We start from the raw sequence: 82,410 nt of genomic DNA, 5'->3' as shown, positions 1-82,410 counted from the left end.
GACTTGCATGTATTAGGCACGCCGCCAGCGTTCGTCCTGAGCCAGGATCAAACTCTCCAAAAAAGAGTTATGAGTTAGCTCATAAGTTAAAACGTTGGCTCATGTTCTTCTATAATAGAAGCCATGATTAATTTATTGTTTGTTGACGCTTGTTTGTTTAGTTTTCAAAGAGCAAGTTAGTTAGCATGTCGCCCAGAAGCGACTTTACTAATATAACATCCAGCACTTTTCATGTCAACATCTTTTTTTCAAAAATGTTTTCGTGTGAAAAATACTTTTAAAGTTGTAACCGTCTGCCGCGAATATATTTTTTCTTTGTTTCGCAGCGACGGTTATTAATATACCAAGTAATTTTCAAATGGTCAATATGTTTTTTTCGCTTTTTCAGGATAACTTTTCGGCTACCTTATAATTCCTGTGGTAAATACCCTGTCCTTTTGTTTCAATGTTCACTACTTCAATGACCTTCTTATCAATTAGATATTCTAAAAGTATTCCTAAATCAACGTTGTACGGCGAGAGCTCTGGGTGTGACATCAACTCACTGAATGCCCAATATTCTTTGCCTTCCATCAATTCAACCAAATGCTGGCTTCCTACTTTTGTCCTCTGATGAATCAAGAATTCACTTGCCAGGAACAAAAGCTCTAATCTTTTTTCTATTGTCTCTTCACTGCAAATCAATTCTTCATATAGTTTATAGATCTCGGGCTCGATTTGTTTTACTTGATGCCAGACCGTCACTTCCGGATGGAAGCCATTTTCTATGACCGCAAGTCTGGCCAGATGATGTAATGAATGAACAACATGATTATAGGCATCTAAGTAATTGAGGTTATCGAATAACATTTTTCCATCGGAGTACCTTCTAATGAGTTTCGCAAACTCGATCCCCATTTTAATCTTACGGCCGAAAAATGGAAATTCCCTTAGTTCATGCTTCAGGTTGGCAATCCTTTCATTTCGATCAAAAACAATTTTCCCATTATAAAGCCAATCAATAATTTTTTTATTGCTTCCAGTAAGTAGCCAGTCATTAATTTGCTTTTCCGTAACAATATGCATAGCTGCTTTTTTATTCTTGTAGGAATAATGCTTAATAAAAACAGGCTCATTATTTTCTTTCACTATAATAAGTAAGATCGCATCGAATGTATCAGTAGCTGCGATGGCTTTGTGCCTTTTTTCCACCAAAACCACTCCTACGGTATTAGGGTGGCTTGCGCGTTCTTGATAAATTGAACGAAGGATATCCTCCATAATAAACTCCTCCATTTGTTTGTTAGCATATATGTTCGACAATTATATAAAATCTCCTTCATTTCATCTAGACAATTTTCGACATAGACATCGACAATTTTATGATTATCTTGCCGTAAATGATATGATATAGTTAGATTTTAGGGAGGGAAATTTCAATGGCTAAATATTCTAATAAAATAAATAAGATCCGCACTTTTGCGTTGAGCCTGATTTTCATAGGCTTTATCGTTATGTATGCAGGTATTTTCTTTCGCAACTCCCCATTGGTCATGACAATTTTCATGATCCTGGGATTGCTTTTCATAGTTGCAAGCACGGTTGTTTATTTTTGGATTGGAATGTTATCGACAAAAACAGTACAGGTTGTCTGTCCGAACTGCGGAAAACACACCAAAATGCTTGGCCGGGTGGATATTTGCATGTATTGCAATGAACCGTTAACCCTTGACCCGTCTTTGGAGGGCAAGGAGTTTGACGAACAGTATAATCGAAAGCAACAAAAATAGAACTCGGAATCAGCCGAGTTCTTTTTTATTCGGTTACAATTCCATTTCGAACCTTCAACTTATCATTCCGTGGAACTATGTTATGGTGTCTGCATGTCCCATAAGGCTTCAGATATCTCATTTACAGCTTCAGCTTTTCGAGAAAAGCACCTGGAACAGCTGTTAAAAGGCAGCACATAAAAAAAGAAAACTGATAGCGTATGCCATCAGCCGTCATTGATTAGTGGACTTCCTTTGCGGAACAATCCGGGCAAGTGCCGTAAATTTCCATTCTATGGTGACCGACTTTAAAACCCGTTACATGGGAAGCCAGGTGTTCAACTTCGTCAAGGCCGGGGTAATGGAAGTCAACGATTTTCCCGCACTTATCGCAAATGACATGATAATGATGGGAAGTCACAAAGTCAAAACGACTGGAGGCATCCCCATACGTCAGTTCCTTAACTAATCCAACTTCACGGAATACTCTCAAATTATTATAAACCGTCGCAACACTCATATTTGGGAACTTTCCTTCAAGCGCTTTATATATCTCGTCAGCTGTAGGGTGCGACATTGAGCTTATTAAATATTCGAGTATCGCATGACGTTGCGGAGTAATACGGACTCCTGTATCCTTCAAGGTATCAAGGGCTTCTTTCAACTGACTCTGTACCACCGCCATGCACCTCACTTTACTTTAGATTATAATTCTTATTTTATAATATTTATAATTAGTGTACTAATTTCATTCCACTTTTGTCAATATTGCCATACCATAAACATTTACAATCTTGACCCTTGATGCAATGTTTGCTCTGTTGCTCCAAGATGCATATTCACATACCTTGCGGCCACAAACAAGAAGTCCGACAATCGATTCAAATATGAAAGGACTAGCGGGTTTACTTCATCCCCTAACCCAACAGCCTCGCGTTCTGCTCTTCTTGCAACCGTCCTTGCTACATGAAGTGCTGCTCCGGCCTGGTGGCCGCCTGGAAGAATGAAATTAGTCAATTGTGGAAGCAAAGTATCCCATGTGTCGATTTTTTCTTCCAGCTCTTCTATATCTTTTTCATCAAGGACCCATTTTACTTCTTTACCGGAAGGAGTAGCCAATTCAGCTCCAACATGGAACATAACTGTCTGGATCTTATGGAATATTTGCAGCATTTCTTCCTTGCCGCTGAAATACTCACTATTAAGATAGCTGATTGCCAGGCCAATCATTGAATTGGTCTCATCACATGTTCCATATGCTTCTACACGTTTATCGTTCTTCCCTACCCTGGTTCCATAAATCAGCGATGTTGTTCCTTTGTCACCAGTCTTCGTATAGATTTTCATATCTTAGTACCCCCTGTCCATATCAATCACATTTATAAAATCCGTGCCATTTCTAATATAGGTATGAAGATTTTGTTTAAAAATTTCAAAGGATCTTGGCATATAATTTTTGGTCAGACTTGATATATGAGGTGTGACGGTTACATTGTCCATTTTCCAGAACGGATGACTTTCCTTTAAGGGTTCTATGTAGAAAACATCCAAATAAGCATGTGCTATCTTTTTTTCCTGCAGTGCTTTTAATAAAACCTCATCCTTCACTAAATCACCACGGCCGATATTAATAAATACGGCAGTGTCTTTCATCAGGTCAAAATCGCTTAAATCGAGGAAATGCTTTGTTTCTTTCGTACTCGGCAATACAGATACTATGAAATCGGCTGCTGGCAAGGCCTTCCTAAAGTTGTCCATCGTATACATTTCGTCTGCCCAGTCGGATTCACGGCCACTTCGATTCACACCAATTGTTCGCATATTAAAAGCTTTTGCCAAACGAGCCACTTCTCCGCCAATTGCACCTATACCTAGAATGAGCAAAGTCTTGCCGTATAATTCTCCCATTGGCAATTTACGTTCCCATGTTCGGCTTTGTTCATTAGACCATAATGACTTCATCTGTTTCACATGCTGCAGCATCATCCCAAGTGTAAATTCAGCCATCGGAATTTTATGGATTCCCCTTACATTCGTTACCAGAATCCCCCGCTTTTTGCATGCATCAAAGGGCATTCTATCCAGCCCGGCAGACATGACCATAATCCATTTAAGTTTATTAGCCTTTTCGACCAGTGCTTCCGTCAAATCTTCACCGTATGTAAGAAAAATATCCGCATCAAAAAAAAGTTCTTCATTTATACCTTTATAAAAATCGAAGCTCACCTGAGGGAATTCATTTTTTACATCTTCCTGCAACGCTTCAGCCGGAAGAATCGAGGAGTAAATTTTCATCATTACCCAACCCTTCGTTAATATGGTATTAATAATTGTATTAATTTTCACTTAATTAAACAACTTCCAAGCGTGTTAAAACAAAAAAAGGCGGGCTGTTTAAGCCCGCTAAATCGTTTTGAGGAGGTATGCCCTAATACAATGATATTCACTTATAGCTGAAATGAATGGACAGTAGCCTGTATTGAAAAAAATAGGCGGGAATTTTATGATTTTAAATGATAAATTTTCGCAATTGATCGATAATACGATTCAAGTGATGGTTCATCCTTGAAATTAGACAGCATCCCCTGGATCACCGGGATCCTAGGGACTTCCCTCTCTATTTCACTCTCCAGTACTTCTAGTGAAATCCGCAGATTTTCACAATTATCAAGATTGGAAATAGCTAGTTTCATTTCCCCGATTATCTTTGTTATTTCCTGACCATCCGTTAGGAAGTATGCTTTTGTCTTTTTGATCAGTTCATCCACTTTTTCTTCTGTGGCTATCGGATCCTCACCCTCCAGCCCCTCAACTAATGAATCCACTCTTCTCAGTAAATAGTCAACTAATTCATCAGTTTTAAAACCCTCCGGATTGAAAAGGAGCAACTTTATATAAGAGTTAAAAAAGCCTTCCAGCATAAGTGCAAGGTCCCAGAGATGCGGTTCCGCTTTTTTCCCGTATATTTCTCGCAGACTATGCTGATAGAACATTTGCGCTTCGTAATACTTGCGGATCATTAATTCCTTTACCTCTTCATTCAAAGGAATCGCCTGTTCCCTTGATTGCATGATGATAAATTCTTTATGTTCAAGCATGGTATCGAATAAGGCCCTCAGCTGAAAACCAAACTTCACCCTTGGGGGCAGACTCTCACTTTCAAATACTTCCAGCTTCTTTTGTATATAATCAAAATAATATTCAAGGATTGCGATCAACAAAGCTTCCTTGGATTTGAAATATAGATAAAAAGCTCCCTTGGAAATTCCGCTCTCGTTAACGATTTCCTGGACCGAAGTGGAAGCAAATCCTTTCGTCGCATAAAGCTTTATCGCAGCTTCGATAATTGCTTTTTCTTTTTCCTTCACTCATATAGCCTCCCAATAAAAAGCAGATTGACGGACTGGTCATATTTCAATATGTCACTATTTTAACCTAGAACTTTCCTTAGAGCAGCAATAAAGACAGCCGACGCTGGCTGTCTTCACGATTAAAGGTTTTCTTTAATAAATTCCAGTGCTTCTTCCACATGGCCTTTCACTTTCACTTTTCGCCATTCCTTAACAAGATTGCCTTCCTTATCTATTATGAAGGTTGATCTCTCGATACCCATGTATTCCTTGCCAAAATTTTTCTTAAGCTGCCACACTCCATAATCTTCAGCTGTTTTGTGATCTTCATCTGCCAGAAGGAGGAAAGGCAGACCATGCTTTGCTATAAATTTTTCATGCCGGTTGATTGGGTCCGGGCTGACACCAAGAATAACTGCATTCAATCCTTCAAAACTTTCATGATGATCCCTGAAATCACACGCTTCTGTTGTACAGCCTGGAGTCATATCCTTTGGGTAAAAATAAAGCACTACATTCTTTCCTGCAAAATCAGAAAGCTTAACGGTCTCGCCATTGCTTGCTGGCAGTTCAAATACTGGAGCTTTTTCACCTATTGACAGTGTCATTATGTATCCCTCCAAAATAAGGTTGTTTTACCCTTAGCCTATCTAATTTTGGATTGGAATACAAATCGGAGAGTTTATTAAGATCTTTTTTGGTCAAACATAGCCCTGGTGACAAACGCCGCAGGGATGGTATAACCAATAAGCGCCTCGAGAACAGCAATCACCCGGCCTATCCCGATTGGTGCAATGTCGCCGTACCCCACAGAAAACAGGGTAATTGCACTAAAGTACATACTTGTTGCCATTCTCTCATATGAAGATGTGCTTGGACGCATGCTCACATCTGACAGCACCCAGATCCCTTTAAGATCGAGTAAATAATATAAAAGTCCAAATCCTGCCATTACCGTAGCATATATCAGGGCAAGCGTGATGAAATTCTCAAAAGAGACCTGCTTGCCTTTAATCTTATGAGGGATAAATAATGTCCTTAGACTTAAAAATATAGCTAAAATGATTAACGTGACCGAAATGTAATATTGCATTTTCAAGCCCCATTTCCTGCTTCTCTCCCTTCACTATACGCTCTTAAAAATGGGAGTATGCAAGCAAGTCCATATAGCGGGAATTCTGACTGGTAAATTTATGGATTAAAAACTGACATAATGCCAAAAGTCGATTTTAATTCTGGCAGCTTTTCTCCTTCTAGCCTTGAACCTGTCCAATGTTCTCATGGCTTCTGACAGCTTTTCCCCTTCCACCCCCAAACCTGTCCAAAGTCCACCTTACTTCTGACAGCTTTTCTCCTTCCACCCCCAAACCTGTCCAAAGCCGACCCTGCTTCTGACAGCTTTTCCCCTTCCATCCCCAAACCTGTCCAAAGTCCGCCTTACTTCTGACAGCTTTTCTCCTTCCACCCCCAATCCTGTCCAAAGTCCACCTTACTTCTGACAGCTTTTCTCCTTCCACCCCCAAACCTGTCCAAAGTCGCCCTTACTTCTGACAGCTTTTCCCCTTCCATCCCCAAACCTGTCCAAAGTCCACCTTACTTCTGACAGCTTTTCCCCTTCCATCCCCAAACCTGTCCAAAGTCAACCCCACTTCTGACAGCTTTTCGTCTCCCAACTCCAAACCTGTCCAAAGTCAACCCCACTTCTGACAGCTTTTCGTCTCCCAACTCCAAACCTGTCCAAAGTCCACCTTACTTCTGACAGCTTTTCCCCTTCCATCCCCAAACCTGTCCAAAGTCCACCTTACTTCTGACAGCTTTTCCCCTTCCATCCCCATACCTGTCCAAAGTCACCCCCACTTCTGACAGCTTTTCGTCTCCCAACTCCAAACCTGTCCAAAGTCAACCCCACTTCTGACAGCTTTTCTCTTTCCACCCCCAATCCTGTCCAAAGTCAACCCCACTTCTGACAGCTTTTCTCCTTCCACCCCCAATCCTGTCCAAAGTTCTCCTTACTTACTTCTGACAAACATTCCTCTCCCAAGCAATAATCTGCCGCAACAACATTGAATACAAAAAGACCGCTGCTCGCGTTGGCAGCGGTCTGACTAAGTAATATTTAATTTCCGGCGCCGCGGTATCTTTTTACGCCTTCATTCCAAACAAATACAGACAAGGCGAAGAAGACGATCCCGATTACTGGAGTTAAAAATGAATAACCGTACCATTCGTCCCTCCCGAGAAAATAGGCAGCGGGATAGACTCCGACAAAAGCGAATGGCAAGATCCAGGTCAGCACGAATCTGATTGCTTTGTTATAGATATCGACTGGATAACGGCCGTAATTTCCGATATTGTACATCATTGGCATAATCGAGGTACGTGCATCTGCCCAGAAGCTGATGCAGGCAATCAACACAAAAATCCCTGCGTAGACAAGAACTCCGCCTATGACGAACAAAATAAACAAGAAAGGATCGGACCAGCTTACTTCAAGTTCCAGACGGCTCCCTGCATAAAACATGACAGCCAGGCCGGTCACTGCCCCGAACAATGACTCCAATTCCATGCGCTCCAGGATGATCTGGAACAGACTGTGGATAGGCCTTGTCAGGATCCGGTCAAGTTCTCCTTTAACGATATAACGTTCATTGAAATCCCATATATTGAAAAATGCTGAAAAGAGCGCGTATGGCACTAGGAAAAAACCATAAATAAAGATAATTTCATCCCGGCTCCAGCCATTCAGAAATTCTGTATGGTCAAATACCACAAGGATAAAGATCAGGTTAACAGCCTGGAATAATAGATCAGAAAAAATTTCAACAACCAAATCCGCCCTGTATTCAAGTCTTGTTTTCATATACTGGGCGACATATTGAAAGAACATGCTGATGTAGAACACTCGTCACCCTCCCTGTATGATCAATTGTTTTTTCGCGACGACCCACAGAATTTGGGTTGGAATCACTAAAATCAATACCCATGCGGCCTGCAGTATAAGCCCTTCGATTGCCTCCCCGCCTGTGAAGCCATTGGTAAAGATCATGCTTGGAATATAGCTGATCCCCTGAAATGGCAGGAATCTCATGATTTCCTGAGCCCAGCCCGGGAAGAAGCTGATTGGCAGCAATAGGCCTGAGAACAAATCAATCAGGACGCGTTTGGCCCGAATCAGGCCCGTATTATTATATAGGAAGAAAGTAGTGATTCCCGTAAGCAGGTTCAATTGGGTGTTAATAAAGAAACTTAGCACGATTGAAATAGCAAACATGCCCCAAGTAGAAACATCAGCGGAAAACTCCAATGGAAAAATCAAGGCCACGATTACCATTCCAGGAACGGAAAAGAAGAACAATCTGAAAATCCCTTCCCCCAGTCCCTGCATCGTTTTCATGCCAAGATAGCTGTATGGCCTGATCAGTTCGACGGCTACCTTTCCTTCTTTAATTTCCGTCGCCATTTCCCTGTCGATATTGTTAAAATAAAATGCCCTAGCCATCCAGGCAACTGCAACATAGGTGGTCATCTGCAGGGCGCTCAAGCCCTCTATTTCACCCTTCCCTCCATAGATCGCATTCCAGAGGAAATAGTAGGCACCGATGTTGATGCTATATATTAAGATACCTGTATAGTAATTCGTCCTGTACGCGAGCATCATTAAAAAACGGATGCGGATCATTTCGAGATATTTATCCATTCAGCGCCATTCCTTTGTCATAAATATTGCGGATTATTTCTTCTGTGGATGGCTCATTGATCTTCACGTCCCTGACCTTATAGGCAGCGACCGTACGGGCGATAACCTGCGACACAACTTCTTCATCATCAGAGGTCAACGCGGTAAAAATCTGTTTCCTTTCATTCAGCTCCCATTTGATATCAAGGTCTCCCGTCAAAGACTCAAGACGGCTGAGTTCCGCTTTTTCAAGAAACTCAAAGCTGATTTCCTTTCCTTCGCCCCATGTTTCCTTCAAGCTTTTCAGCGCACCATCATAAATGATATTTCCTTCATCAAGCATGATGACCCGCTCGCATAATGCCTCGATATCCGTCAGGTCATGTGTGGTAAGCAGGATTGTCGTGTTGTACTTTTCATTGATTTCTTTTAAAAATTCCCTGATCCTCAGCTTTACGAGTACATCAAGGCCGATTGTGGGTTCATCAAGGAAAAGCAGCGGCGGGTTATGGATAAGCGCAGCTGCAAGTTCACAGCGCATCCTCTGTCCTAGTGAAAGCTTCCTTACCGGCTTATCGAGCAAAGGCTCAAGATCAAGTGTTTTGATGACATGATCCATATGCTCGTTATACTGAGCATCTGAAACTTTATATACCTTTTTCAACAGGCGGAATGATTCCTGGACAGCGATATCCCACCAGAGCTGGGACCGCTGGCCAAATACGACCCCGATTGTCTGAACAAACCTTTCCCTCTCCTTATGTGGATTCATACCATTTACGATGACACTACCTGAAGTTGGGGTCAGGATTCCGGTCAGCATTTTGATAGTCGTCGATTTCCCGGCCCCATTTTCCCCAATGTAACCGACCATCTCTCCCTGTTTGACAGTGAAATTGATATCGTTCACTGCAGGAACTATTTTATAATTACGTGTAAAAAGATCACGGAAAGCACCCGATAATCCCGATCGGCTTGAATATGCCTTGAATTCTTTCCGCAAACCGTTCACTTCAATCGCGTTCATGAGTATTTCCTCCTTTAGTCACTCAAACAGTTTAGCCAATCCTCCGGGCTAAAACAAATGCTATGCCTGATTACCTTTGCTTTTTCAGGGGTAGTTTAACCCTAAAAGGGAGGAATGTTGATTGAACAAGGAATTGCTTATTCAGAGCCACCGCCCCTATCCGCTGCCTGACATGAACTGGCTGATGACCCAGGAATGGCATCACACTTTATTCGCTCACTGGCCAGTCCCTTCCGCTTCATTAAGGGAGCATGTCCCCCGTGAGCTGGAAATCGACACTTTCGATGGCAGTGCCTGGATTGGCATTGTTCCGTTTAAGGTAAAAAACACACATGGCAGAATGACTCCTCCCATTCCGTTCTTCAGTTCCTATGTGGAAGTGAATGTAAGGACATATGTATCATACGGTCCAAGATCTGGTGTATATTTCTTTACTCTCGATGCAAACCAACTGCTGGCAGTAATTGGGGCTAAGGCTGTTTTTGGACTGAATTATAAACAGGCTAATATTGATTTTCAAGAAAAAGACTACTTTGAGCTGCACTCTAAGCGTGTCCCTGCCGGAGATGTGAACGCAAAACTGAGCCTCAGGTATAAACCATCATCCGATATTTTTTTCGCGGAGCAAGGGACCCTGGAGCATTGGTTCACCGAGAGATACTGCCTGTGGACAAAACGGGGCAGCAAACTTGTCAGGGGAGATATCCACCATACAAAATGGGAGCTTCAGCGAGCAAACGCAGAGCTTTCACAAGAGATGCTCATTCCTTTTATCAATCAAGATCTACTGACAAAACCACCTCTTCTTCACTACAACAAATATAAAAAGGCCTTCTTCTGGCCCCCTAAGCTCGAAAAGCAGCTGTAAGCTTTTTGGGCTTCTTTTTTATCCAAATAAATGAACGAAAAGTTAAACAATCTGTAAAATAGAGAAATAATGATAAAATAGAAAAGCAGTTATATAGTAGGAGGTTTTACAATGCAAAGAACGAATTCTGAGCGAATACATAATGAAGCACTAGAACATATTGTCGGCGGAGTCAACAGTCCTTCCCGTTCCTACAAAGCGGTTGGAGGCGGAGCCCCTATCGTGATGGAACGTGCCCAGGGAGCGTACTTCTGGGATGTGGACGGCAATCAATACATCGATTATTTGGCGGCTTATGGTCCGATCATTACCGGACATGCCCACCCGCATATAACAGAAGCAATCAAGAGGGCTGCTGAAACAGGCGTGCTGTACGGAACACCAACACCACATGAGGTCAAATTCGCCAAAATGCTTAAAGAGGCAATGCCAGCACTTGATAAGGTGCGCTTTGTTAACTCAGGGACAGAGGCAGTGATGACCACAATTCGTGTCGCCCGCGCCTACACGGGCAGGGACAAAATTATTAAATTTGCAGGATGCTATCACGGCCACTCTGACCTTGTACTGGTGGCAGCTGGTTCTGGTCCATCCACTCTTGGAACTCCAGACTCAGCCGGTGTGCCAAAAAGCATCGCCCAGGAAGTCATAACGGTTCCATTCAATGATATTGAACCTTTTAAGGAAGCTCTTGAAAAATGGGGCAGCGAAATCGCAGCTGTTTTAGTGGAACCGATTGTCGGCAATTTTGGAATCGTCGAACCGAAGCCCGGATTCCTAGAGGAAGTTAAAGAGCTAACTCACCAGGCTGGAGCCCTGATTATATTTGATGAAGTAATCACGGCTTTCCGTTTTATGTACGGCGGAGCACAGGATTTATTGGGTGTTACCCCGGATTTGACAGCAATGGGTAAAATCATCGGCGGCGGATTGCCGATTGGCGCTTATGGCGGACGTGCTGAAATCATGGAAAAGGTTGCACCGCTTGGCCCCGCGTATCAGGCTGGGACGATGGCTGGAAATCCCGCTTCCATCCTTTCAGGTATCGCCTGCCTTGAGGTGTTGAAACAAGATGGTGTCTATGAGTATCTTGACCAGCTCGGCGCCATGCTGGAAGAAGGAATCACATCTTCAGCAAGCAAGCATGGCATTCCTATCACGATTAATCGCCTGAAAGGTGCAATGACCATCTATTTTACAACAGAAAAAATCGAGAATTATGAACAGGCGGAGAACACAGATGGCGAAATGTTCGCACGCTTCTTCAATCTCATGCTGCAGCAGGGAATCAACCTTGCACCATCCAAATATGAGGCATGGTTCGTGACCATTGCCCATACACAGGAAGATATCGAAGCTACCCTTCACGCTGTTGACCAGGCTTTTCACTCGATGGCGAATGAATAAAAATGCAGTTTCTTATACATAACCGGTGCCTGATTGGCATCGGTTATTTTTCATACACAAAATGAAAACGTTTACATTAAAGGGTTTTTTCTTTTCTTTTATCCAACTAAAGTCATTTCCTCATCCAAAGTAATGTATAATTAATTGATTTCTGAAAATTCTTATGATATAGTTGCTATTAATATTCTTAAAATTCGCCATTCAAGTGGCCGCTTTAAATCCTGCATTAATTTCCCGTCAAAGAGTAATACCCTCATGTACCAGGCTATCAAACAACAAATCATAGATTATTATTTCAGGAGGTGAACGGCTTAAAGGAATCCTTTATAAGCCGACTGTTTATGACTACACAATGGAACCCTTCCCAGTTTAAAGACTTTTCGAGATTCGAGCATGATGCGTGTGGGATTGTTGCCAGCATCGAAAAAAAGAAAATCCCTACACGCGAAAATATCTTCCACTGTATTGATGGCCTCGTCACCATGAATCACCGCGCAGGTTTTATCAATGGCGAAGGTGATGGAGTTGGTGTGCACATCGACATTCCTCGCGCGCTGTGGAAGAAAAAGCTTTCTGGATCTGGCGTGGATGAAAAGGCTGTTGACAAAGAAAACTTTGTGGTCGGACATGTTTTTATCACAAGGACTGAGCAGGCAGAAACCATTCAAAATGAGCTTGAGGCAAAGCTTGCAGGGCAAAACCTCAGGCTGATTTTCTCATCTGTTGAGGTAACCGACTCAGAAGCACTCGGACCGATTGCCATCCAGGAGAACCCTGTTTTTTGGCAGTTCGCATGCCTGGCAGATGAGGCCGGTCAGGAACTTTCGAATAAATTGTTTGCTATGATTGTAGATTTCGAGAAAAATGAACAGGTCCATGTAGCTTCCCTCAGCCAATACCATGCAGTTTATAAGGTAATGGGTGCAGGAGACATACTGCCAAAATACTATCATGACCTGGCAAGCCCTCTCGTTGCTTCCACGATGACACTTGGACATAATCGCTATTCAACTAATACTCTATCAAGCTTTTTCCGTGTGCAGCCCTTCAGCGTCCTTGGACATAATGGGGAAATTAACACCATCGCAAGACTGCGCGACGAAGCACGCATGGTCAATGTCCCACTAGTCAAAGATGGCAGTGACTCACAGGATTTAAGCCGTACACTTGAAACATTCATTTGCCGTGATGGATATTCGCTGTTTGAGGCTATGGACATGATGTTCCCGCCAATCATCAACGAAATAAAGTCTTATCCGGAACATTTACAAGATTTATATACTTATATCCGTGAAGCATGGGGCCATTTTGCACAAGGACCTGCCGGGATCATTTCCCGCTTTGCTGACGAAGCTGTATTCAGTGTGGATGCACTTGGTCTGCGCCCCCTCTGGATGGTGGAAACAGAGAGTTCTTACCTGTTTTCATCAGAGCCAGGAATCATTTCGTCAACTGAGTATACAGGGAATCCGAAGCCATTGGCACCAGGAGAGAAGGTCGGCCTGAAATGGAACGGCGATACAATTGAAGTATTCGAAATGGAGCAGTTCCAGGGGGAGGTTTACAAGCGTTTCTCTGAACGAATTGCTTTCCAGGAAGCCCGCCAGCGCCTTGATGTCCCTAAGCTTGCAAAAACTGTAACCATGACATACCCGGATAAAATCCACAACGGGCAATATAAAGCATTCGGCTGGGAGCGTGACCACGTTCAGCTGGTTGAACAAATGGCTGAAAAAGGTGCAGAACCAATCCGCTCTCTTGGACATGACGCTCCGCTTGCAGCGATGAATCCAGAGCGCAAAAATATCGCGGATTTTATTAAGGAAAGCGTTGCTGTCGTCACGAATCCTGCGATTGACCGTGATCGTGAAGCAGAGCATTTTTCAACAAGAACTGTGCTCGGAAAGCGCCCTTCCCTATTCAGTAAAACGGAAACAGGAAGTATTGTGGAATTGGTCACTCCTCTCCTTATAGAAGGAAAAGCTGGCTATGAGGCATCGTTGGAAACAGGCCAGCCAAGCATGGACCAGGTCATCCAGTTCTATCAGGATGACAGACTTGCAGCCTATTTAGAAACAGTTTTTCACAATGATGAAACTGTAAAGGATGCACTTACGAGATTAGCTTCCGAGGCAATTGCTTCCGTCAAGGATGGCAAAACCTTGCTCGTGCTTGATGACGCAATGGCTCACCAGGATAACGCATTGTGGCTCGATCCGCACCTTGTAGTCTCTGCAATCGACCAGGCGCTTGTAAAAGAAGGACTGCGCCGCGATTGTTCACTCCTTTTGAGATCTGCTTCTTTAAGATCATTGCATGATATCATCCTTGCATTAGGTCTTGGCGCAGATGCAATCAGTCCATACTATATGTTTATGACAGTGCTTGATGATTCCGTCAAGCCGCTCGTGAATCTATACAGCGCCTTGACAAAGGGTCTCGAAAAAGTCATCTCGACAATAGGTATCCATGAATTGCGCGGATACGGCCGTTTGTTCTCGGCAATCGGCCTGAACGATGAAGTAGCAGATTATCTGGTGATCGTTAACTTCTTCGGTTCCAATGAACTTGCATACAATTTTGAAGCTATGAAAGAAGATGCAATAAAAAGAGCTGAAGATTTCCAGAACGAAAAAGAAAGAATCGGAAAAACGTTCCACCTTTTCCCTCGTATATGGAAAGCGATTGGCGAGGTTGCATCCACTGGGGATTATGGTGTGTACCGCGAGAAAATTACCGAACAGGAAGACAGCAATCCTACAACAATCCGCCACCTTACTGGATTGAAGAAGACGGAAACAGGAGTTTCACCGGAAGAAGTTGAGATTGGCGTAGGTGAACACAGCTTGCCATTTGTCATTGCATCGATGTCTTTCGGCTCGCAAAACGAGATTGCATTCCGTGCATATGCCGAAGGTGCCGACCGGCTGAACATGGTCAGCATGAACGGTGAAGGCGGCGAAATCAAGGATATGCTTGGCAAGTACCCGCGTACGCGCGGCCAGCAGGTTGCCTCCGGACGCTTTGGAGTCAATGCTGAATTGCTGAACTCCTCCAACCTACTGGAAATCAAGATTGGCCAGGGAGCCAAGCCTGGTGAAGGCGGACATCTCCCTGGTTCAAAGGTTACAGCTAAAATTGCCGAAGCAAGGAATGCCACGATTGGTTCCGATTTGATATCACCTTCAAACAATCATGATATCTATTCAATTGAAGACCTTGCTCAGATGATCCATGAACTTAAGACTGCCAATGACCAGGCTCGCGTTGCCGTAAAGGTACCTGTCGTTCCGAATATTGGTACGATTGCAGTTGGTATTGCAAAAGCTGGAGCTGATATCATTACACTGAGCGGCTTTGACGGCGGTACGGGTGCTGCCCGTATCCACGCCCTTCAGTATGTGGGTCTCCCAGCTGAAATTGGCATCAAAGCGGCACACAACGCCTTGCTTGAAGCAGGATTGCGCGACAATGTCGAGCTTTGGGCTGATGGCGGTGTAAAAAGTGCTCAGGATGTCATTAAATACATGCTGCTTGGAGCAAACCGCGTCGGATTTGGCACGCTTTCAATGCTTGCCATCGGCTGTACAACCTGCCGAGGCTGCCACCTTGATACTTGCCATGTCGGTATTGCAACACAAATTGATTCAGAAGCACAGGCAAAGGAACATGGATTGCGCCGTTTCGTACCGCGCCAATTCGACCTTGCCGTCCAGGGCATCATGAACCTGTTCACCGCTTTCGGCAGCGAACTGAAAGCTCTTGCTGCCTCTGCCGGAATCAAGAATCTGCAGGAAGCAGTCGGACGTTCCGACTTGCTGGAACAGGTAAAGGGAAAAGATTTGCTTGATTTGACTTACCTTTTGAAGCCGCTTGAAATTGGACAGATCACCCATCAAAAAGATGCTGTTGCCGAAATTGCTTCAACACAGTTACAGGTAGCTGCAGGCGCCGAGTATCTTGATGCTGTCGACGAAGAGCTTCATCAGTCACGGGAATTCCAAGCTGTGACAGCCGAACAGCGTGTGCTGGCGAGCAGGGTATCCTGCCACAGGGTACGCGGTCGGCTTGATGGTTCTTACAGAAAACTTCAGCCTGTGACACTGCGTTATAAAGGCTCTATCCTCGGTAATGGACTTGGCGCCTACAACACCGATGGCATTAGCATCGAAATTGACGGCGGCGGCCAGGACGGGGTCGGCAAGACTTCATTTGGCGGAGCAATCATGATCGCCAAATCTCCAGGAAAAGACGGAGGCTTCTATAATGGGTCAGTCGGTAAGGGCTTTGGCTACGGAGCACAAAAGGGATTGCTCGTTGCACAGGGCAATGCGGACGCACGTGCAGGAATTCGTTTATCAGGAGCCGACATGATTATAGGCGGCCTTGTTAAGAAGCCTATTCCTGAAAAAGAATTCGGCAACATCGGCACAAACGCTAATATCAAGGGCTTTGCATTTGAATATATGACAAATGGCCGCGGTCTTGTCCTCGGCGATCCAGGACCATGGATTTGCGCAGGCATGACTGGCGGTGTCGTTTATCTGAGACATCAGCCAGAAATGGGCCTTACCAAAGAAGCCATTGCACGCAGAATTGCCAAAGGCGCAAAGGTCTCCATTGAGACACTATCCGCAAAAGGCATTCAGGATATAAAAGAAATGCTCTCCACCTACATCGAGATGCTGGCACGCCATGGCCAGAAAAAAGAGGCGAGGGAGCTTGAATTATTGATGGACTATCCAGAAGATCACTTTGTCCAGGTGGTTCCTGTAAAAGAGCAGGCAGACCCGGCAGTTTCAACTGAATAATTGTGTAAATGGCCCCGCTTCTAAAACGGGGCCATTTATCGTTTTGAAAGAATATATCAGGATTTCAAGGAATTCCTACAGTGATTCAGGAATATGGTTCGATGGTAAGGAATATCCAGCAGTTTTTCAGGAATATAATTGGATTTTAAGGAATATACAGCAGCTTTTCAGGAATATAATTGGATTTTAAGGAAGATACAGCAGCTTTTCAGGAATATAATTGGATTTTAAGGAAGATACAGCAGCTTTTCAGGAATATAATTGGATTTTAAGGAAGATACAGCAGCTTTTCAGGAATATAATTGGATTTTAAGGAAGATACAGCAGCTTTTCAGGAATATAATTGGATTTTAAGGAAGATACAGCAGCTTTTCAGGAAAATCTTGTACTCTTGAAAAATTATATTAATTCCCCTCCAGATGATGATCCCCGCAGATTCTAAGGAAACCATACTTTATTAGTCTCAAATTCACGAAAAAAACATATGTAACCACTTTCATTTAAAAATAGGCTTGTTTTTCGGGAAATTGTCCCTTGAACTTCTTCTCTATCCATTGTATAGTACATAATTGTTTAGTTTTGAACAAAATGGTTTAAAGTATAAATTAATGAATGAGATATTCTGTCTCTATATGAAAGGAATTCACTTTACATGAAACTTGGTGCCCGCATTCTGAAAACGGGAATTGCCATTACTCTTGCTTTATTTTTATCCCATATTTTTAATTTGCCGTCTCCGGTATTTGCCGGGATTGCTGCCATTTTTGCCCTGCAGCCTACAGTATACCGTTCTTATCAATCCATCATTGAACATATTCAGGGCAATCTAATTGGTGCCGCAACTGCTGTCCTGTTTGTTATGGCTTTTGGCAACAGTATCTTCATCATCGGGCTAGCTGCCGTCCTTGTTATTACTTTGAACCTTAAGCTGAATCTGGAAAAGACGATTTCACTTTCCCTTGTAACGTTGATCGCGATCATGGAGACACCTGGTGATGATTTCATCATGTTTGCTTTAATCCGTTTCTCTACAATTATGCTTGGGGTTGTGTCGGCATTCATTGTCAACCTTGTCTTCCTTCCTCCCAAATATGAAAATAAGCTTTATTACAAGAGTTCTATTTTATCAGAGGAAATTACGAAGTGGATAAGGCTCAGTACACGCCATGCCTCCGAGCACCAGCTTTTGAAGGCAGATATCGAAAAGCTTCGCGAGGGCATCATCAAGCTTGATCAGCTGTATATGATGTATAAAGAGGAACGAGATTATTTTAAAAATAATACACTCGCCAAATCACGTAAGCTTGTCATCTATAGGCAGATGATTAATACTGTAAAAAAGTCATTGGAAACATTGAAGAGGCTTCACCGATATGAGAATGAATTCACCCATCTTCCGGTGGATTTTCAGGAAGTCGTCCAGCATCAGCTTGATTGCCTGATCAACCACCATGAGCAGGTAATGCTTAAGTATGTCGGTAAAGTACGGCCTGAAGCGTCGTATATTGAGGGTGACGTCTGCCTCAATAAAAAGGAGCTTTTCGAATTGTTTCTGGCACAGAGAGATGAACTCGCTGAAACGAACAGCCAGATGCTGTATCATGTCATGCAGCTAGTATCGATCATTATGGAATATGGCGAGCAGGTTGAACACCTTGATAAACTCGTGACCAGCTTCCAGTCCTACCATAAAGACGACGGAAATATCACAATCGAACAGAATACAGAAATTTAAAAGCAGCTGGTTTATCAGCTGCTTTTCGTTTTTCAGATAGGCTGTTTTCGTAAAAATTGTTGTTAAAATCCTAAAGCCGATTTTAACGAGATAATAGCCATTTTGTAGGTCGGTACTAGGTTTGCAAGCTCTTTTTTCATCATAAGGGTTAATTTTTTGAAGAAATTTAGGTAATTCAATTTTATTTTGCAGTCTATAGCAACAAAGTTTGAAAAAAGAGCCTTCATATAAAATTAGCTCTTCATTCTTGGGTCCAGTGCGTCCCTCAGGCCATCGCCCATCAGGTTGAAACCAAGTACAGTCAGCATGATGGCAAGTCCCGGGAAAATCATTGTCCACGGTGCCTGGATCATATAGTCTTTTGCATCTGCAAGCATCTTTCCCCACTCTGGATTAGGTGCGTCTGCACCAAGCCCAAGGAAGCCCAGCGCAGCCGCTTCGATAATCGCCGTCGCTATGGCCAGTGTGCCCTGGACGATGATTGGCGCCATACTATTTGGCAGGATATGCTGAAACAGGATCCGGCTGTCCTTCATGCCTACCGCCTTCGCTGCCATGATATACTCCTCTTCTTTAACACTGAGTACCCTCGATCGGATCAGCCTCCCGAAGTTTGGAATATTGATGATTGCAATCGCTATGAGCGCATTTCTAAGTGAAGGTCCAAGAACAGCAACAATGGCAATTGCCAGCAGGATGCTTGGGAATGCCAGCATGATATCAAAAGCTCTTGAGATAATGGTATCGACCCATCGGCCATAGTAACCGGCAAGGATACCGAGCAGGCAGCCTACGATGATGGAGCCCATTACCGCAAAGGTTCCCACCCATAAAGAAATACGTGCTCCAAAAACTACCCTGGAAAAAATATCACGGCCAAAGTCATCAGTGCCGAACCAGTGATCAGCTGAAGGTGCCTGGAGACGAACCTCCATTTTCTGCTCATTAATTCCTTCCGGTGCAATTAGCGGAGCAAAGATTGCCAGCAAAATAAAGAATAAAACGATAGCTGTTCCAACCAGAGCCAATTTATTTTTCTTAAAGCTATACCATGCTTCTGCCCAGGGAGACGCCACTTGTTCCTCTACCTTTACTGTTGGCGGCTGAATTTGATTTTGCGTTGAAATTTCCATCTGCTCTCTCCCCTTTCCATCAACGGTATTTGATCCGAGGATCAATTGCTGCATACAATAAGTCAACTACTAGATTGATCAGCACAAAGATGAGCGCAATGATCAGGATACCGGATTGGATTACTGGATAATCGCGGTAATTGATCGCCTCGTAAATATACCGGCCAATACCCGGCCAGCTGAAGATGGTCTCTGTAAGGATCGCACCGCCTAGCAGAAGGCCTGTCTGCAAACCAATAACCGTTAATACAGGAATGATTGCATTTTTTAGAGAGTGTTTGTAAACGACCCAGAACATGCTTAATCCCTTCGCTCTTGCAGTTCTGATAAAATCAGATCTCATCACCTCGAGCATGGTTGAACGAGTGATCCTGGCAATTATGGCCATCGGAATTGTTGCGAGCGCCATAGCCGGCAGGACAAGATGCTTGAGGACTTCGACAAACTGGTCCGTCCTCCCCTGGATCAATGTATCAATAATATAAAAGTTCGTGATGGCATTGACAGGGTTCCTTACTTCTTCCCGCCCAGAGGTCGGCAGGATATCAAGATTGATAGCGAACATCCATTGTTCCATCAAACCCAGCCAGAAAATCGGCATGGATACACCGACAAGAGCAAAAATCATCGCTCCGTAATCAAACCAGGAATTCTGGAACCATGCGCTGATGATTCCCGCATTGACGCCTATAAAAATCGCAATCAGCATCGCAACAAATGAAAGTTCCATCGTTGCGGCTAGATAGGGCCAGACTTCATTGCTTATTTCCGACTTCGTTCTTAGTGATTGTCCTAAATCCCCGGTCAGCAACCCGCCAAGATAATTAAAATATTGCACATACCACGGCTGGTCGAGTCCCAGTTCCCTTGTTAAATCTGCCATTGCTTCTTTAGTGGCCAACTGCCCGAGAATGACTTGGGCGGGATCGCCAGGAATTGCTCGGATCATGAAAAATACAATAAGTGATAGTCCCAACAGAACAGGAATTAGTGAAAATATTCTTCTGACAGAATAGGCAAACACCTTCCCACCTCTTTTCTTGATGCTTGATAGAAAAGCACAAGCGCCTTGGTCAGCCCTGAAAAGCGCAAGGGGCTAGGCGCTGGAGCTAGAAACATTTACATTGGAATTTTTATAAATCTTACAGTTTCCATAATTATTTTTTCAAAAGAAAAGGGAGAATGCATATGTTCTCCCTTTCCCCGATGCATTATTTTTTGAATTCAACCGTTGAAAGAATGTCAGATCCTGTCGGATGTGCCTTGAATCCTGTTACGTCAGCTCTTCCTGCAAGTGCAGGCTCAGAGTGGACAAGCGGAATCCATGGAGCATCTTCTTTAATTAACAATTGAGCTTCCTTATACAGTTTTTCGCGTTCAGCCTGGTCATTTGTAGACTGAGCTTTAATGAACAAATCATGCACTTCCGGGTTGGCATAGCGAGCATAGTTATTGCTGTCGATATTATCCTGGTCTAAAAGTACATACAGGAAGTTGTCAGCATCACCATTGTCGCCTGTCCAGCCGAGAAGGAATGTGTCTGCTTCACCTACGCGTGTTTTCTCAAGGTATGTCGCCCACTCGTAAGAAACAATCTTTGCTTTTACGCCCACTTCAGCAAAATCTTTCTGAATGGCTTCTGCAACTTTCTTTCCGTCTGGCATATATGGTCTTGGAACTGGCATTGCCCATAGTTCAATTTCAAAGCCATCTTCAAAGCCGGCTTCCTTTAAAAGCGCCTTTGCCTTCTCTGGATCATATTCATATGCTTCTACAGCATCGTTATATCCTGCAACTGTTTTTGGCATTGGGTTCTTCGCAGGCTCTGCAGCACCAGCAAAGAAAGCGTCAATTAGAGCTTGCTTATTAACCGCGTGATTCAATGCCTGGCGTACCTTTTTGTCTTTAAGCGGTCCACGCTCGTTGTTCAATCCCAGGTAGGCAACGTTCAAAGAAGGTCTGTAGAAAGTCTGCAAATCCGGGTTTTTCTCGATTGATTCAACATCACTGAAGTTTACGCCGTCAATAATGTCGACTTCGCCTGTGTTAAGGGCATTCAGACGAGCTGAGTTTTCAGGGATGACACGGAAGATGACTTCATCAAGCTTTGGAAGTCCCTTCTCCCAGTAATTTTCGTTTTTCACCAGTGTTACTTTGTCATTGCGTTTCCATTCCTTGAACTTGAATGGACCAGTACCTACTGGATTTTCAATGAACTTATCACCATACTTTTCGATTGCAGCAGGGCTGGCAATCCCGAATGGAGACATCGCAAGGTTTTTGTAGAATGGAGCAAGAATACGGTTCAATGTGAATTCAACAGTATGCTCATCCACTGCCTTAACTTCCTTAATTACATCACCGAATTGTGAATTATAGTAATAGAATTGTTCCTTATTTCCGGCCTTCCATCGCTCGAAGTTGAATACGACAGCTTCAGCGTTGAAATCAGTGCCGTCATGGAATTTAACACCTTTACGAAGTTTAAGTGTATGCTTCAAACCATCTTCAGACTCAGTCCATTCCTCTGCAAGACCTGGTTGAATTTCTGTATCCTGCTCACCGAATTCGATAAGAGTTTCATAGATGTTTTTTGTTACCTTGAAAGCTTCACCTTCTGTTGTTACAGCTGGGTCAAGTGAAGTGGAATCGCCGCCTCGGCCAAATACCAGTGTTCCGCCAGACGATGATCCGCCCTCAGAACCAGATTCCCCGCCTGTTTTCTTGCCGCCGGATTCATTGCTGCAGCCGGCAAGCCCCATGCTGAGGATTAGGATAAAAGCAAAAAACATTAATCCAAAACGCCTTTTCATATTCTTCCCCCTTGTTTTTTCAGACCAGTTTCTATATTCCGGTCCATAATATTTATCACCTATGCTGTTTTTCCTGCGAGCATTCCTCTATTTCAGGAAAAGATTTCCCATACCTGATTATCAGGAATACAGATGGCAGGCAGCAAAATGACCTGGTTCAATTTCCCGTAACTCGGGACGATCAGTCTTGCAGATTTCCATGCACTCCTTGCACCTTGTATGGAAGGCGCATCCCTGCGGCGGATTTGCCGGACTTGGAAGGTCTCCTGTCAAAAGTTCCATTTCCCTTTTAACATCTGGGTCTGGTATCGGCACTGCGGAAAGCAAGGCCCTTGTATAAGGGTGAAGCGGTTTTTCATAAAGCTTATCGGCATCTGTAATTTCTACAAGTCTGCCTAAATACATGACTCCAACTCTATCACTGATATGTTTTACGACACCAAGATCATGGGCAATGAAAATATAAGTCAACTGAAATTCCTTTTGCAGGTCTTCCAGCAGATTCAAAACTTGTGATTGGATTGATACGTCCAATGCTGATACTGGTTCATCGGCAATAATAAGCTTTGGCCTCGTCATCAGTGCCCGGGCAATCCCGATTCGCTGGCGTTGGCCGCCGCTGAACTGGTGTGGGTATCTTTTTGCATGGTAGCTGCTGAGACCCACTACCTCCAGCATTTCCTTCACCATTTGCTTCCGTTCCTTCTTCGTCCCGATTCCGTGGACAATGAGAGGCTCCTCAAGGATCTTTTCAACGGTATGCCTAGGATTAAGCGATGCAAAAGGATCCTGAAAAACCATTTGCATGTCCTTTCGAGCTTTGCGCATATCGCTGTCTGAGAGGGTTACAAGGTCTTTCCCTTCGAACACAACTTGCCCTTCCGTCGGGTCAATCAGGCGCATGAGCATCCTGCCCGTTGTCGACTTCCCGCAGCCAGACTCTCCAACCAATCCGAGGGTTTCTCCTTTGTTCACCCAGAAGCTGATATTATCAACTGCTTTGACGGCCCCTGTCTGTTTGCCAAGGATACCGCCTGTAATGGGAAAATATTTTTTAAGACCATCAACTTTTAACAGTACTTCTGCCATTGGCTACCCCCTCCTTCTCATGCAGCAGGCAGCGAACGCGGTGGCCGGGCCTGTCAGTTTGATAGAGTTCAGGATCCTCACTCAAGCATCTGTCCATGACAAATTCACACCTGGCTGCAAAGCGGCACCCTGTTTTAATTGAACCAGGCTTCGGCACATTACCCGGGATCGAATAAAGGCGCTCCTGCTTCTCACGGATATCAGGTATCGATTTAAGGAGACCAAGTGTATAGGGATGCTTCGGGTTCTTGAAGATATCCTGGACCACACCTTCTTCAACGATTTTCCCGGCATACATGACAGCGACACGCTGGCAGACTTCCGCGACGACTCCCAGATCATGAGTAATCATGATGATTGCTGTATCAAGCTTTTCATTCAAATCCTTCATTAACGCCAGAATTTGCGCCTGGATGGTAACATCTAGTGCAGTTGTCGGCTCATCAGCAATCAGCACCCTTGGATGGCAGCTGAGTGCCATAGCAATCATGACCCTCTGTCTCATCCCCCCGGATAGCTGGTGCGGATATTCTTTTACGATCTGCTCTGCCCTGGGAAGGCCAACCAGCTTAAGCATTTCCACAGCTTGCTGGTTTGCCGCCTTTTTACCTAATTTTTTATGTATTTTCAATGCTTCCACCAGCTGTTCACCAATAGTGAATAAAGGATTCAAAGAAGTCATCGGCTCCTGGAAAATCATTGCTATTTCATTCCCGCGAATTTCCCTCATCCTCGACTCCGAAGCGCGTACCAGGTCTTCACCATTGAGCAGGATTTCCCCTCCTGCAATTTTTCCCGGCGGCTGTGGAATCAGCTTCATGACTGATAAAGAGGTAACACTTTTTCCACTGCCTGATTCTCCGACTATTCCGAGGATTTCTCCTTTGTTAACCGAAAAGCTAACATCATCTACTGCAGGAACCTCGCCTTCCTTGGTAAAAAATGAGGTCCTTAAATTTTTCACTTCTAAAACCGGAGCATGTACCACTTTCCTACTCCTTTCTATTACCGAGATATTATTGCTGAATAAAAACTACTTCTCTCTGTGAAAACATTTTATATTAAAAGCCTATGAATAGTCCACTGATTTTTCTTAATTATTTAAATATAATAATAATTTTGAATAGTATTAGGAAATTGGTACTATTTGTATTCTAAAAGTTGATAAATTATGACAAGAATATTAGATTGTTTTTGGGTAGAGATACGAAGCCTATGACACAAGGGATTTTCTAAAAGATTGAGGTTGAATTCATTTTAGATCTGTCTTTTGGAGCATAACTGGCAGGAATATAAGAAAACTTCTAGTTTCCTTCCTATGAAGACATTAGATGGAGAGGTATGTGCTTTGACATACTAGACGGACAAAAGTTTATCGGCATTTTTTTAGTATATAATTACGGCTTTCTTTCGGCTTATATTTTTTCAGCAGGGAAAAACTTTTATTCTTAATAAAAGGCTCTTTTCTCAAACTTTGTTGCTACTGACTACAAAATAGGATGGAATTACCTAAGTTTCTTCACAAAATTAACGCTTAATAAGAGAAAAGAGCTTGCCAACTTAGTACCGACCTGCAAAATGGCTTTTATCACGTTAACAACAATCTTCACGAAAAGAGCCTAATAAAAAAAACGAAGCCGATGAGCTTCGCTTTTTTTAAAATATTCAACTTTCCAGCTGCTGAACCTGGAATAATCTATGATAACCGCCCTGTTTTGCCATCAACTCTTCATGGCTGCCGACCTCACCGATTTCTCCATGTTCAATCAGGACGATCCTGTCAGCATGGGTGATCGTGGATAAACGATGGGCTACAACAAATGTTGTCCTGTCTTTTGCCAGCTTTTCGATCGCTTCCTGTATGAGGTGTTCACTCTCAAGGTCGAGGGCAGAAGTAGCTTCATCCAGAATTAAAATCGGCGGGTTCTTCAGGAATACACGCGCAATCGCAACTCGTTGTTTTTGCCCGCCCGAAAGCTTGACCCCTCTTTCCCCGACTTTTGTATCATAGCCTTCTGGGAGATTCATAATAAATTCATGGGCATTTGCTGCCCTTGCTGCCTGGATTACTTCTTCATCACTGGCACCTGGCTTGCCTAAAAGAATATTCGATTTCACCGATTCACTGAATAAAATATTATCCTGCGCAACCATCCCTATTTTATCGCGCAAGGAACGGACTTTGAAAGAGCGGATGTCCTTGCCATCAAGTAGAATCTCCCCAGCGGTTACATCAAAGAATCTCGGGATGAGACTGACAAATGAGGACTTTCCGCCTCCGCTCATCCCGACCAGCGCAATGGTTTCCCCTTTTTCAACTTCTATATTCAAATTCTTAAGGACGGTCTCCCCGTCTTCTTCATATGAGAAGCTTACATTCTTAAAAGAAATGTCTCCATGAACTTTTTTCAATTCGACGGCCTCAGGAGAATCCTTAATATCATATTTCTCATCCATGAACTCGAATACCCGGTCCATTGAGGCAATCGATTGTGTAAGCGTCGTTGATGAATTCACCAGTCTGCGCAATGGATTATACAGCCTGTCGATGTAGGCAATGAATGCGGCCATTTCCCCGATGCTAAGATTGCCCTCGAGTACCTGATAACCGGAAAAGCCAATGACAAGCAACGGCGCGATGTCGGTAATCGTATTGACCACGGCGAAGGCTTTGGCATTCCAGCTTGTATGCTCCAGTGCTTTTGTTAAAAAGTTTTTATTCTGCCGGTCGAATTGTGTCTGCTCATAATCTTCAATTGCAAAACTCTTGATAACGGAGATACCGGCTACTCTTTCATGCAAATAGCTTTGTACCTCTGCCAGCGCTTGCGAACGCTGCCTCGTAAGGTTCCGAAGGTTTCCGAAAAAGTACCTTACCGAGAAAGCGTAAAAAGGGAACAGGATAAGTGACACCAAGGTTAGCTGAACATCCATCGTGAACATGATAGCAGCTGCTATCACAATTGTAGCAACGTCCAGCCATAAATTCATCAGCCCTGTAATTACGAATGTTTTTGTCTGCTCTACATCATTGATCATCCTTGAGATGACCTCTCCGGCCCTCGTGTTGGAATAATACCTATAGCTGAGCCTCTGCATATGTGTGAACAGCCTGTCCCTTATGTCATAAAGGATTTTGCTGGCGGTCCACTGGGCAAAGTATTGACGATAGTATTCAATTGGCGGCCTGAGGACAACAAACACGACAATCATGATGCCCATGATCCAAAACAATTTGTCTATTTTTTCATCCTTCGCCAACGTTTCATTGCCGATGACATCATCCAGGACGAACTTGATTAAAAGCGGAATCATTAACGGAATCGCAAATTTAAGGATTCCGATGATGATTGTTCCGATGATTTGCAGCCGATATGGTTTTACGAATTTTAAGTATCTGCGAATGCTGCCCAATGTAAAGTTCCCCCTTATGGAGCTCCTTGCTTTCTATCTGCACGAAACAAAAACCTGTTGATTCAAATCAACAGGCTGAAACTTGTCTACCCTGTATGGTCAGCGGCGATAGGTTAAATACCGCTCATAATAAATGTCGATAAAATCAGGTGCAAACGGACCTTTCCTTTGCCTGATCCAGCGTTTAAGCTTTTCAACATTGTATTTTAAAATCTTGTCAATCACATCAGGGTACTGCATTTCCTTGCGGTGGCGTTCATATTCATCTTCATCGAGTAGATTAAACGTCATATCTGGAAAAACTTTTATGTCGAGATCGTAGTCAATATATTTCAGTGCTTCTCCGTCAAAAATAAATGGAGAACTAATATTGCAGTAATAATATACGCCATCTTCCCGGATCATGCCTATAACGTTGAACCACAGCTGAGAGTGGAAGTAACAGATCGCAGGCTCTCTCGTAATCCAAGTCCTGCCGTCTGATTCAGTCACGACAGTCCGATCGTTTCCGCCAATTACCAGATTCTGTGTGCCCTTTAAGACGGTAGTTTCTTCCCAGACTCGATGGATGTGCCCATTATGCTTATAACTATGGATTTGGATCGGTTCACCTTCTGTGGGTACGCCCATGTTCTTCTCCCCTACTTTCCTTTCCCGGAAACTTTGCAACCTATAAATGTATATTTATCTCAGTTCTTCAAAACGACAAAAGGCAACAAAGAACGATTCCTATTTTTTATTATTATAACGGTTAACATGAGAATTTAAAACAAAAGAGCCATCGATTTCCTCGATCGCCCTTTAAAATTGCTTAAATTTTTATAAAAATTCATTTTTTATCCTTACATTAACTGTTATTAGCGAATAGTTACAGCTAGCTGCTGGTAAGTATGGATTACTTCCTCCGTCTGTTTTTCAAACATCCGGTGAATTTCCTGCAGATCAAGCTTTTTACGATCAATTTCCAAGCGAAGCTCCTCTAACTCTGCACTTTGCTTCAGGGCATCCAGCTGTTTTTCGATTTCCTGACACCTTTCCAGTTCAGATTGCAAATACAGAAGCTTTTCCATTGTTTGCATTTGAGTAGATACCAATTCGTTAAATTTATCCATGCTTATCCACCGCCTGTAAAATTTATCTCCTATTTGTATTCTTGGGCGGCTTTTAAATTCCTTTGACTAGTTATGTAGAGGAATCGGAACCTTTGTCGAATGGAATGTTATTAATTCCATGTATAAATTGGATGAAGTGTTATTTAGTTGGGTGTACAAGTAATAAAGGTATCTAACTAGGACGGGCATTGGGCTAGACAGGGCCTCCAGCTTCTTTTTGAAACAGCAACGCAGGTTTCAATTACAATGGAAAAGGCACTCTGGAATAGAGTGCCTTTCATTTAGGTGATATTAACGCTGTTGACCAGAGTTTTGGCTTTTGCGAGCTTCAGCTTGCTGGTTTTGCTGGCGTACTTCTTGAGCGTTAGTTTCGCTTGCGAATTCAGTACCGAATTGGCCTTGTCCGCCACGAGCTGCTTGAGCGTTTTGCTGGCGTACTTCTGCAGCGTTAGTTTCGCTAGCAAATTCAGTACCAAATTGACCTTGGCGTCCAGCAGATTGAGCGTTTTGCTGACGAACTTCTTGAATGTTAGTTCCAGCTTGAGTTTGGTTAGGTTGTTTTGCCATTGTTTATCACCTCCACGAAATATAGATTAACCATCCGCGGGGTGTAATATCCGACTAATTTTTACCAATCAATATCTAAAATTTTGTTTTTACACTAATAACGATATACCGCCATCAACAATGATTGTCTGTCCGCGAATCATGCTCGATTCATCCTTTAAAAGGAACATGACGGCATTGATCATATCCTCAATATCGACCATTCTTCCGGCTGGAGTTTTTTCTCTAGCCTCTGCAAGCAGCTCTTCTCTGTTAGGAAAATGCGTCAATGCTTCCGTATCGACAGCTCCCCCCGATACGGCATTGACCACAATGTTTTTTCGTGCCAGTTCAACAGCCAGATAACGCGTCAGTGCTTCTAATGCCGCCTTGGAAACACCTACTGTTGTGTAGTTTTCCAAATAACGTATGGACCCAAGTGAACTGATGCTGACAATCTTACCCCCGCCATTTCTTTCCATCAGCCTGGCTGCCTCCTGGGCGCAGAATAACAATGCTTTGCTGTTGATGTTCATTGTCCAGTCCCAATGGGATTCTTCCAATTCCATCGCTGGCCTTAGCACTCCTGATGCGGCATTGTTCACGAACACATCCAGCCTTCCGAATTCTGCGTCAATTTGTTCGAACATCGTCTTTATTTTACTGACGTCTCCGACATTCGCTTTAATGACCATAGCCTTCCTTCCAAGTGCTTCGATTTCCTGCGCTGTTTCCAAGGCTGCCGATTTGCTGCGTGCATAATTAACGATAATGTCATATCCTTCTTTTGCCAGCCTGATTGCTGCAGCTTTGCCGATTCCACGGCTGCTTCCTGTTATTAGTGCTACTTTTTGTGTCATGTGCAAATTCCTTTCTTATCCTCTTCCTGCTAAAAGCGGAAAGCTAATTTTGTTTCATTTTAGCTTTTTCAGGTATATATGACAATAAGTCTTCAAAAAAGAAGATTGTTAAAAGCGGTTTTTGACTGGATAGTTTCTGGTAAAGATAACGCGTTGGTTTTCAAAAGCACTTCTCGGGAAAATCCCCAACTGCATATGCAGTAAAAAAATTTTATTTATATCAAGCTTTTATTAAGAGTCCAGCGAAAGAGCATTGATAAAAAACCGTATCGCTGAAAACAATAACAATAAGATACTTATTGAAAGGATGATTTCTTATGTACGTTGGCCGTGATATGACTGAACTTTCAATGATGTCAAAGACCGATTGGAAAGACAGTGAGCTTGCCTTTTTCCATCACTCTTTGCAGCAGATGGTACCATATTTAAATGCTGAGGGACAGACGATCCACAGGGAAATTGTTGAAGAAATAGAGCGCAGGGGCGGCCTGGGACGTGGCGAAGCCGATTACACCCATGGTACAAAAGTCAGCTACGATTAAATTAGAAGGCTGACAAACCAGAGCGGTTAGTCAGCCTTTTTAAACTCGATATACTGTTTCAGCATTTTTTGATAAGGTACTGGAAAGGCAAACTCCTGGATCTCGTCTTCGGTAACAAGTTTTAAATGCGGGGTTTGCGGGATATCATCTTGAAAACTTCCGCTGAATACATGAATATTCCATTTAAGATGTGAAAAAACATGTTCAATTTCGCCTAAAGAATCATTTATCTTTGGAAACGAGCCATAAAGTTCCTCGAAATGTTCCCCCAGCTGCTCTCGCTGCCTTTGGAATTCCAGGTTTAATTCAACAGTCGGGAACTCCCATAAGTTTGCCAGCAAACCAGTTTCTGGCCTTTTCCGTATCAGGATTTTGCCCTGGCTATCTTTAAAAATACCAGCCGCAAGCAGGACGTTTTTTTGCTTTTTCTTTTTTGTTTTTACCGGAAGTTCAGTTTGTACTCCTTCATGGAAAGCCTCGCAATGATCCCTGACCGGGCAGAGAAGGCATGAAGGTGACGTTGGTGTACAAATGAGGGCTCCCAGCTCCATTAAGGCCTGATTAAAATAGGATGGGTTTTCATGCGAGATAACTTCCCTGACAGCAGCTTCAAATATTTTACGTGAAGCAGGTCTGGCAATGTCATCCCAGATCAGCAATATCCTGGATAAAACCCTCATGACATTTCCGTCGACTGCGGGCTCAGGCTTTCCGTAAGCGATACTGAGAATGGCCCCAGCGGTGTATGGGCCAACCCCTTTTAAGGAGGAGATACCTTCTGGTGAATCAGGTACAACGCCTCCGTAATTCTGATGCACTTCCCTGACAGCGGATTGTAAGTTGCGGACACGGGAATAATAACCAAGACCTTCCCAGGCTTTTAAGACCTTTTCTTCATCGGCAGACGCAAGCGCCTCTATCGTTGGAAATTTCTCCAAAAACCGATTAAAATAAGGGATGACAGTATCTACTCTAGTTTGTTGAAGCATGATTTCTGATACCCACACTTTATAAGGATCTTGATCCTTTCTCCATGGCAGTTCTCGCTGCTCATTAACAAACCATCCTATTAAGTCATCCTGAAAGGATTTTATATCCATTTTATCTACACATTTCTTGATGTCAGTTGCCACTTTTGTTCCTCCAGGTGTTAAACTTTCCGGAAATTTGGGAATATAATATTAACGCTTCTGCTTGATCGCCATAAAGCCAATTCGTTCGAGTCCTCCCGGAACGCAGTCCTCAAGCATTCCGAATACTGAATGCTTCCGGGAAAGACGCATTTTTTTCAATGCATGGTAATGAGCTTCAGTCGGTACAAAGAATGATTCAATGAATATATTTCGCTCATCCGACCGGCTGCATGAAAACATATAAGCTTCAAAATCAGGAAGCATCTCTGAAATTCGATTAATTGCCTGAACGTATTGGCCAAGCAGATTTTGTTTTACTTCATATTGGATAATCATCTGGATCATTTAATCAGCTCCCTATGAACTTTCAATGGGACTGAATAGTACAGCCCTTTAAAAGTAAACGATTATTTGCATTGTGACAAGAACTTTTACCTGCCATGAACTTGGTAACAAAAAAAATTTGAAAGAGGAGGCGTTTCCATGGATACAGGTACCCATGTTGTAATGGGATTCGCTCTTGGCGGGTTGGCGACGCTTGATCCAGTAGTCAGCGAAAGCAGCATCACTGCCAGCAGCGTACTGATTGCTACACTCGTCGGATCACAAATCCCGGATATAGATACTGTTTTAAAACTTAGGAATAATGCAGTTTATATACGTAACCATCGAGGAATCACACATTCTATTCCAGCTGTCCTCCTGTGGCCGCTATTGATTTCCGGAGCAATTTACCTTTTTTATCCGGAAGCAAATTTGCTGCACTTATGGATTTGGACATTCATTGCTGTTTTCCTTCATGTTTTTGTCGACATTTTTAATGCCTATGGAACCCAGGCACTAAGGCCGTTTTCGTCGAAATGGGTCGCATTGGGAGTCATCAACACATTTGACCCAATTATATTTGCGCTTCATGTCGTTGGTTTGTTCCTCTGGGCATTTGGAGCACACCCAGGGTATACATTTTTAACCATTTATGGAATCCTCGTGCTCTACTATATTTACCGTTTTATCGTCAAGCATCGGATTAGATGTGCGGTTGAGAACATTGTTCCTGATGCTACGGAAATTATTATTGCTCCGACAATGCGATTCAACCATTGGCGTATTGCAGTCATGAACAAGCATCAGTTCTTCGTCGGACGTGGTCATAAACGCCATGTACGGATCCTGGATCAGTTCAACCGTGTCCCGGTCCCAGAAACTCCCGTGCTTGAAGCGGCCAAGAAGGATAAAAACCTTTCAGCTTTCCTATCCTTCTCACCAGTCTACCGTTGGGAATGTGACGAATATGATGATTTTTACGAAGTCAGGTTCATTGATTTACGCTATCGCAGCAATGGACACTACCCTTTTGTTGCCGTAGTGAACCTGAGCAAGGACCTGCAAATCCTCAGCTCTTATACAGGCTGGATTTACAGTGAGGAAAAATTACGAAAGAAATTAGAATTCCTTCCTGGAGAAGGATAAACCGGGTGTGTTTTTTACCCGGTTTTTTTGTTGGAATGTGGGCAGGGCGTTAAATTGGAAGGATCACTGGTAGGAGGATACTTTGTCTGAGCCATGGTATGGGTATGGGGTCACGATTTGGGAAAGTGAATATTTGTTCGGGATTGCTGCAGGTTAAGTGGCCGGTTTTCAGGTATTCCCTTCACTTCGGTAACATATTTGTTCTTTATGTGACCCATCTACGCGTTTTCCCTTCTCTTCGGGCACATATTTGTTCTTTATGTGACCCATCTACGCGTTTCCCCTATTCTTCGGGCACATATTTGTTATTTATGTGACCCACCTACGCGTTTCCCCTTCTCATCGGGCACTTATTTGTTATTTATGTGACCCATCTCTGCATTTTTCCTTCTCTTCGGGCACATATTTGTTATTTATGTGACCGATCTTCGCGTTTCCTCTTCTCTTCGGTCACATATGTGTTATTCATGTGACCGATCTCCTTTTTTCATCTTCTCTGTCGGTGAGAAATTTTTATTTATGTGACCGGTTATTGAGATTTCCCATCTAGTCGGTAAATTTCTGCAAATCTAAAGTGCATACCTAAACCATTTAAGCTAAACGTTCACCTAGACAAAAAACAAAAACCCCGTGAAAACGGGGGATTCAAATAAACGAGTTACTCTTCATCCAATAAATGCTTATACTTTGGATTTCTGGCAACGAATTCGTGCAGCTGGCCGCCATAATTCTCAACCCACTGGCGGACGACCTTTTCGGTCATTTCGCTGCCCATATATTTATGGCCGGCTTTTGCATAGGTTGCTTCGAAGTCGCTCCATAAAAGCTCTACCCACCTCAAGGCCTGTTCATAAGTGATGCCGCTGTTTTTTTCCTGCAGCAAGCTGGCTAGCTTTTCGTGAGTTTCCTGCATCTTGATCACCCTTTGCCAATATTTAATGTTGTTATGAATGCCTATCATTACTCGAATACTATGAATGCGTGCAGCCATTTTGGCATTACACGTAATTTCACCCGTCACGGAGGGCATTATGCGAAATAAAGTAACGAACTTCCCAAATCAGAATAACAACAAGCTCGAGGGCGAGCCTCGCGCAAAAGCGGAGTATGCTTCAACAAGAGCAGACGGTACCATCAATACCCATCCGCAGGAGCGCATGTATGCTTCATCTCACCGTGAAGATGATACTTCAGCAGTCATTAAGGATCACTAAAAGCTCCCGATGACATAGTGTAGTTGTTCCTTAAGTAAGCCAGGAGCAGAACCAGATGTAAACTAATTCTGGTTTTGCTCCAATTCCAACAACAGGGAAATCGGCAGTGCCTCTTCCTTTCCATCTCCATTGAGACGCGCTCCCCAGGCAAAAACGCCATTCATATAATCAATTTTAAAGTAGGACCCCGGGTCGCCTTCAATGCCATAAACTTCCCCAGGCTTAAAGTCATCTGGGTTCAGCATATAGGATTTAGCCATAGCAATTTTCCGCTCGTAAACAGCAAGTTCACTGCCCATTCCCATTTGTTCTGCTTTCCTGGCCTTATCCCTAAGACCTGCGATTTCCTGATTCAATTCATATTCATTCATCTCGCTGTATCGTTTTTCTCTGCCCATATCTATTCACTCCTGGATTGTTCTCGCTTTTAACATTCAAGCATTTAAGATATAACTAAATTATAGCATGTTATCTTAAGGAGGCTATCATGAAAGCAATCATTGTAACTGGTGCCGGCACAGGTCTGGGTAAGGAACTCTCCCTGCTGCTGTCGAAACAGGATTATCATATGATTTTAACAGGAAGAACAGAAGATAAGCTAAACGATGTCAAAAAGCAGATCGAACAATCCGGAGGAAGTGCCACGGTCATGCCCCTAGACCTGCGCAACATTGAGGATATCAAGGAAAAAGCTTTATTGCTCAGTAAAAAGCATGAGCTATACGGTCTTGTAAATAATGCCGGTCTGGGTTACTTCGGCCCATTCTCCGAAACCTCTGATACTGAAATTGAAGAAATGTTCCAGACGAATGTTTTCGGGACCATCCATATGACGAAGGCTATCCTTCCCTATTTTGAACAAATTGATGAAGGTCTGATACTCAATATTGTATCAACCGCAGGACTTCGCGGGAAAAAGAATGAGGCAGTCTACTGTTCAAGTAAATTTGCGGTCAGGGGCTTTACAGAAAGCCTTCAGAAGGAGTATGAAGGTACAGGTATTCGCTTTGTCGCAGCCTATATGGGCGGGATGAACACTCCTTTCTGGGATGAAAGTGAACATGTGTCAGACCCGACAAGATTCCGGTCAGCGTCAGAAGTGGCTAAAATCATTATCGACAATCTAGAAAAAGCCGAGATTGTAATAGAATCCAAAAAATCATGACAGTTGTCATGATTTCAGACTGTAGACAAACTCGATGGAAATCGAGCTTGTCTACAGTCTTTTTTGGTTGGTGCTGGAATGTGGGCTGTTGATTTCCGTTCCAGGCGCTTCGCTTTCCGCGGGGCTGGCGGTGAGCCTCCTCACCGCCGCTGGCGTCTGCGGGGTCTCACCTGTCCAGCTGAGCCCGCAGGAGTCTACGCGCCTTCCACTCCAATCAACAGGGCTTCCAAAATTAACGTGGAACTATACATAAGTCTATTTTAAAATAGATATATATAACGCTTGAGGTGATAAAGATGCTTTCGAAAAATAATCCAATCCAACGAGATCAATTAGAAATGGTTGCTTTAGACCAACTGGTTCCTCAGGAACATTTAGTCCGTAAGATGGAAGCTGCCCTAGATTTTTCTTTCATTTATGACTTGGTGAAAGATGTGTATTCGGAAGTAGGCCGCCCAAGCATTGACCCTGTTATTCTGATTAAACTCTCATTCATTCAATATACATTCGGCATCCGTTCCATGCGCCAGACCATTGTAGAAGTAGAAACGAACATGGCCTACCGCTGGTTTTTGGGTTATGGATTCCATGATAAAGTTCCCCACTTCTCCACCTTCGGGAAGAATTACGAACGCCGTTTTAAAGACACTGATTTGTTTGAACAGATCTTCTATCGAATTCTTAAGACCGCAGCTGATAAGAAACTTATTAGTGCAGAACACGTCTTCATTGATTCAACCCACGTAAAAGCCAGTGCGAATAAACATAAATTCGAGAAAAAAGTAGTGCGTAAGGAAACACGGGCGTATCAAGAGAAACTCCAGGAAGAGATCAATCTGGATCGGGAAGACCATGGGAAGAAACCTTTTCCCCCTGATAAGTTCGATAAGGAAGAAACGAAGGAAATCAAGGAAAGTACGACCGATCCTGAGAGTGGGTACTACGTCAAGGACGAACGGACAAAGCAGTTTGCCTACTCTTTCCATGCGGCATCAGATCGTAACGGATTTGTCCTGGGGACAATTGTGACACCTGGTAACACGCATGACAGCCTGATCCTTGAGCCACTGGTAGAACAAGTGATAGAGAAAGTTGGAAAGCCTAATGCCGTTGCGGCCGACGCAGCCTATAAAACTCCAGCGATTACGAAGTTTCTGATAGAAAACGAAATGACCCCGGCTTTGCCTTATACCCGACCACGAACGAAGGACGGCTTCTTCCGTAAATATGAGTATGTATATGACGAATTCTACGATTGTTATTTGTGCCCTGCCGGTGAGGTCCTAAGGTATTCCACCACCACGAAAGAGGGGTATCGTGAGTATAAATCCCCTAAACATATCTGCGCTACCTGTCCATTTTTAGCGCAATGCACAGAAAGCAAAGACCACCAAAAGGTGGTAACGCGCCATATCTGGCAAGAATATGTGGAAGAAGCCGATCACTTAAGGCACAAATCAGAAGTAAGAGATATCTATGCGAAGCGCAAAGAAACCATTGAGCGTGTATTCGCAGATGCAAAAGAAAAGCATGGCATGCGTTGGACAACCCTGAGGGGACTTAAAAAATTGTCGATGCAGGCGATGCTTACTTTCGCTGCCTTGAACTTGAAGAAGATGGCCAACTGGACATGGAGAAGTCCAGAAATGGCCTAAAAGTTAAGATAATAAGGTCTATTTTTTATGAAAAATAGGGTGAAATTCAAAAAGGGGTTCGGAATGAGAGCATTCCGAACCCCTTTTGTCGACAAACTGAAATCATGACAGTTGTCATGATTTTTTTATTCCTCATTTTCTTTTTCCAAAATGAATTTATCAATCATATCCATTGGGAACCCTTTTCGATATAGGGCCATCTTTAGCTTCTGCCTGCATTCCCGTTCTGGAAGCTTACTGTATTTATTGTACAGTTTTTCACCTTGCATCCTCAAAGCATCCATTTCGGCATCGTCTTCTTTTTCTATTTCTGTCTCGTCCAAAGCCGCACGAATTATGGAAAAAGAATATCCTTTGCGTTTCAGCATCTGCTCAATTTTTTGCTTCAATACTCTTGAAGAGTCCTTCTTGTTTTTCACAGCATATTTTTCACTGAGTTTCCTAGCCTTTTCCAACTGTTCATCAAATGAAACTTCATCGACCACTTTAGTGATCAAATCAGGGGCAATCCCTTTTTGCTTTAGTTCCAACTTTATGACGTCAGCGCCTTTATCCGTCGTATTCAATTGTGTCCGAACAAACGCACTGGCAAATTCCTCATCATTCAGGAATTTGAATTCATATAATTTATGGATGGCTTCCTTTATGACCGAATCTGAAATTTCTTTTTTCTTAAGATGTTCCCTGACTTCGGACTCTGACCGCATGCGATGTGAAAGATAATTGATTGCCGTATTATAGGCTTTCCTAATGTCGTCCTGGAAAAGCATTTCCGTCACCGCAAAGTCATCCAGTTCCATTCCTTTTTTCAGGTTGTATTTGATTAAAACATCTTCGTCGACACTGAAGGCATACTCTTCTCCCCTTCCGCTGTCGGTAAAAATACTGTATCTGTCTTTATTGTGTTTCTGAACTGAGATTTTTGAAATGACTGGCATATGTTTTTCACCTCTAAAGAAACTTTAACACATTCAAAGGAGGTTTATCATGTTAAAAGCAGTACTATATAGACAAGAGAAGAAGTAAGGAGGAAACTTATGAAAATTGCCATCACCGGAGGTACAGGCCTAGTCGGCAAGGCATTAAGCAGTGAATTGGTTCATAGTGGACATGAAGTGCTTATTTTAACGCGGAAAGTAAAAGAAAAAGGGCAAAATCCGAAATTTGTTCAGTGGCTGAATCCAGGGGACCGGCCAGAAGCAGACCTAGAGGGAATTGACGCAATAGTCAATCTTGCTGGTGCGACGATTAATGGAAGATGGACTGAAGAGTACAAACAGAAGATAATGGATAGCCGGATTAAATCAACCGCTGAAGTAAAAAGAATCATCAAGGCACTAAATAGAAAACCTGATGTTCTAATAAACGCTAGTGCAGTGGGCTATTACGGAACATCACTGACAGGGAAATTTGATGAACAATCTGGACCCGGTCATGACTTTCTGGCTGATACGGTAAAAAACTGGGAAGCTTCTGCAAACGAGGTAAAAGAGTTTGGTACCCGGGTAGTTTTATGCCGTTTCGGTTTGATTCTTGATAAAAATGGCGGAGCACTGCCGAGAATGCTCTTACCTTACCAATTATTTGCGGGCGGAAAAGTTGGGTCAGGTTCTCAATGGCTCTCCTGGATTCATCTTGAAGACGTCATCCGCAGTATTTATTTTGCAATCGAGAATCCACACCTGGAGGGACCCATTAATTTTGTTTCTCCTTCCCCGGTCACTATGGATCAGTTTGGAAAAACCTTATCCCAAGTAATGGAACGGCCACATTGGCTGCCCGTCCCGGCTTTTGCATTAAAACTCGCTCTAGGGGAAATGAGCATGCTCGTATTGGAAGGTCAGAATGCAATACCTGAAAAACTGCTTAAAGCAGGTTTTACGTTCAAGTATCCTGACCTAGGAAAAGCTCTAAAGGAAATTTTAGATAAGTAATTCTGTTTAATCCCTTTCAACAAGGAAATACTTGTAAGGTAAATCATTTTTGAAAGGGTGAATTTATTTTGGATAAGAAGAAAAGGGATACGACAAAGAACACGTTATCAAGCATGCAGGAAGTTACATATAGCCGTGAATTCAAAAAAGCAGACAGAGCCGGCGGCTATACAAATGGAAAGAGATAATAGGCATTAACCCCCTTCGTTTGGAGGAACATAAAAGTACGGAAATAAATCATTTCCGTACTTTTCAATTTGAAAGGGGTTTTTTCGAATGGGAAGAGCACATGGACATAAAACACGAAATCGTAATAAGGCATCCCTTCCGCAAGTTCCAAAAAATATGAAATCTGATGGACTTGATGTGGAATTTGATCGTGATTTAGCTGACCATGAAGACCTCGAAGCCATGGCACGTTCAAAGGCTGCTGACCAGCGTGCAAAAAGCAGAAGAAAATAACCTCCTAACAAGAGAAAAAGCAGAATCGACTGATTCTGCTTTTTCTCTTAGGGTAAGGGGAGATTTCCGGTTAGCAAAGGGGAATTATTTATTTGTGAAATATTTCACTAACTCGGGATACGTTTACTTTACACTTAACTTCATCATTAAACAAGCAGGTTCACTAAATGTTCAAAAAAAGGTTATCAACAAGTATGTGAATAATGTGGATAAACATTGAGGAAGCATATAATTATAAAGATTTCTAAGCCTACTTAATTTTCTTCATCTTTTTTGTGGATAATGTGGATAAACCTGTGGAATACTTAACAAATATACTTTTTAATTGTTGATAAACATGAGGATATTTATTATCACTATTTTACCCTTTTTACATGCAGACAAAACATCAGGCTTAATCTCTCTATTTAATCAATAAAAAACGCATAGATAACAAATAATACTAACAGGATTTTACTCAATTCACTGGAGGAATGACCAATGTCAAGAAGGAATAAGATCCTTGTACCGGAAGCCAGGAGAGCACTCGATGATTTAAAAGCACAGGTAGCTGGAACAATGAAATCAGAGGATGCAAAATTTGAAACAGCAAGAGAAGTCGGTGTTCCATTGAAGAAGGGCTATAACGGTAATCTCACAACACGGGAAGCAGGAAAAGTTGGCGGCAGGCTGGGAGGAAGTATGGTTCGGGAGCTCGTCAAAATGGCACAGGAAAATTTACGTAAACAGTAAGGAATTCAAACATTTGTAAATTGCATTTGACATTACCAGGAAAATGTAATATAATAAATAAGCTTCGCCAAAAAGAAGTAACTTGAATCACAACAAATATAATGTAAACAATTAATGGCGTTCTGCTTTTATTTTTAGGTAACAACTTATTCACACTGGATCGGCTTCGGAGCCGTAAGGATGCAAGAGAGGTAGGGCTTGCGTCGTTTAGGTTAAAAATGGTCAAGTGGAATTTTGTACCGCGGCAAAGTTTATAAATGGATGATTTCTTATACATCTTGTGGAGTAGCAAGTTACTTGAAAGCGAACCGGATCCGGTTCGCTTTTTTAATTTTTAAAGTTTTTTTATTTCTCATATACTGTTTTAATAATCTCCAAAGTAAGTTTTGAAGGAATGAAGGGTTACCTGGCGATTCAAGTGGGCAATAGATGTGGTCAGAGGGATGCCTTTAGGGCAGACTTCTACACAGTTCTGGGAATTGCCGCATGTAGTGATTCCTCCTTCTCCCATGATAGCTGCAATCCGTTCTGCCTTATGCATAGCTCCTGTAGGATGGGCATTAAATAAACGGACTTGTGATAGCGGAGCAGGTCCAATAAATGGTGATTGATTGTTGACATTTGGACAGGCTTCAAGGCAGCAGCCACACGTCATGCACTTTGAGAGTTCGTATGCCCATTCCCTGGTGTTTTCTGACATTCTTGGCCCTGGCCCTAAATCATGTGTACCGTCAATAGGTATCCACGCTTTTACTTTTTTTAAGGAATCAAACATACGTTGACGATCTACTGCCAAATCTCTCATAACAGGAAATGTGCTCAATGGCTCAATTCTGATTGGCTGCTCCAGCTGGTCAATTAATGAGGAACATGCCTGCCTTGGTTTCCCGTTGATAACCATTGAACAAGCTCCACAAACTTCTTCAAGACAAACGGATTCCCAGATTACTGGAGTCGTCTTCTCCCCTTTTCGGTTGACTGGATGCTTTTGTATTTCCATTAAGGCTGAAATGATGTTCATATTCGATCGGTATGGTACGTAAAACTCTTCAAGATAAGGAGTGGCGCTCGCATCCTTTTGCCGTTTAATCATCAAATGGATTTTGTCGTGGGATGACATGATTATTTTACTCCCTTCTTGGATTTTGTGTAGTCACGTTTTCTTGGCTTTATCAAAGACACGTCAACATCCTCATAAAACAGGTCTGGCTGTTTCGAATTTTCATTGAATCTCGCCATCGTTGTTTTCAGCCACTCTTCATCATTTCTCTCTGGAAACTCCGGCTTATAGTGGGCTCCACGGCTTTCATTCCTCTGGTATGCTCCCTTGGTAATAACATGTGCTAAATTAATCATGCCTTCCAACTGTCTAGTGAATGACGCCCCTGAATTGCTCCATTTTGCCGTATCTTCAATATTGATTCTTTGAAAACGCTCCTTGAACTCGTGAAGTTTTTCGTAAGTCATTTTCAGTTTTTTATTTTCACGGACAACCGTTACATTTGCTGTCATCAATTCCCCTAGCTCCTTATGGAGAAGATAGGAATTTTCGTTTCCATCCATTTTAAGGATGGCATTGTATTTTCTCTCATCTTCCTGAACAAATTTGTCGTAGAAGCTGGAAGAAAGCGAACCTGCAGATTTATCCAGTCCATATACATATTCCAGGGCAGAAGGACCAGCAACCATGCCTCCGTAGACAGCGGATAACAATGAATTGGCGCCTAAGCGGTTTGCACCGTGCTGTGAGTAATCACATTCCCCTGCGGCAAATAAACCCGGGATTTTTGTTTGTTGCTGGTAATCTACCCATAGTCCCCCCATAGAATAATGGACAGCTGGGAAAATTTTCATCGGCACCTTCCGCGGATCATCTCCCATGAACTTTTCATAAATTTCCATAATTCCTCCCAGCTTTATATCAAGCTGGCGTGAATCTATATGTGACAAATCCAGATAGACTTTGTTCTCTCCATCAATCCCCAGCTTTTGGTTCACGCACACATCGAAAATTTCCCTGGTCGCGATATCCCTGGGCACTAAATTTCCATAAGCAGGGTATTTTTCCTCAAGGAAATACCAAGGCTTTCCTTCTTTGTACGTCCAGACACGCCCTCCTTCCCCACGTGCAGATTCACTCATTAAGCGGTTTTTATCATCACCAGGTATGGCTGTTGGGTGGATTTGAATGAATTCTCCATTAGCATACAAAGCGCCTTGTTCATATAACCTTGCAGCAGCATATCCGGTATTAATCGTGGAATTCGTTGATTTTCCAAAAATTAACCCGGGACCTCCAGTTGCTATAATGACAGCATCTGCGCTGAATGCTTTCATTTCCATAGTCCTGAGATTTTGCGCAGTAATTCCTCTGCAGACCCCTGTATCATCTAAAATTGCCGATACAAATTCCCAGTTCTCATATTTCGTTACCAGTCCTTTGGTTTCAAACATCCTCACCTGTTCATCCAATGCATAGAGCAGCTGCTGCCCGGTTGTTGCACCAGCGAATGCAGTACGGTGATGTTGCGTACCGCCAAATCTCCTGAAATCGAGCAGACCTTCTGGAGTGCGATTGAACATGACTCCCATCCTGTCAAACATGTGAATGATCTTTGGTGCCGCTTCGCACATGGCCTTTACAGGTGGCTGATTGGCAAGAAAATCCCCTCCGTAGACAGAGTCGTCAAAATGTTCCCACGGAGAATCGTTCTCCCCTTTAGTATTAACTGCTCCATTGATACCGCCTTGCGCACAGACCGAGTGCGATCTTTTCACAGGAACGATTGAAAATAAATCGACCATAGTTCCTTTCTCGGCAATCTTGATTGCTGCCATAAGCCCTGCAAGCCCTCCGCCTACAATCACGATTCTTCCTTTACTCATATGAATGCCCTCCTATCCAACTATTAAGCAAATGCTAAAATTGCGCGTACACCAATGATGGATAGTACGACAAATAAACCGAAAGTAATATATGAAGAAGCTTTTTGGGATTTAGGCGATACAGTGATTCCCCAAGTAATCAGGAAGGTCCAGATACCATTTGCAAAATGGTATACCGCTGAAACAATTCCTATAATATAAAGAGTCAGTGAAAATGGGTCATTTACAATGTTGGCCATCAAATGATAGTTCGCCTCTGCGCCAAAAAACTCCACCTGGATTTTCGTTTCCCAAATGTGCCAGGTGACAAAGATAAAGGTAATCACTCCCGTAAGTCTTTGTAAAAAGAACCTCCAATTCCGCGTATATCCATATCTTCCAACATTATTCTTAGCCTGAAGCGCAATATAAAGGCCGTATATTGCATGGAAATACATCGGGATAAAAATAATAAACGCTTCAAGGAAGTATTTGAATGGCAGATTCACCATAATTCCTGCAGCAATGTTATAAGCATCCTGCCCCCAAGTTGCTGTATAGTTCACAAATAAGTGAACAGTCAGGAACACCCCTACTGGGATGATTCCTGACAATGAATGTAGTTTTCGATATAAATGCTGATTTTTTCCACGCTCTAACATCAATCTGCCTCCTTTTCATGCACTCTTTAAAGCAAAACGGCTTCTCTTTGATTTTTCCTTTCGATTAATTCCTTGCCTGCTATCCCAGGATGGGTCATCTCAAATGGATTAAGGATGGTATCTAACTCCTCTGCTGTTAATACACCTCGTTCAAGAACAATATCACGGACTGCTCTATTGGCGACTATGGCTTCTCTTGCAACGGACGCGGCTGTTTCATATCCAACATGAGGATTAATAGCTGTGATCACACCGACACTATTATTCACATAAGCTTCCAGCCTCTCGACATTGGCTGTGATGCCTCTCAAGCAATGTTCATGGAATACATTGAAGACATTTGTCATGATTTTAATAGATTGTAAAAGGTTGAACACTATAACAGGTTCCATGACATTCAGCTCAAACTGGCCGGCTTCTGATGCCATACTGATTGTCAAATCATTTCCGACAACCTGGAAAGCACTCTGATTAAGGACTTCAGCCATAACCGGGTTTACCTTCCCCGGCATGATGGAAGAGCCAGGCTGGCGTGCAGGAAGATTAATCTCACCAAATCCGCATCGCGGTCCGGATGTCATCATCCTTAAGTCATTGGCAACCTTTGACATGTTCAGCATACAAACTTTTAACGCGGCCGAAACTTCAATATAGCAATCTGTATTTTGTGTTCCGTCCACTAGATTTTCAGAACCAGATAACGGCAGTCCGGTAAACTCAATCAAATACCCGATAGCTTTCTCGATATAATCGGGATCAGCGTTGAGCCCTGTACCAACGGCAGTGGCTCCCATGTTCACTTCATATAAATGCTCTCTTGTAGTCTTGACCCTCTTAATATCTCTTTTTAGGACTCTTGCATACGCTGCAAATTCCTGCCCAAGCCGGATTGGCACAGCATCCTGCAAATGGGTCCTCCCCATTTTGATGATTCCATCAAACTCATTTGCTTTAGACATGAAGCCTTCATGCAGTTCTTCCATTGCTTCAATCAATTGATTAAGTGTCATTAGTGTGGATAAATGAATAGCAGTAGGAAAGGAGTCATTGGTCGATTGAGCCATGTTCACATGCGTATTCGGACTGATCCTTTTGTAATTCCCTTTCACTTCTCCAATCAGTTCAAGTGCACGATTTGCAATCACTTCATTTGTATTCATGTTGATTGAGGTACCAGCGCCCCCCTGAATTGGGTCTACAATGAACTGATCATGAAGTTTTCCATTTATGACTTCGTCTGCCGCGAGAGAAATAGCATCGGCAATCCTTCGATCCAATTGGCCAATATCGGCATTCGCCAGCGCGGCAGCCTTCTTCACAACAGCCATTGCCTTGATTAGAGATTCATCAATCCTTGACCCTGTAATTGGAAAGTTCTCTATTGCCCGCATAGTCTGCACACCGTAGTAAGCATCAGAAGGAACTAGCTTTTCTCCTAAAAAATCTTTTTCTACCCTAAATTGATCCATCATTTCAAACAACCCCGTTTCTATTGATAATGGGCAGCCGCCCATAATCCGAACGGCTGCCTGAAGTTCATCTTCAAAGAATAATCGTGCTTAACAAAATACCGATTCCGACTGCACCAATCGTTGCAACCAGACCAGGCACCATGAAACTGTGGTTCAAGATATACTTACCAATCCTGGTTGTTCCAGTCCGGTCGAAGTTAATTGCCGCAACTACAGTGGGATAGTTCGGAATGAAGAAGTATCCGTTCACCGCCGGGAACATTGCAATCAATAAGGCTGGATTAATGCCTAGTGTTATACCAAGCGGCATTAGAGTCCTGACTGTTGCAGCCTGGCTGTACAAAAGGATGGAGAGCGCGAATAGTGCAATAGCGAACAACCACGGAGCTGCTGTGACAAGATCTGATATAGATCCAGAAATCAGTGCCATATTTCCCTGGAAGAATGTATCCCCCATCCATGCAATACCAAAAATGGCTACAACTGCTGCAGCACCTGCCTTGAATACACTGCCTGAAACAATATCTTCTACTTTGGGTTTTGCGAACAGGATGATCATGGCTGCTATAGTCAGCATGACAATTTCAATTGCAGCCGGCATGCTCATCCTGGTGAATACACCCTCAATTTCCCATCCAGGACGTAATTCCTGGAACGAACCAAGAATGACAACTAACACCGCTGCCAATAAGAATAGGTATACTGAAAGCTTTGCACCAGCATTTGCAACGAATTCTTTTTTATCTTTCTTAATCGGTGCAAGACCTTCCTCCAAACGCTCGAGATAATCAGGATCCATATTTAAGTCCTTGCCCATCTTGCTTGCTACGAATGCAGCCGCCATACATGCAAGGAATGTTGAAGGAACACAGATCATTAAGATTTGCATTAAACTAATATTAAAATCTGCAAGCAATGCCAGCAATGCAACAGTCGCCGCCGATATCGGACTTGCTGTAATGGCTTGTTGTGAAGCTATAACGGCAATTGACATTGGCCTTTCTGGACGAATGCCTGATTCTCTTGATACCTCAGCAATAACCGGAAGTACAGAATAGGCAACATGGCCGGTACCAGCACAGAAAGTGAATATATATGTGACCATTGGTGCAATGAATGTGATCCATTTAGGATTTTTTCGCAGTGCCTTTTCAGCGAGATAGACCAGATATTCCATTCCGCCAGCTGCCTGAAGAGCACCAGCTGCTGTAATGACGGCCAGAATCATCAACATTACATCGATCGGGGCTGATGTGGGCTGAAGCCCAAAACCAAAAACCAGAATCCCAAGACCTACGCCTCCCATGACGCCAAGCCCAACACCGCCGAGCCGTGCTCCTATAAAGATACATGTCATTACAATTAAAAATTGAACCCAGAACATTTTTGTTACCTCCTTATACAAAATTTTTCTAACCTGCCTATAATCCAAACAGCTGTGATGTCAGCTTTATAACAGCAAATACCACCTGCCCTTACTAATTGTGAAGTTTTTCACAAATCAAATTATACTAGCCTCATCTTAATTAAATCCTGCATTAAGTTGCTTCCTTTCCTTTACATTCTTATTTTATATTCCGCCCTACTGAATACTACAAAAAGTAACAAAGGCAATGCGGTTCTTAATAATATTGTCAAAATTAAACAAGCCAACACATCATGGCTCGATTAAAATAGTATTGTCCACATGAAGAATATGAGTCTTAAAACAAGATTGAAATGAAAAGAGGTGGAAGCATGAAAGAAAAGCTGTTCTTATATATAGCGATAATGATTGCCGTTCCGATTGGAGGGGAATTGAAGTTCTATCCTTTTGAAGGTGATATGAGGGTTAGTTTAGGAACGCCGATTTTTTTCTTCATTTTGTTATGGTCAAAAAAACTGCATCCATTATTGGCTGGAATGGCTGCCGGATTGGCAGTAGTGCTTTTTAGGGTTGCCTTGTTCAGCTTTTCTGAGAATATCTACATCCTTAAGGAAGCATTTCTTTTACACTTCCCTGTCTTCTTTTATTATTTGACCTTTGCACTGCTCTTCTATTTATTTAAGATTCATACACTATATAGTAAACCTTTCTTGGTTGGATTGCTTGGGGTCATTGTTGAGATTACTGCAAGCATGATCGAAATCTTTTTTCGTTCATTACTCTCACATTCTCCGATCAATCTGAGCACTTTCTTGACCATTGGAATTATTGCCTTTATCCGTAGTTTCTTTGTATTAGGCTTTTTCAATATTCTTGTCATTAGAGAAGCCAGATTATCTGAAGGGCAGCAAAAGAAACGAAATGAACAAATGCTGATGTTAATATCGAATTTATATGTAGAAATGATTCAGCTAAAGAAAACGATGAAAAATGCCGAATATTTAACTTCTCAATGCTATTCATTATATAAGGAATTAAAGGAGGAGCAGCAGGAAAAACAAGCTAACTCAGCGCTTAAGATTGCCGGTGAGTTGCACGAAATCAAAAAAGACAACCAGCGTATTTATGCCGGACTGATAAAGTTAATGGTCAAGGAGAACCTGAGTGACTTTTTGGATATTGAAGAAATTTTGCAGGTAATCATAAAAGCAAATGGAAATTATGCTGATACATTAGGAAAATCTATTGAAATTACAAGTTTCGTTACTGGAGAGCACCCTCCCTATCATACATTCATGCTAATGTCTGTTATCAATAACCTTGTTGCAAACGCAGTCGAAGCAGTTCACCATTCGGGTATCATCCAATTAGATGTAAATCGCAATCAAGATATGGTGATTATCCAGGTAAAGGATAACGGACCAGGCATATCAATTCGAAATAGACAGCTTGTTTTCGAGCCAGGGTTCACAACTAAGTTCAATCATGAAGGAGCGGCCTCCAACGGTATCGGACTATCTTACGTCAAGAATGCAATTGAAAATATTGATGGAAGAATAAAAATCGAACATGAGAACTGCATTGGCTTTAATACCATTTTCAGCATCGAAGTTCCAATTCGAAGTCTTACACAAGGAGGTTAATCATAATGAGGTTTTTTATTGTGGATGATTCAACAGCAATTAGAGCCATGCTGGCCACAATCGTTGAAGAGCAGGATTTCGGCACAGTAGAAGGAGAGGCGGAAGATGGTTCTGAGGTTTATGCTGATATACTCGAAGCTAAGAATATTGATATATTACTGATTGATCTACTGATGCCAAATCGTGATGGTTTGGAAACAATTAAAGAAATAGGTCCTTCATTCACTGGAAAGATTATTATGATTTCTCAAGTGGAATCGAAAGAACTGATTGGTGAGGCTTATGGACTTGGTGTTGAATATTATATTACCAAACCGCTTAACAAGCTTGAAGTCTCAAGTGTAATCAAAAAAGTATGTGATAACCTGTCACTTAAAAAATCCCTTTTGGAAATCCAGCGATCGCTGAACATGCTTCCCGGATTAAAGACAAATATAAGTTCACCTAAAAGGACATATTCGATAGTCAGCTCAGGGAAGAATATACTGTTCGAACTGGGAATCATCAGTGAAAGCGGCAATAAAGACCTCCTAGACCTGTTAAATATACTTTACGAACATGAGCAGAAGGGAATCAAAGAGACCCCGCCTTTAAAGGATCTATTTGAAGAGATTATGAAAAAACGATTAGGGCCAAATGCTTCGAATGCCGAAGTCCGAAAAGAGATGAAAGCTGGTGAACAGCGAGTTCGCAGGGCACTTCAACAAGCTTTGGAACATCTAGCCTCATTAGGTTTGACTGATTATTCAAACCCGAAATTTGACCATTACAGCAGTTCATTTTTTGACTATGAGCAGGTTCGCATGAAGATGCTGGAGTTAGAGGGCAAAACAGAGACATGTTCAATTGCTCCCCGATCCAACATTAAGAAGTTTCTTCAGGCTTTATACCTGGAATCACGTAAATCAATTCATCAGTGATATGTTCATAAAGAAAAACAACCCTTGGACAAATATAGAGTCCACTGGGTCATTGTTTAACTATTGTACTAAGTTTTGCATTATTCTGCCCCTCTAAGAACGATGTTTTATATGTAGGGAGTATGATAGTTACTTCCGTTCCAACGCCTTTTTCACTCTTGAATGAAATGGATCCGCCCATCGTCTCAATGATTTTGATTGAAACGGATGTACCAAGTCCGGTACCCTTATCTTTTGTTGTATAAAAAAGCGTGCCTAGACGCGCTAGCTGGTCCTGATCCATTCCTTTACCCGTATCTGAAATGACTACATATGATTCTTGACCTGCTGAAGCCTGGCTGATGTGCACCTCGCCGCCTTCTTCTGTGGCTTCTATCGCATTTTTTATAAGGTTTACAAGAGCTTGTTTCAACTGGTTTCGGTCCGTTTTGACGTATACATCCCAATCAAGTTTGACATTCACCTGTACTCCTTCTTTTGCTGCGAAGGCTTCAAGAAGTAACGTGACCTCTGTAATAATTTCAGCGAGTTTGGCGTCTTCCAGCTTCTCGAATTGTGGTTTGGCAAAATTCAGATAATCATTAATGATGGACTCAGCCCTGCCGAGTTCGGTAAGCACCAGACTTAAATAGTAATAATTATCTCCCTTTTCTTGCTTGTGCATCATTTGCAGAAATCCTTTTACCACTGTGAGCGGATTTCTGATTTCATGTGCAATGGAAGCTGCCAATTCACCGAGAGTATTGAGTTTTTCTGCCCTCAGGATTTCTTTCTTCATTAAATCCTTTTCAATCATCGCCTCATTCAGGATTGCTGTCACCCAAACGGCGAATATTTGGATGATACCGAAGATCGCTACATTCATCAGAATTTTATTAGAGTCTTCTCCTTTGGCTTCATTGATTATAATATTGGTTATCAGGATTACAAGCATGGAAAGTGATGGCCAAAATCCTATAATAACAGCTGTTTTTACTCTCCTTTTTGCATCCAGATTCCAAAATCTTTTCAAGAACAGGAATGGAACAATTGCAGCCAGAAAACCGCTTGCATAACCGAGAAGGATATCACCGCCCATAAAAGTTCTTGTTGCGAGATAGGTAATTAAAACCATGCCCCCTGCAATCCGGCCCCCATACAGAAAAGCAAGCACCATCGGGACATAGCGAAGATCCCAGTATAAGCCCCCTTCTTTGTATGAAAACATAAGCGACAGAAATAAGGCGAAACTTTGCAGGACCCCGCATAAAAACGGGGAGTTCCCTACCCTCTTATCGTCAGAAAGAACACTATGAATAAAGATTGGCAACAGAATGATCAAGACATTTAACAGGAGTTTCTCGGCAAGCATTTTTTATCTTCTCCATTCGAAGAGAGTTAAATTAAGGAATAAGGCCAATAAATGGTATCTTCATTTAGGAATACGACAAAGTTTTCATGAATCCTCTATTCCCCGGGAAATTTGTCATATAAACAGCCCCCCAGATTACTCAAATCGAATAAAAGAGGAGCCCTAGGCTCCTCGCTAATAATTCATCAACATTTTCTTTTTTTCCAGCTGGCTTGTATAAAGTTCATAATAAAACCCCTTCTGAGCCAGCAGTTCATCATGTTTGCCTTTTTCAATAATTTGCCCGCTTTCTATGACGATAATCCGATCGGCACTTTTTATCGTATTCAAACGGTGGGCTATAATGAAACTAGTTCTTCCCTTCAGCAAATGCTGGAGTGCTTCCTGAATTTTAAGTTCTGTAATCGTATCAATACTGCTTGTTGCTTCATCGAGTATCAATATCGAAGGGTCAGCAAGGATGGCTCTGGCAATGGATAGAAGCTGTTTTTGCCCCTGGCTTATGCCGGCATCATCCTGGTTCAACTCTGTTTCATATCCTTCAGGCAATCTTTGTATGAAGGTATGGGCATTCGCTGCCTTTGCCGCTTTCTCTACTTCCTCATCGGTAGCATCCAATTTTCCATAGCGGATATTCTCCCTGATGCTCCCCTGGAACAGGAATGAATCCTGGAGGACAAAACCCATTTGCTTTCGCAGACTTTCACGGGTGATTTTTTTACTGTCGTGCCCATCAATTAAAATCATTCCTTGATCAGGTTCATAAAATCGCGATACCAGGTTTATGATTGTTGATTTGCCTGCTCCAGTCGGGCCAACTAGTGCAACGGTTTGGCCGGGTTCTGCAATGAAGTTCAAATCAGATACCGTATCTCCCCCCTTTTCATAAGAAAAAGATACGTCTTTGAACTCGACCTTCCCTAAGATGTTTGGCAGTGGTTCAGCTCCTTTTTCATCAACAGCCTCTTCTTCCGTATCAATGATATCGAAAACCCGATCGGCACCTGCTACAGCAGAAAGCAAGGTATTGAATTGATTGGATAAGTCATTGAGTGGCCTTGTGAACTGACGGGAGTATTCTGAAAAGATAACAATTGTACCTATCGTTACATATCCTTTTAAGGCGAAGAAGCCGCCAACGCCTGCCACTATTGTAAAACTGAGGTTATTGAGCATATTCATCAATTTCGGAATGAAACCGGTAAAAGTCTGTGCCCAGTAACCTGATTCCTTCAATTGCTGATTTTTCACACGGAACTCTTCAATGACTTTTGGTTCCTGCGAAAAGGATTTAATGATTTTTTGGCCAGAAATGGTTTCCTCAATATACCCATTCATCTCACCAAGCCGTCGCTGCTGTTCTTTATACAGTCTTCCAGTCCTGCTCGTAATCCATTTCATCCCCACGAACATCAGCGGGACGATAATCATGGTCACCAGGGTTAGTAAAGGACTCAGCCAGATCATAACGGCTAACGTCCCCACAAGGGTAAGAACACTAGAAAAAATCTGGATGACGGAGGAATTCAGCGTTGCGCTGACATTTTCAATATCATTTGTAACCCTGCTCATGAGTTCGCCATGCTGGCGTTTGTTAAAGAAATCAATCGAGAGCTTATGAAAATGATTGAATAGTTGTTTCCTCATTGTATAGACAGTCTTCTGGGCGATTCCAATCATCCAGTAGCTTTGGAACCACAATGATAATGAATGGAACAGGTAAACTGCAGCCAGGCCAAGTAACAGCCATAGGAATCCATCTGTAGAATCAGTCGCAAAATACTTATCGATTCCCCAGCCGATAAGGAATGGACCTAATAATCCAAGCGCTGAGCTTGCTACCACCATCAAAAGCACCAGGATCAGCAGGCTCTTTTGGTCTGCAAGGTAGGACCATATTCTTCTGATGGTAGCTCCAACTCCCCTTGCCATACTTTTGTTTTCGTCTGCCTTATATTCTTTTTGTTTTTTTAGCACCCTGCCTTCACCTCCCCGAACTGGGAGTTGTATATTGCCTGGTAAAGTGAAGAATTCTCCAGCAAATATTCATGGTTTCCGCAGCCTATCAAGGTTCCGTCTTCCAGCAGAAGAATTTTATCAGCTTCCTTCGCTGTGCTGATCTTTTGTGTAATGATAATCGTCGTACACTGATATTTGCTTATAGCATCCAGCAGTTTGGCTTCCGTTTTTAAATCGAGCGCACTTGTGCTGTCATCAAGCAGAAGGATTTTAGGGTTTTTAATCAAAGCCCGGGCGATGGATAATCGCTGCTTTTGCCCGCCTGAAAGGTTGACGCCTTTTTGCCCAAGAAGCGTATCGTACTGATTTGGCAGTTTCTGAATTGTTTCATGGATTTGTGCGTCAGATGCTGCCTTCACTAATTCCTCATCAGCAGCTTCTTGTTTACCCCACGCTAAATTCTCCTTTATGGATCCGGTGAATAGTAATGCCTCCTGTGGTACGTATCCGATTCCCTCCCTTAGGCTTTTAAGCTTCATCTCCTTTATGTTCCTGCCATCGATCCGGATTTCGCCGCTGGTGACATCATACAACCGCGGGATAAGCTGGAACATGGCTGTTTTTCCTGCTCCGGTAGCTCCCAGGACAGCCACTGTTTCTCCCTGGTTAATTGTGAATGATAAATTTTGGAGGATTGGGATGTTGGTGTTGGGGAACTGGAAAGAAACCTTATCAAACTCAACTTTACCCCTGGTAATTTCGTAACCATCCCGGCTGCCAGCAGTATCTTCAAGATCGATTTCCTCGTTCATCACATCGGTTACACGCTCAGCCGACGCCCTTGCACGGGAAAATACCATGATAATCCATGAAAACATTGAAAAAGCAGCTGTAATCCTCGCAGCGTAGTTCACAATCGCAACCACTTCGCCAACTGACACCCTACCTGACTGAACGTCTATTTTACCAAACCAGAGAACGGCAATAACACTCAGGTTCATGAATAGAAGAAGTACTGGAATGGTTACCTCAGTAACCCTTAAAGCAAATACAGTTCGATCCTTTAGTTTAGTGCTGGCTTTTGAAAATCTTGTGCCCTCGTAATTCCCCCTTGCAAAAGCTTTGATCAGTCTCATGCCCACCAGGTTTTCTCTCATTACACTATTCACTTTATCGAGACGCTTTTGGACACTTTTGAACAAACCTGCTGCCTTTGTCATGATCCAAATGAGGAAAATTAAAAGAGGCGGGATGATGATGACAAATGGCAGGGCCAATTTTACATGAACCGTCATCGCCATGATGATTCCCCCGATCACCAGCAGTGGTGCACGCATCGCAATCCGGAGGCTCATGAAAAAGGTATTCTGCAGCTGGGTCACATCATTGGTGATCCTCGTGATCAAGGAAGAGGATGGAAAATGACTGAAATTCGTGAAGGAAAAAGCCTGGACCTTCGAAAAAAGCTTTTCACGAAGGTCAAAGCCAAAACTTTGCCCTGCATGTGCAGCGATAAACGAATTGGCAATACCTGATGCAAAAGCTAGAAAAGAGATTCCAAGCATGACACCGCCCCATTTGACGACCGTGTCGAGGTCCCTGGCAACTATCCCCTCATCGATGATTTTTGCAATCAAAAGCGGCTGGACAAGTTCAACTGCCAATTCAACGAGCATCAAGCTAAGCGCAATCGCAATAGGGATGCGATATGGTTTTATAAATGAAAATATACTCATGAAGATGAATCCCCCCTGTATCCCATTACCGTTATTTCGTCTTCCGAATTTTATATGTTCTATCATACCCCTTTTGGCTAATTTTTTGAATTAAAAGATAAAAAAAAACAGTCCTTTTGGATTGTCCATTTTTTGTTTCGGTAACATCTTTTGCCATCTTTTGAATAAAAGAAAGAATAAATATATGGTGCGTTGATAGTCAGGACATTCACATTATAGATCACACCCCTCCATTCCAATAAACAGAAACGAAAGAGCCATATAATGGCCACATCCAATTTGAATCAGCCGATGTGTTTTCTTCCAGACCTCGTCATTACTAAGGGTCCACGGAATGCGAATTCCCCAGAGTAAAACAAAAAAAATCCCCTTTCACCTTTGAAATAGGAGAAAGAGGATCCTTTTTTTATCACATCTATTTTTACAGGAATAGTCCTACGATCGTTCCAGTTAAGACGGAACCCATTGTAGCCACTAACAATACCTTTAAACCCACCTTAGCCAACCTGCTTGCCTGTTCACCATTGATCGCTTGTACTGTTCCCAGAATAATTCCAATTGAAGAGAAGTTAGCAAAAGAAATCAAGAATGCCGACACGATACCTACTGTTTTCGGTGACATGTCCGGAATCATTTTCATAAAGTCAAGCATGGCAACAAATTCATTTGCAGCGACTTTAGTACCCATTACAGAACCCGCCCTGACAATTTCAGATGTAGGAATCCCCATGATGAAGGCAATCGGAGCAAAAATATATCCAAGGATTCCCTGGAAGGATAATCCTACTAAATTATCAAGGAAGAAGTTCAGCATCTCAAGTAAGCCAATATAAGTGATGAGCATCGCACCAACGATTAGGGCGGTTTTACCACCAATCAATGCACCGTTTCCGATGGCTTCAAATAATGATTTTTCAGGAATCATTTCTTTTATGTCGATATCCTCGTCCTCTTCTTTCGATACTGGAGCAACCATTGATGAAAGAATCAATCCGGAGAATATGTTAATCGGCAAAGCCACCAGCACAAACTCAGCAGGTATCATTTGCATGTAAGCACCCAAAATCGAGCAAGAAACAGCTACCAATGAAGACGTTACAACAATAAATAAACGGTTTGGCGAAAGTTTGTGCAATTGAGATTGCACGGAAAGAATCGCGGTAGTATCGCCGAATACCATTGAGTTAACCGCTACGAAGGATTCGATTTTAGGAAGGCCAGTAACCTTGGCAACTGCTCCTCCAATGTATTTAATCGCAAACGGCAAGATTCTTGTATAAGTTAAAATCGATAGCAAGGCCGACACGAAAACGATCATCATTAGAACGTTGATAAAGAAATAGTTTTTCCCTGCCAGATCACCGAAAACAAATGCAATTCCTTCGTTACCGAAAGAAAGTATTTTGTTAAATACATTAACAATTTGCTGCAATACTTTCTGACCAATTGAGGTATTCAGCATAAACCATGCTATGAACAACTGCACAGCCAGCATGATGGCGACTGCACGATAGTTAATGTTTTTCTTATCGTTGGACATAATCCAGGCAATGCCTAAAAGGGCCAGGATACCTACGATTGCAATTAAGATTGACATATACTTTGCCTCCAAATCTAAGTTGAGTGATAAATAAGATTTAATAATAGTTAATATTCCTGCCAACTATTCTTTACTAAAATAAAGAATGTTAATCTGTAAAGGCTTACAATCAAAACCCGGTCAGCCTCTAAAGTAAATATTCAAGAACAGAAGCAGGGCAGAGAAAAAATTAGACTAACATAGCAATTAGTTTTCCATTCCTCTCCTTGGCGTTAACGCTTTCATTTCCCTCTTAATGCCTTATAAATATAACACAATAAATGAACATTTGTTAATATAACTTTGAACAAAAATAAAGTTTATTTTTTTCCAAAACAAGAATTATTCACCTAATTCTAACAAAACATTGGAAACAATGATTGTTTTTTAATATTTAAAGAAATTATGTAAAACTTGTTTAAACATTTATAAAATTATGTTCACTTATCGAAATGTTAAGTCAAAGTATTTTGAAATTTTTTTCAATAATTTGATTAATATGATGTTTTCCCTTGAGTCTTTCCAAGCAGCCGAGTTTAAAATCAACATTTTCCATTAAAAAAGGATAGGATTGTCAGAATAAATCCCTTCTGCCGGCCTGATCTCAACTCCCATTTAGTGAATATATTGAATTAAAACCAAAAAACAGTCCTTTTTAGGACTGTCCAGACTGTAGACAAACTTGATGGAGATCGAGCTTGTCTACAGTCTTTTTGGTTTGTGCTGGAATGGGGCCGTTGATTTCCGTTCCAGGCGCTTCGCTTTCCGCGGGGCCGGCGCTGAGCCTCCTCGCCGCCGTTGGCGTCTGCGGGGTCTCACCTGTCCGTCTGATCCCGCAGGAGTCTACGCGCCTTCCACTTCAATCAACAGGATTCCTCAACTTAGTGTGGAACTAACCATAAGTCTCTTTTAAAATAGATACATATAACGCTTGAGGTGATGAAGATGCTTTCGAAAAATAATCCAATCCAACGAGATCAATTAGAGATGGTTGCTTTAGACCAACTGGTTCCTCAGGACCATTTAGTCCGTAAGATGGAAGCAGCCCTTGATTTTTCTTTCATCTATGATTTGGTGAAGGATGTGTATTCCGAAGTAGGTCGCCCAAGCATTGACCCTGTGATTCTAATTAAGCTCAGCTTCATTCAATATACCTTTGGCATCCGCTCCATGCGCCAGACCATTGCCGAAGTAGAAACGAACATGGCCTACCGCTGGTTTTTGGGTTATGGATTCCATGATAAAGTGCCCCATTTCTCCACCTTCGGGAAGAATTACGAACGCCGTTTTAAAGACACCGATTTGTTTGAACAGATCTTCTATCGAATTCTTAAGACCGCAGCGGATAAGAAACTTATTAGTGCTGAACATGTCTTTATTGATTCAACCCATGTAAAAGCAAGTGCGAATAAGAATAAATTCCAGAAGAAAGTGGTGCGAAAGGAAACACGGGTGTATCAAGAGAAACTCCAGGAAGAGATCAATCAGGATCGAGAAGACCACGGGAAGAAACCTTTTCCTCCCGATAAATTCGAGAAGGAAGAAACGAAGGAAATCAAGGAAAGCACGACCGATCCTGAGAGTGGATACTACGTCAAGGACGAGCGAACAAAGCAGTTTGCCTACTCTTTCCATGCGGCATCAGATCGGAATGGATTTGTTTTGGGAACCATCGTGACACCTGGGAATACGCATGACAGCCTGATCCTTGAGCCAATGGTAGAACAAGTGATAGAGAAAGTTGGAAAGCCTAATGCCGTTGCGGCAGATGCAGCCTATAAAACTCCAGCTATTACGAAGTTTCTGATGGAAAACGAAATGACCCCTGCTTTGCCTTATACCCGACCACGGACGAAGGATGGCTTTTTCCGCAAATATGAATATGTGTATGACGAATTTTTCGACTGTTACTTGTGTCCTGCCGGTGAGGTCCTAAAGTATTCGACCACAACGAAAGAGGGATATCGTGAATATAAATCCCCCAAACAGATCTGCGCAACCTGCCCGTTTTTAGGGCAATGCACAGAAAGCAAAGACCACCAAAAGGTGGTAACGCGCCATATCTGGCAGGAGTATGTGGAAGAGGCGGATCACTTAAGGCATACACCAGAAGTAAAACAAATCTATGCGAAGCGCAAGGAAACCATTGAGCGTGTATTCGCAGATGCAAAAGAAAAGCATGGCATGCGTTGGACAACCCTGAGGGGGCTTAAAAAATTGTCGATGCAGGCGATGCTTACTTTCGCTGCCTTGAACCTGAAGAAGATGGCCAACTGGACATGGAGAAGTCCAAAAATGGCCTAAAAGTATAGCAAATAGAGTCTATTTCCTTTGAAAAATCCGATGAGATCCAAAAAGGGGTTCGGAATGAGAGCATTCCGAATCCCTTTTGTCTACAAACTGAACAGTCCTTTTTAGGACTGTCCATTATTGTTCCTGGTTCCCTATCTAGTTCTTTGCATTCAGAGCTTTACAACCGTCTTTTGAATAAAACATACGAATAAATATATGGAGCGACCACAGTCAGGGCAATCACACTGATTAACACCGTTTCCTTCCAGTATACAGGAGCGAAAGTGGCCAATATCATGGCCAGCCCGCCAAAGAAGAAAATTTTTGAAGCAGCCCTATGTGTCTTCTTCCAAACTTCTTCATTGCTAAGGGTCCATGGAGTGCGGATTCCTATGAAAAAATTTGATCGCACCTGCGGCATATAGTTTCCTAGAATCATAAAAATAATCCCGACAACCAATGGGCCGATGCTGCCAATAGGGACATCATATCCTGCCGCATTTGCCAGCACAAGGATGTTGATTACAAAAAAGACTCCAAGTATCGCATTTAATATGATGTGGTAGCTTTTCGAAAAGAATTTATAATTAGCTTTTCTCGGATCCACTTTTGGCAAAAAAGACATAGATATATACAGGATTACCATGATTCCAAGGGTAGAAAACATCGCATTTAGTTTCGAAGCAAACCCATCCGCTTCTCCATTTACATTCCAGTGAATCGGAACTTGTTCGGGCAGCTTTGGAAATGCTATAACCCATGCAAGTACTAGCAGGCCAATCATTGTCAAAGGCAATACATGCTTTTTCATTTTATTTTTCCCCTTCCTGTTCTTTCTTATTTTCTGTAAAGCTGAACGCCCAGCTAATGAGCTCCTGGAAAACTGTCGTATGGAGAGAATAGATAATAAATTGCCCTTTCTTCTCATCCTGAATTAAATTAGCATTCTTCAGCAGTTTCAAGTGTTGGGAAATGCTTGGTTTTGTCATGTTAAAATGGTCTGCGATTTCTCCAGCTGTCATATCCCTTTCCTTTAACAGGTCGAGGATTCTTCTTCTGGTAGGGTCTGAAAGTGCTTTGAATGCTTCATTCAAACTAAAGACCTCCCTTTTTTGGAATTTAAGTATTTAGTTATTTAACTAAATACTAAATCACTTTCTTGATTTTTGCAATGCTTTTCCAAATTAAAATTTTAGGTCGCCAGCGATCTAGATTCAATGAAAGACATGAAGACTACCTTTTAGGCGGCTTGGTTATTGATGCCCTGGATATTTTTTAAGAAATTTCCATTGAGTAATTTTCGGCCGTAAAATTATAAATACACAAAAGATTACGATGTAAAAAGGCGTCCAGTATTTGTTTTTTATCCGGTAAATAATTTATTGGCGAAGTTCACAACTTTATTGGCGATCCTTAATTTTTATTGGCGATCCTTAATTTTTATTGGCGGTATTCTGACTTTATTGGCGAAAATAAAATTTTATTGGCGACCTGGAAATTCTGAACGTTTTTTACCAGTTCATCAATAAAAAAAAGACCCCAACCAAGGTTGAGAGTCTTCCAAAGCGAATATTAATAAAAAGAGTGTAATCGGGGCATAGAAATTTAGGGATAGTTAATTCTGCACCAGATGGTCTTTCAATTGATCCCTTAATGCCCGTTTCAGGAATTTTCCTACTGAGGTTTTCGGAATTTCTTCCATAAATACAACATCATCCGGCAGCCACCATTTGGCGAACTGCGGGGCAATAAAGTCGATCAGCTCTTGCTTGCCGATTTTATCTTTATATTGCTCTTTCAGGACGACACACGCAATCGGACGCTCCTGCCATTGCTCATGGGGCACAGCAACGACACTTGCCTCGAATACAGCATCGTGTGCCATGAAGGCGTTTTCGAGATCAACGGATGAAATCCATTCCCCGCCGCTCTTGATTAAATCCTTTGTCCTGTCAACAAGCTTAATGACTCCTTCTTCGTCTACCGTAGCAACATCTCCGGTGTAAAGCCAGCCATCACGGAATGCATCGGCAGACCGTTCATCCTTGTAATATTCATCCGCAATCCACGGTCCCCGCAGCAATAGCTCTCCCATTTCCTCGCCATCCCATTTTACTTCACCATTACCGCCAATCACTTTCATCTCAAGACCTGGAACCAGAAGCCCCTGCTTCGAACGGATGTCGAGGATTTCATCTTCCTCCAGTCCAACCTGGTAGCTCTTGAGACGGGAAACTGTCGCGAGTGGAGTGGTTTCGGTCATTCCATAAGCGTGGAGGAACGGAATTTTATACTTTGTTTCAAATGCTTTAATCATGCCGCGTGGTGCAGCAGAACCACCACAGACGATCGATCTTAATGAAGTAGTATCATAACTTCCTTTTTCAAGTTCATTCAGCAGGCCAAGCCAGATTGTTGGCACTCCTGCAGTAAAGGTGACCTTCTCCTGTTCAATCAGATCAGCCAGCAGCTTGGGAGTGAACAGCGGTCCCGGCAGAACCTGCGTTGAGCCGAACCAAGTCGCGGCGAATGGCAGACCCCAGGCATTGGCATGGAACATCGGGACAACAGGCAGGACGACATCCGTTTCCGATAAGGCGGCGGTGTCTGCCAATCCAAACGCGAAGCTATGGAGAACGATTCCTCTGTGTGAATAAACTACTCCCTTTGGATTGCCGGTTGTTGCCGATGTATAGCACATCCCTGCTGGTTCGTTCTCGTCCAGGTCCTTCACGAACTCAAAATCCGGGCTGGCGTTCCGCAGCAGTTCTTCATATGAATAGACGGGTTCCAGGGTTGTTTCAGGCAGTTCGTTCTTGTCTGTCATGATGATATATGCCTCTACTGTTTTGAACTGGTCTTTGCTCCGCTCAATCAGCGGCACCAGGTCCTCATCGACAAGCAAAACCTTGTCCTCTGCATGATTGATAATATAAGAGACATGTTCGGGAGATAGTCGGATGTTGATTGTATGGAGTACAGCCCCCATTCCAGGTGCGGCGAAATAAGCCTCCAGATGGCGATGGTGGTTCCAGGCAAAAGTTCCGACCCGGTCGCCTTTTTCAACACCAAGCCTTTCAAGCGCACTGGCCAATTTTCGGGTCCGCTCGCCAATCTCCTTGTAAGTAAAACGGTGAATACCTGATAGAGTCCGTGATATTACCTGCTTTTTCGGAAAAAACTTCTCTGCTCTTTCCAATAGCGATCCTACTGTCAATGGAACATTCATCATAACAGACATTTCCCCTTCCGCTCTGTGGAAAAATATTAAATAAAATTTATTTGCTGCTCTCTGCACCAAGCCATTCTTTTAAAATTTCTTCTGTATGTTCTCCTTTTCCAGGAGGGGACGTTCCCTCTTGGGACGGGAAATCAACATGCATTTTAATCTGGCCTTCAGGCAGGATGAAGCCTTTTTGTCTCCAATAAGGAAACTCTGACAGTTCTCCTGACTCCAGGACAGGAGTCAGGCAGCAGTCGACCTTCATACCGAATTCTGTCCACTCTGGCAGCGGTTTGCTTTTGAACAGCTTAACCAGATCTGTGTAAACGGGATTCGATTCTTCCGCTTCGGAATAATGCGCTGATATCCAATCCTCCCGTCCGACAGCCCGGCAAAAATTGCGCCAGAATTTCGGTTCAAGCGCCCCAAGGCTGACATAGCGGCGATCCTTGGTTTCGTAAATCCCATAGCCAATGACAGTTCCGTTAAGTTCAGAAACGCCATGCTGATAGCCAGTTTCCTTTTCTATCAGCACATGGTTCGCCATTAAGGAAGCCATACTGTCGGCTATTGAGATGCAATGGCAGCTTCCCGTGCCGGTTTTTCCCCTGGCAACCAGTGCTGCAAGAATTCGTTCACTTGCAGCCATTCCGCCTATATAATCAGAAAAAGTATGGGTTGGATGTACCGGTCTTCCTGTATTGTCCTTCATCTGGGCCAGAGCCCCGCTCAAGCCCATGTAATTAAGGTCATGGCTTCCAAGTCTGCTCATTTCTCCATCTGATCCATAACCAGTCACTGAGCAATACACGATTCCAGGATTGACCTTTTTCACGGCCTCATAACCAAGCCCGAGTTTTTCCATCACGCCAGGCCTGAAGCTTTCAACAACCACATCCGCACCCGCAATCAAATCAAGGGCTAGCATTTTTCCTTCCTGATGCTTCAAATCGATCACAATGCTCTTTTTACCGCGGTTATGGGCATTGAATACATAACCTTCGCCAGTGTTCCTGGCAGGGTCCCCATCGGGTGCTTCGATTTTGACGACCTCTGCCCCAAGTTCTTTTAGTCTTAGTGTAGCGAAAGGACCAGGGATATAATTGGTGAAATCGACAATCTTAATACCGTTTAACATGATAGATTAATCCTTTCCATTAGGTTAGGTCGGCTGTCCTTTTGAAAACAATTCCTCCATTTGCTTTCGCAGCATGAATTTCTGGATTTTTCCGCTTGCATTGCGCGGCAGCGCATCGACGAATAGGTACTTTCGAGGCCGTTTGTAATTTGCCAGGCTGTCACTGTTTTTGCACCATTCATCCAGGTCTTCTTCCTTCACCTGTGGATCTTTTTTCACGACAAAGGCTGTTACGGACTCACCCCAGCGGTCATCCGGCTGACCGACAATCGCCACATCAAGGACACCTTTATGGGCATGGAGTACATCCTCGACCTCACGCGGATAAATATTTTCCCCGCCGCTGATGATCATGTCATCCACCCTGTCCTTCACCCAAAGGTAACCCTCTTCATCAAGGTAGCCGATATCGCCTGAATGGTACCACCCCTTGTACATCGCTTTTTCCGTCGCTTCTTCACGGTTAAAGTAGCCGGACATCATGCATGGTCCCTGAACGATGATTTCACCGCTCTGTCCAGGCGGAAGGACTTCTTCCGGGTCTGACGGGCCATCCTCATTCGGCCGGACAATCCTGATTTCATGATTAAGGCAAGCCTGGCCGGCAGCACCAGCTTTAGTGAGCTGATCGTCCTCAGAAAGGAAGGTGATGGCCGGACCCATTTCCGTCATTCCATATGCCTGAACAAGCTTGATACCCAGCTTGTCATGGCAGGCGTGTACTAATGAAGGCGCCATCGGGGCAGCTCCATACAGCCCAAGCTTAAGGCTCTCGAGATTATAGTCTGCCAGATTCTCCTGCAAAAGCATATTCCACATGGTTGGAGCAGCAAAGAACTTGGTTATTTTTTCAGAATCAATCAGCTCAAGCACTTTCTTTGGCGCAAATTGATGGAGGATGACATTGCTTCCTCCGACATGAATCCTCGGGAGGAAAGCACAGTGCAACTCGGCACAATGGAACATCGGGGCAGTTACCAGTCCTTTATCAGTTGCACCCAGCCTGGTGGAACCGATGACAATCAGGCTTTGCTCGACCATGTTGCGATGTTTATGCATAACACCCTTTGGCCTGCCGGTCGTGCCGCTTGTGTACATAATTGCATATAGGTCATTTTCATTCACAGCGACTTTTACAGGTTTCGTACCTGCCGCTCTTACCTTTTCATGATAGCTCTGGGCATAACCAGGCGTATCCTCGTCAATGTACCAGAAGGAGATATGCGGGAACCTGTTTTCAATCGAAGCAATCACTGGTTCCACCGCCCTTTCAAAAAGGACAACCTTTGGTGCAGCATCACTGAGGATAAATGCTACTTCCTCCCCTAACAGTCTGAAATTGATAGGATTGAAGACAGCTCCAATCTTCGCACAGGCAAAAAATGCTGTTCCCAGTTCCTCAGTGTTGAAGGTGAATGTAGAAACACGATCCCCCTTCTTCACTCCTTCCGCAAGAAGGGCATTGGCGAGCCTGTTCACCTCGTCATTCCATTCACTGTACGTAAAGCGGACATTTTTGCGGACATCATAGAGAGCTTCCTTGTTCGGGGACTTCATTACGGTCAGGTCAAAAATCTTGCCGATCGTTGTACTCATTTACATTCCTCCTATTAAAATGCCTATTCTAGCTTTACTGTGTAACTGTATATGAGAGTACCAGGTTGTCATTCTTATAGTTTTTCAATGAAATGGTTACCTATAGTTACATTCGAATTCTTATATCTTCAATAAACTGCTGTTGATTGCTTCTTTCAACACCTTGGTTTTTTTGCACGCTAATATCGCTGTCAATCCAAGCGTTCAATGATGGTTGCATTCGCCATGCCATGTCCTTCACACATGGTCTGCAGGCCAAATCGGCCGCCGGTCCGCTCTAACTCATGCATCATCGAGATCATCAGGCGTGCGCCGCTTGCTCCTAGAGGATGTCCGAGCGCAATTGCCCCTCCATTCGGATTCAGCTTTGAAGAATCTGCCCCTGTTTCTTTCAGCCAGGCCATTGGTACCGAAGCGAATGCTTCATTTACCTCGAATACATCGATATCTTCAAGCTTCAATCCGGCTTTTTTGAGGACTTTTTCTGTCGCTGGAATCGGGCCTGTCAGCATCAGTGACGGGTCTGATCCAACGACAACTCTTGTATGGACCTTGAAGCGCGGTTTCAAGCCCAGCTGTTCTGCTTTTTCACGGCTCATCAACAACAGTGCTCCTGCTCCGTCACTGATCTGGCTGGCGTTTCCGGCATGAATGACGCCGTCTTCTTTAAACACCGTTTTTAAACCCGCAAGAACTTCTGGTGTTGTCCCTTCCCTTGGACCTGAATCCTCTGTCATCAAAGTTGTTTCGCCACTCTCAAGGGTAACCTCCAGCGGCATGATTTCTTTTTTAAAATAACCCTCAGCCTGTGCCTTCAGTGCTCGGCGGTGGCTCTCAGCAGAAAACTCATCAAGTTCTCGGCGGGTGAAACTGTATTTCTCCGCAATCCGCTCTGCGGAAAGTCCCTGGTGGATCATCTCGTATTGTTCACGCAATTTTGGGCTGAAGGGTTTGGCGTCCTGGTAATTTGAACCCATTGGTACTCGAGTCATGTTTTCTACGCCTCCAGCAATGACAACGTCCATATCACCTGCCAAAATCGCCTGGGCAGCAAAATGGACAGCCTGCTGGCTGGAGCCGCACTGGCGATCGATCGTTGTCCCCGGAACTTCAATCGGGAACCCAGCAGTCAAAGCCGCAACTCTAGCAATATCGCCCGCCTGTTCACCTGACTGTGTCACACAGCCAAGGATGACATCCTCTATAAGACTCGCATCAATTCCAGCCCGGTTCACCAACTCTTTCAGAACCTGAGCAGCCAACTCATCGGGCCTGATATTCTTTAACAATCCTTTCCTCCTGCCGACAGGTGTCCTTACACCTTCCACGATTACAACTTCTCTCATCATGATCATCCTTTCTGTTTATTGGACCCTCAACTGTCATCTCTATAATCCTAGATTTTTGGCAATGATTGTCTTCATGATTTCATTCGTTCCGGCATAGATGCTGGCAACCGGGATATCACGGAATCTTCTGGCAATCTCGTACTCTTCCATGTACCCATAACCGCCATGGAGCTGCATGCATTCCCCCGCAATTTTCCGTGCGCTGTCCGTCAGCTTCCACTTTGCCATCGATACCTTTGTGACTACTTCCTTGCCTTCTATATGCTCGGCTATAAGCTGGTCGAGAAAGGCACGGCCCATTTCAATTTCTGTGGCCATTTCAACAATCTTGAACTGGGTATTCTGAAATTTGCTTACTGGTTTGCCGAAAGCTTCACGGCTTTTTACATAATCGATGGTCTGCTTTAACATCACTTCTGCTGCTGTTTGAGCGGCAATCGCCACAAGCAGCCGCTCTTGCTGAAGCTTTTCCATTAAGTATAGGAAGCCCTTTCCCTCTTCTCCCAACAGATTTCCCTTTGGTACCCGGCAGTCTTCGAAAATGAGTTCTGCCGTATCCTGGCAGTGCAGACCTACCTTATTCAGCTTTCTTCCCCGCGAAAAACCCGGTGTATCCCGTTCAACAACGAGAAGACTGACCCCTTTATGCTTAGGATTGGCCTTCGGGTCGGTTTTACATGCAACAACAACCAAGTCGGACTGGATGCCATTTGTAATGAACGTTTTTTGCCCGTTCAGGAGGTAGTGGTCCCCATCAAGTATTGCAGTCGTCTGGATATTAGCTAAATCCGAACCTGTTCCAGGCTCTGTCATCGCGATGGCTGTGATGATCTCGCCGGTCGTACATTTTGGCAGCCAGCGTTTCTTCTGGTCCTCTGTCCCATAGGCAGTTATATAGGGAACAACGATATCATTATGCAATCCAACTCCGACAAGTCCCGATCCCACTCGTTCTAACTCTTCATTGATGACGACGGCAAATCCCCAGTCAACCTCGCTGCCTCCATACTTTTCATCAATATCCGGGCAAAGATAGCCCTGCTCGCCCATTTTTGTCCAGAAGGTGCGCGGGATCATCCTCTCCTCTTCCCATTGTTCGTAATATGGATAAGCTTCTTTCTCTAAAAACTTCCTCAGTGACCTGCGGAAAATCTCATGGTCATCCGTTAAATAAGGGTGTTTCATTGATCTTGTCCCCCTTCTATCATTCTGTTTCCTGCTTCACTCTGTTCAGTTTCTCCCGAAGCGGATATTCAAGAATGTACCCTGGCAATACCCTCTCATTAAAAATCCTTTTCGGGACTTTATTTGCCAATTTTTATCGCAAAATCTTATGCCCTTGTTTGTCTACAACTTTCCCCTGCTTTGGTACGAAGAGCCACCCATCATTACTTGGTATTGCCGTTCTTCCGGATTCTTCTTATTTAAACTTACAAACCCATCCATCAATCTATATGCAATAATTATGCCAATTTTCCGAAAACGATGAATGCAGATTAATACACGCAAGCTAAAAGATGGGGCTGCACACAAAGTGTCCGTAAATTGGACAATGGTTTGGACACTTCGATGCAACCGGAAATAAGCCATAGACATTTCGGGCGTTTTATCTGAAAAGAAAGATATTAATTCAGCCTCTTAAACCCCCAGCTCGTATTTCTTAATTTTTTCATAAAGACCTGAGCGGCTGATGCCCAGCAGATTTGCTGCTCTTGCTTTGTTTCCGTTTGTGTGGCTAAGGGCCTTTTTTATTGCGCCAAGCTCGGCGTCCCTGGCAAGGCTGGTTTTTCCGCTCATGTGGCTGGACAGTTGGGATTTTAGATAGTCTGGCAGGTCCTCTGCCTGAATTTTCCCATGCTCCGCAAACGTCATGGAGCGTTCAAGAACATTCCTCAATTCCCGGACATTGCCCGGCCATCCATAGCGCAGCAGCGCCTCCTTTGCTTGTTCCGATATACCTGTAATGCTCGTTCCCAGCATAAAATTCAGTTCTTTCATCAGGCTTGCTATAAGATGTTGAACATCATGCATGCGTTCCCTGAGCGGGGGAATATTTAACGAGATGACATTCAGGCGGTAGTAGAGGTCTTCCCGGAATTCTCCCTGCTTGACCATGTTCTCAAGGTTACGGTTTGTGGCTGCTATGATCCTTACATCGACCTTTATGCGAATATTTCCGCCGACACGATAAAATTCCCGCTCCTGCAGCACTCTCAGTAATTTTGCCTGAAGAGAGAGGGACATATCGCCGATTTCATCAAGGAAAAGCGTACCCCCATTCGCAAGGTCAAACTTCCCGATTTTACCTCGCTGCTTTGCTCCTGTAAAGGCCCCTTCTTCATAACCGAAAAACTCCGATTCGAGCAGGTCTTCCGGAATCGCCGCACAATTGACGACAACAAATTTCCCGTCTCTGCGTGTACTGCTGTTATGGATGGCGTGCGCGAACAATTCTTTCCCCGTTCCGCTTTCGCCTGTGATCAGTACGGTGGATCTGCCCTTTGCTGCTTTAGCGGCGCTTTTCTTCAATTTATCCATATAAGGATCTTCACTGAAAATATGGTCCCAGGTGAATCTGGCTGATTCTGATTCTAAGTGCTGCTGGTGAAACAGGCTTGCCTTGTTCTCTGCCTTTTGCATTCTTTTGAACAGCTCGCTGACCTCATTCAGCTGGCGGAACATCACCTTGCCAATTGCCCCGATCACCAACCCGTCCTTTTTAATCGGAATCCGGTGGACAAGATAACGAATTCCGTTCGTTTCGTTAAAATCACTGACTTCAGCCGTTTCCGTCTTGAACACATTGCCTAGCAAAAGCTGCGGAAGGACCTGATCTACGGCCTTATTCAATACTTCTGATTTTTTAAGGCCGAACAACTCCAGTAAAGGGGGGCTGACCATTGTAATGAAATTCTTTTCATTCGTCATCAGGATTCCGTCATATGCGTTCTCGAGCGTCGTTTCGATTGTCAGCTTCAGCTTTTTGACTGTCTCGAGTTCCTCTGCCATTTTTTCAATTCCGGAAAGGTCCTGGAATAACAGGATCTTCCCTTCTTCATGGGTTACTGTTTCATATGAAGAAACATGAAGGATGGATTTGAATTTTTTATAATGGTGGGGTTCCTTTTCATCCTTCCAAACTCCAGGAATGACTTCCTCTAGCTCCCTATCCAAAATGGAACCAACATTACGGCCACTGATTTTAGCAAAAGCATCATTTGCAAAGACCACACGGTTCCTGCCGTCAGTCATCAGCACCCCGATTTGGGAATGTTTCAGGATGGTTTCCAGCTGGTCTTTGAGAGTAGTCGCTGACTTTAACAAAGCGACTACCATATCGGTTTTGGTCAGTAAACCGATAACCTTATACTGTTTATCGAGCACTACCCCTGTACCAACTTCGCTCGTTTTAACAATCTGTTCGATCTCACTATAAGGGGTGTCTATCCTGATCGACCTGGCTTCCCTCTTTATGTATGGACGGATTGGCGCATCGAGGGGATTGCCATCCAGTAACATTTGATACAATCCACTGCGGGTAAAAACACCACGCAGTTTACTTTCTGCATCAGCAACCGGCAGGAGATTCCACTTCTTTTCCTTAAAGATCTCCAAGGCACTGTGCAAGGGTGTTTCCTCATTAATTAAACAATCAACAGGAGTGACAATATCCCTGAATTCTAACATTCACTTCCCCCCTCCAGTTAAAGATTTCTGAATATTATAACATTAATTATATAATACTGCAGTGGAAAGGTACACTTTTGGCCTGCTAAAAAAACCTGCCCCAGAAAAGGAGCAGGTTACGGTTTTATTGTGGAATGGTAAGTTTCTGGCCTATATACAGGTATTTAGCCGGATCCAGATTATTTGCTTTCACGATGGCATCGATGCTTGTGCCATATTTCGAACTGATTTTCCATAGTGTGTCCCCGCTAACTACTGTATGGATGACAGGCTGGGCAGCCGGCGGTTCCGGAATTGCAGGGGAAGATGGAATGGTAAGCTTTTGTCCGATATACAAGTATTTGGCTGGGTCGAGATCATTCGCTTTTACGATTGCATCAATTGTAGTGCCGTATTTCTGGGCAATTTTCCAGAGTGTGTCTCCTGTTTGAACCGAGTGAATTACTGGCTGTGTTGCCGGTTCAGGTGCACTTGGAGCAGGCACCTTTAGTTTTTGACCGATATATAAATATTTATTTGGATCAAGATGGTTCAGTGTGACGATTTCAGAAATGGTCGTGCTGAATTTAGCTGCGATTTTCCAAAGTGTGTCGCCGCTTGCAACAGTGTAATCCATTGTGTTAGGAGCTGTTGGTTGTGCTGGTTCGGTTACAAGCTCCACGTCACTTACATTGATGGTTCCAGACACACCTTCTTTGACCAAGACCTCGTAACGGCCATTTTCAATTGTTTCTGAAATCAGTGGGAAGGTATCACCTTTTATAGCTGTATAGCCTTGCCCCATTGGATATACTGAAAGTTTCGCGGTGTCGGATATCACCCTTACTCGTTTCTCAGGCTGGAGCGGCTTGAGCTCATAGCCGCCTTCAAACCTTACTGAATCTGTAAAAGAGATATAGCCGGTGTTCGCACCTTCAATTACCATCACTCTAATGAAATAACTTCCGTTAACGGCTTTTCCGCCATTAAAGTCTGTTCCATCCCATGTAAAAGTATATGTTCCAGGCTGGAATGTTTGTGCCGTAACGACATTATTCATATGCGCACCTGCAGCATTCGCAATATAAACGGATACTTTTGCCGGCTCTGCCAATGTAATTTGGCCATTTACCGTGTCGTTAACACCGTCACCGTCCGGGCTTATAACCTCAGAGGTGAAGGCAGCATCCGTAACCACATGTTTCATTCTCCACAGCGGAATATTGTAGTCGGCATCCTTGATGGTAACCGTCCCAACTTTTTGTGCTGACTGTCTCGTGGCAGGGTAATTATAAGCTGTCTCAATATAATTGAAGTTCACATCATACGTTCCATCTGCTACAACCCGGCCAGATTTATCCGTTCCATTCCAGCTCACGGAATGGCTGCCGGGCATTAGTTTCATTTTGATGCCTGCAAAAACTTCAGCGCCGTTCTGCCAGATGCTTAGCTGCACTTCTGCGGGACGATTCAAATTGAAAGGAATTTCCATAGATTCTGATCCTCCGTATTTTGGAGAAAAAACGGATGGATTAATTGTAACCTGGTCAATCAATGGCTTTGGATTAGTCTCCGCCACTACTGTCAGTTTACCAAGCGGATAACCTTGCATCTGGTTGTAGCCTTGATCAGAAAGATATGCCTTTAATTGGTATTCTCCCGGAGGCAATGGAGCCTTCTTCGTGTCATCCCATGGCACCCAATCTACTTTATGAACTGTTTTAAAATCAGTACTGGAAAGGTTGATTTGAGTCTGGACACCATTGCCTACCGCTAGGATATGGCCGCGTGTCGGCTCACTGGTTTTAAGCTCAAAAGTAACGTAACCTGGTACACTGTTCCCCTGAAACGCAACAGTTCCTGCAGACTGGCTGAAGGATGTGACCTCCACCATTGCAGACGCGAATTGCGGGAAGGAAACCGCCGCTGCCAGGAAAAAAAGTAAAAAAAGTTTAATAAATTTAGTCGTCACTCTAGTTGTCCCCTGCTCTCTCTAAAAATATTATATTGCAAAAACATCATATTCGTTTTATTGAATTTCAACAACGCGAAATTTTTACCATAAAAAAAGCCCTTTCCTCCTCGTGAGAAAGGGCTTGCCCATAATTATTTCGGTTGCATTCTTATGGCTCCGTCAAGACGAATTGTTTCTCCATTAAGCATCACATTGGTAATAATACTTTCAGCAAGCTGGGCATATTCCTCTGGATAACCAAGCCTTTGCGGGAATGGCACCATTTTTCCTAATGAATCCCTAGCTTCAGCGGGAAGAGAATCGAACATCGGTGTGTGGAATAGCCCGGGAGCTATTGTCATTACCCTGATGCCGAATGCAGCCAGCTCACGTGCGATTGGAAGAGTCATGCCGACAACACCTCCTTTTGAAGCACTGTATGCCGCCTGCCCAATCTGTCCATCAAAAGCCGCAACGGATGCGGTATTGATGATAACCCCCCTCTCCCCGAGTTCATTTGGGTCATTTTTAGACATCTGCTCTGATGCAAGCCTGATCACATTAAAGGTTCCAATCAAGTTGATGGAGATTACCTTTGAAAACATATCCAGGGAATGGACACCTTTTCTTGAAAGCAGCTTCCCAGCAACCCCAATTCCAGCACAATTTACCACAGTATTGATTGATCCGAGTGACTCTAATGCCATCTTAATAGCATGTGTTACTTCTTCTTCATTCGTTACATCTGTTCTCACAAAAACAACCTGCTCACCAAGTTGTTGTACGAGAGCTTCACCTCGTTCCACGGACAAATCAAGAATGGCCGCCTTTCCCCCTTGCTCCACAATCCTTCTTACAGTCGCTTCCCCTAACCCCGATGCTCCCCCTGTAACAATCGCTTTCGCTTCGCTCAATTTCATCTCGCCTGACCTCCACTTTTATAAATTTGTATTTTTATAGTAAGCAAGAATCATGCCAAAGCCTTTTTGATGAAAATAAAGGAAGTATTAGAGTTTACTGTCCAAAATCAGGACAGTTATTATAAAAAATGGACAGTTATTACTTAGAGCCGTGAATTTTTTTTAATGCTATCTGAAACTAAGGGTAATTCTACTGGTTATTCTTCCTGTTTTAGATTGCCTTTTCACCGGTTGGAAAAGTTTAATCCCCATTGTCTCATGTTTAATCCCTGTTGAATCAGGTTTAATCCCTGTTTGCACGACTATATTCTCCATTGAATGTAATATATTCCCCGTTGGGCAGTAAAATCGTCTTTGAATACCAGTTTGCTGTTTTTCTATAAAAAAAGCAGAGCCGAAGCCCTGCCCTTTAAGAATATTAAGCTGCATTTCGTTTCGCCCTGTTCTTCAGCATAAGTTCCTCCAGTGCTCCTGAACCAAAGATGACACCTGCGATAATGAAAATCAGCCCGAGCAAATGGGATGATGTAATACTTTCCCCGAGGAAGATGGCAGCAAATAAGATAGAAAGGAATGTATTAAGGTTCAGGAAGATTGACGCTTCTGCAGGGCCGGTTTGGCCAATGGCGTAATTGTATAACATATGCCCGACTGCTGTTGCGAAAATCGCCGACGCGAAGAATATGCTCCAGATTCCAGCGGATGCATTGCCCAAGTTTGCCAATCCGTCTGGTTCCTTCCATAATCCAATCAGGAACAATAAGATTGATCCGATGACAAGCATATATCCAGTCAAGAGACGAGGATCTAGTGTTTTCGCTGCTTTTGATATAATAATGAAGCTTATCGCTTGTGAAACAATGGAAAGAAAAACATAAAAATCACCTATCGACATACCTGAAATTCCTGTGTTTCCCGCCATCACAGTCAGTGTAACCCCGATTCCTCCAAAGATAAATCCCAGAGTCCGGACAAATGTCAGCTTCTTTCCCAGGAATAAAATAGCCATCAATGCGGTTAACAATGGTCCCATACCAAGAATCAAGCCACCATTTACTGCCGAAGTCACTTTTAAGCCTATCCCCAGGAACAGATGGTGTCCAGTTACATTCAGGATGCTGCCGCCGATTATATAACTCCACTCTTTCCTTGATGGCAGCCGAACCTTTTTTAAGAAAAATAGAATGATAAAAACCGAGATTCCTGCAGTGAATACACGAAGCGAGGTAATTGTAATCGGCGGGAAATTCCCTACTATTACTTTAAGTGCAGTGACATTCAATCCCCATAGGAACATGACACCGGTAAGAATCACGTATATTGTTGAATTTTTCATGATGTATCCTTCTTTCATTTAAACAATTAAAGCATAATTTTCATTCTACTCCTTTTTTTTAAAAGGGCAAGAGAAAGGAATACCAATTATTTACCACCCTGAATAATAAGTACCAAAAAGAAAGGAAATTTGTATCAGTAATTTAACTAGTCATTAATTAGTCTGATAGGTTAAAAGAACGGTTTCTATTAAAATTCTTCAAAAACCGACAAAAAGAAGTTTAATTTCCGGAATGCTATTGCTGAGAGATAGAATCTAGCTTTGAAAGGAGGTGAAAGGATGCACTTCCGACAATTAATTATTACTGGCTTTCTTGCTGGAGCAGCTATGTTACTGCCTGATATGGTGTTCGCTGAAAAAGGGTCAAATTCTGGAAAGGGACAACTGCCTGTTGCGGCTGAGCAGGCTGCTGTGCCAGAAAAGGCAGCGAAAGCCAGCACTTCTGGAACACCTTCTGCACAACCTGTAGTCAAAAAACAGCCGGTGCAAAAAGAAATCGTCCAGAAGCCTGTGCAGGCTAAGCCTAAAGAAAACCTGAAAGCAACTGGGAATGCTTCATCATTCAAGAGGAATGAGAAAGCAGCACAGCCCCAAAACACTAAGGCATCAAACAAGGGCAAAGCAAATCAAGCGAAACTTAAACAGCAGCCCAGCAAAATTCAAAACAAAAAAGGATCGTTAAAATCCATACATATTGAAGATCTTTACGTAAAAGAAACTAAGCGTAGATCACCTGGTTTGGAGGAAAAGCTTGAGCCTTCCGAGGAATCTGCAGAAAAACCGTCCATTATTAAAGTATCAGGGAAGACGGAAAGCAGAAAAACGCCTCCTGCGAAAAAGGATGAAAACGATTCATCCCATAACGAGAGGTATCCTGCAGGAGACAACCTGCCGAATCCTCCTTCACGCACGAAGGCTTCAGGGGGGCCTTCCGGCGACAGGACAAGCTATGGAAACACGAACACCCTTTTTAGTGATAAATGGTTCATTTGGGATGAAACATACCATTTAAACCTCTTGCAGCCGTTTACGTCAAGAGTCACGGTTTTTCAAAGCCAGTGGGTTAATGCCCCACCTTCCCCACCACCGTTAAAAGCTCCTGCTTTTTTACCGTATACCGACGCATTTGTCACGGATAACGTTAATTAAAAGGGAGCGAATAATGAAAATGAATAACTATATTAATGGAACTAAAGTTGTGAAGTCTTTTATGCTAGCTGGAGTATTGTCAATCGGAGTACTGACTGGAGGGCACTTCACTCAAGCTGCCGGACCGGAAAAGGTAAAGGTTGAACAATCTCACAAAGTGAAACCAGCAAAAGTTCAGGTTGTTAATAAAAAGGCTAATGTACCAGCAACTCCTGCTAAGCCTGCAGTTAAGGCTCAGCCAAAGGCTGCACCAAAGGGCGAAGTAAAGGAAAAAGCATCAAAGTCACAGGCTGGCATTCATGCAAGCGAAACTGCCAAAAAGCATGCGGCACCAAATGCAGCTGTACACACAACAAATCAGCAAGCGCCTGCCGAAGAGGTGCCAACTGAGCAAGTTCCAACAGAAGAAGCAGTTACTCAGGAACCTGTAGTTGAAGAAGTTGTAGAACTTGAGCCAATCGTTACTGAGGAAACAGATGAAACTGCAGAAACTGATGCAGCTAAAGAAGAAGAGGAATCAAAGCCAAAAGCTGACACCGAAATGAAAAAGGAAGATGATGAAGATCACTCTGAAGAAGATTCTGAAGAAGATTCTGAAGAAGATTCTAAAGACATCGACCTTGATACAGATGCAACTTTAAAAACAGAAGAAGATGAAGAAAATGACTCTGATTCTGAAGAAATCGATCTTAAAAAAGATGCAACTGTGAAGACCGAAGAAGATGACGAAGAAGATCAAGAAGATACAGAAGAAAATGAATCTCCTTCTATTGCAAATAAAATGAAGTCTAACGCTTTCAACGCTAGCGATGTTGCTAAAGAGAAAGCTAACGAAAATTCAGCTGTCGCTTTGTCTGTTGAAGTAACTGAAGAAGACGTTACTGAAGAAGCTGCAACAGAAGAAGTTGTGACTGAAGAAGTTGTAACTGATGAAGAAGCTACTGAAGAAGTTGTGACTGAAGAAGACGTTACTGAAGAAGACGTTACTGAAGAAGACGTTACTGAAGAAGACGTTACTGAAGAAGACGTTACTGAAGAAGAAGCTACTGAAGAAGACGTTACTGAAGAAGACGTTACTGAAGAAGACGTTACTGAAGAAGACGTTACTGAAGAAGACGTTACTGAAGAAGACGTTACTGAAGAAGACGTTACTGAAGAAGACGTTACTGAAGAAGACGTTACTGAAGAAGAAACAAAAGTATCTCCTTCTATTGCCAACAAAATGAACTCTAAGGCTTTCAACGCGAGCGATGTTGCTAAAGAGAAAGCTAACGAAAACTCAGCTGTTGCTTTGTCTGTTGAAGTAACTGAAGAAGACGTTACTGAAGAGGAAGCTACTGAAGAAGTTGTGATTGAAGAGGAAGCTACTGAAGAAGTTGTGATTGAAGAAGAAGCTACTGAAGAAGTTGTAACTGAAGAAGAAGCTACTGAAGAAGCTACTGAAGAAGCTGTGACTGAAGAAGAAGCTACTGAAGAAGTTGTTACTGAAGAAGAAGCTACTGAAGAAGAAACAAAAGTATCTCCTTCTATTGCCAACAAAATGAACTCTAAGGCTTTCAACGCAAGCGATGTTGCTAAAGAGAAAGCTAACGAAAATTCAGCTGTTGCTTTGTCTGTTGAAGTAACTGAAGAAGCTGCTACTGAAGAAGTTACTGAGGAAGTTACTGAGGAAGCTGTAACTGACGAAACTGCTACTGAAGAGGTAACTGAGGAAGCTGTAACTGACGAAACTGCTACTGAAGAAGTTACTGAGGAAGCTGTAACTGACGAAACTGCTACTGAAGAGGTAACTGAGGAAGTTGTAACTGACGAAACTGCTACTGAAGAGGTAACTGAGGAAGTTGTAACTGACGAAACTGCTACTGAAGAAGTTACTGAGGAAGTTGTAACTGACGAAACTGCTGTTGAAGAAGAAACAGTAAACCCTTCTGCTGACAATAAAGCTGCTTCAAAGGCTAGCTTATATGCAAGTGAAGTCGCTAAGAAGTTTGCTGCTATTATTTCCGCAGTACTTGCTGTTTTTGAAAAGTCGACTGAAGAAAAGACTGAAACTGTGACTGAGGAAGTCGTTGTTGAGGTTGAAACTAAATAATCATCTATAAGAGAAAGAGACTTCCAGTCAGCTGGAGGTCTCTTTTCTCTATTAGTGGACCAGATTTCCCTTTGTTTGTGAGTCATCTATCAGCCAGTTATTTTCCTCATTGGCGACAATCAATTCATTGATATCGTATGTATTGTAATACTTTTCTTGGATGAATGGATCTTTTTCCACTAACCTGATTGCTTCATCGATACCATCGCAGTTGAGGATGATCATGGCTTGCCCGTTATTTTTAAGAGGACCGGCAATCACCATCTGTCCCGCCTTATTCAACTGCCTAAGATGTTCAATATGCCTTGCCAGCAAGCCGGAATCAAGTTCACCATGGCGTTTATCTTTGAGAAACACAACAAATTTATACATTGCCTCCCCCACTCCTTTCCCGAATTTCTTCCCATTCATTATATCATTTCCAAAATATCCCGGCAGCTTATGGAGCACTTCGTTATTAAAACTGAACATAAATGTTTTAAAAAAGCGACATAAATACCATGACTTACGCAAAATGCAACTAGTTAAGTGATCTTAAGCTGGAGATAAAAACAAAAAAAGAGGGAAGTAATTGTACGCACACGCGCTTTACTCTCCCTCCTCGCTTATCGCTTCTTCAAGAATCCTGGCAAACCTTTCTTCCCGAAAGGGGTCCTTTACGAAACTCTCGTCTGCTATTGTTCTCAGAAGCTTCCTTTTTACCGTTTCATCTTTGACAGCCTCTTTTATTTCTTTTCGGCTGGATGCCAGGAAATCTAGATAGCTCTCATATTGATCATCAAACATCTGCTCCAGCTGGCGGCAAATCTTCTTAGCCAGTACCGGACTCGCTCCAGATGTCGAGACGGCAACCGTCAATTTGCCTCTTTTCAAAACAGATGGAACCTGGAAGTCCGATTCATCCGGATCATCCACAATATTAACCAATTGATTTGGTGCTGCATCCCTTTTAACTGCCAGATTCGTCTCTCGGTCATTAGTCGCGGCAACGATGAGCAATGCCCCTTCAAGATTTTCTTTCGCATAGTGCTCAGGCCGCCAGGAAATCTGACCTGTTTCGGAAAGCCGCAGCAATTCGCTTGTTAATTCTGGACTCACTACCGTCACTTTCGCTCCGGCATCCAGTAAGCCAAAGACTTTGCGTTGAGCGACTCTGCCCCCCCCAATCACCACAACATTCCGTTCCCGCATCCGTAAATTTATAGGGTATAACATGGTTCCACTCTCCGTTTTATTTGGCTCTGTCGATTTTATTGGCAGGTGTTCACGTTTTTATTTGTGAAGATCGTATTTTTAAAATTACCTTGGTCTTGCCTCATCAACTCTTTGCAATAGCACCCCGCCTAGACGGTCATCAAAGCCAACTGGCTCGCACAGGACAATCTCCTTTTCCGGGTGTTGAATTAAGACATTCTTTACAGTTTCCTCTATTTTAGCAGTAAAACCGCCTGTATACAGAAGAAATGGTAAAATGTAAATCCTTGATGACGATTGACTGACCAGTATCTTTTCTCCATAGAATGGCTGTGTTGTTATATATGCAGTATCCACATTGGATTGAACGTCCTTCCGAACCCGCTCTGCCAGCTTCTCAAATTCATCTGCTGCAAGGGGATCTCTGCTGCCATGCCCGACTAGCAGGATGGTCTCGGAGTCCATACCTTTGAAACTGTGTTTCTTCAAGCGGTCCATCACGATTTCCAATATCTTTTCGTTTATACCAATCGGCTGGCCATAGTATATCTTTATATCTGAGTACTTTTGTCTGACCCTTTCCAGTTCTTCTGGTATATCCACACTTGCATGGATTCCCGGAAGCAGCAATACTGGAACGACGGTTATGGATGATGCTCCCTTTAAAATGCATGCCTCTACCGCTTCGAAGATGGATGGCCGCGCATTTTCAAGGAACCCATAGGAAGCATATGGACTCTTCCCTGTTGAAATCACTTTCTCGATGAACGTTACAAACACATTGTTTCCATGCTCATTTCTGCTTCCATGGCTGATGAACACTGTCGCTTCCATATCTTTCTCTCCTTTGAAACGAATCCATTATACCAAAGCCAGTTCAGATTCTTTACTGGCCAAATAATTGACCACCTCGGTTTTATCTGGAGCGGGCAACACCTTGTCAGGAATCACACCATATTTTTTTGCAGCTTCAGATGTCCTAACTCCCATACAAACAATCTTTGTCGTTTCAAGGAGCTGCCGCGGTATGATATCCTGAAGGATTCCTTCATCTATCAATGTTTTTACTGCCCTGCTGCTTGGCAATACAATTGTATTAACTGAAGCTTCCTCAAGAACTCTTTTAAAAATTGGTGTGAATTGCTCGTCAATGATTTTACGTGACGTCATAAACTTATCAGCACGAGAATCTTGATGAAAAGTATCATTGTCACCTACTATTAAAAGTCTGTCAGACAATGGCATTTTCACTTCCAATTCTGCAAAGAATCCCCTTTCATTCAATGCTTTAACTGACTTTGTTGAACAGCCGTAAAAGTTTGCTTTTACCCTTCTGATATCGATTCCTTCAGCAAAAAGGACTTCGAAAAATTCACTGACACTTTCTGGAGATGTGAAAAGGATTTGTTCGTATTCATCAGGAATTCTTTTCACCATGGCTGGGTCTGCAGGCACGGTCACCTTTTTCCATTTTGGAAATTCAATCACGTCAGCGCCCTGCACCATTAACTCCCTGGCTAGTTCACTTTCATCAGTTCCGGTTCGGGCAAGCAATATTTGTTTGCCAAACAGCGGCTTCTTTTCAAACCAATTCAATTTTTCACGAAGCGAGACGATGGCACCTACAAGGGTGATCGCAGGGTTGGTGAAATTCACTTCCTTGGCCTTAGCAGAAATATTGGAGAGAGTTCCTTCCAAAGTCTGCTGCCGGGAAAATGTCCCCCATTGGATGAGGATCACCGGGGTATCTGCCGGTTTTCCGTGTTTTATCAAATTTTCGCTGATATAGGGCAGGTTTGAGATTCCCATGTAAAAGGCTATTGTGTCGACACCCGTGGCCAGGCCTTTCCAGTCCAGTTTTGGCTGCCCATTTTCAGATTTGTCATGAGCAGTCACCACCGCGAAGGATTCGCCAAATTCGCGGTGGGTGACAGGAATTCCTGCATATAGCGGGGCAGCAATTCCGGAGGTAATTCCAGGAACTATTTCAAAAGGAAGGCCATTCTCAGCCAGGGCTGCTGCTTCTTCGCCTACACGTCCAAACACGCCTGGATCGCCGCCCTTAAGGCGGACAACGATTTTTCCCTCAAGTACTTTTGAAACAAGAAGGTCGTTGATCATTTCCTGGCGAAGAACGTGGCGATCTGGCAGCTTGCCGCAGTAAATCAGCTCGCAATTGGCAGGTGCATAATCCAGCAGTTTCGGATTGGCAAGCCTGTCATATAAAATGACCTGTGCCTTCTTGATGGCTTCCAATCCTTTAACTGTAATCAACTGTACGTCTCCAGGCCCTGCACCGACTAAATAAGCTCTTCCTTTTTCCATTGTGTTCCCGCCCTTTCAGTGATTGAGAGTGAGTTCCCTCTCATGTTCTAAAGCTGTAAATATACCTCGTTTTCGATGACTTCCACTTCATATCTTTTGACTTCCCCTGTATCTGGTGACTGTACTTTCCCGTCATCGAGCGAAATCTTCAGGTCATAGACTGGACAATATATAAACTTTCCGCTTACAAGCGCATCTGCCAGTGTTCCTCCTTTACGGTGGGGACTTCGGTTTTCGACAGCCTTTACTTCCCCATTTGATATCCTGAACAATACGATGTTCTCACTATTTACTATGACTGCCTGCCCTGTCCCAACAGGCAGGGAATCATAGTCAGCAACTTTGACTCTCACTTTTGTTGTTTGCATCTTCAGCCAGCCTCCCTATTGAACCGTCACACTGCGGACTTGATAGTACTTTTCTTTTATTCCGTTATCCTCGATCGCTTCCTGCCATGGCTCGTTATATCGTTCCAATGTCTTGTCCAATCTTTCATTTAACTGCTTTCTCATGTCTTCATCTGCCAGCACTTCTTTGACATGTTCAACTCCCATCCTTTCAAGCCAAGGTGCAGTTCTTTCAAGATAGGCAGCTGTTTCACGGTAGTACTGGAGATAGGCTCCTGTTATTTCCATTGCCTCTTCTTTTGTTTGAACTGTATCAAGCAGGTCAGCAGCCCTCAGGTCAGTACCGCCATTACCGCCAATATAAATTTCCCAGCCGCCATCGACACCGATAAAACCAATGTCCTTGATTCCTGATTCTGCACAGTTCCTTGGGCAAGCAGACACTCCCATCTTGACCTTATGCGGTGTATCGAGGCGCTCAAACTTTTTCTCGAGCTCGATTCCAAGTCCCATTGAATCCTGCGTGCCAAAACGGCAGAATTTTTCGCCTACGCAGGTTTTTACAGTACGCAATGTTTTTCCGTACGCATAACCTGATGGCATCCCCAAATCTTCCCACATTGCCGGAAGATCCTCTTTGTGGACACCGAATAGTCCAATCCTCTGTCCGCCTGTCAGTTTTACCAAAGGCACGTCGTACTTCTCAGCAATCTCAGCAATTTTCTTCAAATCTGCAGCAGAAGTCACTCCGCCATACATTCTTGGCACGACAGAATATGTTCCATCCTTCTGGATATTCGCATGCATCTTCTCGTTGACCAGCCTTGAGTCACGTTCATCCTTATAGCCGTCATAATGAACCATACCAAGGTAATAGTTGATGGCCGGACGGCATTTCGAACATCCTTCCTCCTGGGACCAGCCGAGCACATTCATGACTTCCCTGACATTGGTCAAGCCTTTTGCCCTGATTTCTGCCACTACTTCATCTTTGCTTAAAGTTGTGCATCCGCAAATACCTGCTTTTTTCGCTGAAGTATCATACTGATCACCTAGAGTGTAGGCAAGGATATCCGATATGAGTGACTTACATCTTCCGCAAGAACGGCCGGCATTTGTACAGCCCCCTACTTCATCAACGGTAGTGAGTTCATTGGTCCGAATCGCGTCAACAATCGTTCCTTTTGTAACACCATTACAGCCGCAGACAAGCTCGTCATCGGCCATCGCCGCGACATCGCCTGCTTCCCCGCCGCTGCAGCAGCCGCTTGCTTCTAAGATCGATACGCTTGTCATGCCGCTGATGTCTTCTCTTTTCGTCAGCATCCTGAACAAGCGGTTACTGTCCTTGGTATCGCCATAAAGCACAATCCCAGCAATTCGGTTATCACGAATGACAATTTTTTTATAAATTCCGTCAAACTCATTGTGGACCTTGATTGATTTCGTTCCTTCGTCATCCCCGATTTCTCCTGCAGAGTATAAATCACAGCCTGATACCTTAAGCTGAGTTCCGCAAATCGTCCCTTCATAAGGTTTCGTTGGGACCCCGGCGAGGTTGGCTGCAAGTATCTTCCCCTGTTCATACAGCGGTGCGACGAGGCCATAGACGATTTCTCTATGTTCCGCACATTCTCCAACAGCATAAATATTCGGCACATCTGTCTCCATAAAGTCATTGACGACAATTCCTCTGTTAACAAAAATGCCGTTATCTTTGGCCAGGTGGATATTAGGGCGGATTCCGACAGCCATGACGACAAGGTCTGCCTGGATTTCGGTCCCGTCTGAAAATCTGAGTCCTGTTACTCTTTCATCTCCTAAAATTTCCGCTGTCTGTTTTTCAAGCAAGAAATTCATTCCTTGCGCTTCCAATTCTTTTCTCAGCATGCCAGAGGATGTTTCGTCAAGCTGCCTTTCCATCAGGAATGGCATCAAATGGACAACATCGACTTCCATTCCCAAATTCAGCAGGCCTCTTGCAGCTTCCAGGCCTAAAAGACCCCCTCCAATTACAGCCGCCTTTTTATACCGCCTAGAATCTTTGATCATCATTTCACAATCGTTGATGTCACGAAAACCGACTACACCATTTTTATCAGATCCGGGTACAGGCAGAATGAACGAACTAGATCCTGTAGCAATGATCAGGTCGTCGTAATCTACTTTCCTCCCTTGATCGGAAATGACTTGTTTCTTATCCTTATCAATCTCTACTGCTTCTTCACCTGCATACAGCTGAATTCCATTATTCTTGTACCAGTCCCAATCATTCATGATAATGTCTTCAATCGTCTTATCTCCCTGCAGGACTGTAGATAACATAATTCTATTGTAATTAGGATGAGGTTCATTCCCAAAAATAGTGATATCGAAGCCA

The 82,410-nt window shown here is 43.2% G+C and carries 72 protein-coding genes and 1 rRNA gene (1 of these 73 running past the window's edge); 19 read left to right on the top strand and 54 right to left on the bottom strand.

Annotated elements, in window-relative coordinates:
- Positions 1–63, bottom strand: a 16S ribosomal RNA gene (locus B5X77_RS05380); the annotation flags it as partial.
- Positions 64–384: 321 nt separating this feature from the next.
- On the bottom strand, positions 385–1,260 hold the full coding sequence (locus B5X77_RS05375; protein WP_079505816.1) for a nucleotidyltransferase-like protein: 876 nt from the start codon (positions 1,258–1,260) through the stop codon (positions 385–387).
- A 158-nt stretch (positions 1,261–1,418) separates the two neighbouring features.
- Here B5X77_RS05375 and B5X77_RS05370 point away from each other — a divergent pair, with 158 nt between their 5' ends.
- The gene (locus B5X77_RS05370; protein ID WP_079505814.1) at positions 1,419–1,769 is read left to right on the top strand and encodes a YgzB family protein; all 351 of its coding nucleotides are present in this window, start codon (positions 1,419–1,421) and stop codon (positions 1,767–1,769) included.
- A 220-nt stretch (positions 1,770–1,989) separates the two neighbouring features.
- Here B5X77_RS05370 and perR read toward each other — a convergent pair whose 3' ends face one another.
- The 9 genes from perR to B5X77_RS05320 all read right to left on the bottom strand — a co-directional run bounded on the left by perR (position 1,990) and on the right by B5X77_RS05320 (position 9,801).
- Positions 1,990–2,433: a peroxide-responsive transcriptional repressor PerR gene (gene perR / locus B5X77_RS05365; RefSeq protein ID WP_079505812.1), complete on the bottom strand. Its 444-nt coding sequence runs from the start codon at positions 2,431–2,433 to the stop codon at positions 1,990–1,992.
- 101 nt (positions 2,434–2,534) lie between these two features.
- Positions 2,535–3,095, bottom strand: a complete 561-nt coding sequence (locus B5X77_RS05360) for a cob(I)yrinic acid a,c-diamide adenosyltransferase (RefSeq protein ID WP_079505810.1) — start codon at positions 3,093–3,095, stop codon at positions 2,535–2,537.
- A 3-nt stretch (positions 3,096–3,098) separates the two neighbouring features.
- Positions 3,099–4,046, bottom strand: coding sequence for a D-2-hydroxyacid dehydrogenase (locus B5X77_RS05355; RefSeq protein ID WP_306807288.1), 948 nt, complete (start codon positions 4,044–4,046; stop codon positions 3,099–3,101).
- 203 nt (positions 4,047–4,249) lie between these two features.
- Entirely contained in the window at positions 4,250–5,116 is an 867-nt protein-coding gene (locus tag B5X77_RS05350; RefSeq protein ID WP_079505808.1) for a TetR/AcrR family transcriptional regulator, read from the bottom strand.
- Between the two features lie 122 nt (positions 5,117–5,238).
- Complete coding sequence (gene bcp / locus B5X77_RS05345) at positions 5,239–5,706, bottom strand: thioredoxin-dependent thiol peroxidase (protein ID WP_079505806.1); 468 nt, start codon at positions 5,704–5,706, stop codon at positions 5,239–5,241.
- Positions 5,707–5,783: 77 nt separating this feature from the next.
- Positions 5,784–6,191, bottom strand: a complete 408-nt coding sequence (locus B5X77_RS05340) for a potassium channel family protein (RefSeq protein ID WP_079505804.1) — start codon at positions 6,189–6,191, stop codon at positions 5,784–5,786.
- A gap of 1,023 nt (positions 6,192–7,214) precedes the next feature.
- Complete coding sequence (locus B5X77_RS05330) at positions 7,215–8,000, bottom strand: ABC transporter permease (protein ID WP_079505800.1); 786 nt, start codon at positions 7,998–8,000, stop codon at positions 7,215–7,217.
- Between the two features lie 3 nt (positions 8,001–8,003).
- Positions 8,004–8,795 carry an ABC transporter permease gene (locus tag B5X77_RS05325; RefSeq protein WP_079505798.1) on the bottom strand — a complete coding sequence of 264 codons (792 nt, stop codon included), beginning with the start codon at positions 8,793–8,795 and terminating at the stop codon, positions 8,004–8,006.
- Positions 8,788–9,801, bottom strand: coding sequence for an ABC transporter ATP-binding protein (locus tag B5X77_RS05320; protein ID WP_079505796.1), 1,014 nt, complete (start codon positions 9,799–9,801; stop codon positions 8,788–8,790). Before B5X77_RS05320 ends, B5X77_RS05325 begins: the two co-directional genes overlap by 8 nt.
- A gap of 121 nt (positions 9,802–9,922) precedes the next feature.
- On the opposite strand from B5X77_RS05320, the gene B5X77_RS05315 reads away from it, so the two are divergent.
- From B5X77_RS05315 to B5X77_RS05300, 4 genes are all read left to right on the top strand, one after another.
- Positions 9,923–10,669, top strand: coding sequence for a YqjF family protein (locus B5X77_RS05315; protein ID WP_139378302.1), 747 nt, complete (start codon positions 9,923–9,925; stop codon positions 10,667–10,669).
- Between the two features lie 111 nt (positions 10,670–10,780).
- Complete coding sequence (locus tag B5X77_RS05310) at positions 10,781–12,076, top strand: glutamate-1-semialdehyde 2,1-aminomutase (protein ID WP_079505794.1); 1,296 nt, start codon at positions 10,781–10,783, stop codon at positions 12,074–12,076.
- A gap of 341 nt (positions 12,077–12,417) precedes the next feature.
- Positions 12,418–16,887, top strand: coding sequence for a glutamate synthase-related protein (locus tag B5X77_RS05305; RefSeq protein WP_079505792.1), 4,470 nt, complete (start codon positions 12,418–12,420; stop codon positions 16,885–16,887).
- 652 nt (positions 16,888–17,539) lie between these two features.
- A complete protein-coding gene (locus tag B5X77_RS05300) occupies positions 17,540–18,622 on the top strand; it encodes an FUSC family protein (RefSeq protein WP_079505790.1) in 1,083 nt (360 codons plus the stop codon).
- A 233-nt stretch (positions 18,623–18,855) separates the two neighbouring features.
- Here B5X77_RS05300 and B5X77_RS05295 read toward each other — a convergent pair whose 3' ends face one another.
- The 10 genes from B5X77_RS05295 to fabL all read right to left on the bottom strand — a co-directional run bounded on the left by B5X77_RS05295 (position 18,856) and on the right by fabL (position 29,589).
- The gene (locus tag B5X77_RS05295) at positions 18,856–19,755 is read right to left on the bottom strand and encodes an ABC transporter permease (protein WP_079505788.1); all 900 of its coding nucleotides are present in this window, start codon (positions 19,753–19,755) and stop codon (positions 18,856–18,858) included.
- A gap of 19 nt (positions 19,756–19,774) precedes the next feature.
- Positions 19,775–20,779 carry an ABC transporter permease gene (locus tag B5X77_RS05290; RefSeq protein ID WP_079505786.1) on the bottom strand — a complete coding sequence of 335 codons (1,005 nt, stop codon included), beginning with the start codon at positions 20,777–20,779 and terminating at the stop codon, positions 19,775–19,777.
- A 187-nt stretch (positions 20,780–20,966) separates the two neighbouring features.
- Complete coding sequence (locus B5X77_RS05285; RefSeq protein ID WP_079505784.1) at positions 20,967–22,568, bottom strand: ABC transporter substrate-binding protein; 1,602 nt, start codon at positions 22,566–22,568, stop codon at positions 20,967–20,969.
- Positions 22,569–22,688: 120 nt separating this feature from the next.
- A complete protein-coding gene (locus tag B5X77_RS05280) occupies positions 22,689–23,657 on the bottom strand; it encodes an ABC transporter ATP-binding protein (protein WP_079505782.1) in 969 nt (322 codons plus the stop codon).
- Entirely contained in the window at positions 23,632–24,645 is a 1,014-nt protein-coding gene (locus tag B5X77_RS05275; RefSeq protein ID WP_079505780.1) for an ABC transporter ATP-binding protein, read from the bottom strand. The genes B5X77_RS05280 and B5X77_RS05275 overlap by 26 nt, the downstream gene beginning before the upstream one ends.
- Positions 24,646–25,322: 677 nt before the next feature.
- Complete coding sequence (locus tag B5X77_RS05270) at positions 25,323–27,071, bottom strand: ABC transporter ATP-binding protein (protein WP_079505778.1); 1,749 nt, start codon at positions 27,069–27,071, stop codon at positions 25,323–25,325.
- Between the two features lie 99 nt (positions 27,072–27,170).
- On the bottom strand, positions 27,171–27,701 hold the full coding sequence (gene ntdP, locus B5X77_RS05265; RefSeq protein WP_041967592.1) for a nucleoside tri-diphosphate phosphatase: 531 nt from the start codon (positions 27,699–27,701) through the stop codon (positions 27,171–27,173).
- Between the two features lie 227 nt (positions 27,702–27,928).
- Complete coding sequence (locus tag B5X77_RS05260) at positions 27,929–28,183, bottom strand: YgaB family protein (RefSeq protein ID WP_079505776.1); 255 nt, start codon at positions 28,181–28,183, stop codon at positions 27,929–27,931.
- Positions 28,184–28,474: 291 nt separating this feature from the next.
- Positions 28,475–28,750, bottom strand: coding sequence for a gamma-type small acid-soluble spore protein (locus tag B5X77_RS05255; RefSeq protein ID WP_079505774.1), 276 nt, complete (start codon positions 28,748–28,750; stop codon positions 28,475–28,477).
- Positions 28,751–28,839: 89 nt separating this feature from the next.
- The gene (fabL, locus tag B5X77_RS05250; RefSeq protein WP_079505771.1) at positions 28,840–29,589 is read right to left on the bottom strand and encodes an enoyl-[acyl-carrier-protein] reductase FabL; all 750 of its coding nucleotides are present in this window, start codon (positions 29,587–29,589) and stop codon (positions 28,840–28,842) included.
- A 317-nt stretch (positions 29,590–29,906) separates the two neighbouring features.
- On the opposite strand from fabL, the gene B5X77_RS05245 reads away from it, so the two are divergent.
- On the top strand, positions 29,907–30,131 hold the full coding sequence (locus tag B5X77_RS05245) for a hypothetical protein (protein ID WP_079505769.1): 225 nt from the start codon (positions 29,907–29,909) through the stop codon (positions 30,129–30,131).
- 26 nt (positions 30,132–30,157) lie between these two features.
- Here the strand turns inward: B5X77_RS05245 and mutY are convergent, their stop codons facing one another.
- Complete coding sequence (gene mutY / locus B5X77_RS05240; protein ID WP_079505925.1) at positions 30,158–31,231, bottom strand: A/G-specific adenine glycosylase; 1,074 nt, start codon at positions 31,229–31,231, stop codon at positions 30,158–30,160.
- 81 nt (positions 31,232–31,312) lie between these two features.
- Positions 31,313–31,609 (bottom strand): hypothetical protein, encoded by a 297-nt coding sequence (locus B5X77_RS05235; protein ID WP_079505767.1) that lies wholly within the window; start codon positions 31,607–31,609, stop codon positions 31,313–31,315.
- 138 nt (positions 31,610–31,747) lie between these two features.
- Between B5X77_RS05235 and B5X77_RS05230 the strand changes: the two genes are divergently transcribed.
- Positions 31,748–32,734: a metal-dependent hydrolase gene (locus B5X77_RS05230; protein WP_079505765.1), complete on the top strand. Its 987-nt coding sequence runs from the start codon at positions 31,748–31,750 to the stop codon at positions 32,732–32,734.
- Positions 32,735–33,392: 658 nt separating this feature from the next.
- Here B5X77_RS05230 and B5X77_RS05225 read toward each other — a convergent pair.
- Positions 33,393–33,647, bottom strand: coding sequence for a YfhJ family protein (locus tag B5X77_RS05225; protein WP_079505763.1), 255 nt, complete (start codon positions 33,645–33,647; stop codon positions 33,393–33,395).
- 118 nt (positions 33,648–33,765) lie between these two features.
- Between B5X77_RS05225 and B5X77_RS05220 the strand changes: the two genes are divergently transcribed.
- The gene (locus B5X77_RS05220) at positions 33,766–33,948 is read left to right on the top strand and encodes a small, acid-soluble spore protein K (protein ID WP_079505761.1); all 183 of its coding nucleotides are present in this window, start codon (positions 33,766–33,768) and stop codon (positions 33,946–33,948) included.
- 62 nt (positions 33,949–34,010) lie between these two features.
- On the opposite strand, the gene B5X77_RS05215 is transcribed toward B5X77_RS05220, so the two are convergent.
- Positions 34,011–34,346 carry a YfhH family protein gene (locus B5X77_RS05215; protein WP_079505759.1) on the bottom strand — a complete coding sequence of 112 codons (336 nt, stop codon included), beginning with the start codon at positions 34,344–34,346 and terminating at the stop codon, positions 34,011–34,013.
- Positions 34,347–34,435: 89 nt separating this feature from the next.
- Here B5X77_RS05215 and B5X77_RS05210 point away from each other — a divergent pair, with 89 nt between their 5' ends.
- Together B5X77_RS05210 and B5X77_RS05205 are read left to right on the top strand one after the other, a co-directional pair.
- Entirely contained in the window at positions 34,436–35,113 is a 678-nt protein-coding gene (locus B5X77_RS05210) for an SDR family NAD(P)-dependent oxidoreductase (protein WP_079505757.1), read from the top strand.
- Positions 35,114–35,409: 296 nt separating this feature from the next.
- Positions 35,410–36,768: an IS1182 family transposase gene (locus B5X77_RS05205; protein WP_079505755.1), complete on the top strand. Its 1,359-nt coding sequence runs from the start codon at positions 35,410–35,412 to the stop codon at positions 36,766–36,768.
- A 125-nt stretch (positions 36,769–36,893) separates the two neighbouring features.
- Here B5X77_RS05205 and recX read toward each other — a convergent pair whose 3' ends face one another.
- Complete coding sequence (gene recX / locus B5X77_RS05200) at positions 36,894–37,706, bottom strand: recombination regulator RecX (RefSeq protein WP_079505753.1); 813 nt, start codon at positions 37,704–37,706, stop codon at positions 36,894–36,896.
- Positions 37,707–37,805: 99 nt separating this feature from the next.
- Between recX and B5X77_RS05195 the strand changes: the two genes are divergently transcribed.
- The 4 genes from B5X77_RS05195 (at position 37,806) to B5X77_RS05175 (ending at position 39,896) form a co-directional block, all read left to right on the top strand.
- Entirely contained in the window at positions 37,806–38,702 is an 897-nt protein-coding gene (locus B5X77_RS05195; RefSeq protein ID WP_079505751.1) for a TIGR01777 family oxidoreductase, read from the top strand.
- 68 nt (positions 38,703–38,770) lie between these two features.
- Positions 38,771–38,890, top strand: coding sequence for a YfhE family protein (locus B5X77_RS05190; protein ID WP_373887797.1), 120 nt, complete (start codon positions 38,771–38,773; stop codon positions 38,888–38,890).
- Positions 38,891–38,978: 88 nt separating this feature from the next.
- Positions 38,979–39,164 (top strand): YfhD family protein, encoded by a 186-nt coding sequence (locus B5X77_RS05185; protein ID WP_079505747.1) that lies wholly within the window; start codon positions 38,979–38,981, stop codon positions 39,162–39,164.
- Positions 39,165–39,644: 480 nt separating this feature from the next.
- On the top strand, positions 39,645–39,896 hold the full coding sequence (locus B5X77_RS05175; protein WP_079505743.1) for an alpha/beta-type small acid-soluble spore protein: 252 nt from the start codon (positions 39,645–39,647) through the stop codon (positions 39,894–39,896).
- Positions 39,897–40,260: 364 nt separating this feature from the next.
- On the opposite strand, the gene sdhB is transcribed toward B5X77_RS05175, so the two are convergent.
- The 5 genes from sdhB to B5X77_RS05150 all read right to left on the bottom strand — a co-directional run bounded on the left by sdhB (position 40,261) and on the right by B5X77_RS05150 (position 46,279).
- Positions 40,261–41,016: a succinate dehydrogenase iron-sulfur subunit gene (gene sdhB / locus B5X77_RS05170; RefSeq protein ID WP_079505741.1), complete on the bottom strand. Its 756-nt coding sequence runs from the start codon at positions 41,014–41,016 to the stop codon at positions 40,261–40,263.
- A gap of 2 nt (positions 41,017–41,018) precedes the next feature.
- Complete coding sequence (gene sdhA / locus B5X77_RS05165; protein ID WP_079505738.1) at positions 41,019–42,782, bottom strand: succinate dehydrogenase flavoprotein subunit; 1,764 nt, start codon at positions 42,780–42,782, stop codon at positions 41,019–41,021.
- Positions 42,783–42,805: 23 nt separating this feature from the next.
- A complete protein-coding gene (locus tag B5X77_RS05160) occupies positions 42,806–43,423 on the bottom strand; it encodes a succinate dehydrogenase cytochrome b558 subunit (RefSeq protein WP_079505736.1) in 618 nt (205 codons plus the stop codon).
- 26 nt (positions 43,424–43,449) lie between these two features.
- Complete coding sequence (gene aspA / locus B5X77_RS05155) at positions 43,450–44,895, bottom strand: aspartate ammonia-lyase (protein ID WP_079505734.1); 1,446 nt, start codon at positions 44,893–44,895, stop codon at positions 43,450–43,452.
- A 70-nt stretch (positions 44,896–44,965) separates the two neighbouring features.
- The gene (locus B5X77_RS05150; RefSeq protein ID WP_079505732.1) at positions 44,966–46,279 is read right to left on the bottom strand and encodes an anaerobic C4-dicarboxylate transporter family protein; all 1,314 of its coding nucleotides are present in this window, start codon (positions 46,277–46,279) and stop codon (positions 44,966–44,968) included.
- Positions 46,280–46,632: 353 nt separating this feature from the next.
- Here B5X77_RS05150 and B5X77_RS05145 point away from each other — a divergent pair, with 353 nt between their 5' ends.
- On the top strand, positions 46,633–47,904 hold the full coding sequence (locus B5X77_RS05145; RefSeq protein ID WP_079505730.1) for a sensor histidine kinase: 1,272 nt from the start codon (positions 46,633–46,635) through the stop codon (positions 47,902–47,904).
- Positions 47,905–47,909: 5 nt separating this feature from the next.
- Positions 47,910–48,824: a response regulator gene (locus tag B5X77_RS05140; RefSeq protein WP_079505728.1), complete on the top strand. Its 915-nt coding sequence runs from the start codon at positions 47,910–47,912 to the stop codon at positions 48,822–48,824.
- A gap of 49 nt (positions 48,825–48,873) precedes the next feature.
- On the opposite strand, the gene B5X77_RS05135 is transcribed toward B5X77_RS05140, so the two are convergent.
- The 5 genes from B5X77_RS05135 to B5X77_RS05115 form a co-directional block, all read right to left on the bottom strand.
- Positions 48,874–50,175 carry an ATP-binding protein gene (locus B5X77_RS05135; RefSeq protein ID WP_079505726.1) on the bottom strand — a complete coding sequence of 434 codons (1,302 nt, stop codon included), beginning with the start codon at positions 50,173–50,175 and terminating at the stop codon, positions 48,874–48,876.
- Between the two features lie 174 nt (positions 50,176–50,349).
- Positions 50,350–52,107 carry an ABC transporter ATP-binding protein gene (locus B5X77_RS05130; RefSeq protein ID WP_079505923.1) on the bottom strand — a complete coding sequence of 586 codons (1,758 nt, stop codon included), beginning with the start codon at positions 52,105–52,107 and terminating at the stop codon, positions 50,350–50,352.
- A 38-nt stretch (positions 52,108–52,145) separates the two neighbouring features.
- On the bottom strand, positions 52,146–53,870 hold the full coding sequence (locus tag B5X77_RS05125; RefSeq protein WP_079505724.1) for an ABC transporter ATP-binding protein: 1,725 nt from the start codon (positions 53,868–53,870) through the stop codon (positions 52,146–52,148).
- A 213-nt stretch (positions 53,871–54,083) separates the two neighbouring features.
- Entirely contained in the window at positions 54,084–54,206 is a 123-nt protein-coding gene (locus tag B5X77_RS05120) for an SdpI family protein (RefSeq protein WP_257391740.1), read from the bottom strand.
- Between the two features lie 85 nt (positions 54,207–54,291).
- Positions 54,292–55,467 (bottom strand): NupC/NupG family nucleoside CNT transporter, encoded by a 1,176-nt coding sequence (locus B5X77_RS05115; RefSeq protein ID WP_079505722.1) that lies wholly within the window; start codon positions 55,465–55,467, stop codon positions 54,292–54,294.
- Between the two features lie 927 nt (positions 55,468–56,394).
- On the opposite strand from B5X77_RS05115, the gene B5X77_RS05105 reads away from it, so the two are divergent.
- On the top strand, positions 56,395–57,753 hold the full coding sequence (locus tag B5X77_RS05105; RefSeq protein WP_079505720.1) for an IS1182 family transposase: 1,359 nt from the start codon (positions 56,395–56,397) through the stop codon (positions 57,751–57,753).
- A gap of 166 nt (positions 57,754–57,919) precedes the next feature.
- Here B5X77_RS05105 and B5X77_RS05100 read toward each other — a convergent pair whose 3' ends face one another.
- From B5X77_RS05100 to B5X77_RS05045, 12 genes are all read right to left on the bottom strand, one after another.
- A complete protein-coding gene (locus B5X77_RS05100; protein ID WP_079505718.1) occupies positions 57,920–58,552 on the bottom strand; it encodes an SdpI family protein in 633 nt (210 codons plus the stop codon).
- A 1-nt stretch (position 58,553) separates the two neighbouring features.
- Entirely contained in the window at positions 58,554–58,835 is a 282-nt protein-coding gene (locus B5X77_RS05095) for an autorepressor SdpR family transcription factor (RefSeq protein WP_079505716.1), read from the bottom strand.
- Between the two features lie 521 nt (positions 58,836–59,356).
- Positions 59,357–60,973: a long-chain fatty acid--CoA ligase gene (locus B5X77_RS05090; protein ID WP_079505919.1), complete on the bottom strand. Its 1,617-nt coding sequence runs from the start codon at positions 60,971–60,973 to the stop codon at positions 59,357–59,359.
- A gap of 46 nt (positions 60,974–61,019) precedes the next feature.
- A complete protein-coding gene (locus tag B5X77_RS05085) occupies positions 61,020–62,102 on the bottom strand; it encodes a CaiB/BaiF CoA transferase family protein (protein WP_079505714.1) in 1,083 nt (360 codons plus the stop codon).
- Positions 62,103–62,126: 24 nt separating this feature from the next.
- Positions 62,127–63,698, bottom strand: coding sequence for a fatty acid--CoA ligase (locus tag B5X77_RS05080; protein ID WP_079505712.1), 1,572 nt, complete (start codon positions 63,696–63,698; stop codon positions 62,127–62,129).
- Between the two features lie 191 nt (positions 63,699–63,889).
- Complete coding sequence (locus tag B5X77_RS05075; protein WP_079505710.1) at positions 63,890–65,044, bottom strand: thiolase family protein; 1,155 nt, start codon at positions 65,042–65,044, stop codon at positions 63,890–63,892.
- Between the two features lie 42 nt (positions 65,045–65,086).
- Entirely contained in the window at positions 65,087–66,232 is a 1,146-nt protein-coding gene (locus tag B5X77_RS05070) for an acyl-CoA dehydrogenase family protein (RefSeq protein ID WP_079505708.1), read from the bottom strand.
- 453 nt (positions 66,233–66,685) lie between these two features.
- Positions 66,686–68,734, bottom strand: coding sequence for a sigma-54-dependent Fis family transcriptional regulator (locus tag B5X77_RS05065; RefSeq protein WP_079505706.1), 2,049 nt, complete (start codon positions 68,732–68,734; stop codon positions 66,686–66,688).
- A gap of 124 nt (positions 68,735–68,858) precedes the next feature.
- Positions 68,859–70,685 (bottom strand): LysM peptidoglycan-binding domain-containing protein, encoded by a 1,827-nt coding sequence (locus B5X77_RS05060; RefSeq protein WP_079505704.1) that lies wholly within the window; start codon positions 70,683–70,685, stop codon positions 68,859–68,861.
- A 134-nt stretch (positions 70,686–70,819) separates the two neighbouring features.
- The gene (locus tag B5X77_RS05055; protein WP_079505702.1) at positions 70,820–71,587 is read right to left on the bottom strand and encodes a 3-hydroxyacyl-CoA dehydrogenase; all 768 of its coding nucleotides are present in this window, start codon (positions 71,585–71,587) and stop codon (positions 70,820–70,822) included.
- Between the two features lie 168 nt (positions 71,588–71,755).
- The gene (locus B5X77_RS05050; protein WP_079505700.1) at positions 71,756–72,016 is read right to left on the bottom strand and encodes a hypothetical protein; all 261 of its coding nucleotides are present in this window, start codon (positions 72,014–72,016) and stop codon (positions 71,756–71,758) included.
- Entirely contained in the window at positions 72,006–72,923 is a 918-nt protein-coding gene (locus B5X77_RS05045) for a DMT family transporter (RefSeq protein WP_079505917.1), read from the bottom strand. Before B5X77_RS05045 ends, B5X77_RS05050 begins: the two co-directional genes overlap by 11 nt.
- A 279-nt stretch (positions 72,924–73,202) precedes the next feature.
- Here B5X77_RS05045 and B5X77_RS05040 point away from each other — a divergent pair, with 279 nt between their 5' ends.
- Positions 73,203–74,072: a hypothetical protein gene (locus tag B5X77_RS05040; protein ID WP_079505698.1), complete on the top strand. Its 870-nt coding sequence runs from the start codon at positions 73,203–73,205 to the stop codon at positions 74,070–74,072.
- A gap of 13 nt (positions 74,073–74,085) precedes the next feature.
- On the top strand, positions 74,086–76,164 hold the full coding sequence (locus B5X77_RS05035; RefSeq protein ID WP_079505696.1) for a hypothetical protein: 2,079 nt from the start codon (positions 74,086–74,088) through the stop codon (positions 76,162–76,164).
- A gap of 51 nt (positions 76,165–76,215) precedes the next feature.
- On the opposite strand, the gene B5X77_RS05030 is transcribed toward B5X77_RS05035, so the two are convergent.
- The 6 genes from B5X77_RS05030 to nirB all read right to left on the bottom strand — a co-directional run.
- Positions 76,216–76,536: a YciI family protein gene (locus B5X77_RS05030; protein WP_176167240.1), complete on the bottom strand. Its 321-nt coding sequence runs from the start codon at positions 76,534–76,536 to the stop codon at positions 76,216–76,218.
- A 216-nt stretch (positions 76,537–76,752) separates the two neighbouring features.
- Positions 76,753–77,379 carry an NAD(P)-binding protein gene (locus B5X77_RS05025; RefSeq protein ID WP_079505692.1) on the bottom strand — a complete coding sequence of 209 codons (627 nt, stop codon included), beginning with the start codon at positions 77,377–77,379 and terminating at the stop codon, positions 76,753–76,755.
- An 84-nt stretch (positions 77,380–77,463) separates the two neighbouring features.
- Positions 77,464–78,192 (bottom strand): sirohydrochlorin chelatase, encoded by a 729-nt coding sequence (locus B5X77_RS05020; RefSeq protein WP_079505690.1) that lies wholly within the window; start codon positions 78,190–78,192, stop codon positions 77,464–77,466.
- A 27-nt stretch (positions 78,193–78,219) separates the two neighbouring features.
- Positions 78,220–79,683 (bottom strand): uroporphyrinogen-III C-methyltransferase, encoded by a 1,464-nt coding sequence (cobA, locus tag B5X77_RS05015; protein ID WP_079505688.1) that lies wholly within the window; start codon positions 79,681–79,683, stop codon positions 78,220–78,222.
- Between the two features lie 47 nt (positions 79,684–79,730).
- The gene (locus tag B5X77_RS05010) at positions 79,731–80,051 is read right to left on the bottom strand and encodes a nitrite reductase (NAD(P)H) small subunit (protein ID WP_176167239.1); all 321 of its coding nucleotides are present in this window, start codon (positions 80,049–80,051) and stop codon (positions 79,731–79,733) included.
- Positions 80,052–80,066: 15 nt separating this feature from the next.
- A protein-coding gene (gene nirB, locus B5X77_RS05005; protein WP_079505684.1) for a nitrite reductase large subunit NirB crosses the window boundary here: on the bottom strand, positions 80,067–82,410 show its 3' portion. Its footprint extends 80 nt past the window's final position; only the last 2,344 of its 2,424 coding nucleotides appear in the window; its start codon lies off the right edge, out of view — the gene reads right to left on this strand; the stop codon is at positions 80,067–80,069.

Source organism: Mesobacillus jeotgali, from assembly GCF_900166585.1.
GTDB lineage: Bacteria > Bacillota > Bacilli > Bacillales > Cytobacillaceae > Mesobacillus > Mesobacillus jeotgali_A.
Note: the sequence above shows the minus strand (reverse complement) of the source record. Positions and strands in the feature narration are given on the sequence as shown.

Excerpts from the sequence above, each read along its gene's own strand:
- perR (WP_079505812.1), bottom strand. The coding sequence starts at position 2,433 with ATGGCGGTGGTACAGAGTCAGTTGAAAGAAGCCCTTGATACCTTGAAG.
- mutY (WP_079505925.1), bottom strand. The coding sequence starts at position 31,231 with ATGGATATAAAATCCTTTCAGGATGACTTAATAGGATGGTTTGTTAAT.
- B5X77_RS05055 (WP_079505702.1), bottom strand. The coding sequence starts at position 71,587 with ATGAAATTGAGCGAAGCGAAAGCGATTGTTACAGGGGGAGCATCGGGG.
- B5X77_RS05215 (WP_079505759.1), bottom strand. The coding sequence starts at position 34,346 with ATGGGCAGAGAAAAACGATACAGCGAGATGAATGAATATGAATTGAAT.
- B5X77_RS05075 (WP_079505710.1), bottom strand. The coding sequence starts at position 65,044 with ATGAGAGAAGTTGTAATCGTGGAAGGTGTAAGGACACCTGTCGGCAGG.
- B5X77_RS05115 (WP_079505722.1), bottom strand. The coding sequence starts at position 55,467 with ATGTCAATCTTAATTGCAATCGTAGGTATCCTGGCCCTTTTAGGCATT.
- B5X77_RS05125 (WP_079505724.1), bottom strand. The coding sequence starts at position 53,870 with ATGAGTATATTTTCATTTATAAAACCATATCGCATCCCTATTGCGATT.
- B5X77_RS05245 (WP_079505769.1), top strand. The coding sequence starts at position 29,907 with ATGTACGTTGGCCGTGATATGACTGAACTTTCAATGATGTCAAAGACC.
- B5X77_RS05090 (WP_079505919.1), bottom strand. The coding sequence starts at position 60,973 with ATGATGAATGTTCCATTGACAGTAGGATCGCTATTGGAAAGAGCAGAG.
- B5X77_RS05205 (WP_079505755.1), top strand. The coding sequence starts at position 35,410 with ATGCTTTCGAAAAATAATCCAATCCAACGAGATCAATTAGAAATGGTT.
- B5X77_RS05065 (WP_079505706.1), bottom strand. The coding sequence starts at position 68,734 with ATGTTAGAATTCAGGGATATTGTCACTCCTGTTGATTGTTTAATTAAT.
- B5X77_RS05135 (WP_079505726.1), bottom strand. The coding sequence starts at position 50,175 with ATGCTTGCCGAGAAACTCCTGTTAAATGTCTTGATCATTCTGTTGCCA.
- B5X77_RS05310 (WP_079505794.1), top strand. The coding sequence starts at position 10,781 with ATGCAAAGAACGAATTCTGAGCGAATACATAATGAAGCACTAGAACAT.
- sdhA (WP_079505738.1), bottom strand. The coding sequence starts at position 42,782 with ATGAGTAAAGGAAGAATCGTGATTGTAGGCGGAGGGCTTGCAGGGCTT.
- B5X77_RS05320 (WP_079505796.1), bottom strand. The coding sequence starts at position 9,801 with ATGAACGCGATTGAAGTGAACGGTTTGCGGAAAGAATTCAAGGCATAT.
- B5X77_RS05280 (WP_079505782.1), bottom strand. The coding sequence starts at position 23,657 with ATGGCAGAAGTACTGTTAAAAGTTGATGGTCTTAAAAAATATTTTCCC.
- B5X77_RS05355 (WP_306807288.1), bottom strand. The coding sequence starts at position 4,046 with ATGATGAAAATTTACTCCTCGATTCTTCCGGCTGAAGCGTTGCAGGAA.
- B5X77_RS05040 (WP_079505698.1), top strand. The coding sequence starts at position 73,203 with ATGCACTTCCGACAATTAATTATTACTGGCTTTCTTGCTGGAGCAGCT.
- B5X77_RS05300 (WP_079505790.1), top strand. The coding sequence starts at position 17,540 with ATGAAACTTGGTGCCCGCATTCTGAAAACGGGAATTGCCATTACTCTT.
- B5X77_RS05235 (WP_079505767.1), bottom strand. The coding sequence starts at position 31,609 with ATGATCCAGATGATTATCCAATATGAAGTAAAACAAAATCTGCTTGGC.
- B5X77_RS05260 (WP_079505776.1), bottom strand. The coding sequence starts at position 28,183 with ATGGATAAATTTAACGAATTGGTATCTACTCAAATGCAAACAATGGAA.
- B5X77_RS05285 (WP_079505784.1), bottom strand. The coding sequence starts at position 22,568 with ATGAAAAGGCGTTTTGGATTAATGTTTTTTGCTTTTATCCTAATCCTC.
- B5X77_RS05105 (WP_079505720.1), top strand. The coding sequence starts at position 56,395 with ATGCTTTCGAAAAATAATCCAATCCAACGAGATCAATTAGAGATGGTT.
- B5X77_RS05150 (WP_079505732.1), bottom strand. The coding sequence starts at position 46,279 with ATGTTCTGGGTTCAATTTTTAATTGTAATGACATGTATCTTTATAGGA.
- B5X77_RS05020 (WP_079505690.1), bottom strand. The coding sequence starts at position 78,192 with ATGGAAGCGACAGTGTTCATCAGCCATGGAAGCAGAAATGAGCATGGA.
- B5X77_RS05050 (WP_079505700.1), bottom strand. The coding sequence starts at position 72,016 with ATGCAGCTTAATATTCTTAAAGGGCAGGGCTTCGGCTCTGCTTTTTTT.
- B5X77_RS05220 (WP_079505761.1), top strand. The coding sequence starts at position 33,766 with ATGCGAAATAAAGTAACGAACTTCCCAAATCAGAATAACAACAAGCTC.
- B5X77_RS05030 (WP_176167240.1), bottom strand. The coding sequence starts at position 76,536 with ATGTATAAATTTGTTGTGTTTCTCAAAGATAAACGCCATGGTGAACTT.
- B5X77_RS05175 (WP_079505743.1), top strand. The coding sequence starts at position 39,645 with ATGTCAAGAAGGAATAAGATCCTTGTACCGGAAGCCAGGAGAGCACTC.
- fabL (WP_079505771.1), bottom strand. The coding sequence starts at position 29,589 with ATGACACAAAAAGTAGCACTAATAACAGGAAGCAGCCGTGGAATCGGC.
- B5X77_RS05035 (WP_079505696.1), top strand. The coding sequence starts at position 74,086 with ATGAAAATGAATAACTATATTAATGGAACTAAAGTTGTGAAGTCTTTT.
- ntdP (WP_041967592.1), bottom strand. The coding sequence starts at position 27,701 with ATGGGCGTACCCACAGAAGGTGAACCGATCCAAATCCATAGTTATAAG.
- B5X77_RS05370 (WP_079505814.1), top strand. The coding sequence starts at position 1,419 with ATGGCTAAATATTCTAATAAAATAAATAAGATCCGCACTTTTGCGTTG.
- B5X77_RS05140 (WP_079505728.1), top strand. The coding sequence starts at position 47,910 with ATGAGGTTTTTTATTGTGGATGATTCAACAGCAATTAGAGCCATGCTG.
- B5X77_RS05305 (WP_079505792.1), top strand. The coding sequence starts at position 12,418 with ATGACTACACAATGGAACCCTTCCCAGTTTAAAGACTTTTCGAGATTC.
- B5X77_RS05340 (WP_079505804.1), bottom strand. The coding sequence starts at position 6,191 with ATGCAATATTACATTTCGGTCACGTTAATCATTTTAGCTATATTTTTA.
- B5X77_RS05085 (WP_079505714.1), bottom strand. The coding sequence starts at position 62,102 with ATGTTAAACGGTATTAAGATTGTCGATTTCACCAATTATATCCCTGGT.
- B5X77_RS05070 (WP_079505708.1), bottom strand. The coding sequence starts at position 66,232 with ATGAAACACCCTTATTTAACGGATGACCATGAGATTTTCCGCAGGTCA.
- sdhB (WP_079505741.1), bottom strand. The coding sequence starts at position 41,016 with ATGTCATCCCACGACAAAATCCATTTGATGATTAAACGGCAAAAGGAT.
- B5X77_RS05210 (WP_079505757.1), top strand. The coding sequence starts at position 34,436 with ATGAAAGCAATCATTGTAACTGGTGCCGGCACAGGTCTGGGTAAGGAA.
- B5X77_RS05255 (WP_079505774.1), bottom strand. The coding sequence starts at position 28,750 with ATGGCAAAACAACCTAACCAAACTCAAGCTGGAACTAACATTCAAGAA.
- B5X77_RS05130 (WP_079505923.1), bottom strand. The coding sequence starts at position 52,107 with ATGGCAAGGGGAGTTGGAGCTACCATCAGAAGAATATGGTCCTACCTT.
- cobA (WP_079505688.1), bottom strand. The coding sequence starts at position 79,683 with ATGGAAAAAGGAAGAGCTTATTTAGTCGGTGCAGGGCCTGGAGACGTA.
- B5X77_RS05295 (WP_079505788.1), bottom strand. The coding sequence starts at position 19,755 with ATGGAAATTTCAACGCAAAATCAAATTCAGCCGCCAACAGTAAAGGTA.
- B5X77_RS05045 (WP_079505917.1), bottom strand. The coding sequence starts at position 72,923 with ATGAAAAATTCAACAATATACGTGATTCTTACCGGTGTCATGTTCCTA.
- B5X77_RS05025 (WP_079505692.1), bottom strand. The coding sequence starts at position 77,379 with ATGTTATACCCTATAAATTTACGGATGCGGGAACGGAATGTTGTGGTG.
- B5X77_RS05145 (WP_079505730.1), top strand. The coding sequence starts at position 46,633 with ATGAAAGAAAAGCTGTTCTTATATATAGCGATAATGATTGCCGTTCCG.
- B5X77_RS05010 (WP_176167239.1), bottom strand. The coding sequence starts at position 80,051 with ATGCAAACAACAAAAGTGAGAGTCAAAGTTGCTGACTATGATTCCCTG.
- B5X77_RS05230 (WP_079505765.1), top strand. The coding sequence starts at position 31,748 with ATGGATACAGGTACCCATGTTGTAATGGGATTCGCTCTTGGCGGGTTG.
- B5X77_RS05325 (WP_079505798.1), bottom strand. The coding sequence starts at position 8,795 with ATGGATAAATATCTCGAAATGATCCGCATCCGTTTTTTAATGATGCTC.
- B5X77_RS05375 (WP_079505816.1), bottom strand. The coding sequence starts at position 1,260 with ATGGAGGATATCCTTCGTTCAATTTATCAAGAACGCGCAAGCCACCCT.
- bcp (WP_079505806.1), bottom strand. The coding sequence starts at position 5,706 with ATGACACTGTCAATAGGTGAAAAAGCTCCAGTATTTGAACTGCCAGCA.
- aspA (WP_079505734.1), bottom strand. The coding sequence starts at position 44,895 with ATGATGGATCAATTTAGGGTAGAAAAAGATTTTTTAGGAGAAAAGCTA.
- B5X77_RS05100 (WP_079505718.1), bottom strand. The coding sequence starts at position 58,552 with ATGAAAAAGCATGTATTGCCTTTGACAATGATTGGCCTGCTAGTACTT.
- recX (WP_079505753.1), bottom strand. The coding sequence starts at position 37,706 with ATGCCAGTCATTTCAAAAATCTCAGTTCAGAAACACAATAAAGACAGA.
- B5X77_RS05225 (WP_079505763.1), bottom strand. The coding sequence starts at position 33,647 with ATGCAGGAAACTCACGAAAAGCTAGCCAGCTTGCTGCAGGAAAAAAAC.
- B5X77_RS05195 (WP_079505751.1), top strand. The coding sequence starts at position 37,806 with ATGAAAATTGCCATCACCGGAGGTACAGGCCTAGTCGGCAAGGCATTA.
- B5X77_RS05360 (WP_079505810.1), bottom strand. The coding sequence starts at position 3,095 with ATGAAAATCTATACGAAGACTGGTGACAAAGGAACAACATCGCTGATT.
- B5X77_RS05160 (WP_079505736.1), bottom strand. The coding sequence starts at position 43,423 with ATGTTAGAGCGTGGAAAAAATCAGCATTTATATCGAAAACTACATTCA.
- B5X77_RS05185 (WP_079505747.1), top strand. The coding sequence starts at position 38,979 with ATGGGAAGAGCACATGGACATAAAACACGAAATCGTAATAAGGCATCC.
- B5X77_RS05080 (WP_079505712.1), bottom strand. The coding sequence starts at position 63,698 with ATGAGTACAACGATCGGCAAGATTTTTGACCTGACCGTAATGAAGTCC.